Annotated in this window: 72 protein-coding genes (1 of these 72 cut by a window edge); 33 read left to right on the forward strand and 39 right to left on the reverse strand. The window is 60.0% G+C overall.

All coding sequences use genetic code 11. From position 1 onward, the window contains the following. Together AC13RE_RS25045 and AC13RE_RS25050 are read right to left on the reverse strand one after the other, a co-directional pair. A protein-coding gene (locus tag AC13RE_RS25045; protein ID WP_488564983.1) for a sulfonate ABC transporter substrate-binding protein crosses the window boundary here: on the reverse strand, positions 1-594 show its 5' portion. It extends 360 nt beyond the left edge of the window; 594 of the gene's 954 nt are visible here — the first part of the coding sequence; its start codon is at positions 592-594; its stop codon lies beyond the left edge, outside the window. Positions 595-825: 231 nt separating this feature from the next. Next, a complete protein-coding gene (locus AC13RE_RS25050) occupies positions 826-993 on the reverse strand; it encodes a hypothetical protein (RefSeq protein WP_488564922.1) in 168 nt (55 codons plus the stop codon). Positions 994-1,189: 196 nt separating this feature from the next. Between AC13RE_RS25050 and AC13RE_RS25055 the strand changes: the two genes are divergently transcribed. The 5 genes from AC13RE_RS25055 to AC13RE_RS25075 all read left to right on the forward strand — a co-directional run bounded on the left by AC13RE_RS25055 (position 1,190) and on the right by AC13RE_RS25075 (position 8,230). Beyond that, the gene (locus tag AC13RE_RS25055) at positions 1,190-2,938 is read left to right on the forward strand and encodes a type I secretion system permease/ATPase (protein ID WP_488564923.1); all 1,749 of its coding nucleotides are present in this window, start codon (positions 1,190-1,192) and stop codon (positions 2,936-2,938) included. After that, complete coding sequence (locus AC13RE_RS25060; RefSeq protein ID WP_488564924.1) at positions 2,935-4,245, forward strand: HlyD family type I secretion periplasmic adaptor subunit; 1,311 nt, start codon at positions 2,935-2,937, stop codon at positions 4,243-4,245. Before AC13RE_RS25055 ends, AC13RE_RS25060 begins: the two co-directional genes overlap by 4 nt. A 154-nt stretch (positions 4,246-4,399) precedes the next feature. Continuing rightward, a complete protein-coding gene (locus tag AC13RE_RS25065; RefSeq protein WP_132718770.1) occupies positions 4,400-5,692 on the forward strand; it encodes a calcium-binding protein in 1,293 nt (430 codons plus the stop codon). A 187-nt stretch (positions 5,693-5,879) separates the two neighbouring features. Then, entirely contained in the window at positions 5,880-7,454 is a 1,575-nt protein-coding gene (locus tag AC13RE_RS25070; RefSeq protein WP_488564925.1) for a carbohydrate-binding domain-containing protein, read from the forward strand. A gap of 227 nt (positions 7,455-7,681) precedes the next feature. Beyond that, positions 7,682-8,230 (forward strand): cytochrome c, encoded by a 549-nt coding sequence (locus tag AC13RE_RS25075; RefSeq protein WP_488564926.1) that lies wholly within the window; start codon positions 7,682-7,684, stop codon positions 8,228-8,230. 181 nt (positions 8,231-8,411) lie between these two features. On the opposite strand, the gene AC13RE_RS25080 is transcribed toward AC13RE_RS25075, so the two are convergent. The 9 genes from AC13RE_RS25080 to AC13RE_RS25120 all read right to left on the reverse strand — a co-directional run bounded on the left by AC13RE_RS25080 (position 8,412) and on the right by AC13RE_RS25120 (position 18,011). Next, positions 8,412-9,251 carry a MurR/RpiR family transcriptional regulator gene (locus AC13RE_RS25080; RefSeq protein WP_488564927.1) on the reverse strand — a complete coding sequence of 280 codons (840 nt, stop codon included), beginning with the start codon at positions 9,249-9,251 and terminating at the stop codon, positions 8,412-8,414. A 92-nt stretch (positions 9,252-9,343) separates the two neighbouring features. Then, positions 9,344-10,024 (reverse strand): aspartate/glutamate racemase family protein, encoded by a 681-nt coding sequence (locus tag AC13RE_RS25085; RefSeq protein WP_488564928.1) that lies wholly within the window; start codon positions 10,022-10,024, stop codon positions 9,344-9,346. A 64-nt stretch (positions 10,025-10,088) separates the two neighbouring features. Continuing rightward, complete coding sequence (locus AC13RE_RS25090; protein ID WP_488564929.1) at positions 10,089-11,054, reverse strand: ABC transporter ATP-binding protein; 966 nt, start codon at positions 11,052-11,054, stop codon at positions 10,089-10,091. A 1-nt stretch (position 11,055) separates the two neighbouring features. Then, on the reverse strand, positions 11,056-12,117 hold the full coding sequence (locus tag AC13RE_RS25095; RefSeq protein ID WP_488564930.1) for an ABC transporter ATP-binding protein: 1,062 nt from the start codon (positions 12,115-12,117) through the stop codon (positions 11,056-11,058). Then, positions 12,114-13,004 (reverse strand): ABC transporter permease, encoded by an 891-nt coding sequence (locus tag AC13RE_RS25100; protein ID WP_488564931.1) that lies wholly within the window; start codon positions 13,002-13,004, stop codon positions 12,114-12,116. The genes AC13RE_RS25095 and AC13RE_RS25100 overlap by 4 nt, the downstream gene beginning before the upstream one ends. A 2-nt stretch (positions 13,005-13,006) precedes the next feature. Beyond that, positions 13,007-13,960 carry an ABC transporter permease gene (locus tag AC13RE_RS25105; RefSeq protein ID WP_488564932.1) on the reverse strand — a complete coding sequence of 318 codons (954 nt, stop codon included), beginning with the start codon at positions 13,958-13,960 and terminating at the stop codon, positions 13,007-13,009. Positions 13,961-14,047: 87 nt separating this feature from the next. Next, positions 14,048-15,640, reverse strand: coding sequence for an ABC transporter substrate-binding protein (locus tag AC13RE_RS25110; protein ID WP_488564984.1), 1,593 nt, complete (start codon positions 15,638-15,640; stop codon positions 14,048-14,050). 582 nt (positions 15,641-16,222) lie between these two features. Continuing rightward, on the reverse strand, positions 16,223-17,218 hold the full coding sequence (locus AC13RE_RS25115; protein WP_488564933.1) for an MDR family oxidoreductase: 996 nt from the start codon (positions 17,216-17,218) through the stop codon (positions 16,223-16,225). A gap of 40 nt (positions 17,219-17,258) precedes the next feature. Further along, positions 17,259-18,011, reverse strand: a complete 753-nt coding sequence (locus tag AC13RE_RS25120; RefSeq protein ID WP_488564934.1) for a FadR/GntR family transcriptional regulator — start codon at positions 18,009-18,011, stop codon at positions 17,259-17,261. Positions 18,012-18,145: 134 nt separating this feature from the next. Here AC13RE_RS25120 and AC13RE_RS25125 point away from each other — a divergent pair, with 134 nt between their 5' ends. The 8 genes from AC13RE_RS25125 (at position 18,146) to AC13RE_RS25160 (ending at position 28,901) form a co-directional block, all read left to right on the forward strand. Continuing rightward, positions 18,146-19,603, forward strand: a complete 1,458-nt coding sequence (locus tag AC13RE_RS25125) for an FAD-binding oxidoreductase (RefSeq protein WP_488564935.1) — start codon at positions 18,146-18,148, stop codon at positions 19,601-19,603. Continuing rightward, a complete protein-coding gene (locus AC13RE_RS25130; protein ID WP_488564936.1) occupies positions 19,604-23,116 on the forward strand; it encodes an indolepyruvate ferredoxin oxidoreductase family protein in 3,513 nt (1,170 codons plus the stop codon). It abuts the gene before it with no gap. Then, positions 23,113-23,934 (forward strand): enoyl-CoA hydratase/isomerase family protein, encoded by an 822-nt coding sequence (locus AC13RE_RS25135; protein ID WP_132718804.1) that lies wholly within the window; start codon positions 23,113-23,115, stop codon positions 23,932-23,934. Before AC13RE_RS25130 ends, AC13RE_RS25135 begins: the two co-directional genes overlap by 4 nt. A 75-nt stretch (positions 23,935-24,009) precedes the next feature. After that, positions 24,010-24,975, forward strand: coding sequence for an isopenicillin N synthase family dioxygenase (locus tag AC13RE_RS25140; RefSeq protein ID WP_488564937.1), 966 nt, complete (start codon positions 24,010-24,012; stop codon positions 24,973-24,975). A gap of 69 nt (positions 24,976-25,044) precedes the next feature. Beyond that, complete coding sequence (locus tag AC13RE_RS25145; protein WP_488564938.1) at positions 25,045-26,082, forward strand: ABC transporter substrate-binding protein; 1,038 nt, start codon at positions 25,045-25,047, stop codon at positions 26,080-26,082. A 118-nt stretch (positions 26,083-26,200) separates the two neighbouring features. Further along, complete coding sequence (locus AC13RE_RS25150; RefSeq protein WP_488564939.1) at positions 26,201-27,265, forward strand: ABC transporter ATP-binding protein; 1,065 nt, start codon at positions 26,201-26,203, stop codon at positions 27,263-27,265. Beyond that, positions 27,262-28,119, forward strand: coding sequence for an ABC transporter permease (locus AC13RE_RS25155; protein ID WP_488484790.1), 858 nt, complete (start codon positions 27,262-27,264; stop codon positions 28,117-28,119). The genes AC13RE_RS25150 and AC13RE_RS25155 overlap by 4 nt, the downstream gene beginning before the upstream one ends. After that, entirely contained in the window at positions 28,119-28,901 is a 783-nt protein-coding gene (locus AC13RE_RS25160) for an ABC transporter permease (RefSeq protein ID WP_285204752.1), read from the forward strand. The genes AC13RE_RS25155 and AC13RE_RS25160 overlap by 1 nt, the downstream gene beginning before the upstream one ends. A gap of 105 nt (positions 28,902-29,006) precedes the next feature. On the opposite strand, the gene AC13RE_RS25165 is transcribed toward AC13RE_RS25160, so the two are convergent. The 12 genes from AC13RE_RS25165 to AC13RE_RS25220 form a co-directional block, all read right to left on the reverse strand. Next, the gene (locus tag AC13RE_RS25165; RefSeq protein WP_488564940.1) at positions 29,007-31,352 is read right to left on the reverse strand and encodes a beta-glucosidase family protein; all 2,346 of its coding nucleotides are present in this window, start codon (positions 31,350-31,352) and stop codon (positions 29,007-29,009) included. 51 nt (positions 31,353-31,403) lie between these two features. Beyond that, entirely contained in the window at positions 31,404-31,883 is a 480-nt protein-coding gene (locus AC13RE_RS25170) for a MarR family winged helix-turn-helix transcriptional regulator (protein WP_488564941.1), read from the reverse strand. 52 nt (positions 31,884-31,935) lie between these two features. After that, complete coding sequence (locus AC13RE_RS25175) at positions 31,936-32,532, reverse strand: cysteine hydrolase family protein (protein WP_488564942.1); 597 nt, start codon at positions 32,530-32,532, stop codon at positions 31,936-31,938. Positions 32,533-32,534: 2 nt separating this feature from the next. After that, the gene (locus AC13RE_RS25180) at positions 32,535-33,584 is read right to left on the reverse strand and encodes an ABC transporter ATP-binding protein (RefSeq protein WP_488564943.1); all 1,050 of its coding nucleotides are present in this window, start codon (positions 33,582-33,584) and stop codon (positions 32,535-32,537) included. Then, positions 33,571-34,350, reverse strand: a complete 780-nt coding sequence (locus tag AC13RE_RS25185) for an ABC transporter permease (RefSeq protein WP_488564944.1) — start codon at positions 34,348-34,350, stop codon at positions 33,571-33,573. The genes AC13RE_RS25180 and AC13RE_RS25185 overlap by 14 nt, the downstream gene beginning before the upstream one ends. A gap of 14 nt (positions 34,351-34,364) precedes the next feature. Beyond that, positions 34,365-35,279 carry an ABC transporter permease gene (locus AC13RE_RS25190; protein ID WP_112336077.1) on the reverse strand — a complete coding sequence of 305 codons (915 nt, stop codon included), beginning with the start codon at positions 35,277-35,279 and terminating at the stop codon, positions 34,365-34,367. Next, entirely contained in the window at positions 35,269-36,345 is a 1,077-nt protein-coding gene (locus AC13RE_RS25195; protein ID WP_488564945.1) for an ABC transporter substrate-binding protein, read from the reverse strand. The genes AC13RE_RS25190 and AC13RE_RS25195 overlap by 11 nt, the downstream gene beginning before the upstream one ends. Before the next feature lie 373 nt (positions 36,346-36,718). Next, entirely contained in the window at positions 36,719-38,947 is a 2,229-nt protein-coding gene (locus AC13RE_RS25200; RefSeq protein WP_488564946.1) for an MGH1-like glycoside hydrolase domain-containing protein, read from the reverse strand. A 5-nt stretch (positions 38,948-38,952) separates the two neighbouring features. Further along, positions 38,953-41,640: a carbohydrate-binding protein gene (locus tag AC13RE_RS25205; protein WP_488564947.1), complete on the reverse strand. Its 2,688-nt coding sequence runs from the start codon at positions 41,638-41,640 to the stop codon at positions 38,953-38,955. A 10-nt stretch (positions 41,641-41,650) separates the two neighbouring features. Further along, a complete protein-coding gene (locus tag AC13RE_RS25210; protein ID WP_488564948.1) occupies positions 41,651-45,199 on the reverse strand; it encodes a molybdopterin cofactor-binding domain-containing protein in 3,549 nt (1,182 codons plus the stop codon). Then, entirely contained in the window at positions 45,196-45,720 is a 525-nt protein-coding gene (locus AC13RE_RS25215; RefSeq protein ID WP_488564949.1) for a (2Fe-2S)-binding protein, read from the reverse strand. The genes AC13RE_RS25210 and AC13RE_RS25215 overlap by 4 nt, the downstream gene beginning before the upstream one ends. Continuing rightward, a complete protein-coding gene (locus AC13RE_RS25220; protein WP_488564950.1) occupies positions 45,717-45,848 on the reverse strand; it encodes a hypothetical protein in 132 nt (43 codons plus the stop codon). The genes AC13RE_RS25215 and AC13RE_RS25220 overlap by 4 nt, the downstream gene beginning before the upstream one ends. Positions 45,849-46,076: 228 nt before the next feature. On the opposite strand from AC13RE_RS25220, the gene AC13RE_RS25225 reads away from it, so the two are divergent. The 7 genes from AC13RE_RS25225 to AC13RE_RS25255 all read left to right on the forward strand — a co-directional run bounded on the left by AC13RE_RS25225 (position 46,077) and on the right by AC13RE_RS25255 (position 52,661). Beyond that, entirely contained in the window at positions 46,077-47,213 is a 1,137-nt protein-coding gene (locus tag AC13RE_RS25225) for an FAD-dependent monooxygenase (protein ID WP_488564951.1), read from the forward strand. Next, the gene (locus AC13RE_RS25230) at positions 47,210-48,010 is read left to right on the forward strand and encodes an alpha/beta fold hydrolase (RefSeq protein ID WP_488564952.1); all 801 of its coding nucleotides are present in this window, start codon (positions 47,210-47,212) and stop codon (positions 48,008-48,010) included. Before AC13RE_RS25225 ends, AC13RE_RS25230 begins: the two co-directional genes overlap by 4 nt. 71 nt (positions 48,011-48,081) lie before the next feature. Beyond that, positions 48,082-48,834 (forward strand): maleate cis-trans isomerase family protein, encoded by a 753-nt coding sequence (locus AC13RE_RS25235; protein ID WP_041678490.1) that lies wholly within the window; start codon positions 48,082-48,084, stop codon positions 48,832-48,834. Between the two features lie 11 nt (positions 48,835-48,845). After that, positions 48,846-49,487, forward strand: a complete 642-nt coding sequence (locus AC13RE_RS25240) for an N-carbamoylsarcosine amidohydrolase (RefSeq protein WP_112508811.1) — start codon at positions 48,846-48,848, stop codon at positions 49,485-49,487. A gap of 42 nt (positions 49,488-49,529) precedes the next feature. Further along, a complete protein-coding gene (locus tag AC13RE_RS25245) occupies positions 49,530-50,561 on the forward strand; it encodes a 2,5-dihydroxypyridine 5,6-dioxygenase NicX family protein (protein ID WP_112336068.1) in 1,032 nt (343 codons plus the stop codon). Between the two features lie 152 nt (positions 50,562-50,713). Then, the gene (locus AC13RE_RS25250) at positions 50,714-52,027 is read left to right on the forward strand and encodes an MFS transporter (protein ID WP_488564953.1); all 1,314 of its coding nucleotides are present in this window, start codon (positions 50,714-50,716) and stop codon (positions 52,025-52,027) included. Positions 52,028-52,187: 160 nt separating this feature from the next. Continuing rightward, a complete protein-coding gene (locus AC13RE_RS25255) occupies positions 52,188-52,661 on the forward strand; it encodes a MarR family winged helix-turn-helix transcriptional regulator (RefSeq protein ID WP_041678274.1) in 474 nt (157 codons plus the stop codon). A gap of 138 nt (positions 52,662-52,799) precedes the next feature. Here the strand turns inward: AC13RE_RS25255 and AC13RE_RS25260 are convergent, their stop codons facing one another. The 13 genes from AC13RE_RS25260 to AC13RE_RS25320 form a co-directional block, all read right to left on the reverse strand. Next, positions 52,800-53,261: a MarR family winged helix-turn-helix transcriptional regulator gene (locus AC13RE_RS25260; protein ID WP_488564985.1), complete on the reverse strand. Its 462-nt coding sequence runs from the start codon at positions 53,259-53,261 to the stop codon at positions 52,800-52,802. Between the two features lie 109 nt (positions 53,262-53,370). Then, positions 53,371-54,087: an SDR family oxidoreductase gene (locus AC13RE_RS25265; RefSeq protein WP_488564954.1), complete on the reverse strand. Its 717-nt coding sequence runs from the start codon at positions 54,085-54,087 to the stop codon at positions 53,371-53,373. 67 nt (positions 54,088-54,154) lie between these two features. After that, positions 54,155-54,529, reverse strand: coding sequence for a hypothetical protein (locus AC13RE_RS25270; protein ID WP_488564955.1), 375 nt, complete (start codon positions 54,527-54,529; stop codon positions 54,155-54,157). A gap of 27 nt (positions 54,530-54,556) precedes the next feature. After that, a complete protein-coding gene (locus AC13RE_RS25275; RefSeq protein ID WP_488564956.1) occupies positions 54,557-55,438 on the reverse strand; it encodes an NmrA family NAD(P)-binding protein in 882 nt (293 codons plus the stop codon). A gap of 253 nt (positions 55,439-55,691) precedes the next feature. Beyond that, positions 55,692-57,494 carry an allophanate hydrolase gene (gene atzF / locus AC13RE_RS25280; RefSeq protein ID WP_488564957.1) on the reverse strand — a complete coding sequence of 601 codons (1,803 nt, stop codon included), beginning with the start codon at positions 57,492-57,494 and terminating at the stop codon, positions 55,692-55,694. Continuing rightward, positions 57,491-57,844 (reverse strand): cupin domain-containing protein, encoded by a 354-nt coding sequence (locus AC13RE_RS25285; protein ID WP_112410222.1) that lies wholly within the window; start codon positions 57,842-57,844, stop codon positions 57,491-57,493. Before AC13RE_RS25285 ends, atzF begins: the two co-directional genes overlap by 4 nt. Next, positions 57,837-58,505 carry a cysteine hydrolase family protein gene (locus AC13RE_RS25290; protein ID WP_488564958.1) on the reverse strand — a complete coding sequence of 223 codons (669 nt, stop codon included), beginning with the start codon at positions 58,503-58,505 and terminating at the stop codon, positions 57,837-57,839. The genes AC13RE_RS25285 and AC13RE_RS25290 overlap by 8 nt, the downstream gene beginning before the upstream one ends. Continuing rightward, on the reverse strand, positions 58,505-60,055 hold the full coding sequence (locus tag AC13RE_RS25295; protein WP_488564959.1) for an ABC transporter ATP-binding protein: 1,551 nt from the start codon (positions 60,053-60,055) through the stop codon (positions 58,505-58,507). The genes AC13RE_RS25290 and AC13RE_RS25295 overlap by 1 nt, the downstream gene beginning before the upstream one ends. Position 60,056: 1 nt before the next feature. After that, entirely contained in the window at positions 60,057-61,112 is a 1,056-nt protein-coding gene (gene atzD, locus AC13RE_RS25300; RefSeq protein ID WP_488564960.1) for a cyanuric acid amidohydrolase, read from the reverse strand. Further along, positions 61,112-61,825 (reverse strand): biuret amidohydrolase, encoded by a 714-nt coding sequence (gene biuH, locus AC13RE_RS25305; RefSeq protein ID WP_488564961.1) that lies wholly within the window; start codon positions 61,823-61,825, stop codon positions 61,112-61,114. Before biuH ends, atzD begins: the two co-directional genes overlap by 1 nt. A gap of 11 nt (positions 61,826-61,836) precedes the next feature. Continuing rightward, positions 61,837-62,763, reverse strand: coding sequence for an ABC transporter permease (locus tag AC13RE_RS25310; RefSeq protein ID WP_488564986.1), 927 nt, complete (start codon positions 62,761-62,763; stop codon positions 61,837-61,839). Beyond that, positions 62,763-63,893, reverse strand: coding sequence for an ABC transporter permease (locus tag AC13RE_RS25315; protein ID WP_488564962.1), 1,131 nt, complete (start codon positions 63,891-63,893; stop codon positions 62,763-62,765). Before AC13RE_RS25315 ends, AC13RE_RS25310 begins: the two co-directional genes overlap by 1 nt. 19 nt (positions 63,894-63,912) lie before the next feature. Beyond that, entirely contained in the window at positions 63,913-65,040 is a 1,128-nt protein-coding gene (locus AC13RE_RS25320; RefSeq protein WP_488564963.1) for a BMP family ABC transporter substrate-binding protein, read from the reverse strand. Between the two features lie 338 nt (positions 65,041-65,378). Here AC13RE_RS25320 and AC13RE_RS25325 point away from each other — a divergent pair, with 338 nt between their 5' ends. From AC13RE_RS25325 to AC13RE_RS25355, 7 genes are all read left to right on the forward strand, one after another. Further along, complete coding sequence (locus AC13RE_RS25325) at positions 65,379-66,050, forward strand: GntR family transcriptional regulator (protein ID WP_488564964.1); 672 nt, start codon at positions 65,379-65,381, stop codon at positions 66,048-66,050. 343 nt (positions 66,051-66,393) lie between these two features. Further along, the gene (locus tag AC13RE_RS25330) at positions 66,394-67,197 is read left to right on the forward strand and encodes a MetQ/NlpA family ABC transporter substrate-binding protein (protein ID WP_488564965.1); all 804 of its coding nucleotides are present in this window, start codon (positions 66,394-66,396) and stop codon (positions 67,195-67,197) included. After that, entirely contained in the window at positions 67,185-68,342 is a 1,158-nt protein-coding gene (locus tag AC13RE_RS25335) for a methionine ABC transporter ATP-binding protein (RefSeq protein WP_488564966.1), read from the forward strand. Before AC13RE_RS25330 ends, AC13RE_RS25335 begins: the two co-directional genes overlap by 13 nt. Next, a complete protein-coding gene (locus AC13RE_RS25340) occupies positions 68,323-68,976 on the forward strand; it encodes a methionine ABC transporter permease (protein WP_015343691.1) in 654 nt (217 codons plus the stop codon). The genes AC13RE_RS25335 and AC13RE_RS25340 overlap by 20 nt, the downstream gene beginning before the upstream one ends. Before the next feature lie 28 nt (positions 68,977-69,004). Then, positions 69,005-70,264 carry an SfnB family sulfur acquisition oxidoreductase gene (locus AC13RE_RS25345; protein ID WP_488564967.1) on the forward strand — a complete coding sequence of 420 codons (1,260 nt, stop codon included), beginning with the start codon at positions 69,005-69,007 and terminating at the stop codon, positions 70,262-70,264. Continuing rightward, positions 70,255-71,514: an SfnB family sulfur acquisition oxidoreductase gene (locus AC13RE_RS25350; protein ID WP_488564968.1), complete on the forward strand. Its 1,260-nt coding sequence runs from the start codon at positions 70,255-70,257 to the stop codon at positions 71,512-71,514. Before AC13RE_RS25345 ends, AC13RE_RS25350 begins: the two co-directional genes overlap by 10 nt. A gap of 17 nt (positions 71,515-71,531) precedes the next feature. Beyond that, on the forward strand, positions 71,532-72,893 hold the full coding sequence (locus AC13RE_RS25355; RefSeq protein ID WP_488564969.1) for an LLM class flavin-dependent oxidoreductase: 1,362 nt from the start codon (positions 71,532-71,534) through the stop codon (positions 72,891-72,893). Positions 72,894-73,116: 223 nt separating this feature from the next. Here AC13RE_RS25355 and AC13RE_RS25360 read toward each other — a convergent pair whose 3' ends face one another. After that, on the reverse strand, positions 73,117-74,565 hold the full coding sequence (locus tag AC13RE_RS25360) for an aromatic amino acid lyase (protein ID WP_488564970.1): 1,449 nt from the start codon (positions 74,563-74,565) through the stop codon (positions 73,117-73,119). Positions 74,566-74,667: 102 nt separating this feature from the next. On the opposite strand from AC13RE_RS25360, the gene AC13RE_RS25365 reads away from it, so the two are divergent. The 3 genes from AC13RE_RS25365 to AC13RE_RS25375 are packed head-to-tail and all read left to right on the forward strand — an operon-like array spanning position 74,668 to position 77,036. Further along, positions 74,668-75,051 carry a M20/M25/M40 family metallo-hydrolase gene (locus AC13RE_RS25365; protein WP_488564971.1) on the forward strand — a complete coding sequence of 128 codons (384 nt, stop codon included), beginning with the start codon at positions 74,668-74,670 and terminating at the stop codon, positions 75,049-75,051. Positions 75,052-75,062: 11 nt separating this feature from the next. Then, positions 75,063-76,424: a UbiD family decarboxylase gene (locus AC13RE_RS25370; protein ID WP_488564972.1), complete on the forward strand. Its 1,362-nt coding sequence runs from the start codon at positions 75,063-75,065 to the stop codon at positions 76,422-76,424. A gap of 27 nt (positions 76,425-76,451) precedes the next feature. Beyond that, positions 76,452-77,036, forward strand: coding sequence for a UbiX family flavin prenyltransferase (locus AC13RE_RS25375; RefSeq protein ID WP_488564973.1), 585 nt, complete (start codon positions 76,452-76,454; stop codon positions 77,034-77,036). A gap of 16 nt (positions 77,037-77,052) precedes the next feature. Here the strand turns inward: AC13RE_RS25375 and AC13RE_RS25380 are convergent, their stop codons facing one another. Further along, the gene (locus tag AC13RE_RS25380; RefSeq protein ID WP_488564974.1) at positions 77,053-78,966 is read right to left on the reverse strand and encodes a LysR family transcriptional regulator; all 1,914 of its coding nucleotides are present in this window, start codon (positions 78,964-78,966) and stop codon (positions 77,053-77,055) included. 170 nt (positions 78,967-79,136) lie between these two features. Continuing rightward, positions 79,137-80,252, reverse strand: a complete 1,116-nt coding sequence (locus tag AC13RE_RS25385; protein ID WP_488564975.1) for an NAD(P)/FAD-dependent oxidoreductase — start codon at positions 80,250-80,252, stop codon at positions 79,137-79,139. Between the two features lie 212 nt (positions 80,253-80,464). Between AC13RE_RS25385 and AC13RE_RS25390 the strand changes: the two genes are divergently transcribed. Genes AC13RE_RS25390 through AC13RE_RS25400 form a run of 3 tightly spaced genes read left to right on the forward strand, consistent with a single transcriptional unit; the run spans position 80,465 to position 84,867 of the window. Next, entirely contained in the window at positions 80,465-82,546 is a 2,082-nt protein-coding gene (locus AC13RE_RS25390) for a hydantoinase/oxoprolinase family protein (protein ID WP_488564976.1), read from the forward strand. Between the two features lie 6 nt (positions 82,547-82,552). Beyond that, complete coding sequence (locus AC13RE_RS25395) at positions 82,553-84,547, forward strand: hydantoinase B/oxoprolinase family protein (RefSeq protein ID WP_488564977.1); 1,995 nt, start codon at positions 82,553-82,555, stop codon at positions 84,545-84,547. Then, positions 84,544-84,867, forward strand: a complete 324-nt coding sequence (locus AC13RE_RS25400) for a (2Fe-2S)-binding protein (protein WP_488564978.1) — start codon at positions 84,544-84,546, stop codon at positions 84,865-84,867. Before AC13RE_RS25395 ends, AC13RE_RS25400 begins: the two co-directional genes overlap by 4 nt. Positions 84,868-84,925: the final 58 nt, after the last annotated feature.

Genomic DNA, 84,925 nt, shown 5'->3' on the forward strand with positions numbered 1-84,925 from the left:
CGCCACTTCTGCCGCCGCTTGAAAGGGATCCCAGATGACCCATGCATCGACTGCGCCCCTTTCGAAGGCTGCACGGCCGTCGGCTGGCGCGAGAAAGGATGGCTCGACGTCCGCATAGGTCAAGCCAGCTTCCTCAAGGGCCTTCACGAGCAGATAATGAACGTTCGAGCCCTTGTTGAAGGCGATTTTTTTCCCCTTCAAATCTGCAACGGTTTTTATAGAGCTATCTTTCGGGACAAGAATGGCTTCGCCGCGCGGGGCTGGCGGCTCATGTGCAATGTAGACAAGGGGAGCGTTCGCGGCCTGAGCGAAAATTGGCGGAGTTTCTCCGGTCGATCCGAAATCGACAGCACCAGCGTTCAGCGCCTCCAGAAGCTGGGGACCGCCAGGAAACTCGGCCCATTCAACCCGATAGTTGATTGCTTCGAGTTTCTTTTCCAGGGTTCCCTTGCCCTTGAGGAGCACCAGCGTTCCATATTTCTGGTACCCGATGCGCACGACCTTGTCGGCCGCCCTTGCAATTCGAATATTCGTTAGCGGCGCTGCGATAGCACCAGCTACGACCGCGGTGAAAGCCCGCCTTGTGATCTTCATCATGCCCTCCGAAACAAGCTCTAGCCAGACTAAAGTATCCTTATATTTTTTCTAGAATGTACATCCTGCGAAGCGGGCTTCTCCGGGAATCACTTTTTTATTCTGTCGGATTTCAGGCAAAGAACTGTGTCTCATGACGTGTTCGACGATCACCGCAGAGGCCCTTTTGGATCGCTGCCGGTAGTGTGGCGTCGGTCTCGAAATCAGTCATTCCATCGAGGTCAAGCCGATTTATGCAATGGAAAATCCGAGGTGGAATACTTTTGTAATATCAGGGTCGCGGGTTCTGATCGCTTCAAAAGCGTAGATCATTTCCGAACGCGCTTGCCTGCAGCGGAGCATCACCATGTCAGCCACTGCTTGATAGACTTGTGCACCAGAGTGGCCGCCGCTTTTCATCTCAAAAGTGTCTCCTCCCGTAGAAGTGGGGAGATGTACGGAGTTGTGTTACACTTCGGATCGACTTAAAAGTTGTGTATACAAATAAGAATTGGATATTTTGCTGTATTTGTGAATAGATATACATGTAGTTTCGTAATAATAATCAATTTCGATATTTATCCTCGGGCGGCGATAAATGAAGGACTGAAGCTACATGGCTCTTCCGTCGAAAAAATTGCCTCGAACATTTCTGATGGCGGTGCTGACGTCCCTTCGAAAGGCGTTCTTCAGCATCGCGATTACGAGTGCTGTGATCAGCGTACTGGCCCTGACAGGTTCCTTTTTTATGCTTCAGGTCTACGACCGGGTCATTCCCGGTCACAGCCTTTCGACACTGGTCGGTATTGCGATCATGGCTGCAACCCTTTTCGTGTTTCACGGCGCTCTTGAGCTGTTGCGTTCGATGCTCCTGGCGCACGTTGGCGTAGCGCTGGACGAGCGGATGAACGACAAGGTCTTTGCATCGCTGGTGCTTCAGCCACAAGTAATGCCACCGACAGGCGATGGAATGCAGTCGGTTCGCGATCTGGACAGAGTTCGGTCTTTTCTCTCCAGTACTGGTCCGATCGCCCTGTTCGACCTGCCATGGATACCGCTTTATCTCGGATTGTGCTTTCTTTTCCACTTCTGGATCGGGCTGACCGCGACCTGCGGTGCCATCGTCCTCATCGTTCTGACCGTTCTTGCCGAGATATTGTCGCAACGTCCGGCAGCCGAGGCGGCCAAACAGTCGGCAGCGCGCCTTGCCTTTGCTGAAGGTGCACGACGAAACTGGGAAGCAGTTGTCGCAATGGGTTTTGTCGGTCGGATGGCGGAGCGATGGGCCGATCTGAACGGCGCCTATCTCGAAAATCAACTTGCCGCCGCCAACGTAACTGGAATCCTGACGACCACCTCCCGCATCCTTCGCATGATGCTTCAGTCTGCCGTGCTTGCCGTCGGCGCAGTTCTCGTCATCCGGCAAGAAGCGACGGGTGGCATCATGATCGCAAGCTCGATCCTGGTCAGCCGGGCGCTCGCACCGGTGGAGCTTGCTATCGGCCAATGGAAGGCCTTCGTTGCCGCCCGGCAAAGCTGGTTGCGCCTTGTCAAACTGCTTGAAATCCTGCCTGCCGGAGAGCGGAGCATCAGCTTGCCGGCACCCAGATCAAAATTGACGGTGGACGGTTTGAGCCTCGCCTCTCCGGGAAGCCGTGAACTCATCCTTCGTAACATCTCGTTTGATATATCGGCCGGGACCATATTGGGTGTCATTGGCCCCAGTGCCTCGGGAAAGTCGTCGCTTGCGCGCGCGGTCACCGGCCTCTGGCCGACGACGATCGGCTCGGTACGCCTTGACCATGCCGCTCTCGCCCAATGGGATCCCTCGGAACTTGGGCGCCACATCGGCTATCTTCCACAGGATGTCAGCCTCTTCGATGGTTCGATTGCCGAGAACATCGCCCGCTTTGAAAAGCAGCCTTCATCGAAATTGGTTGTCGCTGCTGCAAAGTCTGCCGGCGTCTATGACATGATCGTGGAGTTGCCGCAGGGCTTCGATACGATGATCGGGGAGGGCGGCTCCCGGCTTTCCGCTGGGCAGCGGCAGCGCATTGCGCTTGCGCGAGCGCTCTATGGCGATCCGTTTTTGGTGGTGCTGGATGAACCCAATTCCAATCTCGATGCAGAAGGCGATGCGGCTCTGACCCAAGCTCTCCTCGGCGTTGGTGCGCGGGGCGGCATCGCAATGGTCATCGCCCACCGGCCGAGCGCTTTGGTGGCGGCCGACATGTTGATGGTCATTGCCGCGGGACGGCTGCAGGCGTTTGGACCTAAGGACATGGTCCTCGGAAAGCCGGTGAAGCAACCGATCAAACAGAGTGCGGTCCGCCTGATGGTCGCCGGCGAGGACGCCGGATCATGAGCACAGAAAAGCCGTCACCCAGCGAGCGTTCGATACGCCGGCTTTCCGTTGCGGCGTTAGGGACGATCGTCCTGCTCGTCGGCGTGATCGGTGGCCTTGCTGCGACCACGGAGATATCGGGTGCGGTCATTGCCCCCGGAACGCTTGCGGTCGACAGCTATGTAAAATCAGTTCAGCATCTCAAAGGGGGAGTTGTCGGCGACATTCAAGTCAAGAACGGTGATCGTGTCGATGCTGGCCAGCTTTTGATCCATCTCGACGATACGCAAACGAACGCCAATCTCGCGATCATACGAAAACGATTGGATGAACTGTCCGCGAGGACCGCGCGGCTGGTAGCCGAACGTGACGGCGCGCCAGCGATCGCCTTTTCGGCGGAACTGCTTTCGCGGGCCGACGAAGACGAGGTCTCGCGCACGATCGCCGGCGAGACGCGCCTGTTCGAAGACCGATTGGCATCCAGGCAAAGCCGCAAATCACAGCTGAGCGAGCGTATCCAGCAGCTGAGCCAGGAGGTGGACGGTTTGGTCGCGCAAGAGAATGGCAAGCGCAGGGAGATCGATCTGATCGCCAAGGAGCTTTCCAGCCTTCAGCGGCTGTTCGATAAGGGCATCATCCCTGCGGCGAAGGTCTATGCGCTGCAACGCGAGAGTGCCAGCCTGACCGGAGAACTCGGTAATCTCGTTTCGAGCGTCGCACAGGCGAAAGGCAAGATGACCGAGACCGAGCTGCAAATCACGCAAGTTGACGACGATCACAGCGCCGAGGTGTCGGAGCAACTGCGTCAGGCACAGAGCGACACCGGGCAATTCATGGAGCGACTGGTGGCCGCAAAGGATGATTTGAAGCGGATCGACATAAGAGCGCCGCAAGCCGGCATCATCGACCATCTGAGCGTGCATGCGGCGGGTGCCGTCATATCGCCCGGAGAAACCATTATGCAGATCGTGCCGGATCGGGACGCACTTGTCGCCGAGCTTAAACTTTCGCCGCAGGATATCGACCAGGTCACCATCGGGCAGCCGGTCATGCTCAGGTTTTCAGCGTTCAGTCAGCGGGATACGCCTCAACTGAACGCGCAAATCACTAAGATTTCCGCCGAGCCGACCACTGACCAGCATTCCAATGCAAGTTATTACGTCCTTCGCGCTCGCATATCGAAGGAGGAGTGGGGTCGGCTCGGAAAGCTCACTCCCGTCTCCGGCATGCCGGTCGAGGCCTTCTTGCAGACCGGTGATAGAACGGTACTGACCTATTTGACAAAGCCGATGGCCGATCAGATGGCTCGCGCTTTTCGCGAGGAATAGCGCCCCGCCGCTACATCGCTGCCGTCAATTCGCTGCAGCTGGAAAAAAGCTAGTCTGCAGGATCAATGGGATAGGAAGCAGGCTTGATTTGACCCTTGATTTTAGGGGGGTTCGGTCGCAAGCTTAAATTTCATTTAAGCTTGGAGGGGCCGAGATGATTAAGGTAGTTCCTATAACAACAGCGAATTTAACCGACCATCAAATCGGCTCGGACGATATATTGATAGCGCCGGATTCGACGAACATCCTTTATGGGGATGCCGGAGGCAGTCTGTTGGATCACTCCACGGGCGGCAACGATAATCTGACCATACATGGCTCGGGCAGCTTTTATGGCGATGCCGTCAGAAATATCGCTGATCACGCGATCGGTGGCGATGATTTTCTGTTCGTCCAAATAACCGGATCAAGCAGTACGACTACCAATTTGTATGGGGACGCGGGAGGAAGCCTCTCTGACAGCGCGAAAGGCGGCAACGACGTTTTCAGCGTAGCTCCAGGCCCAACCAACATCACGGTTGCCATGTATGGTGACGCCGGAAAGGATATGTCAGGGCACGCAGCGGGAGGCAACGATACGTTTCAGCTTTCTGCGTTTCAGAGCACTTTCACAATCTATGGCGACGCTGGCGGCAATATGAAGGATCATGCCGTCGGTGGCAACGACACAGTCACAGACAGTAGCTCCGAGGGCTTCGTTACATTCTACGGCGATGCGGGCAAGAACATGTCCGGCCATGCGCATGGTGGTAATGATGTTCTTAATACAGGCCTTGAAGACAGCGTAACGTTTTACGGCGATGCAGGTGGTGATCTCCGCGATCACGCCATTGGCGGCAACGATACCATGAACGTTGCGTCCGTCGGGGCAGTCCTGGCTTATGGCGACGCCAATAGCATGTCGGGCAATGCCCATGGTGGTAATGACAGCCTGATCGTCAGGGCGCAACAAAACGCAAATGACATGATCGTAGGTGATGCGCAAACAATGTCAGGCAATGCGTATGGAGGCGACGACGTACTGAACGTCTCTGCGGTTCGTCACACGGATGGGCCTATTACCCTGATTGGCGACGCCCAAAAGATGTCCGGTAATTCCCACGGCGGCAACGATACCCTGATCAGCGGCAACGGCAACGAGGACATGTGGGGTGATGCACAGGTAATGATCGGCCACGCCGAAGGTGGAAATGACACGTTTGTATTCAAGCCCAGTAACGGCAGTGACAAAATCGAGGATTTTGGTCAGGGCGCTTGCGGCCCAGGATCGAATTGGGGAGTCGATCACATTGACGTTTCGGCATTGGGAATCAAAGACTTCAGCCAGCTCAATATTATCTCAGCGTTCGATCCAGTTACGCACGACACCACGATTGCATTCGGTACGGGTGGTGTGGTCGTGCACAGTCAGCATGCGCTGCTGGCGCATGACTTTCTGTTCGCATAAGCAGCGGAGTTAAGGCCCTTTGGGGATGAGCCGAGAGGCAGCAGCGTCAATTTGACGAGGGTGCCATCGGACAGCGGGATATAGTACCCCCTGTATTGTCGCGTATTTTGCATTTTGTTGGCATTGCATGTTGGCGGTCCACGCAATGGCGAAAACCGGAGCGGACCAATTTGTCGTGGAGGTAGAGATGTCTACGATCGATCTTACCCAATACCAACTGACGTTTGACGACGAGTTCAACACGCGCAGCATTTCTCAGACAGGTAACGGCACGACTTGGGCCGATATCCGTCCGCAATGGCGCTACGACGCCAATTCCGATATCGGCTTTGGTCGTTCTTCATTCGTTGACCCTTCGTCGGGTTACGATCCCTTCAAAGTGAGCGACGGTGTGTTGACGATTACGGCCGTGCCCGACCACACCGCGTCCGGCTTCCCCGGCAGCTGGGAATCCGGTCTGATCACGACGCAGGGGCATTTTTCGCAAACATATGGCTACTTCGAGATGCGGGCTGATTTCTCGAACCTTCCGGGAGCATGGGCCGCGTTCTGGCTTCTGCCGGACAATATGATAGCCGATCCAAATAACGCCGGGCACTGGCAGGAACTTGACGTCGTCGAAAACTATGGAAGTTTCGAGAAGGGCATATATAGCGGCATTCATACGACCGATGCCGCGGCGAATCTTAACTGGCAACAAAATTTGCAGGTCTATAGCGAGCTCGCTCAGCCAACCGGTTTTCATACATATGGATTGGATTGGAATGCCGATACCCTAGGCTTCTACGTCGATGGCCAGCTTATGGGAACGAAGGCGACGCCGAGTGATATGCATGGGCCAATGTATCTCTTGGCCGATCTGGCCACGCAGGACGATCCCAATAACAATGCAGATATTACCAAAGCGCCGATTTCAGAACAGATCGATTATATCCGCGTGTATTCTCACCTTCCCGCTACCACTCCGACGCCTCCGGTAACCGTTCCTCCGCCAGTGGGCGACGGAACTACTATCGGTACCGGAGCCGACAAACTCGTTTTGTTGATCAGTGAGGATGCCTATCTTGGCGACGCCCAGTACAGGGTTACCGTCGACGGAATACAAATCGGTGATATACAAACGGCGCACTCTCCTCATGGCTCTGGCCAGTCAGATCACTTGGTGGTGCAGGGTGATTGGGGCCAAGGTGTCCATGATGCGAGCGTGACGTTCCTGAACGACGCGTGGGGCGGGACACCCACCACCGACCGAAATCTGTATTTGGATGGTGCTACCTACAACGGCGCGGATGTCTCCGGCGCGCAACATGCTTTGATGGGTGTCAGTGCATTCCACTTCAATATATATTCTGACCCTCCTGCTACCACCCCGACGCCTCCCGTAACCGTTCCTCCGCCAGCGAGCGGCGGAACCACGATCGGTACCGGAGCGGACAAACTCGTTTTGTCGATCAGCGAGGATGCCTATCTTGGCGACGCCCAGTACAGGGTTACCGTCGACGGAATACAAATCGGTGATATACAAACGGCGCACTCTCCTCACGGCTCTGGCCAGTCAGATCACTTGGTGGTGCAGGGTGATTGGGACAAAGGTGTCCATGATGCGAGCGTGACGTTCCTGAACGACGCGTGGGGCGGGACACCCACCACCGACCGAAATCTGTATTTGGATGGTGCTACCTACAACGGCGCGGATGTCTCCGGCGCGCAACATGCTTTGATGGGTGTCAGCGCGTTCCACTTCAACTTCTTCGATGTCTGAAGCCCGTGGTGATCACTGTTGGTGCATTCAGATCATTGGTGCCATGCAGGACTGCGTGGCGGCTGCCGCCGCTGCGCAGAAAGTTCCCGTCAAATGACAGCCTAGGATGAAGGGTGCTCGGCGCCCTCTTTTTGCCCGCTTCGCAACCGAGAGGATGGACGTCAGACAGACGGCGGTGATGGCTTCGCTAAAGCCTCTATTGAATCCATCGAACGTGCGGGGTTTCCATGGTCGTTTCCAAAATGGTGCCGCTCTTCAGTCTGGTGGCTCTCGCCGCCGTGCTCGCCTCCCTCGCTTTTGCAGCGCAAGACCTCGTCGCGCTCCGACAGGCCGACATGAAGGCCATGGCAACCGCTGCGAAAACCATGGCGGAGATGTTCCGCGACCCCGGCAGCTATTCGTCGATGGAATTCGAGAAGGCTGCCGCTGCGATCAGCGCCAAATCCGGTACGGTGCTGGCTGGTCATTTCGCTCAAGGATTGGATGATCCGGGCTCGAAGGCGAGCTCCGAGATCGGCGCCGAACGCGAACGCTTCGGCGCTTTGGCGAACGATCTGCGCGATTATGCGCGGGCGCTAGAGGCGGCTGCTGTCGAGAACCCCGGAGCGATGACAGAGAGCATGCGGATGAAGCCCGGCGAGGCGATGGGCGGAGGCCCGTTCGGGACTCACGTCCAGAGCAAGGCACAACTGGCATCCATTCCTGCCGAGCACATCTTCCACTTGATGATGCAGACCTGCACGACTTGCCACGCAAGGTTCAGGACGAGCCGGTAAGACATCGGACTTCCGCAACCTGCGGCAGCTTTCGTATCTTGCGTTCGCGAGGCGGTCAGACCGCGCACGGCCTCAAATCGGTACTTCCTGCGGACAAAGTCAATGTTCGTTACTGAGGAATTTCAGACAAATAACTTTTGTGACAACCGGGCCGCGGGTTCGAATCCGCTCAAGAGCTTCATCAGAGTTCTTCTAGGCTTTCATTGAGCGCCTCGATGTTGCGTAGCCGCTTGCGCCCTTCCACGCCGGCTTTTTCGAGGCAGCGGGTGATCAGCAGGTGGCATAGCGCCATGACCGCGGTGTGATTGAAGAGCGGGCCGGGGGCGAGCGTCTGGCACTGGAAATGCCAGGTCGCGCCGGTTTCGAACGCGGCGCCCTCGTCGGTGATGTAAAGAAGCTTCGCCTTCGACATGCGGATCTGTGCGAGAATGGTGTCGATCTGGGCGATCCGACGGCGCATGGCGAAGAAGACCACCACATCTTCCTCCCGCAGGCTGACGAGATGTTCGCCCAAAGTCTGCCCCGTGCCGGGGATCGCGACAATTTCCTCGATCACCTGCGTCAACTGCCATTGCAGGTAGGAGGCGAAAGGATGGCTGCTTCGGAAGCCGAGCACCCAGACCTTGCGGGCCGCCATCATGGCGTCGGTCACGGCTCTGATCCGGCCATCGGAAATGGAGAGAAACGTCGCTTCCAGATTGGCGATGCCTTGCGCGACATGCGCCTGCATCGACTGTGCCGCCGACGCATCGGCCGCCGCCGTCAGGAACAGCCGCGATCCCGTCTGCTTTTCCGCGCGCGCGTGGCGGCGCGCTTCTTCATAGGTTTGGTAGCCGAGGTGCTGGATGAAGCGGGTGACGGTCGCCTTGGAGACATGTGCAAGGGCCGCAAGTTCCTGCGCCGAATAGCTGGCGAGTTCGCCCGGAAAGTCGCAAACGAATTCGCCGAGCCGCTTTTCAGCAGGATGCAGATCGGGCAAGGCCTGCCTCACGCGATACAGGAACGATCTATCCTTCGGCACCGGAAACTCCTCCAAGACATCAGGGGACGGAATTTTGCGTGGAGTTCTCTGGCTTGCAACAGAAAAAGCATCCCGGTGACGGCGCGATGCGCTCATCGCCGTGGCCCCGCATTTGCCGTCCGTAGCCCGGCGATACGGGACAGGAGAAGTTCGACGGCGGAGCGGATCGGCGCGATCACCGGCGCAGGCATCTGCCGCTGCAGGTCGTCGGCCGCCTGTCCGAGCGGCCCGCCGCCGATGATGACGGCTTCCGCCCCATCCTTTTCGAAACATTCGCGCACGGCGACCGCGAGTGCCGCATGCAGGCGTTCGAGATCGGAGGCGAGGGCGACCGGGTCGCCGCTCGTCAGCCGCGTGCCCGTGAAGAGCGGGGAGATACCCAGCGCATCGGCCTTTGATGCGAAGCTCCCGACAAGGTTGGGCGTTACTGTCGCGATGCCGAAACGCCGTCCGCCGGCGGAAGCTTCCAGCATGCTCGCCTCGCAGATGCCGACGGCCGCAATGCCGGAGACCTCCCTTAGCCGCTCGAGCCCCGGGTCTCCGAAGGCGCTGACGATCAGCCCGTCCGAGCGACTGGCCGCGGCGACCCCCATGTCTACAACGCCCTCCGCTGCTGCCGAAAGCGCAGCAGCGTCGAGGATCATCGGCACGCCCCGGGCGGCGGTGACGCCCTCAATGGTGAATTCCTCGGGGAGATATTTTCGGGCGATCTCCGTCATCATCGCAGTGGTCTTCCGCGACGTGTTGGGGTTAATCAGGGTGATGTGCTTCATGTCGAGACCGGTATGTTATCGCCGGCCGCCTCCCTCTGTCTGTTTTTCATCATCCTAGTCCTCTTCAGGCATATTGCACACAGGCGACCTTCGAGGTTTCATCGGCTGCCACAAGCGCAGGTATTTCGGTTCGGCAGAGATCGGAGACTTGGGGGCAGCGCGGCGCGAATGCGCAGCCGGCCGGCATGTTGGCGAGATCCGGGGGCGCGCCGGGAATGGTGATCAGCCGGTCACGGCCATTGGCGAGCTCGACGCGGGCGCCGAGTAGTCCTCGCGTGTAGGGGTGCCGCGGGTCGCGGATGATGTCCCCCACCTTGCCTTCTTCAACGATCCGCCCGGCATACATGACGGCGATCCGGTCCGCGACTTCGGCGGCGACGCCGATATCGTGGGTCACGAAGATGACCGCGAGGCCGTATTCCTTCTGAAGCTCGCGGATCAAGAGCAGGATCTGGATCTGCACGGTGGCGTCGAGTGCCGTCGTCGGCTCATCGGCGAGCAGGACCTTCGGATTGCAGGCAAGCGCCATGGCGATCATCGATCGCTGCAGCATGCCGCCCGACATTTCATGCGGATAGTTCTGCAGCCGGCGCTCGGGGGAGGGAATCCTCACCTTCTGGAAAAGCGCAAGCGCCCGCGCCGCCGCTTCCGACCGCGAAATGCGTTCGTGCCGCATGATCGTCTCTTCGATCTGCCGGCCGAGCGTATAGACCGGGTCGAGCGCCAGCCGCGGCTCCTGGAAGACCATCGAGACGACCGCGCCGCGCAGCCCCGAAAGGTCGCGCGAGGAAAGCCCCATCACATCCTGCCCCGCGACGGACATCGAGCCTTCGATTTTGGTGCCTTTCGGATGCAGGCGCAGCAGCGAGCGCATGGTGACGCTCTTGCCGGAGCCCGATTCGCCAAGCAGCGCCACCACCTCGCCGGGCCGGACCGACAGGCTGACGCCGGTGACGGCCTTCACGGGCTTACGGCCGCGGTTGAAGGTGACGGAAAGGTTGTTGATGTTGATCATCGCATCGTTATGCATCTCAGGCCTCCATCGGGGCCGGCGCGTGGCTGTGGCCGGATCCCGGTATCGACATCAGGCAGGCGGCCGCCTGGCTTGCGGACACGTCGGTGAGCGGCGGTAGTTTTTCGCTGCACACGTTTTCGGCAAACGAACAGCGTGTGTGGAAACGGCAGCCGGACGGCGGATCGATCGGGTTGGGCGGGTCGCCGGAAAGCGGCGGCTCCATGGTCCGCGCGGACGGGTCCATCTTCGGCATCGAAGCAAGCAGCGCCGACGAATAGGGATGCCGGGTATTGTCGAAGATCGCCTCGCGGCTGCCAACTTCGGCCACCTTGCCGAGATACATGACCATCACCCGGTCGCACATGAAGCGCACGACGTTCAAGTCGTGGGAGATGAACAGGTAGGTCAGGCCGAAATCTCGCTTCAGGTCGAGCAGCAGGTTCAGCACCTGCGCCTCGACGGATTTGTCGAGCGCCGAGACTGCCTCGTCGAGGATGACGAGGCGTGGCTCGAGCGCCAAGGCGCGAGCGATGTTGACACGCTGCCGCTGGCCGCCGGACAGTTCGTGCGGATAGCGGCCGGCAAATCGGGATGGTTCCAGCCCGACTCGGAAGAGCAGGTCATGGACCCTCGCGATCGCCTTCGCCGTAGGTACGCCGTGGACGCGCGGGGCAAAGGCTATGGATTCCTCGATCGTCAGACGCGGATTGAGCGAAGCGTAACTGTCCTGGAAAACCATCTGCACCTGGCGGCGGTAATCTGCGAGCGACAGCGCCTCGCCGACCTTTTCGCCGTCGAACAGGACTTCGCCCTGGTCCGGCACGATGAGCTGCATGAGCAGGCGCGCCGTAGTCGACTTGCCGCAGCCGCTTTCGCCGACGATGCCGAGTGTTTCGCCCTTGAGGATGTCGAAATCGACACCGTCGACGGCGCGGACGGCCTTTTTGGGCCTCAGGAAGCCGCTTCCCTTCACCGGAAAATGCTTGAGCAGGCCGCGGGCGGAAATCAGCGGCTGGGCTGGGCCGCCGCGTTCGCCGACGGGCAGGTCGTAGGCCGGTTTTTCTACGATGCTGATCATGATTTCACGTCCATGGCTGAGCGCAGCCCGTCTGAGAAAAGATTGAAGCAGATCGAGGTGATGAAGATCATCACGCCGGGAAGGGCGGCCACGAACGGGTTGTTGTAGATCGCCGTTCTCAGCGTATTGAGCATCAGCCCCCATTCGGCATCCGGTGGGCGCACGCCGAGCCCGAGGAAGGAGAGGCCGGAGGCGAGGATCATCGACACCGAGATCAGGCTGGTCGCAAAAACGAAGATCGGCCCGAGCACGTTGCCGAGGATATGCACCCGGATGATTGTGGCCGGCGGGGCGCCGGAGGCACGGGCTGCATCGACGTAATCGAGCTTGCGCACTTGTGTCGTGACGCTTTCAGCGACGCGGGCGATCTGTGGGATGAACACAACGGTCAACGAGACGAGCGCGTTGGTGAGCCCTGATCCGAGCGCACCGGAGAGCGCGACCGCCAGAAGTACGGAAGGGAAGGCATAGAACACGTCGATGGTGCGCATGATCAGCGTGTTGACGAGACCGCCGGCGTAACCGGCGATGATACCGATCGCCGAGCCGATCACGAAGGCGATTGGCACCGGCACGACACCCATGATCAGCGACAGCCGGGCGCCGTAGATCAGCCGGGACAGCATGTCGCGGCCGAGTTCGTCCGTGCCGAGGATATAACCTTCTGTGCCAATTGGCTTCAGGCGGCGAATGACGCTGCCCTTCGACGGGTCGTAGGGCACGATATAGGGTGCCAGGATCGCGATCAGCACGAGGATGATGAGGATCGCCAGCGCCGTGATCGCGACGGGATCATGACAGAGGCGGCGCACTACGCCGCTCCAGAAGCCCGGGGACCTGGCGATGTCAGGTGTGGGACCCGAAATGTCTGCGGTGACGACGGCCATGGTCAGTTCCTCTGGATGCGCGGATCGATCACGCTCTGCAGCACGTCGACCACCAGATTGAGGAAAACGAAGAACATTGCCAGCACCAGGATCGTGCCCTGCAGGATTGGCAGATCGCGGGTGAAGATCGCTCCGTTCAGCAGGAAACCGGTGCCCGGCCAAGAGAAGACGGTCTCGATCAGGATCGAGCCGCCCAGGAGATAGCCGAGCTGCAGGCCCATGACCGAAAGCGCGGTAGGCGCCGCGTTGCGCACCACGTGCCGCAGGATTTGCCGCGTCATCAGTCCCTTGGCCGCGAGTGCCTGAGTGAAATCCTGGGAAAGGATGTCGGCCACCAGCGAGCGGATGGTACGGGCGATGATTCCCATCGGGATGACCGACATGGTCACTGCCGGCAGGATGAGGAACTGCAGATAGGCCCAGCTCAGGCTGCGGCCCGATGACCCTTCCGGCCCGCCTCCCATTGCCGGTAGCCAGCCGAGCGTGACGGAGAAGGCGATCACCAGCACCATGCCCAGCCAGTAATGCGGCACGCTGACGCCGAGCATTGACACCGCCGAGGCCAGCCGGTCGATCCAGCCGCCGCGAAAAACGCCGGCGAGGAAGCCGAGCGTCAAGCCGGTCACAAAACCGATGAAGGCCGCGGCGACCGCCAGGATGATCGAGTTGACCGAGGCATCGAGGATCTCGCCGAGCACCGGACGGCCCGTGGCGATCGAAGTGCCAAGATCGCCCTGCAGTGCATGCCAGGCCCACAGCGCGTATTGCACGGGTAGGGGCTGATCGAGGCCGTAGAAGGCACGCATCCGCGCCTGCATGTCGGCGGAAGCGTCCGAGGGCAGGATGGCGGCGAGCGGATCGCCCGGCGCGATATGGATGAGCATGAAACAGACCATGCTGACGCCGATCGTGACAGGGATGACGTGGAGCAATCGTTTCAGGGCATAGAGCAGCATGGTGTCCTCGCCGGAAAGAGTTGATCGGGCATCATGAAAGGTGGTGCGCCGCCGTGGTGCAAATGGCAGCGCACCGCATGCTCGAAATCATTCTATCGAGATCGGTGAGAAATCCTGGAACCAATTCTGCGCCTGCACGAAGCCCTTGACCTTGGCCGTCATGGCACGCGGGTTGACATCATGCGTCACCATCAAGAACAGCGCATCGTTCACATATTTCTCGTGAATCTGCTGCATCACCTTGTCCTGTTCCTTGGCGTCGAAAGTGTTGCGCACCTTATCGAACAACGCGTCCATCTCCTTGTCGCAATAATAACCCCAGTTGGTGCCGGTCGGCGGAGCGAGGTTGCACTGCGACTGACGGATCATCGCCGTGAACGGATCCTGGATAAAGTAACTGTAGTTGATTGCCGTGGCGCCCTTGGCGCTCGCGTCCTTGGCACCGGCGCGCCAGACGTTGATTACCGTGTTCCAGTCCATCACCTCGTATTCGACCTTGATGCCGACTTCGGCGAGCGTCTGCTGGATGTATTCGTTCATCTGCAGCGGCAACATTTGGCCGGAACCAGACGATGAGATGATGACCTTAGTCGTCAGCGGCTTTTCCGGCGTGTAGCCAGCTTCTTTCATCAGCTTCTTGGCTTCCTCGACATTGTAATCAAGCTTGAAGGTCGGCTTGCCGAACCACTGGTGGCCGGGCGGCATGTAGCCTTGGGCCGGCACCGATAGGCCGCCGAGCAGTTCGTTGAGGCCGGTGCGGTCGACCGCGAGATTGGCGGCCTTGCGAATGCGGATGTCGTTCCACGGCGAACCTTCGATGCGCGATAGATGCCAGGTCCAGTTATGTGGGTAGGAATTGGTGATGACCTTGAAGCCGGCGTCCTTCAGCGATTTCACCGAATCCGGCGCCGGGGCCTCGATCCAGTCTACTTGGCCCGAGCGCAGGGCGGCGACGCGGGTGTTCGGCTCTGGCAGCGGGATCAGCACCAGTTTATCGAGCTTCGGGATGCGCGCCTTGTCCCAATACTCCTTGTTCGGGGTCAGTTCGGCGCGCTCGCGTGGGGTAAAGCCGCTTTCGAGTTTCCACGGACCGGTACCGGAGGGCTTCTGGGCAACGGTATCCCAGTTCTTGCCCTGCTTCTCCCAGTTTGCCGGCGAGGACATGAGGATCCAGCTCAGCTGGTAGGGAAGTGTTGCATCGGGTCCATTGGTGGTGATCTCCACTGTCAGAGGATCGATCGCCTTGTAGGACGCAACGCCAGGAATACGCGACTTGCCCTGCGCCGACTGGCGCTTGTCGAACTGCGGCGCGTCGGGCTTCAAAAGCTTGTCGAGGTTCCAAACGACGGCATCGGCATTGAACACGCTGCCGTCATGGAACTTGACGCCATCCCGCAGCTTAAAGGTCCACTTAGTTTTGTCGGTCGCATCCACCTGCCAGGACGTGGCGAGGCTCGGGATGAGAGCCGAGGGCTTGTCGGCGCTCGACAGGTCCCATTCGATTAGCGAATTGTAGACCGTGTAGCCCATGAAGCGCTGACCTTCGCCGCCCTGGTCGGTCTGGCCGGTGGTGAGCGGAATGTCGGAAGCCGTCATGCCGATGCGCAGCGTCCCCGCCGCAAGCGCCGGATTGGCGGCCGCCGCCGTCAGGACGATGGCCGCGAAGCCGGCCGCCGCCATCGTCTGAAGGGTCGCAGTCAGGCCGGTGTCATGTTGGGTATTCAATGATGTTCTGGTCATGCTGTTTCCCTCCTTTATGAATTGCTGCCGAGCTTTTGCCCAGTCAGGAAAAGAGAAGCAGATTTCATGCCATTTAATGTGAAATTATAGTTTCATTTAAATATCATAAGGATAGAAGAAAATCGCCAAAGTGCGCCGGAAGATTGCCGGCGGACTTGCGGATTTCCGAGGCGTGGCAACGCGATCTGATGAAAATTGTAACGCCGATCATCCTGCATGGTGTCGGCCGCAATAGCCTTGCAGTGGACACCAGGCGACTTTGCGGAGTACGAGCTTGCTGAAATCACTAGGGGCAGGACCTTTTCTCATCCCTATCCTCCAGTTGCTCTTGTGCCTTGGGGTGAGGATGGTCGGGTGTGATGCCCCTGCCATGAGCTGTCCATAGCACGTGCTTCGAGGCACCAGCTACCCGATATGCGGCGATTGCTCCGAGGATGAGAGCCGATCGCAACGGTGCTCATTCTCGGCATGACATCTGGCAATGGCGATTTACGGTAGGGCAGATCGCGGGCCGGAGCAGCCTTACGGTGCGATCTCCACCACGACACGCCCCCTGATTTTGCCCTCGACGATATCCTGAGCGAGGCTCGGAAGCTGGGAGAAGGGCTCGATCTTCGCCAATGTCCCGATCCTTTCTGTTTTCAGGTGTTCGGCCAGGGTCTGCCATGCGCGGATCCGTTTGGGCATCGGTGCCATAACGGAATCAATACCAAGCAGTGCCACGCCGCGCAGGATATGCGGGAGAACCGTTGCCGGCAGGTCCGCGCCTGCCGCAAGGCCGCAGGCGGCAACCGCCCCGCCATAGACGGTCTGCGAAAGTGCGTTTGCGAGCGTCGTCGAGCCGACGGAATCAACCACGCCGGCCCAGCGCTCCTTTTGTAGAGGGCCGCCCTTTTCTGAAAGCGATGCCCGGTCAACGAAAGCGCTCGCGCCGAGCGATCCGAGATAGTCCCGCGTTTCCGGCCGGCCGGTCGATGCGGTTACTTTGTAACCCTTGTCTGCAAGCAGGCTGATCGCCACCGAGCCGACACCGCCCGCCGCACCGGTCACGAGAATTTCGCGATCATCGTTGGCGATCGTGCCCCAATCCTCAAGTGCATTGACACAAAGCGCCGCCGTGTAGCCGGCCGTTCCGATTGCCATTGCCTGCGAAAGGCTGAAGGTTTCGGGCAGTGCGATCAGCCATTCCGCTTTCAGGCGCTGAAATCGCGAATATCCGCCCCATTCTGTTTCGGACAGGCCCCAGCCGTTGACGATGACCTTGTCGCCGGGCGCCCATTTGTCCGATCGGGATTCAACCACGATTCCGGCAAGGTCGATACCTCCGACCATGGGAGTACGCCGGGCTATCCGTCCCTTGCCGGTTAGGGCAAGGCCATCCTTGTAATTGACGGTCGAATAATGAACCTCGACGAGAACATCATGATCCGGCAGATCGGAGAGTGAAAGCTGGCGGAAGCCTGCCTGCGGCTTGCCATCGGCCATGTCGATGACCATTGCCTGGAATGTATCGGACATGCGTCCCCCTTTTTACACTTGAAATCGGCCGTTCGCCTTGTCAGGCCTGATGCTGCGCCTTCATCCTGTCGCGTGCGTCCATCGCGGTTGCGTAGCTGTTGCGAATGTAGGCTAGCAGGTCCGCCAATGCCCTTATCGCGGTCTCGGTATCGCGCTTGGCGACGGCCTCCATGATCTGCCGGTGAAAGCCAGCGACCTTGCGGCGCTCGCGAACCCGGAACACGATCATGTTGGTGATGGGGATGAAGGACTCGATCACCGTGTACATCATCAGCTTCAGCGGGCCATTGCAGGTGGAATCCACCAGAGCGCGATGAAAGCGCACGTCGGATGCACAGAAGTCTTCGTCACTGATCGTCTCGTCGCGCTGGATCTCGATCTCCGCCGCCATTCGCTCCAGATCGGCAGCACCGTGATTTTCGCAGGCGAGCCTGCAACAGATCGTCTCCGTCTCAAGGCGGGCCGTAATGATCTCGTCGATATCGAAGGCGCCGATGCCGACAAGCAGGGTTGCTGCTGCGGTGATCGCGTTGGAAAGCCCTTCCGGATCCGGCCTCTTGACGAAGTTTCCGCCGAGCGGGCCACGCCTCGAATGGATGAGGTTTTGCGCTGCCAGGCGTTTCAGCGCCTCGCGCACGGTCGGCCGCGATATGCCGAAGCTTCTCGCGAGATCCTCTTCCGTGGGGAGCCGTTCGTCGATCTTCAGGCGGCCATCCATGATCGCGGACTTTATGTTCTCCGCAACCTGCTTGGCGATGCCAGCCCTCACGACCTCATCAAATTTCAACGTCATCGATTGTTGCCCTCACCTCGATTTCATAGATGCCATGGCCGCTTCGAAAACGCTACTGAAAATTGAATATAGGTTTGACAAATATCGGATAGACGATAACCTGCCCTCGATCCAGATAACCAAGGGGAACGAAATTGGGCGGATCGACTGGTCGGGCGGAGATCGCCCAAGGTGCCTATGCGCCTGTCGGCCGGCATGCAGAGTTGCTGCGCCGTCTGAACGGAAGGATCGGTAGTAAGGCCGTTCTCGCTGGCGACGACGTCGGCGACGGCTATCGCGGTGACGCAACCGACGAGCGCGGTGAGCGCCCGATAATCGTTTTCCGGCCCGCAGATACGGCGGAAGTGTCCGCTATCCTTGAAGAATGCAATCGCCTGGGTCAGCCCGTCGTCGTCCAAGGCGGCAGGACGGGTCTTGCGGGCGGGGCGAGGCCTCGTGTCGGCGAGGTATCGCTTTCGCTTGAGCGAATGATGAACCTGTCGCGGGTGGATGAGAATGCCGCCACCATCATCGTCGAGGCCGGTGTGACGCTTCAATCGGTACAGGAGGCTGTGGCAGGCTACGGGCTATTTTTCGGTGTCGATATCGGCGCGCGCGGCACGTCCACGGTTGGCGGCAATGTTGCCACCAATGCGGGCGGTATCCGTGTCCTGCGCTATGGCATGTATCGGTCCCAGGTTCTGGGGCTTGAGGTTGTGCTTGCGGATGGCTCCGTCCTGACCAGCTTGAAGGGATTGCCCAAGGACAATTCGGGCTTCGATCTCAATCAGCTCTTCGTCGGAAGCGAAGGTGTGCTTGGCGTGGTCACGCGGGCCTGTCTGCGGCTGCATCCAGAGCCGCGGTCGCAGGCGAATGCCTTTTGCGGATTGCCGTCGTTAAGTGCCGCTATTGCCCTTCTGAAGCATTTGCGTTCTGCGCTCGGCCCGTCGCTGTCGGCCTTCGAAGTGATTTTTCCGAACGTTTATGACGGGGTTCTGTCGCTGACCGGTGCTCAGCCACCTGTTGCGGCAGGTGCCGGGATGTACACCCTTGTGGAGATGCAGGGACAGGACGAGGCCGGCGATCAGGAGCGTTTTTCCGAAGCGCTCATGGCTTGCTACGAAAGCGGAATCGTGACGGACGTGGCTGTTTCGGGGTCGTTGCGCGAGTATCACGCAATCTGGAAACTTCGCGAGGCTGCCAGTGAATTCATCTTCTCGATGGACCACGTCTCCGGCTTCGATGTCAGCCTGCCCTTGTCCAACATACAGGCCTTCCTTGATGCTGCCAGCCACGAGATCGCGGCCGCCGATCCGAATGCCGAGATCTATATTTTCGGCCACCTCGGCGATGGCAATCTGCATTTTCTTGTCCGCACTCATCATCATGAGCGGATCGCCGATATAACTCTTTCTGCCGTGATCCGTGCCGACGGCGCGATTTCCGCCGAGCACGGAATTGGCCTTGAGAAGAAGAAATGGCTGCCTCTCGGGCGAAGTGCCGCCGAGATGGATGCCATGCGCCGGCTGAAGGCCGCCTTCGATCCCAACAATATTCTCAATCCTGGTCGGGTTTTCGACATGCCGTCGCCGGGCGTGCCGGAGCGTGCGTAGATGCAGAACCTTTCCGATATGGCCCGCGCATTGCCCAGTGAAAAAGGCCCGAGTCTTGATGACCGGTATACGGTCGATCATGGAAAAATCCTCGTGTCAGGCACACAGGCGCTGGTGCGTCTTCCGATGATCCAGCGACAGCGCGATCTGGCAAGGGGCCTCAACACTGCCGGTTACGTCTCCGGTTATCGCGGTTCGCCGCTCGCAAGCTTCGACCGCGAGATGGCGCGTGCCAGGACCTATCTCGACCAGAACCATATCCGCTTTCAGCCCGGCCTCAATGAGGACATGGCCGCGACGGCTGTATGGGGAACGCAGCAAACGGCGATGTTCTCCGGCGTCCGCTATGACGGTGTCTTCTCGATGTGGTACGGCAAGGGGCCGGGCGTCGATCGCACCATGGATGTGATTCGGCATGCCAATGCCGTCGGCACCAACCCGAATGGTGGCGTGCTGCTGCTCGTCGGCGACGATCATGGCGCCGTCTCATCGACCTTGCCGCATCAGAGCGAGCACAACCTGATATCGGCCATGGTGCCTTTGCTGTCGCCTGCGGGCGTAGCCGAATATATCGACTACGGTTTGCTGGGATTTGCGCTAAGCCGCTATTCGGGTGCGTGGATCGGCTTCAAGTGCCAGACCGAGATTGTCGAATGCACGGCAACAGTCGATCTCGATCCGGCCCATCCCGCGATCGTCTATCCGGATGCGCAAGGCAATCTGTCGCTTCGCTGGCCTGACGGGCCGCATGCGATGGAGCGCCGGCTGGAAGACAAGCTTTCTGCCGTTCATAGATTTGCCCGTCACAACGGGCTCGACCGCACCATCTGGCAGGGGCAGCCCACCAAGGCGCGTCTCGGCATCGTCTCGACCGGCAAGTCCTGGCTCGATCTGATGGACGCGCTTTCGCGCCTCGGCATAGACGAGCGGCGTGCAGGCGAGCTCGGCATCCGGCTGTACAAGGTGGGCCTTGTCTGGCCAATCGAGCCGGAGGGGATCGCGCGGTTTACCGCCGACGTCGAGACGCTACTGGTCGTCGAAGAAAAGCGCCCGATCATGGAAGACCAGATCAAGGCCCTGCTCTTCAACATGCCGTCCGATGACAGGCCGAGAGTGTTCGGCAAACTCGGGCCGGCGGGCACGCCGCTTCTGTCCGCCGTCGGCGAGATCGATGCGGTGGCCGTCGCGAGGGCCATCCTTGCTGTGCTCGGTCCGCAGGCCGATGATCTCGATAGCCGGTCGCGGGAGATGGAGGCAATTGTTGCAGCCGGCGTGACGGAAAGTCCGGCACTCAAGCGCGATCCGTATTTCTGCTCCGGCTGTCCGCACAGCGTCTCGACCCGGCTGCCCGAAGGAAGCCGTGCGTCGACCGGTATCGGATGCCACATGATGGTCATCGGGCTTGAGGACCGGAACACCTCGACCTTTACCCAGATGGGGGGTGAGGGCGGTGCATGGATCGGGCTTTCTCAGTTCACCGATGAAAAGCATATCTTCGTCAACATGGGCGACGGCACCTATTTTCATTCTGGCCTGCTTGCGATCCGGGCCGCGATCGCCGCGAAGGTCAACGCCACTTACAAGATCCTCTACAACGATGCCGTCGCCATGACCGGTGGTCAAAAGCACGACGGTGAGGTCTCTGTTCCCGGTATCGTCGGCCAGATGCTGGCCGAAGGGGCTGCAAGAGTGGCCGTCGTCGCCGAGCGGCCGGAGGTCTGGCGGGGTCGCTTGCCACGCAATGTCACGGTCAACCATCGCGACGAACTCGATCAGGTGCAGCGTGAGCTGCGCGAGATCAACGGGGTGACGGTGCTGGTCTACGATCAGGTCTGTGCGGCAGAGAAACGCCGGCGTCGCAAGCGCGGGGCGCTGGCGATCTCGGACAAGCGAGCCTTCATCAACGAACTGGTCTGCGAAGGATGCGGCGATTGCTCGGCCGTTTCCAACTGCATCTCGATCGAGCCGCAGGAAACGGAGTTTGGCCGTAAGCGCAAGATCAACCAGTCGAGTTGCAATACCGACCTTTCCTGCATCAAGGGCTTCTGTCCGAGCTTCGTCACGGTGGAGGGCGGAAAGATCAGAAAGCCGGCTGCGAAAGCCCAGCAAGCGACATTCGATGACATGCCGCTACCTGTTCTAACGGAGATCGGAGCGCAGCCCTATAACATGCTGTTAGCCGGTATCGGCGGTACGGGGGTGATTACCGTCAGCGCTGTCCTCTCCATGGCGGCGCATCTCGATGGCCTTTTTGTGCAGACGCTGGATCAAACGGGGCTTGCGCAGAAGAACGGGGCTGTCATTTCGCATCTTCGCGTGGCGCGGATGGCTGGTGACTTGTCGTCGGTCCGGATCGGCGTTGGCGAAAGCGATCTGGTGCTCGGCTTCGATATCGTGGTGTCGGCCGGTCGCAATGCGCTCTCGACCTTTGGCGCTGGCCGCACGCGCGCCGTTCTCGACAATCACTTTGCGCCGACGGCGTCTTTCGTCCAGAACACGGCGATCGATTTCCAGCAGGAAGCGACGCTGAAAACGCTGCGCCGCGCAGCCGGCGAGGACGCTGTTCACCTCGTCTCGGCGACCAAGCTTGGCGCGGCGCTGATGGGCGATGCGATTGCAGCCAACATGTTCCTGCTCGGTCATGCATGGCAGCGCGGCCTGGTGCCGATCAGCCTTGCCTCCATCGATCAGGCGATTGCACTCAACGGAACCGGCGTTGCGATGAACCGTGCCGCTTTCGGCTGGGGCCGCCGCTCGGCGGTCTCCCCCGATATCGTCGCCAGCGCCGCGGGAGCTGATCTAGCCGAGGTCAAGCCCGTCGAGACACTCGACACGATCGTCGAGCGCCGTGAGGCCTTTCTCGTCGCGTATCAGAGCGCTGCCTATGCACGCCGGTACCGGGCACTGGTCGATGCTGCGCGGCAGGTCGAAAACCGGCTCATGGCCGGCGAGGAGTTTGCAATGGCCGTCGCCAAAAATGCCTTCAGGCTGATGGCCTACAAGGACGAATACGAGGTGGCGCGTCTGCACCGCGACCGGAGCTTCAAGGCCGCGATCGAAGCGCAGTTTGAAGGCGACTTCAGCATCAAGCATCACCTGGCGCCATCCATCCTGTCACGGCGGATCGACAAACGCACCGGAAATCCGGCGAAGATCGCCATCCCCGAGAAAATGATCGGCCCGGCCTTTGCGCTTCTGGAAAAGCTGCGCTTCCTGCGCGGCACGGCGCTGGATCCCTTCGGCTATACCGAAGAGCGCCGGATGGAGCGGCGCTTGATCGCTGACTATCAGGCGATGATCGAGGATCTCACGAGACAGCTTTCCGTCGAAACGCACGGCCATGCCGTCGCGCTTGCCCGGCTGCCGGAAGAGATCAAGGGGTTCGGCCCCGTCAAGATGGCGTCGATCGGGCGCTTTGAAAAGAAGATGGCGGCCTTGCTTGCAGCGCCGGCCAATGACGAGAAACGAACAGCGATGCCGGATCAGGACGCGGCCAAGAGGAAAAGCATATGAGCACTTCCGAGACCTTCGAGACGATCCTTTACGAGAAAGACGGCCGGGATAAATTCGCGACGATCACCATCAATCGTCCTGAAAAGCTCAATGCGATGAACAAGACGACGGTGCGCGAAATCGACCGCGCCGTCGCCATGGCTGTCGCCGACAAGGAGGTCAACGCGCTCATCATCACGGGGGCGGGCCGTGCATTCTCGTCCGGCTATGATCTTCAGGGCGCCGATTACGATGTCGATATCGAGGACTGGCATGCGGACATGTCGGAGAACGCCCAGGCGCTCCTCAATATCTGGAAAGCACCGATCCCGGTCATCGCTTCCGTGAACGGTTATGCGCTTGCGGGTGCGCTTGAGCTGATGATGGCCTGCGATCTAACCATTGCCAGCGACAATGCGAAGTTCGGCGAGCCGGAGGTGCGGCACAATTCCGGCCCGCCGGCACTGTTCATGCCCTGGCTGCTGGCCACCCGTGACGTGCGCTGGCTGATGTACACAGGCGATTTGGTGGATGCCGAGGAAGCCTTGCGCATGCACCTTATCAACAAGATCGTGCCCGCCGATCAATTGAGGGAAAAGACCGAGAACCTGGCACGCAAGCTGGCCCGCATGCCCGTGCCGGCAATCAAGTTCGCCAAGTCCTCCATCAACAACCAGCAGATGGCCGCTGGCCTGATGACATCCTTCGATTTCAATGTCCACGCCATCGCCGCCCTTCATGTCAGTCGCGATGGGCAGGAGTGGATGCGCAATCTGCAGAAAATGTCGCTGAAGGAATATCTCGAATTCCGCGATGCCCCGTTCAAGGGGCTCGACTGACCATGTTTTAAGATATCGCCCGGCGGCACCCATTCAGTGCTATCGCCACCGCCGATGAAGGAAAGAGGCTCCAGGATGCAGACGATCACAACGCCGGATGAGGTGCAGGACAGCATACCCGTTATCGATATTGCACCATTCATCGCAGGCGCGGAAGCAAGCCGAAAGGTCGTCACCGCCATTGAGGATGCCTGCCGCCGAACCGGCTTCTTCCTCGTTACGGGGCACGGCGTCAGCGCTGACGTGACGACCCGTCTCTATAACCTCGCTCGCGATTTCTTCGATGAGCCGCAGGAGTGGAAGATCGGGCAGGGAAGGGGCATCTCGATAGAGGGTGGTGTTGCCTTTTCGCCGATCGCCGACGAGGCGCTTGCAGCGACGCTCGGCATCAAGACGCCGGGCGATTACAAGGAAAGCCTGAACTTTGGCCCGCGCCTGCCCGGCGATCTGTGGCCAACCAAGCCGGAAGGGCTGGAACAGGCCTTTGCCGACTACTTCGCAGAGATGGAAAGGCTTGCAGGCCATTTACGCCGCGCATTCTGCGAGGCGATAGGCCTCGCCCCGGACCATTTCGAGCCGGCCTTTGAAAACCACCTCTCGGCGCTACGGGTGATCAATTATCCGGAGCAGAAGGAGAGCCCGCTGCCGGGCCAACTCCGCGCCGGCGTCCACACCGATTACGGCTTCATGACTATCCTGCGTTCGGAAGCCTCGCCGGGTGGATTGCAGGTGAAAAACCGGGCAGGTGACTGGCTGGATGCGCCGAATGTCGAAGGCGCCTATGTCATCAATATCGGCGATGCCTTCATGCGCTGGTCCAACGATGAATGGCTGTCGACGCCGCACAGGGTCGCCAATCCGCCCGGTGCTTTCAAGGGGGCGACGCGTCGCCAGTCCATCCCGTTCTTCCTCAATCCGTCCAAGGACACCGTGATTGAATGCCTCGCGCCTTTTGCAGCAAAAGGCGCCGCCAAATACGAGCCGATCACCTACGGCGACTACATTTCACTGAAGACCAGCCAGGCCTTCGGCAAAAGCTGACGGCAAGAAGCGGAATACCGCCTGCCCCGCAATGCATGACCAAGTCAGAACCATTTTGAGGGAACGTCAATGATGAACATGAACAGGCGGCAGGTTCTTGCCGGAATGGGTGGAGTAACAGCTGCGGCCATGGTTGGCCTGCCGGCATGGGCGCAATCCAAGACGCTTGTCGTGCCGACGCTCGGCGGCGCATGGGAGCAGTTCTGGCGCCAGACGCTGGCACCGGCCTTTAGTCAGAAAAGCGGCGCCCAGGTGACTCTGGACGCGGGCAATGGGCGTGTCTGGAGCGCCAATCTGCGGGCGGCAGGGGCGCAGAAGCCGCCATATTCCATCCTGATGACCAATGAGGCATTCGCATCGAGCCTGCGCAAGGAAGGCTTCTTCGAAAAGCTCGATCTGGCAAAATTGCCGAACTATGCCGACCTCTATCCGCTTGCCAAGAAGACCGACGGCTGGGGTGCCGTGGCCATGGTGTCACCGATCGGCCTCGCCTATCGCACGGACATGGTCCAGACGCCGCCGAAAGCCTGGAAGGATCTCTGGGACAACCCCGAATTCAAGGGCCGCATCGGCCTCTACAATTTTGCCAATACTGCCGGCAAGATGGAACTGATGCTGGCATCCAAGATCTTCGGCAAAGATCAATATGATGTCGATGCCGGTTTCAAGGCGCTGGAAAAGCTTGGCCCAGTCATCCAGGCCGATTTCAACCTTTCCACCGGCATCGCATCCGGCGAATTCGTCGTCGCTCCCTTCGATTTCGGCGAAGTGGCGCGTCTGCGCGGCCAGGGCCTTCCGATTGATGTCATCGTGCCGGAAGAGGGGCTTTTGATGTTCGATCAGACCCTCAACATTCTCGCAAACGGCCCTGAGAAGGATCTGGCCTACCAGTATGCCGACTTCCTTCTGTCACCTGAAGGCCAGTTGCCACTGATGAAGCAGTTCTTCGTTTCGCCAACCAATGCCAAGGTTGTCGTCCCTGACGATCTGAAGAAGGACGTGCCGATTTCCGGGGAAGTGATGGACAAGATCCTCACCTGGGACTGGGACTTCATGAACGAGAAGCAGGCAGGCTTTGCCGAGACCTGGGTCAAGATCATGAAATGATTTCTGTCTTCTCCATGAGGCAGCAACAACCGGATCGCCTTGCTGGGGCGGTCCCTGCATTCTCCCCTGACGCAATGAGATTTGCGGTACGCCGCACAGACAATCTGGAAGATCGATCATGACCGAGGTGAGCATCGAAGGGCTGACCAAGCATTATGGCGTCTCGCGCGCCGTCAACGGCATTTCCGTCAAGATAGGGCAGGGCGAGTTCATCTCGCTGCTCGGGCCATCAGGATGCGGCAAGACGACGACGTTGAAGATGATTGCCGGTTTTGAGGACGTCACATCCGGCGCCATCCGCTTCGACGGGCAGGATGTCTCGCATGTGCCGGCGGAAAAGCGCGATATCGGCATGGTGTTCCAGAACTATGCGCTCTTCCCGCACATGACCGTGGCGCAGAACCTCGCTTTCGGGCTGGAAATGCGCAGGATTTCGCGGTCTGAAATCACAATCCGCACCGCCAAGGTTCTGGATATGGTGCAGCTATCCGGATATGCCGACCGCTATCCGCGCCAATTGTCCGGCGGCCAGCAGCAGCGCGTGGCGCTTGCCCGCGCGTTGGTTATCGAACCCCGTATCCTGTTGCTTGATGAGCCACTTGCCAATCTCGATGCCAAGCTTCGTGACGAAATGCGGGTCTTCATACGCGACCTGCAAAAGCGGGTGGGCATTACCACGGTCTATGTGACCCACGATCAGGCCGAAGCGATGACGATGTCGGACAGGATCGTCGTGATGTTCGGCGGGCAAATTGCGCAGTATGGCGCTCCGTCTGATGTTTATGACCGACCGGCAAGCCTGGAAGTCGCGCAGTTCGTTGGGCAGGTGAATACGTTGCCCGGCCGCCTGAAGGGCAGGAACGATGACGGTATGTCGGTCGTCGAAACCGTGCTTGGCACGGCGAATGTCAAAGGTACCGTACCGTCAAGCGACGGCTCCATCCCCGTATTGCTGCGGCCGGAGGCCATCGAACTTGCGGCCGCGGGGGAAGAGGACGCCGGTATTATCGCAACGGTTTCGCAGAGCTATTATTCCGGCAGTCTGATCGACTATCGGCTGGTGCTCGAAAGCGGCGAAGCGCTGAGCGTCCAGACCTTCCCGCGAAGCCGCTTCCAGCCGGGTGATCGCGTGACGGTGAAGGTCGATAGCGAGCGTTTCTGGGTGCCGGGAACGATCGCATGATACGCCGCGCCAGATCCGCCTATCCGCTTCTCCTGATTGCGCCCTCGGCATTGCTCCTCGGGCTGTTTCTTGTCCTGCCTTATCTCAATATTGTGGTGATGAGCCTGCGCAACCCGGCCAACGGCTCGCCCTATGCGCCCGGATTTACGGTCGGCAATTACCTGAGGCTGGCGACCGATACGTTCTACATGCAGCAGGTAGCGAATACGCTCTTGATCGGTCTGGTCACGACGCTTGTTTGCCTCATTCTCGGTTTTCCGGTTGCCTGGCAGCTGTCGCGCGAGAAGATGCGGTTTCGCGGCCTTGCCTATGGGCTCGTGCTGTCGCCGCTTCTTGTCGGCATTGTCATCCGTAGCTATGGGTGGACGATCCTTCTTGGGAATAACGGCATCATCAACAAGACGCTGATGAATTTGGGCCTGATCGATCGCCCGATCGGACTGATGTACAACGTCCTCGGCATCGTCATTGCGCTTGTCCACGTCTTCCTGCCCTTTATGATCCTGCCATTGATGAGCGCGCTGCAGGGGATCGACCCGTCGTTGAAGTCGGCCGCACGCTCGCTTGGTGCGGGAAAGCTGACGGTCTTCAGGCGCGTAATCCTGCCGCTGGCCATGCCGGGCATCCAGGCGGGCTGCATTCTGGTGTTCGTGCTTTCATTGAGCGCCTACGTGACCCCTGCCCTGATCGGTGGCCTGAGGGTGAAGACGATGGCAGTCAGCGTCGTTGACGCGCTGATCGACACATTCCAGTGGCCGTTCGGCTCCGCCATGGCGCTGACGCTTTCCCTCACCGGAGCGGTGATCGTCGTGATCTTCGCGCGGCTTACCCGCATGAAATGGAAGATGAGCTGATGTCCAAGCATATGTTGAATGGCTATTGTCTCATCATCTACGGCTTTCTGCTGCTGCCCATTCTAGTGGTTGTCGGTGCCTCCTTCAACGCGGGGGCATTTCTGACCTTCCCGCCCCAAGGCCTCTCATTTCGGTGGTATGTTGTCTTCTTCCATAACGATGTCTTCTGGCGTGCCATCCGAACCTCGCTTTGGGTCGCGGCCGTCTCGACCCTGATTTCCGGTGTCATCGGCACGATGGCCGCAATGTTCTACGTTCAGCATGCGGGGCGATGGAAGGAGAGTGTCCGGCTTGCGATGCTGTTGCCGCTGCTTTTGCCGGAAGTTCTGACAGCGATCTCGCTTCTGTTCTTTGTCTACGCGATCGGTATCGGCACGACGACAATGGCTGGCATGCTGATTGGGCATGTGCTCATGACGCTGCCCTTCGTCTTCATCAACGTGTCTGCGGCGATGGAAGCCTATGAACCGTCATGGAGCCTTGCCGCCCGCAGTCTTGGTGCCGGACCATTCACGCGCTTCAGACGCATTATGCTGCCATTGATCAAGCCCGGCGTCATCGGCGGCTGCCTGTTTGCGTTCATCATCTCGTTCGACCTCTTCACTATATCGTTCATGTTGAAGAATGTCGGAACGGCCACACTTCCGATCCAGATCTACGATTATCTCAGAACGAACTTTACCCCGGAGGCGGCGGCAGTATCGACATTGTCTATCGTGATGACGGTCGTCGTGGTCGTGGTCTCGGAAAAGCTGTTCGGCTTGCGGATACACCGTTTTTGAACGGGCTCTGTTGCAAATATTCCAGATGACTGAAGAAAACTAGCTTAATCCGCCGTCACGCAGACTGCCCCTCAAGGTTCTAGGTGACGGAAGCTACAGCTTCCCTCAAGGCGCTCGATTCAGGGTGTCAAAGAGCGCTGTGATGTCAGCTTCGTTGATCGCGTCACCGACATACCAGCTCAAGGTATCGTAGAAGCCCAGGAAAGAGCCATTGAGCTTTTCGAGGATGGCCATCGCTTCATCGCCGGAGATGCGGAGCTTCCTCGCCAGCAATTCTGTCAACGCAGGTATCGCCCGTTCATTCGCGAAAACCAGCGCTGGCGGCGAAAGCGCGGAAAGGGCTGCCGGAGGGAAGCGCTCGGAACGGCAAGCGAGTCGGCTTTCGAGGCGGATATCGCGCGAGGAAGCCGCCGCCTCGATGATGAAAGCTTCTGCATCGAGCACCCACGCACCGTGCGCGGTATCGAAATATTGGAAATCCCGCGCGGAGAGCGTCAGGGTCACAACCTTGGCTTCGCCCGGTTGAAGCTCGACCTTGGTAAACGCCTTGAGTTCCCGGATCGGCCGCCGGTGGTTGGGCTTTATCGGACGGACGTAGAGTTGGACGATTTCCTTGCCAGCCACTTGGCCGGTGTTGCGGATGGTGACGCCCACCCTGCAGCCCATCGACGGGCCGATTTCCTGCCTGTCGAGTGCCATGCTCTCGTAAGAAAAACGCGTGTAGCTTAGGCCATGACCGAAGGGGAACAGGGGCGTCACTGCCTTGAGGTCATAGAAGCGATAGCCGACGAAAATTCCTTCGCTGTAGACATGCCGGCCGTTCTCACCGGGATAGGTGTGCCAACCGGGAATGTCCTTGATGCGGATGGGCATTGTCGTGGTCAGTTTTCCGCAGGGGTTCTGTTCGCCGAACAGAACGCGGGCAATGGCTTCGCCGCCGCCCTGGCCGGGATAAAAGCAGGCCAGCACGGCCTGCGTGGCACCCAGCCACGGCATTTCGACTGCATCCGGTGTCGTTAGAACGACGATTACTTTCCGGCCGGCCTCAGTGAGCGAGCGGATCAGGCTGTCGTGGCCGGCCGCCAGTTTCAAGGTGTCGCGATCATTGCCTTCGCCGTTGCGCGACTTCTCGTTCTCGGTGAAGATGATGACTGCGTCCGCTGTCGTTGCAGCATCGAGAACGGCTTGTGTTTCACTCTCCATCGGAATGCTTTGCGCTGTCGGGAAAGGCACGTGACGTACCTTCAGATGTTCTCCCGCACGCGCTGCGATCCGCTCCAAGGGGCTGTCGACACGATAAGGATTGGTCGTCGCTGACCCCGATCCCTGGATCGTCGGGACCAGGGCGCCATCGCCAACAACGAGTATCTCGCCGGTAGCAGCCGCATCGAGCGGCAGTGTCTGCTGTTCGTTGCGCAGCAGCACGATGGACTCAGCCGCGATCTGTTGGGCGAGGGCGTGATGGCGGTCCAGATCGACAGGGGCTGCGGGCAGCCTCTCGGCATGACAGCGGCGGACGAGGCCGATAACCCGCTCACAAGCCCGATCGAGTATGTCGTCGGCCACCTTGCCTGCTTCGATAGCCAACAGAAGCCGTGCCTTGCGGGGTTTGCTTTCCGGCATGTCGAGATCGGTACCGGCTTTAAGCGATGCGGGCCGATCCTTGATGGCGTGCCAGTCAGACAGGACAAGCCCGTCATATCCCCATTCATCCCTCAGGATGTGTTTGAGCAACCAGTGGCTTTCCGCCGCTTGAACGCCGTTCACCGGATTATAGGCGCTCATCACGGTCCAGGGCGGGCTCTTGCGGATCGCCCGCTCGAAGCCGGCGAGATAGATCTCCCGCAGAGCCCGTTCATCCACATCGGAACTGGTCGTTGTCCGATCGATTTCCGAGTTGTTGCAGGCAAAATGCTTCAGCGAGGCACCGATACCGTTGTCCTGCAGGCCGGAAATCAGAGCGGCGGCAAGATCGCCGTTGATGACCGGATCCTCCGAGTAATATTCATAGGCGCGGCCGGTGAGCGGCGTCCTTCGTGTGTTGATACCCGGTCCGAGCAGGAGATGGATTCCCAGACTGCGGCATTCGAGAGCGAGCGCTTCGCCCATGCGATACAGCAGGTCCACATCCCAGGAACAGCCGACGAGATTGCCGTTCGGAAAGCAGGTGGCTGGTCGCGTCGTGCCGAACATGCCGCCTTTATCGTCGGCCTGTTGGTTAATCAGGTCGAGGAATGCGGCGAGGCTTTCTTCATCGCCGGTGCCGGCATCTATCTGGGTTGTCGAGTAGCGCACGCCGTAGGTGCCATCCGTCATCAGAATCGAGTCGATCCCCAGCCTTTCGATTGCGGCTGTTCTCCAGAGGCCTTGGCCACTGACGAGAGCGACTTTCTCATTCGTGGTCATGGAGGTGACCAGCGCTCGGATTTCCGCATCGTCCGCTTCGGGCATGGTGTGTCTTCCCCTATCTGAGTGAATGGGCGCGGACCACATGTGGTGCCGTCAACAGATCTTCTGGAGCAGTTCCATCAGCATCATGCGCTCGGCAGCTGTCAGCGGCCCCAAGGTCTCTTGCGAAATCTCCAGCGCAATGGAGAGATTACGGTCTACAGTGGCCTCGCCTTCGTCGGTCAGTGTCAACACCAGGCGTCGTGCATCTGCGGGGTCGGGCGCGGTGTGCACCAGGCCACGCTTGACGAGGCGGTCGACGACCCCCTTGATCGTCGCCATGTCCATTGCGGTTTCGCGGCCGAGATTACCTTGCGAGCAGGGCTGCAGATCCTTGAGCTTGACGAGCGCCGCCCATTGGGTGGTCGTCAGCTTCTCGGAGATCAGGCTGGCGAAGATCGAGACGTGGCGTTGGTTCGCCTGGCGCAGGAAGAAGCCGATCTGTTCGCCCAGTGCATATTGGGTGTGGTTCGGTTTCGCTGCCATATCTGCACCCTTCGTTCCCCGAGCCTTGTCCTTGAGTGGAATATCCATCTTGTCTCTCAGCCGGGCTTACCGCCGCCGAAGCGGGCAATCCAAATCAACGTCATACAGTCCACAAACCCAGAATGGCTTCAGTTGTCAAAATTTCAATCTGCTCCGAAAACCTCGGCGCCAGACGCGTCAGTACCATCTCATGTGCCATCATGTCGCCGCTCGCCAGAGCGTCGCTGGCGAGGACCACCCTGTAGCCGAGATCGACCGCGTCCAATGCGCTCGCATACACGCAGACATCAGTCTCGACACCGGTGAACACAAGCGTATCGACGCCTTCGCTATCAAGACGATCGATAAAGCCGGGAGTTCCGAAGATCGAAAAGGTTTCCTTGTCGATGATTGACCCCGGCTGCGCGAACGCAGCCAGCGGTGCAACGAGATCCAGCATCCTCGGATCGAGTTCGTCCAGAGTTACCGTTTTCCAGCGCTTATAATAGGCTTGCCATCGGCCTTTCGCCTCCTCGGGACGTTGCGCGACGATGAAGCGGGCAAAGACCGTCCTTTCAGGCCTGGCCTCGGCAAGCCGCTGCACATTCGGCACGATGCCTGCGAGGGCTGGTGTAAACCAGGGCGTTTCCTCGGCGAAGAGCCGTTGCATGTCGATGGCGACATGCAACGTGTTATGGGACAACGGTGCCCTCGTCATTGTCAATCCACAACGCAAACGGTGTGTTCCGGCGACCAGTTCAGCGTCACGCTGTCACCTTCCTTGAGGACGGTGCCGTCTCGGTTCTGAACGAAGAGCTTCAGCGGCAGACCGTCTTTGGTCTCCAGGAGATAGGAGAGCACCGGCCCGGCGTAGATGACCGTGGTGATCCGCGCCGTGAGGCTGTTGCCTTCGGCATTCCCCGCAGAGATCGACATCTTCTCCGGCCGCACTGCGAGCGTCACTTTCGTGCCGTTGGCAGGCAGGGGGCTTGCGCTGCGCGCTGTCGTACCGTCGGAAAGCCGCACCGCACCGTTCTCGACGGTGCCGACAAGGAAGTTGGAATCACCCAGAAACTCCGCGGCGAAACGCGTCAGAGGCTTCTCGTAGACAGTCTCGGGGGCGCCGATCTGAACGATGCGACCCTTGTCGAGAATGGCCACCTTGTCGGACAGCGTCAGAGCTTCTTCCTGGTCGTGGGTGACGAAGATCGTCGTCAGGCCGCTCTCGCGCTGGATCCGCAGCAGTTCGACCTGCATCTCCTGCCGCAGCCTACGGTCGAGCGCGGACAGTGGCTCGTCAAGCAGCAGCACGCTCGGCTTGATGACAATGGCGCGTGCCAGCGCTACACGCTGTTGCTGGCCGCCCGAAAGCTGCTTTGGCATCCGGTTGCCAAAACCCGGCAGACGAACCATTTCGAGAGCACGATCGACTTCTTTGCGGGCTGCGGCACCCTTGATGCCGCGTCGCTCGAGACCGAAGGCCACGTTCTGAGCGATCGTCATGTGCGGGAACAGCGCGTAGGACTGGAACATCATGCCGATGTTGCGGCCCCATACGGGTATGTTCGTGACATCCCTGCTGCCGATGGTCACCACACCCTGGTTGGGCTTGATGAAGCCGGCGATGATGCGCAGGAGCGTCGTCTTGCCGGAGCCTGAAGGCCCAAGAAGACTGGTGAACGAGCCCTCTGGGAATTCGGTGGTGATATCGGCCAGAACCGGCGTGGTACCGTAGGTCTTGGCAACGGAATTGACGTTAACGTTTGTCACGGGTGTCTCCGGGCTTGGCGAAGCGCGCGAAAATCAGGATCACGGTCATCGAGCCGAGCAGAAGCACAGTCGAGATCGCATTGATTTCGGGGGTGAAGCCCTTGCGGATCGAGGAGTAGATCTGAACCGGCAGCGTGGTGAAGCCGGGCGTTGCGAGGAAATAGGAAATCACGAACTGGTCGAGTGAGACCGCGAAGGCAAACAGGGCGGCGCCCAAGATGCTGGGGTAAAGCAGCGGCAGGGTGACGGAGAAGAACGCATGAACGGGGGTGGATCCCAGGCTCATGGCCGCCTCTTCGAGGTCGGCCCGGATTGTCCGGAAGCCGGTTCCCACCACCAGGACTACATAAGGGATGGCAAGGGCAACATGACCGATGATAATCGCGTGCATGCCGCGGCCGATGCCGGTCCAGTAGAAGAAGATCAACATCGCCGTGCCGGTGATCAGCCATGGAATGGCGATCGGCGGCAGCAGCATGATCTGCAGGAAGCTCTTGCCACGGAAGGTGCTGCGCGACAGGGCAACAGATGCCAAAGTGCCAAGCGTGGTTGCGACAACCGCCGTAATGACGGCGATGATGATGCTGTTCATACCAGCAGTGAGCAGAATGCTGTTGTTCCAGAGCGCCTCGTACCAGCGGGTCGAGAAGCTGAACGGCAGTTCGTAGAGCGGCGAGGCGTTGAAGCCCATCGCCATCATCACGAGGATCGGCGTGTAGAGGAAGACTAGTACGGCGATCAGATAGAAACGACCAAGCGATCTCATTCGGCGTTCCCCTTTTAAGCTGCCGTGCCGCGGCGCAGGACGCCGGAGAACGTGCCGAAGATTGCAAGTACGACGGCGAGCAGCGTGAAAGACAGCGAGGCGCCGAGCGGCCAGTTGAAGGCCTGCGTGAACTGGTCCTCGATGACGGTGCCCATGGTGACGCCGACGCGGCCGCCCAGAATTCGGGGTTCCATGAAGGACCCGATGACCGGGATGAAGGTCAGCACGGCACCCGAGATCAAGCCTGGAGCAGCCATAGGCACGAGAATCTTGAAGAGAATTGTCCACCACCGCGCACCAAGGCTGGCGGCCGCTTCGATGATCGCATCATCGATCGTCACCAGCGCGATATAACAGGTGAGGATCATGTAAGGCAGATAACCATGTACCAGGCCAACAACGACTGCATAGCGCGTATAGAGGAAGCCGATCGATCCAGCATCCGGTAAGACCATGTGGAAGATGGTGTCGAGGAAGCCGTTTTCGCGCAGCACCATTGTCCATGAGAAGATACGGACAAGGCCGTTCGTCCAGAATGGTAGCAGGATGAGGATGAGCAGCATCTCGCGCGTCTTGCCGAAGGTAGAACGAGCAAGCGCAACGGCTGCCAGGAAGCCGAGCACGGCGCAGGCAAACGTCGTCCAGAAGCCGATAAGCAGCGACGTGAAAGCAATACCGATCAGATAGGGCTGGTCGATGAAGGCACGATACTGCTTCAGGGTAAAGACGATCGGCGCCTTGCCCATTGGAGTTGCCGCCATGAAGCTGAAGACCAACATGGTCAGCAGCGGGAGAAAGACGGCAAGCGTCAGCCAGCCATAGGTTGGCATCAGCAGCGCCGTCGTCGACACCCAGGACGGCAGGGGACGCCGCACGCGCGGACCCGAAGGTCCGCGCTCTGACGCCGATGTCAGATTGTCATTCTGCATAGAAGGCTTTCACTTCCTGCCACAGGTTGTTGAAGGCTTCACGACGGTCATCCGGCAGAGCCGACATGATGCCCATGGTCTTCAGGTATTCCGGCTTGTGAACCTGGCGGCTCAGGTCGTCGGCCGGCAGGCTTGCAAGTGCTGCGGAGTTGGACGATGCCGGTGCGCCGACTTTGGTGGCCCATTCGAGGTAGAAGGTTGGGTCGATCAGCCAGTTTGCGAAGACCAGTGCGCCTTCGGCGTTGGGAGCCGACGCCGGAATACCGAGACCATCGACCCAGCCGATGCCGCCTTCCTTGGGAACGACGAAATCGACAGGCAGCTTCGAATTGCGCTTCGAACGGACCGAGCCGCCCGACCAGAAGAGCGAAAGGTCGAACTCCTTGGCTGCAAAGGACTTGTTCCATTGGTCTTCCGTCGACCACAGCAGCTTGACGTTCGGCTTGATGGACTTCAACGCGTCGCGGATGGCACCGAGATCCTTCGGGTTATTCATGTCCTGACCGGTCATCAGGGCGCCGGCGGCAACGCAGATAATCGCATCGTCGTCCATGGCAACGCGGCCCTTGTAGGCGGGATCCGCCAGAACCTTGTAGCTGTCTGGAACAGGCATGCCGTCGCGGATGGCGAGCGAAGTCATGCCCCAGACCCATGGCACCGCGTAGCCCTTGCCATCCTTCAGGAAGTTGGCGTTGGAGCGCAGATTTGCGTCGATCGTCGCAGCGTTAGGAACCTTGCTGAAATCGATCGGCTGCAGGAGGTCTTCCGCGGTTGCCTGCGCGCAGCGCGCAGCGTTGAGAACGACGAGATCATAGGCGCCCGGGTTGGTGCGCAGCTTGGTCAGCATTTCCGACTCGGAGCTGTAGTAGTCGTGGACGACCTCGATGCCGGTCTTCTCGCTAAAGGCCTTGATCGACCAGGCTTCGTCAGTGCCGTAACCCTGCCAGTTTAGAACCGTGATCTTACCGGCGGAAAAGGCCATGCGCGGCATGGCCGAGAAGGCAGCGCCGGCAATGACCGCTCCGGACATCAGCTTCAGCGTGTTGCGTCTTGTGATTTCAGTCATTTGGAACCCCTCTTGAAAATCTATTCTTGTCAACGGCCGCGGCGGCGGCGGCCGACCTCAGGCTTCACGCAAGTCATCGGCAGTCCGCCTACTAAAAGCGCGCCATATGATTTGTATGCAAACTAAATTGACGTGAGGCTGACGACCGGTCACGCCCAATTGGAACGTACGGGTTCTCCCAGCGCCTTTCGGCGCAGCGTTAAATCCTAACCATTCTATCAGGCATTGCTGTTATGAATTTGCTATCGCGAGCGTGTCGCTCCCGATAGGCAATTCCGTTCAACCCTCATGCTCTTCCGGCATTCTTTTTATTTGTATGCAAAGTAATATGGCTGATCTGCGCCTGTCAAGTTCCATCAGGCGCCAATACCACTCACACTGTCAAAAAATAGACATCCAGTTTCCGGCCGTGCGTGGCCTTTGCGATTTCGAGACGCGCGCCATCGGTACTCGCCTCGAACCGAACTTCCTGGCCATCGAGATGTGCTGCCACGATGCGGTCTGGCTCGACCTTCGGAAGCGCGACAAACCCGTCGTTGCCCGTCGGAGTGATGGTGCAGGAGAAACGTGCATCACTGACAGCGATCTGCGTGAACGATGTTTGCAGGTTAGTCTTCAGCGATGCGCGGCCGTCCAGGCTCATTTCCAGCAGGCCATCGGCGATCGAGACTGAAAGCATTCCTGAAGGCGACAGCATCGGACCGACGGAAAGGTCAGTCCCCGCATTGTGAAGGGTCCAGCCGCTCCAAGGATCGAAGTCGATGATCTCGCCGACAGCCATCAGCGGCAGCATGGCGGCCCAGATGTAGAAGGGATCCGTATCGCCTTGGTCCATCGCTTCGCCCGTCGTGGCGTTATAGTTCTCCGCCGCGATCCGGTCCGTACTCCAGGACTTCATGAAGAGCTCGTAGCTCTGCCGCGCAAGCCTACTCGCCTCCGCTGCAAAGCCGTAGCGGCGCAACCCGAGCCAGACCATGTAGTTGACGTTCGGCCAGATGCGGCCACGCCAGTAGACATTGTCGGCAAAGGCGGGATCGTCACGCGTCGCGTTCGGCAGGACGTAGTCCCCGCCGAAGGTGGTTTCGTCGCTGAGGTGTTGGAGCAACTTCTCGGCCTGCTCGGACGTGGCTGCGCCACATAGCAGGGGATAGAAGCTGGTCGGCGAAAGCGACCGCACAAAGCCGCCCTGGCGCTGCCGGTTGGCGAAGATGTTGCGGTTTTCATCCCACAGATTTTCCGAGATCAGCTTGCGGCAGCGTTCGGCGATGGCCGCGAATTCGCTGGCATCATCCTCCTTGCCGAGAACCTCGGCCATCTTCGACAGCATTTCGGCATCAAGCGCGGCCGCGCAATTCAGCCCGAGATCGAATGTCGAAAGGGTACGCGTGATGGGATCGTAGACGGCCTCGTCATGAGTGGCCGAATTATCCATGCCTGTTTCGTTGCGGGCGGCAAAGTGCGTGCCCTTGTAGAGACCTTCGCCGACGTCCGATGTGCCGCAGGACAGCAGGCCGAAGGCGTCGGGATCGCGGTGTTCGCGCCACCAACGCTGATTGCGGGCCAGCGCATCATAGCTTGCCGCCAAAAGCGAACGCTCGCCGGTGCGCTGGTAAAGCTGCCAGGCAACGAGCGCGCCGTTTGGATGCTGGCTGCGGTCCACCCAGGCATCATTCGAGGTAACGATGCAGGCGATATTGCCCTGAGGGGTGGCGCTTGCCATCGCCGTTGCCATATTCTCGCGGGCGAGATCGGCGTCGAAGACACCGGCCAGCAGAGCGGCAAACAGCTGATCATTGTACCAGACGGCGAATTTGCCGAGATTCCAGATACGCGTCACAGCCGTATAGGGCCGGGAGTTGGTTTCATCCCAGATCGTGTTCCAGGCGACGACGTCGCGGATCGCGTCCAGAGATCCTTCGTACGTGCCATTATGGGCGGTGGGAGCAGCGCTCGGGTTGTCGGCCGCAAGGCAGGTCTGTGCTTTGAGAACCGCAAGTTCGGCGCTGTCGGCCACGGCGGCGGCATAGGCTCCCTGGCGCATCATTTCCAGATTGAAGCGCAGGGCGATCACTGGCGCCTCGTTTTTCCGGCTCGCAGTGTAGAAATATCCATTCGCCTCGAAATCGGCGCGCAGGTCGTCGATCGTGTCATGGCCAGTCACATGCACCGGAGCCTCGGCCGTCGCCACCGCGACGAAGCGCGTGCCGATCTTGACGAGTGTGACGTTGCGGCCGGCTTCATGCGTGACTACTTCTCCGTCGTCTGCCGAAATCGCCAGGGTCAGCCAGAAGCGCAGCCCCCATTCACCACCCGCTTTGCCCTCCCAATTTCCGCGAACCGCGAAGGGATCGGACTTCTCGGTTCTGAAGGCGACGGTGGTTCCGCTATGTTCCGTTTCCAGTTCGATCAACGATCCGTCGATGGCATGGCGGCCGAGCCGCACCGTGTTGCGACGCGGCTCGATGGCTGACGTCGTCCGGCTGCGCGTGGAATAGAGAACGGGCGTGATGCGCACACCGAGCGGCAGAAACACCATTTCCGCCGGTCTGTCGGACCAGCTGTTCCAGGCGCGCATCAGGGGAACGGTAGAATGTTTCAGCATGGTTCTTATTCCGGTCTGTTTTGCAGCGGTATGAGCAGGGGTGTGGCTGTCAGCCCACTCTGGTCCGGGCCGCTGCCGAGATAGGGTGTGTTGTCGTAATAACGGTTTGCCGCCGTGTTGGCGACGTGAAGCTCGAGTTCATGGGTGCCGGCGGAAAGGCGGCCGAGCCCTAAGCGATAAGGCCGCCAGCCGCGGCGTCCCGCTTCGGTTCCATCGATATAAGCAGTGACCGCTGTATGAACGGTCGGCAGTTCCAGCATCCTGTCGGCCTCGGTTTCCGTTGTGAAGGAAAGCCGGTAGACGCCCGTGCCGCTGAAGGCCGGAAAGCCTTGCTCTTCCCAGCCGCTGTCAACGGAGATAGGCGCGAAGGCCTGATCTTGGCCGGGCGCGAATGTCCAGCCGTCTGCCAGAGCAATGAGCCGGTTTCGCTCAAGCGCCGGTCGGCTCGATAGATGGCCGATGGCGACAGCCGCCTGGTCGTTTTGACGGAGACGGATGCAGCGAACTTCGTGCGGTTCCAACTCTACGGTCAGCTTGTGAACGGCGGCGAAGGCTTCGACAGACCCTTGTTCCACCTGCCATATCGCATAATCGAAGCCATCTCCGAACAAGATGTCAAAGCTGATATCTTCTGCGCCATCGTTGAAAACGACCATCCTCCACCAGCCGTCAACGTCATGACCGATCCATTGCCACGGCCTTTGGCCCGAAATCTGCGGACCGTCGAGCGTCAGGGTCGATAGGAGGGCGGACACCGTTTCGGCATTGGGCATCGCTGTGGTGTGCGACGTGACGCCAACCGAGCCGGAGACTCTCTCGCCCGTGCAAACCGTGGAGACGGTTTCGCCCGAAGACCAGATCCGACCGCCGGCCTTCGTGAAGGCATCGAGCTTTTGAAGCGTAACAGCCGTTTCCAGCACCGTCACCGAAGGCAGCACCACCGCGTCGAACGCGAGACCGGATGCAAGCAGACGTCTATCTTCTATAGCCGCGTTTGCGATATCCGCCTCGCTCACGAACATGAAATCGCAGCCCTGCGCCAACAGTTGCTCGCACCAAGCGCCGATATGGGTGGCATGGCCGTGGCGAGGCCCTTCGGCGAAGGCAGTGTATAGAGGATAGAGAATAGCAATCGGCGCCTGCGGCCTTGCAGGTTCGATAAAGGCGGAAACGCGTGCGATCTCTTCGGCGAAGAGGTCGTGATAGGGCCACCACGGCTCGAAGTTGATGCCGGGCGCGAAGTCGAAGCGCGGATTGGTGAAGGGCGTCGGGTCGTTGTCGAGTCCATCGGTCTGGTAGACGCCGTGCCAGAGGAACTGCCGTGTGCCAAGGCAGGCAAGGCGGATTGCCTGGGCGCGCGATGCCTCCAGCGTCACCTCCCATTGGCCGGCAGCGCGCATTTCAGTGCGTTCGGCGCTGAAATAGGTCTCGACGACGCAGCGGCTGCGTCCATTCGAGCGGGCGACGGAATCACCCATCTTGGGAGCCAACTGTGGCGTGAGATTGTTTGCGTCCACGACCGTTTCGTGCCTGATGGCGTCGATGCCGAAGAAGTCCACCGCCGGCGCGACGCGCGGATCGATACTTGTGAAGCCGCCATTGGGTGCCCATGAGCTGACATGAGCGAGGATCTCATGCCCCGTGAGGACGATCCCTTTTCCTTCCGCCCAGCCCCTGAGCGTGCCGAAGAATGCATTGTTCATCAAGGTGGAATAGGCTGCGTGAAACAACGCACGCAGTCGCAAGGTTTCCGGCCCAACGTTACGCACCACCGCGAGAAGGGCGACGGCGAACGACACGCCCGTCTTGGACAGGGCACAGTCTTTCAGCGCAGGCGCAAACAGCAGGCTGTTGCCGAGATTTCCCGCCATCTGGTCCCAGCGATAGAAGCCGGGGGCCGGCTGATCGTAGAATACAGATCCAACGGGATCGGGCACGCGCTTGCCAAGGGCTGTGACGATGGGTTCGAGGCCAACGTCGATGAAACGCTGGGCTGCCTCCGGCAGCAGATAGTTGATGATCCGTGATGTCGCGGATCGCGCGCTTATGAAGACCGTCAGCGTCCAGCCGAATGCGACCGCGCCATCATAGGAATAGGTGCAGGAAGCACGATCGGAACCTGTGATGCTGACCTGCGATGTTACGTCGATGATCTGATCATATGCCTCGATTGGGCCGGAGGGATGCAGCACTGCTGCCTCGACTGTCCATTCGCACCATTCGATGTGGCCGCCTTCATATTGCCAGGCAATGATGTCGGCGCCCATCTTCAGCGTGAATGCCGGATGGATCCTGCTTATCGTGCCCTGCGTATCTGCCGAAGACGACCAGAACAGGTGACGCTCGCGCAGTTCGTCACGCCCTTCTACGGTCCTGCCACCGGCATGGCCGCTGATCCAGTTATAGTCGTCATAAATGCCAAGCTTGAGCCCGAGTTGAGCCGCGATGTCGGCGGCCAGCCTGTAGGCTGACAGATAGTGCGGTGACAGGTACTGTTCACGCGGCAGGGCGAGTCGCGCCTGGATCAGGATGGTGCCGATGCCCTTCGCCTGGAAATCGGCAAGCTGTGTCCGGCAGGTCGCCTCATCGGGAATGCTATGCCAGAACCAGTAGGCTGAAGGACGAAATGCGGCAGTCGGGCGCTCAAAGAGGGCCCGACTTTCGTTATCCGCAATGGCCGCTGTTTCAGGCAATGTGTGTTCCTCAGTGTGCGGTGGCGGCAATGCGTTGCAATGCCGCCGATGTATCGCTCCAGGCCGGCTTGTCCGGCGCGAAACGGGCGCGCAGGTAGTCGGTGAGATCCTTCAGCTGCGTCTCGTTCAGCGTATCGCGGAATGCCGGCATGGACATGACTTCCGGCGCTTCGCGGCCGGTGGTTTCCGCAAGGATCGCCGGGGCTTCGACACCGCCGAGGATCGCCTGGATGAGATTGTCGGGCGTATCGGCATGCAGATTGCTGTTCAGCGCCAGCGATGAGAGGACCGTGTTGCCGGTATGGCATGTGGCGCAGGCGCCATTGAAGATGCGCTCGCCCTTGGGCGAAACCAGTCCCGCACTGACCTTTGCCGCCTCGCTGGCTGCAATCGCTGCCTGGCTCTGGGCCACGGCCTTCGAAGGGTCGCTGTCCTTATTCAGGCTGGCCAGATAATTTGCCATGGCGCGGATGTCCGAGTCCGGCAATGGCTGCATGACCTCCACCACATGCGCCATCGGACCGGCGGCGCTGCCGTGGTCGCGCGAATGACCCGTGCGCAGGTAGTCGTAGAAGGCATCTTCTGTCCAGCCAACCGGACCCTTGGCCATGGCGTTGAGCGTAGGCGCCTCCCAGCCATCGGCAAAGCCGCCCGAGAGATGGGCACTTCCGGTCTTTTCAGCACCCAGCGCATTGCGTTCGGTGTGGCAGGCGGAACAGTGGCCGAGCGTCTCGACGAGATAGGCGCCCCTGTTCCAGGTGGCATTGCGCGTCTGGTCGTAGGTGATGGGCGTCGACTTCAGGAACAGCGCATTCCACCCTGCCATCATCATGCGGATGCTATAGGGAAACTTCAGCTTTGTTTCCGGCGCCTTTCCCGCCACTGCCGTCTGCGTCATCATATAGGCATAGAGCGCCTGCAGGTCCGCATCCTCAGCGCCAGCGAAGGATGTGTAGGGATGGGCCGGATAGAGGTGGTGGCCATCGCGGCTGATGCCTTCACGCATGGCCCGCTCGAAGGCGGTGTAAGACCAGGCGCCGATGCCGTTTTTCACATCCGGCGTGATGTTGGTGGCATAGACCGTGCCGAATGCCGTTTCGAAGCGTCGGCCGCCGGCGAAGGGTGTGCCGTCGTTGCCGACATGGCAGACATTGCAGGCGCCCGCCGCAGCGGCCAGGCGGCCGCGCTCGATCGTGGCTGCGCTATAGACATTCACGTCCGGCCGCTCGATCGTGGCGATCGCCGGCCGCCATGGGGATGCCATCGCCACAAGCCCTGAAATTGCCGCCGCGGCTCCGGCAGCCGAGATGCCGATATTCCACCACCGCTTCCTTTTCGCGGGGGGTGCCGGAGGCGGCGTGGCCGTATCGCCCTTCAGCGCCGCCAGCACCATTTCCGGTGTCAACGGCAGTTCGCGGAAACGTATGCCGGTGGCATCATAGACCGCGTTGGCGATGGCCGATGCGCTCGGAACGGAAGCGGATTCACCGACGCCGAGCGGCGGCTCGTCCTGTCTTGGAACCATCAGCACGTCGATATCGGGCAATTCGGGGAAGGTGATCAGCGGATAGCCGCCCCATTCCTTCGAGGTGACGGCGGTGGAGGAAAACTCGACGCGTTCCTTCAGCACCCGGCTGGTGGACTGGATGACGTTGCCGTGGATCTGATGCCGCACGCCGTCGGGATTGATCATCATCCCGGAATCCTGCGCGCAGGTCACCTTCGTCACGGCGATCTCGCCGGTCTTGGTGTTGACGGCGACATCGGCCACCCAGGCCGCCCAGGCGGCAGCCTTGCCCGGAAACGGCCCGTGAATATAGACGGCATAGGCGAAGCCGCGGCCGTAAAGCAGGTCGCCTTCGCCGCCGAGCGTGCCCCATTTTGTGTGGGGCACCCAGTTCGCCCGCTCTGCCAGGGCGTGCACGAGGTCCACGGCACGGGGATCATGAAGGTATCGCAGCCGGTATTCGATCGGATCGACGCCGGCCGCGGCCGCAAGTTCATCAATATAGCATTCATGCGCGAAGGTGTTCGGCATCGCGGAAACGCCGCGGAACCACGAGGCCCGGGCAATCGGCGGCATATCGTGGACGGTGACCCGAAGATTGCCATAGGCATACGGTGGGATCGCCGTGCGGTCGCCCATCTGCACCACGTCGGATACCGGCGGGACCTTGCCGGTCAGGATCAGCGGTAATGTCGGTGCGAGATTGGACGGATAGCGCGTCTCGAAATCATAGGCCGAAGGACCGCCTTCAAGATCGAGGCCGCCGCGCACGTCGATGATCTGGGCAGCGCCCTTTGGCTCCCAGGCATGCTCCTGCTCGCGCGTGAGCTGCACGCGCACTGGCGCGCGCACGGCGCGGGACAGAAGCGCTGCATCGGCAGTCACATCGTCCGCGCAGTTGCGGCCATAGCAGCCGGCGGCTTCCAGGCGCTCCACGAGGATCATGTCCTCGGGCATGTCGAGAAGGAGTGCCAGATCGCGACGCATGGGGAAGGGGTTCTGCGTGCCCGACCAGACGGTCAGCCCGGTCTCGCTGTAATCGGCCACGGCGCAGGACGGCCCGATCGAGCCATGCATCTGATAGGGCCAGATATAGGTGCGGTTCATGGGTTCGGCGCTGCCGGCGAGCGCCATCTCGACATTGCCGCGATCGATCAGCTTGCGGGGCGTGGCGGGATTAGCACGCAGCGCCATCTCCGGCGCGTTCAGATCTGGCCGCTGCGGCGGCTCCCGCCACAAGACCTTCAGCGTCTTCGCAGCCTCGATGGCGATCTCCTCGCGCGTTGCGACGACGCCGACGAAATCACCGATGGCGACAACGTCGACAACACCATCGATATGGGCGATCGAGCCTTCGTCGATGGATATGAGGCTATTGCCGACATGCTCGCCGTGATCAAAGCCGGCATAGAGCGGCCGGATGACCCGGCCATGCAGCATGCCGGGCACGCGCACGTCATGCACATACGTCCATTGACCGGTTGCCTTGGCCGGGATGTCCACGCGCGGTCGCGAGGAGCCGACGATGCGGTAGGCAGACGCGGGCTTCAGCTCAGCACTGGCGTCGATCGACAGGCGCACATGCTCCCCCGCGACGAGTTCGCCGAAGGTGAAGCTCCAGTTCGCTCCGTTGCCGGCGCGGATGACGCCGTCTTCAAGGACTAGGTGCTCGACCGTGGTGCCCTTCAGGGCAGCAGCCTTCGCCATGAGGTGATGACGCGCCGTTGCCGCGGCCTGCCGAAGCGGCACGGCGGTGATCTGGATCGTCTCGCTGGCGATGGTGGCGCCCTGGTTGGGGACGGCGGAAGTCGCGCCCAGCACCATTTCCACATGCTCGAAAGGAACATGCAGTTCCTCGGCGATGATCTGTGCCAGTGACGTGCGGATGCCGGTTCCAAGATCGACATGCCCGTTGAATGCCTTGACGCGACCGACACTATCGATGGCGATGTAGAGCTCGGCTGCATCGCCCAGGGAGGCATCGGAGACGATCAGTAGGATGTCTGATGTGGCGAGATAGGCAGCTCTCGGCGTTTCGCGGTGGATGCTCATGGCGAAACCTCGATTCTGTCTTCCGTTCCCGAGCCCGCGGATTTTTCAGCCTTCGCATAGGCGACGGCGCGGCGTGCTGCGGCAAGTATTTCCATATGCGTGCCACAGCGGCAGAGATGATGCCGGAGCGCCGCGCGAATATCGCTTTCGTCGGGCTCCGCCTTCGCTTCCAGCAGGCCGGCGATGGCAATGATCATGCCATTCAGGCAGTAGCCACATTGCGCCGCGGCCTCTTCGATGAAGGCGCGCTGGACGAGATGCAGATGGCCGGGTTTTCCCAGGCCTTCAAGCGTCGTGACCTTGCGATCGCCGATCGCCTTCAGTGGCACGGTGCACGAGCGCACAGGCCGGCCGTCGATGAGGACCGCGCAGGCTCCGCATTCGCCGAGGCCACACCCGTATTTGGGTCCGTTGAGGCAGAGATCGTTTCTGAGGATGTAAAGGAGTGGCGTTGCGCCGCCGGCTTCGATGTCGCTGACAGTGCCGTTGACGTTCAGGCTGAATGAGGCGGCCTCTTTCAAAAGCCCGGCTCCACTGCGCGGCCACCGGCCAAAGTGAGGCCGCCGATACTCAAATACGCCATTATGCTGAAGGCCTCTTCCTGATGCCTGCAATTCATAATGACGCGATTGCAGATCACGTCACGCATTTGCTGTTCCTTGCTCATTTATAAAGCGTATGCACTTTATATGACCGTTTCTCCATGCGCATGCATGTGCCGGTAACAGCGACGATAATCATATTTTGCGGAAAAGCCAGAAGGAATTTTTGCAAAAGTGCAGATGCTGTACTTGCTATTTGCAGCGTATGCGCTACAAAATTTGTCATACTTCCAATTCCAGTTTACGCGTCCAGGTGACGGCGAGAAGGGTCGGCCATGTCCAGCAGCAAGGAAAGAATCGCGATTATTGGCGCCGGCCTCGGCGGCGCCGTGGCGGGAGCGCTGCTCCAGCATGCGGGCTTCGACGTGAACGTCTATGAACAGGCGCCGAGCTTCTCGCGGCTGGGCGCCGGCATCCACATGGGCCCGAATGTTCTCAAGATCTTCGAGCGCATCGGCGTTGCCGAAAAGGTTGTCAGCATCAGCAGCACGCCTAGTCATTGGTTCAGCCGTGATGGCATCAGCGGCGATTATCTGTCGCGTATTCCGCTTGAAGGTTACGGCGCGACCTACTGCACCGTGCATCGTGGTGATCTTCAGGCCATCCAGTGCGACGCCCTGCAGCCGGGAACGCTGCATTTCGGCAAGAAGCTGACCCGTATCGACGATAATGGCACGGATGTTCTCATCGAGTTCGAAGACGGCACGTCTGTAAGGGCGGACATCGTGATCGGCGCCGACGGCATCAATTCACGCGTCCGCGAAACGCTGCTGGGTGCGGAGAAGCCAAACTATAGCGGTTGGGTCGGCCATCGTGCGCTAATTTCCTCCGACAAGCTGCGGAAATACAACCTGACCTTCGAAGATTGCGTCAAGTGGTGGGGTCCGGACCGCCACATGATGGTTTACTACACGACGGCTCGTCGCGATGAATATTACTACGTCACCGGCGTGCCTCATCCGGCCTGGGAATTCGATACTGCATTCGTACCCAGCAGTCGCGAGGAAATGGCGTCCGAGTTCGAGGGTTATCACCCCATCATCCAGGCGTTGATCGAAAGCACGGACGAGGTTACCAAGTGGCCGCTGTTCAACCGTAACCCGTTGCCTCTTTGGAGCAGCGGCCGACTTGTCCTGCTGGGCGATGCCTGCCATCCGATGAAGCCGCACATGGCGCAGGGTGCGGCCATGGCCATCGAAGATGCCGCCATGTTGACGCGCTGCCTCCAGGAGACCGGCGTCAACGATTTCGCCACCGCGTTCGGCCTTTACGAAGCCAATCGCCGTGATCGCGCAACCCGCGTGCAGAGCGTCTCCAATGCCAATACCTTCCTGCTGACGCAGGAGGATCCGTCCTGGGTCTACGGCTATGACGTCTATGCCGAACCGCTGCGCACGGAGAATGCAGCATGAGCAGCCGGTTCCTCCATGGTGCGAATGTCTTCGCCAACGGCATCCGTCAGCACTATCTGCGCTATGGCGGCAAGGGGCCGGTGGTCATTCTGGTTCCCGGCATAACATCGCCGGCAATCACCTGGGGTTTCGTTGCCGAAAGCCTGTCGCTGCGCCATGACGTCTATGTTCTTGACGTCCGCGGCCGTGGTCTTTCATCGACGGGCCCGGACCTCGACTACGGCCTCGATGCGATGGCCGATGATGTGATCGCCTTCGCCGGCGAGCTTGAACTGAGACAGCCCGCCATTCTCGGCCATTCCATGGGCGCGCGCATCGCGATGCGGGCGTCCAACCGCGCGCCCGGTTCCTTCAGCCGTCTGGCGCTGATCGATCCGCCGGTTTCCGGTCCCGGCCGTCGCCCGTATCCGAGCAAGCTGCCGTGGTACACGGATTCGATCGCACTCGCCGAGAAGGGAATGGATGCCGAGGCGATGAAGGCGTTCTGCCCGACTTGGACCGGAGAACAGTTGCAGCTGCGCGCCGAATGGCTCCATACCTGCTATGCGCCTGGGATCGTCAAGGCGTTCAACGATTTCCACGATATCGACATCTTGCCCGATTTCGCCGCCCTGACCGTTCCCGCGATGCTGATGGTCGCGGGCCGCGGCGGCGTGATCCAGGCGGCCGACGAAGAAGAGATCAAGGGTCTCAATCCCTCGCTGCAGATCGCCCACGTGCCAGACGCCGGTCACATGATCCCCTGGGATGACTTCGACGGCTTCTTCCTGGCGCTCGGCGACTTCCTGTCCCGCTGATTGTGGTGGCGGGGCGTTTTGCTTCGCCGCTTGCCTGTTTTTCGCCTTCCATGCAGCAGAGGATTTCATCCGTGCAGAAATATTACCGTATCGGCCAGATTGTTCCGAGTTCCAACACCACGATGGAAACCGAAATTCCGGCCATGCTGACCGCCCGCCAGTCCATCCGGCCCGAGCGCTTCACGTTCCATTCAAGCCGCATGCGGATGAAGAAGGTCGTCAAGGAAGAGCTGGCGGCGATGGATGCGGAATCGGACCGCTGCGCAGTCGAGCTTTCGGATGCCCGCGTCGATGTGCTGGGTTATGCCTGCCTTGTTGCCATCATGGCCATGGGTCTCGGCTATCACCGCCAGTCGGAAAAGCGCCTGACGGGGCGCACGCAGGAAAACGGCGCGAACATTCCAGTCGTTACCAGCGCCGGTGCCCTGATCGAGGGCCTAAAGGTGATGAATGCAAGGAAGATTGCCGTCGTTGCGCCCTATATGAAGCCGCTCACCGAGCTCGTGGTCGATTATATCCGCGAAGAGGGCTTCGAGGTCATGGACTGGCGCGCGCTGGAAATCCCGGACAATCTCGATGTTGCCCGGCACGACCCGGAAAATCTTCCCGCCATCGTCCAGACGCTAGACCTGACGGATGTCGATGTGATCGTCCTTTCGGCCTGCGTCCAGATGCCTTCGCTGCCTGTTATCGCGAAGGTCGAAGCCATGACCGGCAAGCCGGTGCTGACCGCCGCTGTCGCCACGACCTATTGCATGCTGAAATCGCTCGGGCTGGAAGCCGTTGTGCCGGGTGCCGGCGCGCTTCTGTCCGGCGCCTACTAAGGGAGACGACAATGCAAACCGCCGAAGCCAATTATCAGGGTGTCTGGGGCAACCGCATCGGCTTCGGCCAGCGGCCAGCGCTCGTCGTTATCGATTTTCTCAAGGCATACACGATCGAAGGAGCGCCGCTCTATGCACCCGGCGTCGTCGAAGCGGTGGCACAAACACCGGCGCTGATTGCCTCCGCCCGGGCTTCAGGCATCCCCGTGATCCACACACGCATTCTCTATCTTGCGGAAAACTGCGCCGATGGCGGCATGTGGGTCAAGAAGTCGCCAGTCATGAAGGCCATGGTCGAAGGCAATGTGCTAGCTGAATTCTGCGAGGGCGTGGAGCCGGCGGCCGGCGAGCTTGTCATCGTCAAACAATATGCCAGCGCCTTTTTCGGCACCAGCCTTGCTTCCCACCTGCATGCGCAGGGCATTGATACCGTCATCATGGCAGGATGCTCGACGAGCGGCTGCATCCGCGCCAGCGCGGTCGATGCCGTGCAGCACGGGTTTCGGGCCATTGTCGTGCGTGATTGCGTCGGCGACCGCCATCCGGACCCGCACAATGCCAACCTCTTCGACATCGATAGCAAGTATGGCGACGTCGTTTCGAGGGAGGAGGCGATTGCCGAAATCGCCAAGGTCAAGCCCAATAATCCGTAACCGCAAGCGCACCTGAGCCTTCAACCAACAAGGGGAACGAGCATGGATCAATTCAGCTTCACGGAAATCTGCCTGCATCAGCTGAAGATGTCGGGCGTCCACGAGGGCGAAAAACTTATCGTCCTGACACAGGGTAACGAGCGTCTGGACTATGCGGACGCCTTCATGGCCGCGGGCATGCGTCTCGGCGCCAAGATGTATCACATGCGTTTGCCGCCAGTGCCGCCGGCAGGTGCATGGGCGGTCGGCCAAACGGGCCTTGCCTCCATGCCGGAAGCGGTTGAGGCCCTCAAGGCCGCCGATATGCTGATCGATTGCATCTTCTTGCTCTTCAGCCCGGAGCAGATGGCGATCCAGGCTGCCGGGACGCGCATCCTGACCGCTGTCGAACCGCCGGAAGTTCTCGCCCGCATGCTACCGACGAAGGAACTGCGCGAGCGCGTCGAGTTCGCTGGCGACCTGCTCTCCAAGGCGAAGGTCATGCGGATCACCTCGCCACACGGCACCGACGTCACCTATAAGCTCAACACCTATCCTGCCATCACCGAATATGCATGCACCGACGAGCCCGGTCGCTGGGACCACTGGCCGTCCGGCTTCGTCTTCACCGGCGGTGACGACGATGGCGTCGATGGCACAATCGTCGTTGCACCGGGCGATATCCTGCTGCCGCAGAACATCTACGTCCGCGACCCGATCACCTACACGATCGAAAAGGGCTGGATCACCGACATCAGAGGCGGGCTCGATGCCGATCTGGTCAAATCGTATATGGAAGGCTTCAACGATCCGCGCGGCATGGGCATGAGCCATGTCGGCTGGGGTCTGAACCAGAACGCCAAGTGGCATCGCATGGTGCCGGGAGAATTCCCGGGCGGCATGGGCATGGAAGCTCGCTCCTTCTACGGCAACGTCATGTTCTCCACCGGTCCGAACAACGAGCTCGGCGGCCCGAACGACACTGCCTGCCATCTGGATATTCCGATGCGCGGTTGTTCACTGTTCCTGGATGACGAGCCGATGGTGCTCAATGGCAAAATCGCCGTGAAGGAAATGCAGGCAAAGTTCGACTGATAGAAGCGCCGGGCTTCCGGCATATTCGGTCAATCCCAACGTTCCGTTCGCGCGACCGGAACGGATGAGTTCGTGCGTCAATTCACTGGCGCCAAGGTGGCGAAGATCACCGCTTCGACTGTAATCCCAAATAAAAAGGAACGAGGGGTAACATGCAAACTCCAATCACCGTGGAACAAGGTCTCAGGGCGGCCGGCGTCGGCAGCTTTCAGAAGCGTTTGTTCATCATTTTCGGGCTTGTCTGGGCCGCTGATGCCATGCAGGTGCTGGCCATCGGCTTCACCGCACCTTCAATCGCCGCAAGCTTCGGCATCACCGTCCCACAGGCGCTCCAGACCGGTACGTTTTTCTTTCTCGGCATGCTCGTCGGCGCGTTCACTTTTGGTCGCCTTGCCGACCGGATCGGCCGTCGGCCGGTGTTGTTCATCGCAATCATTCTCGATGCGATCTGCGGGGTGGCATCGGCCTTTGCTCCTGATCTGCACTGGTTGCTCGTCGCGCGCTTCCTGACAGGTCTCGGTGTGGGTGGAACGCTTCCGGTTGACTATGCCATGATGGCCGAGTTTCTTCCGTCAGACCGACGCGGTCGCTGGCTCGTGCTGCTCGAAGGCTTCTGGGCTGTGGGAACTGTGGCACTGGCGCTTCTCGCACTGGTCGCCGGTTCGCAGGGCGGAGAGCCCTGGCGCACGATTTTCTTCGCGACTGGTCTGCCGGCGCTTGTCGGTGTTGTCCTGCGCTTTTACGTGCCGGAGTCACCACTCTATCTCAACCAACAGGGAAAATCGGAAGAGGCACGCAAGGTTCTTCAGCGTGTCGCCGCCACCAACGGCAACGTCGTCGAAATCGCACCGCTGACGCCGCAGGCACCACAACGCAAGTCGATTGCCGCGCTGCTGTCGCCGGAGCTTCGGCGTCGGACCATCTTTCTGATGCTGGCGTGGATGCTGATCTCGGTTTCCTACTATGGCGTGTTTGTCTACCTGCCGGTGCGGCTGGCAGGAGAAGGCTTCGGCTTCATGCGCGGTCAGTTGTTCCTCCTCGTGCTGGCGATCGCCCAGCTTCCAGGTTATGCGCTGGCGGCCTATGGCGTCGAGAAATGGGGCCGTAAGCCAACGCTGATCGGTTTCCTGATCCTGAGCGCCATCGGCACATTGGGTTATGGGCTGGGTCAGTCGGTCGAGATCGTCATCTCCGCAACGCTGCTGCTCAGCTTTGCGCTGCTCGGCACCTGGGGCGCGATCTACGCCTTCACGCCGGAGATCTATCCGACCACGCTTCGCGCCAGCGGGATGGGCTTGTCCGGGTCCGTCGCGCGTTTCGGGGGGCTTCTGGCGCCGTCGATTGTCGCGCCGGTCATGACCTCGAATTTTGGTCTGGCGCTCGGTGTTATCTCCGGTCTTCTGTTGCTTGCGGCAGTCAGCGTAGCCTTCATCAATGCTGAATCCAGAAACATGGCTCTCGAATAGAGTAGCAGCCCCCGTGGTCGGCCCTATGCCGTTCACGGGGATTCTCTCAGGAAGCGATTGCTCGTCCGCCTCTCCTCCATGTCACGCTGCGGTTCGGCCCGCTTGCGATTTGTTGGATTTTGGAGGATTAGAAGCGTCAATAGGAGCGGACGACGCGAGCATGGCAGAAAATAGCGACATCGGAGAAGCGGACCCGCGGGCGGGCTATCAGGTGACCGAGCAGGTTGGACATCTGTTGCGCAAGGCCTATCAGCGGCATCTTGCGATTTTCCAGGAAAATGCCAGCGATCCCGACCTGACCTCCGTGCAGTTTGTCACCCTTTGTACGCTTCACGACCGTGGCCCGAGTTCGCAGGCTGAACTGGTGAAGGCAACCTCAGTCGATCAGGCAACTATTCGCGGCATCGTGGAGCGCCTCAAGGCGCGTGGTCTCATCAATCTCTCCAAGGATGCTGCCGATGGCCGCAAGGTTATCATCTCGCTGCTGGCGAAGGGTGAAGCGGTCCTGCGCTCTATGTATCCGAATGCGCATATCATCAGCGAAAAGACGATGGGACGGCTTAACCCTGCCGAACGGGTCGCGCTACTGTTCCTGTTGAAAAAGATCACGGAAGATGAACCGGGCGAGGACTGAGATGCCGCAATGTCGTATCACCAACGCTCTCGACAAATATGCAAAGCTCGACCTCGCAGCCTAACCCCCAGCCTTTTTCCGCTCCGGTCGGGGTCGTCCATTTAATTGGTCCTTCATCGGCGGGTCTCTTGCGAAGGCTCAGTCTCCGGACGAGACGGCCGGCAAGTCGCCGACGACGATCTCTTTCAAGCTGTGTCGGAGCGTTGCAACCTTGGTGGTACCATTTAGTCGCTCGAATTCTCGCTGCGCATCCTGCCAAAGAGGAGCCGCTCTCTCATGCAAGCGTCGGCCTTCGTCCGTGAGTTCAATGATACGAACTCGACCGTCCGCGGGTGATGGCTTGATCATGACGAAACCGTCGCGTTCCAGAAAGCCAACCATCTTTCCCATCGCCGTCCGCTCGATATCGAGCCGTTCCGCGAGCGCGTTGACGGTGGCACCGTCAGCTTCGTCGAGAGCCGCCAGGGTCAGGAACTGGGTGATACGCAGCCCGACGGGCTCAAGATGGGCATCGTAGAAGCGCGTGATCTGTCGGCTCGCCTTTCTCATTGCGGAGCAATTGCATTGATCAATTCCAAGCGGTTGGTTCGCCGACAACATGTCGCTTTCCTTTCGAATCCTAACTACCGTCCGCAGGCCATATGGCGTAAAGTTCAAGGTCTTCGCATCACATAGCCTGTGGGTTGGCGTTTCTCCACCATCTTAGCGCTTAGAACAATCCTGCCGGCGGCATGATATAACCGGGTACCTCGGCAGCGAGCGTGCTCTTCAGCAGTGCCGTTCCCTGGTCAGCCATGACCTCGCTCTTGCCGGCGGCGAGCGCTTCATAGGTTTGGCGCACTACATCTCTCGGGCTGGCTTTTGGCACATCGATGCCATTGGTCAGGTCGGTATCCACGAAACCCACATGCAGACCGAGAACCTGGATGCTACGATCCTGAAGGTGAAAGCGAAGCTGGTTCGTGAAGCTCCATGCCGCTGCCTTTGATGCAGCGTAGGGTGTCAAAATGGGCCGCGGAAGCCACACGATGTCGGATAGCACGTTGATGATGGCAGCACGCGGCTTGGCCGACAGGATCGGCTCGAAGGCCTGCGTGACACGGACGACGCCATAATAGTTGGTATCGAATAGACGCTGCGACTGCTCTTCGATATCGTTTGCCAGAGGCCCGTCGATAAGAGCAGCGATGCCCGCGTTATTGATCAGCAGATCGGTATCCGTCACCAGTTCCGCTGCTGCGGCGATCGATGTTTTATCCGTGACATCGATCCGGACGGGAATGATGTCCGGTTCGTCGAAGCCGTTCGTATTGCGCATGCCGGCATAGACCTTTTTTGCTCCGCGACGACGGGCTTCGCGTGCGAAGGCGAGGCCCAGGCCGCGATTAGCTCCGGTAATGAAGACGGTGGCGTTGGTGACATCCATGACAAATTACCTCTCTAAAGCCACAGATCAGGGCATCAATATCGATACCTGCCTGCGGGCGTTCGGTTTAAAGAAAAAGGTCTTCCGGCAACCGGCCGAACAGTGCCTCGCGAAGATTGGCGGCAAGAGATAACACAGCACCAAGCGGGCTCATCCGCACGCTAACGCGTGGCACCGAACCATCCGAGTTGCGATCGACGACGACGGTGGCGTTCAGCCTCTCTCCGCTTGTCAGAACTGCCTCGTATTCAAGAAAGAGGCGCGCGCCGACAGTCTCGAGAAACGTGGGATCCTGCGAAGCGTAGAAGGTCCCGACTGTGTTGACGGCCAGCTTAATCTCGTCGCGTCCGATGACGGGACCTCGCAGCACGGAGCTGGTCAGCTCCGCGTCCGCAGTCAGGTCGTCCAGAAACGGGTGACGGTCGCCTTGAATATTTGACATCGTTCAAGCTCCTTACCTCGACGGTGCTCACGCAAAGGCGGCACGATTGTTGGCGATGAATTGCTGGACCGAGAGTGCTGGCGTTCCGGTGATTTTCTCAACAGCATCGTTCGTGCCCGCAAAGATGCCATCACGATAGTTTTGGGCGACTTCGACCAGGTGCTGCACGAGGAAAGGCGGAAACTTGTAGAGATTTTCCATCTTGTCCTTGAATACGTCGATCGAGACCGGCGCATAGTCGATCTTTGCGCCAAGCACTTCGCTCATGGCGGCGGCGATCTCGGTATGGTTCATCTCGATCGGTCCATGGAGGGGATAAATCTTGCCCTCATGCCCCCGCGGATTTGCCAAAAGATGTGCAATCACCCGCCCCTGATCATCGGTCGCGATCGGTGCGTGACGCCCATCGGCAAACGGAAACTCGATCTTTTTCGTGGCCCATATCTCCCTGGCAAAATGCGGATAGACGAGCCAGTCGGCAAAGAAGGTCGGGCGGAGATGCGTTGTCGGAACATCGGACCAGTCGAAGACCCGCTCGGAAATCCAATGGTCCTGCGCCGCATGGCTCGTCGATTCACGACGCGCCGAAATCTGCGACATGTTGACGATTGCGGTCACGCTGGCCTCCTTTGCTGCTTGCGCAAAGTAGGCGGCAGCACCAAGGATGCCCGGTGAGATGGGATGAAGGAAATAGGCCGATCGGACGCCTTCCATGGCGGCACGGATGCTGTCTATATGAGTGAAGTCGCCGATGGCGATATCAACTCCCCGCTGCCTAAGGGCCGTCGCTCGCTCATCGTCCGAACGCACATAGGCGCGCACCGACTTGCCCATCTTAAGTAATTCATCGATTGCGGCACCGCCGGTCCGTCCGGTTGCTCCGCTTACAAGTACCTCAGCCTCACTCATAATCGCGGTCCTTTCGCATATGAGAGCATATGCTCCTATATGGACAAAATAAGAGCATATACTCCTATCGTCAATGGGGAGCATTTGCATTTTCGAGAAAGACCGCTTTTGGAGCGACCATGAACCGTCATTGAAAGCGTTGAACGACCGAGGTCGCGGGTTCCAATCCGTTTCTTAGTCTTCATCTGAAAAATGGATTTGCAGGAACTTCTTTAGATGCGCGGTGGCGCATTATCGGTGCTTCTTTGAAGCCTTACACCGTCGCAGCGATATAAGCGCGCCATCCGCCATAATGCGTGATATCGGTCGCGTCGGCGATGGCGGTGGCTTCGACCAGAAATCCCTTGGTCGACGTGCCGTCCGATAAAAAAAGGGTACCGATGCTGAGGGGTGAGGGGACGGCCGCAACGAATTGGCCGAACGCGGCCGGCGTCATTTGCCAGATTTCGACATCGACTTGACCGCCTGTCGCCTGTGGAACACGGATAAGTCCCGGCTTTGCCGGCTTCTGATCCGGCAGGACATAAAGCCGATAGCAATCCGATGTTCGTGCTTTCCGCAGAAAGCGGCTGTCGAGGGCAAGGAGTTGTGCGTTTAGCGGCATGCCGGAGAGATGGGCGCCGACCACCGCGATGTCGATCAGCCCGGCTTCGTCAATGCTGATAGTATCGTTCGGCTTCGGCTGCAGCCATCCGGTTGCGCCGAGTGTCAGGCCGCTGCTTGCGTGAATGTCACGGGCAAGCGAAGCAGTGAGACCGTCGCGTCCCGAAGATGTCAGCAGGGTCACGCTGGCTGGACGGCCGTCGCTGCGTATGCCCACTGGCACGGCGATGCCGCACATGTCGAGCAGATTGACGAAGTTGGTGTAAGTGCCGAGACGCGAATTTTCGCGGATCGGTTCGGCCTCGAGGTCGGCACGTGTGTAAAGTGTCGGCGCCGTCGGTACACAAAAGAGATCAACCGATGCGATCAGCTGAGCAACCTTCTGTTTCAAGGCCTGCAGCGCGTAGAGACCCTTGAAGGCATCCGCGGCCGAAAGCTGCCTGGCGCCGCCATAGATCCCGCGCGTGACGGGATGGAAGCTCGCCTCCCTGGCGTCGAAGAAATCCTTGACCGCCGCATAGCGCTCCGCCACCCAGGCGCCTTCATAAAGCAGGTTTGCCACCTTGTAAAAATCGCCAAACGGCACTTCCACCAGGCGATGGCCCAGATTCGTCAACATGCGCAAGGCATCGTCATAGGCCGCCTCCATGACGGCGTCGCCGAAGAACAGCCGGTCGGCCTTCGCCGGCACGCCAATGGTCAGGACCGGCGGTGCTTGCCCAAACCCATTGGCCGGAATGGTTTTCGAATAGGCGTCCTTGGCATCGTGAAATGCGGTAACCCCGAATACCCGCCAGGTGTCGTCGACTGTCAGCGCGAAGATTGAAACACAATCCAGCGTGCGGCAGGCGGGAATAACGCCGTTTGTCGACAATGCGCCGAGGCTGGGTTTCATGCCGACGATATTGTTGAGGCCGGCTGGAATGCGACCCGATCCGGCAGTATCGGTGCCGAGCGCGAAGCTGACGATACCCTGCGCCGTCGCCACGGCTGAACCGGAGCTCGATCCGCCTGGCACCAAATCGGCATCCATGGCGTTGCGCGGAACGGGATACGGAGTGCGGACACCGACGAGGCCAGTTGCGAATTGATCGAGATTCGTCTTACCGATTACCAGAGCACCGGCTTCTTTCAGCAGACGAACAACGGTGGCATCCGTGTCGGGCATATAGGCGTAGTCGGGGCACGAAGCGGTCGTCGGCATGCCGGCGACGTCGATATTGTCCTTTACGGCAAAGGGAATGCCCCAAAGCGGTTTTGTCGCCGGGTCGAAGGCGCCTAGCGCTTCGGCCTCAACCAGCAGATCCTCGATGTCGACAAGATGGATGAAGATGCCGGGATCGTTCACCTCAGCAATGCGCGCAAACACGGTGCCGAGCATGTCGGCGGCCGTCAGACCGTTCTGGTAGGCTGCGTGTAGGGAGGCGATGTCAAAAGCTGGTCCCGCTCTCATGTTGTTTTCTCTTCGAGTATTTTGACGGGCCGGTCCCATTGGATGAGCACGACGCAACCGGTGTCACTCCAGACTGAATGTTCGGTGCCGGCAGCATTCACCACATAGCTGCCCCTGCCGTAGTCGCCGGCCTCGTCGGATTGGGTGCCCTCAAGCACCAGGATGGTTTCGAGCCCTTCGTGGCGATGGCGCGGCACCGAGGCTCCGGCCTCGTATTTCAGCAGTGCCACGCCGGGCTGGTCGCCTTCGAAGGGACGGATCCAGTGGATCGTCACGTCAGGTCGGAAGGGACCGAATTCCAGTTCTTTCCAGCCACCCGCCGTCAACAGTTCGCGAGTCGTTTCAGGCATGGTTGATGGCCTCCAGTATGTCATCGATATGCGCCGTCCAGCCGACGATAGCGCCCTGCGCTTGGATCATTGCGATCGCGGCAGACTTGAATTCGGGGAAATAGCTTTCGGTTGCTTCTTCGACGAGCAGGCATTCATAGCCGCGGTCGTTGGCCTCGCGCATGGTGGTCTGAACGCAGACTTCAGTGGTGACACCGGCAAAGACGAGCTGCTTGATACCCTTACGCTTCAGGATGTCGCCGAGTGCGGTGGCGTAGAAGGCGCCCTTGCCGGGTTTTTCGATGACGATCTCGCCATCGATGGGTGCGAGCTCGGGAAGAATTGCCGTGCCAGGCTCGCCGGCAATCAGGATGCGGCCCATCGGTCCCTTGTCACCGATCCTGAGCGAAGGATTGCCGCGGTCGCGTTTGGCGGGCGGCAGGTCGGAAAGGTCAGGTCTGTGGCATTCCATCGTATGGATCACGGACAGGCCGGCTGAACGGAAACCCGCGATCAGCCGCTTCACATCGGGGATGATCCTCGTGATGCGGCTGACATCATTGCCGAGGCTGGCGCCGAAGCCGCCGGGCTCGGCAAAATCGCGCTGCATGTCGATGACGATCAATGACACGGCCTCGCGCTGCAGCGGGAAGGGGAACGGTTGAGCCTTGATGTCGGTCATCAGTGATGTCCCGCCATGTGAGCGCCAATCACCGAGACATCGGCGGTCTGCGCCGATGTCTCGTAGACGAGCCTGCCTTCGGAGATCACCATGATGCGATCCGACATTTCCAGAAGTTCGTCGAGATCCTCCGACAAAAGCAGCACAGCGGCCCCGGCGTTGCGGGCACGCATGATACGGGCGCGGATTTCGGCGACGGCAGAAAAATCGAGGCCGAAGCAGGGATTGGAGACGATCAACAGATCAACGTCGCCCGTCAGCTCCCGCGCCAACACGGCACGCTGAACATTGCCGCCAGAAAGGGCCGCGATCGGCGAAGAGGACGATGCTGTCTTCACCTTGAAGTCGGAAATCAGCGATGTCGCCCGTTTCTTCATCCGGCCTCGGTTTAGCCAGATCGCCTCAATGCCGGTCTCCGTCAGGTCGAAGGTGCGGAAGGCGAGATTTTCGCTGACGGTCATGCGCGGCGCACAGGCATTCTGCAGGGGCTCTTCCGGAATGAAGCGGACGTTGTTCTTTCGTGTTTCGGGCCGCGTTGCACCGTAGATCTCGCCGTTGACGCTGATCGCTCCAATCTCGATCGGCCGCTGCCCGGCGAGAATTTCCGTGAGTTCTTTCTGGCCGTTGCCGGAAATACCAGCGATGCCGACAATCTCGCCGGAACGCACTGTCAGCTTGTCGATCTCGATCGTCTTCAGGCCGGAACGGTCCGGAGCCTTGACCCGTTCGACTTGCAACACCGGTTTTGCTGTGTCTGCGACGGGAATGCGAGTATCGAGTTCAGCGAGTTTGATGTCACCGATCATCATTGCCGCCATATCCGCCGTTGAGAGTTCGCCGACCTTGCCGCCGCCGACAAGCTTGCCGCGTCGCAGGATCGAGACCGCGTCGGCGAATTTCGTCACCTCATGGAATTTGTGGCTGATCATCAAAACGGTCAGCTCGCCGCGTTCGGTCATGCCCCTCACCAGGCCGAGCATCTCATCTGCCTCCGCCGGCGTCAGCACCGAGGTTGGTTCGTCAAGTACGAGGAAGTTGCGGCCAAGATAAAGCTGCTTGACGATTTCGAGCTTCTGCTTTTCGCCGGCGGCAAGCTCGCTGACCCGCCGGTCGAGCGGGATCTTGAAGGGCATCCGCTCCATGAAGGCCGCAAGCGACTTACGCTCTTTGGCCCAGTTGACGACAGCGGGTACTTCGGTGCGGCTGATGACGAGATTCTCCGCACCTGTCAGCGACGGCACCAGCGTAAAATGCTGGTAAACCATGCCGAGACCGTAAGTAGCTGCGTCCTTCGGGGAGGCGACCGCCACCTCGCGACCGTCCACAGACAGGGAACCTGAAGTCTGGTGATAGAAGCCCATGATGCACTTGACGAGCGTCGATTTCCCCGCGCCGTTTTCGCCGAGCAGCGCGTGGAAGCTACCTGCAGGAATACTTACGGATACGTGGTCGAGTGCTGTGAAGCTGCCAAAACGCATGGTCATGTCGAGCGTTTCGATGCCGACCGCCTTGCCGGCCTGTGGAAGAGGGGTATCGCGAATTATGCTCACCTCAATGCTCCTTTTCGACAATGATGGCGACGGGACCACCGCCGGGAGGCCCTTGATGTTCGGCGCCGCCGGAAACGTAGAGATCCGTGATACCGAAGAGGCCGGCGAGCACGCCGCCAACGAAGGCCCGCGCATGGCGCGTGCCTGAGATATCGGAATCGTCCAGCATCGTATGCCGCTTGCCACGAATCCTTCCGGTGGGATCCGGTTCGGCCTTGGCGAGAACGGCAGCGAGGCGGCTGTTGGCCGGCAGGCGTTCGTATGCCTCGCGCACCGCGGCTACATCGACGGCATCACGCATTACCGCATGGTCGATCGCCAGCGGCCCCGACCATCGATCGCTCATGCCGAGCACGATGATTTCGTGATCCGTCAATTCAACGCCGGCCGAGGCGGAGGCGCGGCGCGAGAAGAGTTCATGGCTGTAACAGATGTCGGTGTCGCGGAGCGCTCCTCCGTCAACCTCGCCGAGCGCGACCGCCACGCCGAGCGCGGATGCGCCGCGCGACAGGCCCATCGATTTCAACGTGTCGCGTGTGGCGAGTGTCTTTCCCTCGGCTTCAGCCGCGCTGATGCGGCTGAGCGTGAGGAGCGGGCATTTGATCTGGACGAAATGGACATCGCTTGGGTCGTCGATGCCGGCGTCACGCATTGCCACACGCACAGCTTCCGCCACAAGCAGAACCTGTTCGCGCCGTCCGAGATGTTGGGCTGGCAGTGAAGGCGTGCGCGCAACCCCGATCGCCAGCGCGCATTCGGCCGGTGCATCGACCACTTCTCGCGCAAACACCGTCCAGTGCGGCGAGAGGGCCCCCTCCGTCCCTCCGGACATGACGAGCGAGATGCCATCGGCGCCGTGCTGTCGAAAGAGCGTTTCGAAGCTGCGGGTAGCATAGCCGCGGCTGAAATCGTTAACGCAGCCATTGCCCTCGGTCTTGCCGAGTATGGCCACGACATTCTTGGCCGCCAGGCCGGCAGCAAAAAGCGCTTCGACCCCGGAGGTATCGTCCGGTCCTTGCGCGGCGACGCGATAGACATGGGCGCGTAGTGAAGGCATCAGGGCAATGCCTCGATCAAGGCCTGGGAATTGGAAACCGAGCCGAAGACGCCGCCCTGCATCTTCACCATCTTGATGGCGGCGAGGTGATTTCCATAATCGGTCGCGCCACAGCAATCCTCGAGCAACAGGCACTCAAAGCCGCGATCATTCGCCTCGCGCATGGTGGTGTGAACGCAGACGTCGGTCGTGATGCCGGTGAGAATGATGTTCTCGATGCGCTTCTGGTTCAGGATCAGCTCCAGATCTGTAGCACAGAAGGAACCCTTGCCCGGTTTGTCGATGATCGTCTCGCCGTCGATCGGTTTCAGTTCCTCGATGATGTCCCAGCCGGGCTCGCCGCGCACGAGGATGCGGCCACAGGGGCCGGGGTCGCCGATGCCGGCATTGATGCGCTGCGAGCGCCAGCGCTTATTGGCAGGCAGGTCGGCAAGATCGGAGCGATGACCCTCGCGGGTATGAATGATATGATAGCCCTTGGCGCGCATGGCGGCCAAAACCCGTTTGATCGGCTCGATCGGTGCGCGTACCAGCGATAGATCATAGCCCATGTGATCGACATAGCCGCCAGGCCCGCAGAAATCCGTCTGCATGTCGATAATGATGAGCGCTGTGTTGTCCGGTCTGAGGGCTCCATTATAGGGCCAGTTATAGGGATCGGCATCGATATAGCTCAGTTTCTGCCCTATGGCTGCGGCTGCGAGACTGTTCATGGCTGATCTTCCTATTTGGTGAGCGAAAGCGCGCCGGGAGCGCCGCTCAGCGCACGGGTGGGCGAGGAGGTGATGATCATGATGACGAGCGTCAGCACGTACGGAGCGGCGTAAAAGAGATAATATCCCTGCGTCACGCCGACGGATTGCAAAGCTGGGCCAAGCGCGCCGGCACCGCCGAAGAGAAGTGCGGCAACGAAGCAGCCGATCGGATTCCAGCGCGCAAAGATCACCAGCGCCACGGCCATCAGGCCCTGTCCAGAGGAGATGCGCTCGTTCCAGGAGCCTGGATAGTAGAGCGATAGATAGGCGCCGCCGATCGCAGCCAGCGAACCGCCGACGGCCGTTGCCAGTAGCCGGAAACGATCGGGGTCGATGCCCATGGCGCGCGCCGCGTCCGTACTGTCGCCCACGACGCGCAGCATGAGGCCGATCCTGGTGTTCCTGAATGCCCACCAGAGGACGAGGGCGAGAGCTGCACCGAGAATAAAAAGGATGTTGATGTTTAACGCCGCCTGTACCGGCTGCAGGTTTGACCAGAAACCGAAGGGGATCGCCGGCAGATGCGGCGCGACAGGCTGGATGAAGGACTTGCCGAGAAAGAAAGCGAGGCCGAGGCCGAATTGCATCATGGCGATGCCGATGGCGATGTCGTTGACCTTCGGCCATTTGCAGATCCAGCCATGCACCGCGCCGAAGAGAGCCCCGCTCGCCATCGCAGCGACGACGCCGAGCCAGGCCGAACCGCTCATCACCGCGACCGCATAGGCCGTCATGGCGCCGAATACGAGCGTGCCTTCAAGGCCGAGATTGATGCGTCCTGAGCGTTCGGTGATCGTCTCGCCGAGGCTGACGAAGATGAAGGGCGTCGAGACACGGATCGCGCCGGCCAGAATGGCAAGGGGCACGCCCCAGAGACCGATTGCGGTATCGTCCATCATACGCTCCTTTTCCAGAGGTCGGGATTGAAGATCTTGAAGCGGCCATAGAAGGTTTCGCCAAAAAGGATGACGATGAAGAGCGTACCCTGCAGCACGAGGACGGTCGCGTCGGGCAGGCCCATGCGACGCTGGATCAGGCCGCCGGATGCGTCGATGCCGCCGAGAAGGATGGCGACCGGGATGATCGCAAGCGGATTGTGACGCGCCAGGAAAGCGACAAGGATGCCGGTATAACCATAGCCGGCGGCAAGCGAAGCATTGGCACTGCCCTGGACCGCGGCGACCTCGATCATGCCGGCAAGGCCGGCGAAGCTGCCGGCAATTGCCGTGAAACCGGCAATCAGCCGCCCCACGGGCAAGCCCTGGATCTGCGCGGCGCGAACATTGCCGCCAGCGATGCGAGCAGCGAAACCGTAACTGGTCATCTCGAGCAATATCCACGAGACAACACAGGCGATAATGCCGATGACGAGGCCCCAATGCACGTCCATGCCTGGAATATTGCCGAGCATATAGTCGTGTGGCAGTGGCTTGGTGGAGGGCTTGTTGAGGCTTGCCGGATCGCGCAGCGGTCCTTCGACGAACTGGTTCATCAAGGCGATGGCTATATAGGCGAGCAGCAATGAGGAGATAGTCTCGTTGACGCCGCGATAATGGCGAAGGAAGCCGGCAAGACCGATCCAAATGCCGCCGATTGTCATGGCGGCAAGCGCCATGAGGACAAGGACGATGATCGGTGACAACAGGCCGATGATCGGCAATGCGATCGCCGCGGCCGCCACACCGCCGAGGACGACCGCGCCTTCGCCACCGATGATGACGAGACCGAGTCTTGCCGGCAGCGCAACGCAAAGCGCAGTGAGTAGCAGGGGGGAGGCGCGGCTGAAGCTGTTCTGGATGGAAAACCAGCTGCCGAAGCCGCCGGTATACATGAAGCGAAAGAGGTCGGCCGGCGATTTGCCGACCGCCAGGATGAAGAGGGAGAACAGTGCGAGGCCGACCAGGATTGCGCCAAGCGTGATCACCACAGGCTCGGCCCGTCGCGCGAGCCATTCGAGGGCCGGGCGCAGCTGCGCCCGCCTCTGCTGAACGATCGACAATGCGGGCTCGTTGACTTCAACCGTCATGACGGTTCTCCCTCGATAATCAGGCCGTGGAGCCGACAACGCCTTCGACGAGATAGTTCATGCTTTCGAGTTCGATTGCGTCCTCGGCGAAGCTCTTGTCCGCGGTGATGACGATATTGCCCTTGTTGTCCTTGATCGGACCTTTGAAGACCGAGAATTTTCCCGCCATCATCTCGGCAAGCATCGCCTCGAATTTCTTGCGGGATTCATCCGAAACGCCGGAGCCGAGCGGGCTCATCTTGACGAAGCCATCCTTCAGGCCACCGCGAACGAAATTGCCGAGCTTTCCGCCGGCCTGTGCCTTCTTGACGAAATCGGAGTACACATTCCCCCAGGCCCACTCCGCGCCAGTCAGATACTTCGCCGGTGCAAGGGGGCTCTGGTTGGCGTGATAGCCACAGACGAAGGCACCGCGGCCGGCGGCGGTTTCGACGACGACCTTCGGGCTGTCGACATGGCAGGTGATGACGTCCGCCCCCTGATCGATCAGCGCGTTGGTCGCTTCGGCCTCCTTGACGGCCAGTGACCATTCGCCAGTGAAGATCACCTGGCAGGTGATGGCGGGATCGACGGAGCGCGCACCGAGCAGAAAGGCGTTGATGTTTTGCAAAACCTGCGGGATCGGCTTGGCTGCGACAAAGCCGATCTTCTTGCTCTTCGTGGCATAACCGGCAGTCACGCCGTTCAGATATTGACCCTGGAAAATGTAACCGAAATAGGAGCCGGTATTGACCGGGTTCTTGTCGGCCTGCCAGAGGCCGCCGCAGTGGCGGAACTGGATGTTGGGATATTTGGCGGCCATGGCCAGCATATGCGGATCGAAATAGCCGAATGATGTCGGGAAGATCAGCGTGGCACCGTCAAGGTTGATCATCGATTCCATCGTCTTTTGAACATCGACGGTTTCAGGGACGTTTTCCTCTTCGACTACGGTGACGCCAGGAAGCGCCTTCACGACGGCAGCGCCTTCGGCATGGGCCTGGTTGTAGCCATAATCATCTTTTGGGCCGACATAGATGAAGCCGACGGTGAGGGCGGTTTGGGCGTAGGCGCGAGATGACAGAAGGCCCGGAGCCACACTGGTGACTGCACCTGCAGCCGAAGCCTGGAGAAAGTTGCGGCGAGTCATGTGAAGGAGTCTGGTCATGGGAATGCTCCTTGGGGCTGGAGCCCGGTTCGTAAAAAGGATCACATGAAAGTGTATGCAATCGTCATGCCAGATATTAAGCATTTGATATCATTTTGATAAATTCTCAGAGAAGTCTCGAGCGCAAAAAGTGTATGCAGATTCTCTTGAAATAATGCCCTGAAATAAGCAATGCACTTTTTTTAGTCTTACTTTTACGAGGAACATCGCAACGACCAATCCGACAGAGATTTTCTGTTGAAAAATATCATTGAAAAACAACTAATTAAATTGCCAATTGACTTTGTGTCGTTCGTACATACATCTGTATGCAAGATGTCGAGGATTCGCCTATTTCTGTGAAGCAGATCAAGCGTAGGGAAGTTGTGAGGCCGGGAACGACCGTCGAACAGATGGTGCGGGCTGTGGCCGATATGATTGTAACGGGAGCGCTCCTGCCGGGCGAGAGGCTTGACGAAATCACCCTCGCGGCCCGCTTCGAGGTATCGCGGACCCCCGTTCGCGAAGCGCTGCGTGAACTTGGCGCGATGGGCCTTGTCGGCCGCGAACCGAACCGCAGTGCTGTTGTGACGAATGTTAGTGGTGCCTATCTGCAGTCGATGTTTGAGGCAATGGCGGAGCTTGAAGCCATTTGCGCGCGCTTATCGGCGGAACGAATGACCGTCGATGAACGTCGCACCCTCGAGCGCCAACATCACGCTTCCGCCCGGTTGGTGCGTGCCGGCGCCGAGGAAGATTATGCCACATACAATGTCGAGTTTCACAACCAGCTCTATCGCGGCGCGCATAATGACCATATCCTCGAGCTTGTGACGCAAACGCGCGCCCGGCTTGCCCCCTTCCGTCGCGCACAATTCCGCCTTCCCGGACGCCTTGCCAAGTCCTTCGATGAGCACGACATCATCGTCACCGCAATCATGCGCGCAGACGCCCAGGCGGCCAGACAGGCGGCCTATTCGCATGTCGCCATCGTCAGCGATGCCAGCGTTGCTTTTGTCGAACATCGTTAGGTGACCGCCAACCCGTAGGGGTCACAGGACATAACGGCGAGCGCGTCATCGTCGATGCGGAAACGTCTCATCCATCATGGCCCAGAAGCGATCGCGAAGCCGGGAAGCGATGTCGCCCGCCTTGCCGAAGCCGACAGGCTAGCCCACCTTCTTCCCGCTTCCGATGCAATAGGGCGCAGAAGAGGGATTGCGGCTTTTGCCTAAGCAGTTTTGAGAGACATCATGGCAAATCGGGCGGACTGGAGAAAAAATATTCCATATAGGCTCGATGGCGGGTATTTCCGTCTTTGCCTATAAAATTTGTGGTCTTTATCTTCCGTGTCATTGAACCCGAGAGGATGACATGAGAATTCATATTGCAGGTCTTTTTTCCGCAATTCTACTTGCAGCGACTGGGGTCGCACAGGCTGAGACAATCAAGGTTGGCGTTGTGCCGGGGGTTTATGCCGACTCCATCGAGGCGTTGATCCCCGAGGCAAAGGCCAAGGGCTTGGATATCCAGGTTGTCGAATTCAGCGACTGGACCACGCCAAACATCGCGCTTCAATCCGGCGATATCGATGTCAACTATTTCCAGCATCAGCCGTTCCTGAACAATGCGATCAAAGAACGGGGCTATGATTTTGGCAGTGCGGGTATCGGCGTTCTCGCCAATATCGGCATCTATTCCTTGAAGTACAAGAATTTTGCCGATGTGCCGCAAAACGGAAAGGTTGCGATCGCCAATGATCCCGTCAATCAGGGTCGCGGACTGCTCCTGCTGCAAAAGGCCGGGCTCATTAAGCTCAAGGACGGTGTGGGCTTCAAGGGCACGCTTGACGATATCGTCGACAATCCCAAGAAGCTGACCTTCAACGAGGTCGAGGGTCCGCAGCTTGCGCGCGTGACCGGCGATGTCGACTTGGCCCAGGGCTATCCGCACTTCATCGTCGCATCCAAGGCCTTCGATCCGAGCTCGGGCCTTATCTATTCCGGTGTGGACGATAAGCAATTTGCCATCATTTTTGCAGTACAAAAGCAAAAGGTAAATGATGCCGGGATTAAGGAGCTCGTGGCGCTTTATCAGAATTCGCCGGCCGTACGGGCGGCAATCAGCAAAGCATTCGCCAATGATCAGAAGCTTTATACGCTCCCATGGCTGAATTGATCGAGCGGACACGGCAGGATCCGGAACACAAGACGGCGGCGAGCGTCGGCACCTTGCAGCACGCCGCCGCTGTCGGTCAGCCGCTGTCAGGCTCTCCGGTAGGGTCGGTAGCTTTTGACGGTGTCGAGAAGATCTATTCGTCGGCGGCTGGTCCGGTCCATGCCCTCAAGAACATCAGCCTCGATGTGCCGGCGGGTGCGATCTATGGTATCATCGGGCGAAGCGGGGCCGGAAAATCCAGCTTGCTGCGGACTATAAACCGCCTGGAAAAGCCAACCGGCGGAAAGGTCCTGGTCGACCGGCAAGACATTTCGGTGCTCGATGAGGATGCGCTGGTCGCATTGCGACGACGCATCGGCATGATTTTCCAGCACTTCAATCTTCTCTCAGCCAAGACTGTCTGGGGCAACGTTGCTTTGCCATTGATCGTTGCCGGCGTGCCGCGCCGGCAGATCGAAGAAAGAGTGGCCGAAGTCCTGTCGCTGGTGGGTTTGGAGGGCAAGGAGAGCGCCTATCCATCGCGCCTTTCCGGTGGTCAGAAGCAACGTGTGAGCATTGCGCGCGCACTTGTTCATAGGCCGGAAATCCTCCTTTGCGATGAGGCGACATCGGCGCTCGACCCGGAGACGACGCTTTCCATCCTGGGCCTACTCAAGGACATCAATCGCCGTCTCAAGCTGACCATCATTCTCATCACCCATGAAATGAGCGTCATCCGTGAGATCTGCGACCACGTGCTTGTTCTGGATCAGGGCGAGATTGCCGAAGCCGGGCCGGTCTGGCGCATTTTCGGCAATCCGCAGCATTCTGCCACGCAGGCGCTCTTGCGGCCACTCAACCGTGAAATTCCGGAGGATATAGCCAGGCATCTGCGATCTTCGCCGCGCAACGAGCACTCGCAGGCTATCTGGGAACTGATCTATACGGGTGAGGGTGGCTTGGAACCCGACCTTTCCCGGATAGCCAGCGCAACCGGTGCTTCCGTGCGGTTGCTGCAGAGCTCGCTCGATCGCATTGAGGGTCGCGTTCACGGCCGACTGTTGATTGCAGTACGCCAGGCGGCGAGCAATCCGACGGTCTCTTCGCAATTTGCCGATCTTGCTCATCAAGTCAGGGTATTGGGTTATGTCGACCATGATGTATGAACGCCTGTGGCAGGCGTTTCTCGATACGATTGCGATGGTCGGTGCTTCCGCTCTCATCGCATTTATCGCCGGCATTCCTCTTGCCGTCTTCCTGGTGCTTTCAGCGTCTGGCGGTCTCATTCATGCGCCGCGGTTGCATGGCATTCTCGCCGCAATCATCAATGGCTTTCGGGCCACGCCGTTCATCGTTCTTCTGGTGGCGTTGTTGCCATTGACCCGATGGCTCACCGGAACGACGATCGGTGTGTGGGCCGCCGTCGTGCCGCTTTCCATCAGCGCGACGCCGTTTTTTGCGCGCATTGCCGAAGTCAGCCTCCGCGAGGTTGACGGCGGGTTGATCGAAGCTGCCCAGGCGATCGGCTGCCGCCGCTGGCACATCGTGCGTCATGTGCTTCTGCCTGAAGCGCTTCCAGGCATCGTCGGCGGCTTCACCATCACCATCGTCAGCATGATCGGCGCCTCGGCCATGGCAGGCGCGGTTGGTGCCGGCGGTCTCGGAGATATGGCGATCCGCTATGGCTATCAGCGCTTCGATACTACCGTCATGGCGGTGGTCATCGCCGTGCTCATCGCCATGGTCTGTTTGGTGCAGTTCGCGGGCGATCATGCCGTGCGGCGCCTGCGAGCGCGCTAATATCAGCGACAATATCCGGAGTAGCTCCATGACTGAACCTGATGCCGTGCCGGCTGCCTCCGGCTCGAAAGAAGAAAGCGCAATCAGACGCCCGTTGCCACCGCGTACTCCACATCTGATCCGCTCGGATGCCGAAGCGCTGGAGATTGCCGATAGCCTTGCAGCTCGTTTTGCAGCAGGTGCTGCAGAGAGGGACCGTGTTCGTCGTCTTCCTTGGGATGAGGTCGAGGAATATACCGCAAGCGGCCTCGGCGGTATCACTGTGCCGAAGGAATACGGAGGCGCCGATGTCTCCTGCGTAACGCTTGCCAAGGTCTTCGAAATCCTTTGCGCAGCCGACCCTGCACTCGGTCAGATTCCGCAGAACCAATTCGGCGTGCTGGCGCTCCTGCGCGATGTGGGATCGCCGCAGCAGAAAGCCCGTATCTACGGCGATATCCTTGCCGGTTATCGCATCGGCAACGCCGGACCGGAGCGTGGCCGGAAGGCGGTCAACCACAGCTCAACTCGCCTGACGCGCGGGGCAGATGGACTAAGATTGACCGGGCGGCGCTTCTATTCCACTGGTGCCATCTTCGCTCATTGGATTCCGACGCGCGCCGTCGACGATGACGGGCGTGCGGTCCAGGTCTGGGCTGCCTATGATGCGCCGGGCGTGCGCGTCATCGACGATTGGTCTTCCTTCGGCCAGCGCACGACGGCCAGCGGTTCGGTAGAGTTTACTTACGTGCCGGTGGAGGAAGCTTTGGTTTTCCCGGTCTGGTCCTATGCGAACAGGCCCGGTGTCTCCGGTCCCGTCTCGCAGCTCATTCAGGCGGCGATCGATTCCGGCATAGCGGCGGCTGCGATTGCCGATGCCGTGACCTTCGTCCGCGATCACGCAAGACCTTGGATGGATTCGGGCCTGCAGTCGGCCAGCGAGGATCCGACGATCCTGCATGAAATTGGCGATCTCCATGCGGACTTGCACGCGGCGCAAGCACTTCTTTACGAAGCGGGTGCCGTTATAGACGAAGTGGCAAAGGCGCCTGTCAGCGAGGCGGAGAGCGCCAGAGCTTCCGTTGCGGTTGCCGAAGCCAAGATATTGACGACGGAAGTCGCGTTGAAGGCGGCTGAAACGCTTTTCGATGTCGCGGGGTCCGCGGCGACGCGGGCTGCCCACAATCTGGATCGACATTGGCGAAATGCGCGGGTGCATACGCTTCACGACCCCGTCCGCTGGAAATATCATCTGCTCGGCAATTATCAGCTCAACGGCATATTCCCGGCCCGCCATCAATGGAACTAGCGAGAAAAACCGTGACTGATACCGACTTTCGCGTCCCCGTCGAACCCGCACTGCCGCCGCTGCGGCGCCCCGATCTCATCTCCGACGACGAGCAGGCGATCGCGGTGGCAACCGTCCTGGCGGCGGAATTTGCCGCCGGTAGCGCCGAACGGGACAGGGATCGCATCCTGCCATGGCGTGAACTGGAGCGTTTCAGCGAAACTGGTTTGTGGGGCATTACCGTGCCGCGCGAATTCGGCGGTGCAGGCGTGTCGACGCATACGTTGGCTCAGGTGATCGCCATTATCGGTGCCGCGGACGGATCGCTGTCGCAGATTCCTCAAAATCATTTTTACGCGCTTGAAGTCTTGCGCGTCGGAGCCTCAGCCAAACAGCAACGTTTCTTTTTTGAGCGCGTGTTGGCGGGCGAACGTTTCGGCAATGCGCTGGCGGAAATCGGCCAGCGCGATTTCAAGCGGCGTACCCGGCTTTTGCGCGAGCGGGGAAAGTGGGTCGTTCACGGACGAAAATTTTACTGCACGGGCGCCATTTATGCGCACTGGATTCCGACCCTTGTTGTTACCGAGGAGGAGGCAAGGGACGTCACTTATCTCGCCTTCGTTCCGCGACATGCGCCCGGCGTAACGGTCATTGACGATTGGGACGGCTTCGGGCAGCGGGTTACCGGAAGTGGCTCGGTCGAATTCGATCACGTGGAGATCGAGCCGGAATGGATCGTCCCCTTTCAGTCTTCCTTCGAACGCCCGACGACGATCGGTCCCGTCGCTCAAATCATGCATGCGGCCATCGATCTTGGTATAGGGCAGGGTGCCTATCGGGAAATGTTGCGGTTTATCCGCGAACGGGCTCGGCCCTGGCTGGACTCCAAGGTCGAACGTGCCTCGGAAGATCCCCTGACGCTGCAAAACGTCGGGAATGTCTGGCTTCGGCTGCGGGCCGCGGAAGGCTTGCTGAAGCGAGCTGCAGAGGCAACGGATGCGGCTCGTGCCGATATGACCGAGGATAGCGTTGCCCGCGCCTCGATCGCCGTTGCGGAAGCGAAGATATTGACGACCAAGGCAAGCCTGCTTGCCGCCAACAAGCTGTTCGAGCTGTCGGGCACCTCATCGACGCTTTCGGATGACAACTTCGATCGCTATTGGCGCAATGCCCGCACCCATACGCTGCATGACCCGGTGCGCTGGAAATATCAGGCCATCGGCAACTATTATCTCAATGGCAAACGGCCACCGCGCCACGGCGCGATCTGAAATCGGAATAGCTGAAGATGGCGACCAGGAAAAAACAGATATTGCTCAACGCGTTCAACATGAACAGCGTCGGGCACATCAATCACGGGCTATGGGCGCATCCCAGGGATCAGTCGCATCGCTACAAGACACTCGACTATTGGACCTCGCTTGCCGCCACACTGGAACGCGGGCTGTTCGACGGTATCTTTCTTGCCGACATTTTGGGCGTCTACGACGTCTATCAGGGCTCCGCCGATTTGACGCTTCGTGAATCCATTCAGTTGCCGGTCAACGATCCTCTGCTGCTCGTCTCCGCGATGGCGGCCGTAACCCGGCACCTTGGATTTGGTATCACCGTCAATGCCAGTGCTGACGCGCCGTATATTTTTGCCAGACGCATCTCGACCCTGGATCATCTGACCGATGGCCGCGTCGGCTGGAACATCGTGACGGGCTATCTCGACAGCGCGGCGCGGGGGCTGGGTCTTGACAACCAGATCGAGCATGACAGCCGCTATGATCGCGCGGATGACTATCTCGACCTGCTCTATAAGCTGTGGGAGGGAAGCTGGGAGGACGACGCGGTCCTGATCGATAAGGAAAGGCGTATCTATGCCGATCCGGCAAAGGTGCACGTGATCGACCATCAAGGGCCGTTCTACCGCTCGCAGGCCTATCACCTGGCCGAACCGTCGCCCCAGCGCACGCCGGTTCTTTATCAGGCCGGAACGTCTGGCCGTGGGAAGCAGTTTGCAGCGCGCCATGCAGAATGCGTCTTCATCGCAGCCCCCGACAAGAACTCAGCCCGCGCGGCCTCCCGTTCGTTGCGCGAGGCAGTGGTCGCGGCGGGCCGAAGGCCGGAAGACATAAAGATCTTTCTTGGCATGACAGTCATAACCGACCGCTCCGTCTCGGCGGCACGGGACAAGCACGCAGAGTATCTTCGGTACGCCAATCCGGAGGCAGGGCTTGCTCATTTTTCGGCCAGCACGGGCATCGATTTTTCCAGGTACGATCTCGATGAAGCCATCATCTATGGCAAATCCAATGCCAGCCAATCGGCAACGCAGATCGCTCAACAACGCGGCTGGACAAAGCGACAGTTGCTGCAGGAGCTTGCCATGGGTGGGCGTTACCCGGTCGTTGTCGGCGATGCCACGGAGGTTGCCGAAGAGCTTTCGTCATGGATGGATGAAGGCGAAATCGATGGGTTCAATCTTACCCGCACGGTCGTGCCGGAGAGCTTCGAGGACTTTATCGACATTGTGGTGCCGGCGCTTCAGGAGCGCGGTCTCTACAAAACCGCTTATGAACAGGGCTCGCTTCGGAGAAAGCTTTTTGGTGAAGGTGACAGATTGCCGGATCGTCACATAGGGGCATCCTTTCGCCGTCCATGATCAGCCAGATCGGGCACGAGCAAACGCTGAACGTATGTTGAGGCCAGCACCGTCCACGGATGCGAGAAAGGACATGATTGCTCTTTTAGCCAGCGGCTTACGTCGCCGGTATGGCCGCATCAAGATGCTCGACATCAATGTGCTTGGTCTGCTTCTGGTTATCCAGGCGGCTGCGCCGCATCTGGGTGAAGGCGGCAGCGACACTGTGCGAAGACGCAGGGCGTCAGGGTGTGAAAGCCTTCGAGGTGAACAGTGTTGCCAGGCGCGACAACTCCGGCCCGAGAACGCGATCGTCATTGACCGGAGGCACGACGCCGCGCACCTCCGAAACGAAATCACGCAATGCAGCCGGCGCCTGACGGCCGGTAACGTGGAGTGCCTGCGAAGCGATCACGGCAAGGCTCGCCAGGCAGGCGTCCAGGCAGCGGCCCGCTCGTTCTTCCTTGGCCCAGGCCAGGAAGGCAGTGGCGGCAACATCGTCCTGACCTGATCCTGCCGATTCCGTGCCGGGTATGAAGGTCCGCTGTGCAGCGAGTTTCGCTTGTTCGAGATATCCGGTTGTCGCCATCGGCACGTAGCCGAGGCTGCCGTGGCCATCGCTGTCGCTCGGATGACGGCCGACCATCAGCATGTCGGGCAGATGCGACACCGCGCCGTTCAGGAGCTTGGAACCATGGCGGTCACACAGGAGACAGATGTCGGCCCAGATGGCGGCAAGATCATCCAGCGCCGGCGCGGCCATCGCGTTATGATAGCCGCCCGTGCTGATGCACCGGCCGAGCGGATGCTCCTCGTCCGGCGGAATGTAGACCGGGTTGTCCGAGGCCGAGGCAAGCGACAGATTTGCCGCGCGCTCGGCGGCGGAGACGGCGCGATGGGCATGGCCCAGCACGCGAGGCACGATGCGATAGCTCACCGGAGCCTGATAGTTGCGGCGATCGGTGCCGGCGTCCGCGAGAAGCGTGCGCAATGCGCGAAGGGCTGCTGCTTCATGTTCGTCGCCCCAGAGCTGCTCTAGCGCTGCGTCATAATGCTCCATAGGCGCGCGGAACGCCTCGATCGACAGGGCGAAGACCTGTTCCACCAGATGAAGACGCCGCCGCGCTGCCAGGGCGGCATCCGCCAGAAGGGCAGCCGCGCAGGGCGAGCCGTTGATGAGGGATCCTCTTTCCTTGACTTCGAGGTCGAAGCGGGCTGTTAGCTCGGCAAACAGTGGATAGAGCGCAAGAATTTCTCCGGCGCCGCCTTGGCCTGACGATGCGACCGTCGGCAACGGAGCGCCATCGAGCATGTCGGCGACCGCCAGCGCGATGCGTGGGGTGGTCGCAGCGTTGCCCTCGATGAAATTCGCAAGACGGGCAAACACCATCGCCCTGACGACACGTTCGGGATAGGGATCGCCGAAGGATGTCGCGGCGGCAAACGCCTTGATCCGCGCGTGGCGCTCGCGCTCCTCCCGGGAAAGACGCGTGCCTGCCAGCTCTCCCATCGCCGTCGTGACACCGTAGATCATGACCGTCGGATCATTGTCGATCAGCAGCAGGAATGCTTCACGGCAACGGGCAATCTCGGCGATGGCCGCGTCGGAGATCTTCACATTCTCCCCCTGCCAGGCGACGCGAAGAACGGACTGGAGATTGATATCTGCCCTTTTCGTCAAAGTGACTGTCATGTTCGTTCCTTGGGGTAGGCGGGAATTGCGTGGTGCTTGCGCGCGAATTGTTCATCGCTCACCGGGGGCGTCAAGCGGCGACAGGCGCCTTCGCCGCTTGCTATGGCGCTATTCGCCGCGCACGATCCCTCTCGCCCTGGCATCCGCTATTCCTGGCGATGGTCTTCGCACGGCGCTTCGCTGTTCGATATGACTGACTTCGCCGAAAGTCGTTTTACGTTTTGCTCGGAAGGCCCGATAGTTGGTGGAAAACTTGCCTATTCGACCCTCGAGATGGCATCCGGCGCCGGTCACCATGCGGCCTTCATCGCGACCTTTGCTCCGAGCGCGATGATCTTCGTACTGTGCCGCGACGGGCGTAGCCATACACCGGACGAATGGGCGGAACCCGACGCAGTTGTAGCGGGAGCCTCGGCAATGCTGGAAGCAATCACGCGGCTCGACGAGACACTCGACATTCATTCGCCAACCGGGCTTTCGATTTAGGGAATACAGCAGTGACCGACCAAAGCATGCGCGGCTTGCTGGCCGCATTGGAAAACAGCGGTGACCTGCACCGCGTCGACCGGCATGTCGATACTCGCTTCGAGATCGCCTCCATCCTTTCCCTGCGGGAGCGTGGTCCGGCGCAATTGTTTACGCAAGTGAACGACGGCGCCATGCCTGTTGTCGGTAATCTCTATAATGACAGGGGGCGGTTCGCTACGGCCCTTGGCATTCCGAGGGAACAGCTGGATTCTCTGTGTCTGTCCGCGCTGGAGCGGCCCATTGCGCCCAGAATGGTCGATGATGGACCGGTTCAGCAGATCGTACATTGCCAGCCGCTGGACATCGGTCGCCTTCTGCCGGTGCCGCATTGGTTCGAGCGGGAGGCTGCGCCCTATATCACGGCAGGGGTCATCGTCGCCAAGGATCCGGAAACGGGCCGGCGCAATGTCTCGATCGCGCGGCTGAGACTGGAAGGCGGTTGCCGGCTGATGGCCGGGATCGCAAAGAACCACCATTTGGCGCGGATCGCGGAGAAGGCCCATCAGAGAGGGCATGATCTCGAAATCGCAGTCGCGATCGGCAACCATGCAGCCGTGCTACTGGGCTCACAGATGTATGTCGGCCTCGGCGATGACGAATTCGATATTGTCGGGGGATTGCTCGGCGAGCCCGTTGAACTCGTGAAATGCAAAACCGTCGACTTGGAAGTTCCTGCGCATGCGGAAATCGTTCTCGAAGGGCGTTTGCGGCCGGCCGATCTTATCGAAGAGGGAGCCGTGTCCGAATTTCCCGGCTTCTATGTCTATTATGGTCCCGGAATTGCCGTCGAGATCGACTGTGTCACGCATCGATCGGACGCTATCTATCAGGCCATCCTGCCCGGCTACGCGCCGGAGCACTGCCTGTTGGGCGCCGTGGCCATCGGTGCGACACTGACGCGCGATCTGCAGCGATCGATTCCGGCCGTCCGTCGTGTGCTTGTGACGGATGGGGGGATGGGGCGGCTGCATGCAATCATCACGATGCACCAGCCGCGGCTCGGCGAGGGTAAGCGCGCAGTCATGCTGGCAATGGGGCTCGTCAATCTTCTCAAACTTGTGATCGTGGTGGAGGATGACGTCGATCCGGAGGACTCCCGGCAAGTCGAATGGTCGCTTGCAGCGCGCTTCCGCGGTCACGAGGATCTGCTTGTTCTGCCCGGCGTTCGGGCGGACCGCTGCGATCCCCTGCATGAGAACCTCGTCGTCACCAAGATCGGCATGGTCGCCACGACCCGGCCCGGCGACGGTGATGCCGGCGGTCGTTCCGAATTCGTAAGGCCGCCCCAGGATGTCTTCGAGCGCATTCGAAAAGAGCTGCACCTTTACTGATCCGTCGAACTGATCCGGGAGTTTTCCTTGTCCAAAGAACGCTTCATTGTTGCCATTACCGGAGCATCCGGCCACATCTATGGCATACGATTGCTCGAAACGCTGCGTGAACTAGGCCTGGAAACCCATCTCGTCATGTCCAGGTCGGCCATTGTCGCTCTAGCCCACGAAACCGATCTGAAGCTGAAGGACGTTCATGCCTTAGCCGATTACGTTCACGGCAATGATGATGTGGCGGCGCCGATTTCCAGCGGATCCTTTCGGACGCGTGGAATGATCATCGCCCCGTGCACCACCAAGACGCTGGGTGAAATCGCCTCGGGTGCGTGTGGAACGCTTGTCTCGCGCGCCGCCGATGTCGTCCTCAAGGAACGGCGGCGGTTGGTCATGATGCTGCGCGAGACGCCGCTGCATCTCGGCCACTTAAGAAATATGGTGACGGTGACGGAGATCGGAGCCATCATCATGCCTCCTGTGCCGGCTTTCTATCCAAAGCCTGCGACCATCGACGAAATTGTCGATCATTCCGTTGGCCGCGCGCTTGACCTTTTCGATCTCGACAGCGGCCGGCTCAAGCGCTGGAAGGAGCCATCTGCGGATGTTCGCAAATAGCGCAAGGCTTGTCGCATCATTCTGACGGATGGATCGTTCGCGGCAGGGACGTTTGCCTGCCCAGACCCATCAAGGGCAGTTGATGCTTCAAGGCATTGATCAGAGATCGCTCCATGTCGGTCAATACCCGCTCGGGCGAGAAGAGAATAGACAGGCGGCGCCGAATGGCCGGTTCAGAGATGGGGTTGAACTGAAGCGCGCCTGTCTCCACGAAATTCTGGACCGAGGATTGCGGCAAGATCGTCACAAGGCGCATGCGCCGGACCATCGCCAGCAACGCCGTCAGGGAGTTGACCTCCATCTGCGGTGCAAGGTGCCCGCCCAGTTCGGCTGCTGCCTTGTCCAGGACTTGCCTAAGTCCAAAATCATCGCCTGGAAGCGCCAACGGCAGCTTCAGTGCATTGCGCAGCGGGACCTCGCCTGGTGGAAGGATGGGTCTCGCCGGATTTGACACGACCCCGAGTTGATCCTCGGTTGCCAGTTCATCCTGCCACGAGCGGGAAACTTGCGCCTCGACCAGCGCGAAGCCGATCTCGCCAGCGTCCACGCGCTGTCGCAACATCTCGGCGGAGCCTTCAATGATCTTCAGCTTAACCTTCGGATAATGGCCCGACCACTCCTCCACCGCGGCAGCGAGAGCGCGAGCCAGGGCGCCTTCGGGATGGACGAGGGGTATCACGCCGATGGCCAACCGCTCTCGTCGCGCCGTTGCATAATGCGCGGCATTGGCGGCGATGCCATCACAGGCCTCTGCCGCCGGCGCCAAAAGAGAGATTAGCGTGTTGGTGTGTTCGTTCGGCTGAAGACCGGTCCTCTGGCGAGTAAACAGGTCTCGCCCGACAGCGGCTTCCAGTTTGCGGAGCTGGTTGGAAAGGGCGGGTTGGGCGACGCTGAGGCGTTTGGCCGCCCTGGTGACACTTAATTGTTCGGAAATCGCCAGAAAATAGCGGATCTGTTTCAGGGTGATGCGAGGCTTGTAGTGAACGACCGTGTTGGCGAGTTGCAGCGCCTTCCGAAGCTCTTCGACATAGGCGAGTGCAGCAGGTTCATCGGCAGAAAAACGCGCGACAACCGGACTTACCAGGTCGATCGGCAACCTGGCATAGGCGAGGTTGAGACGGGAAGCGCTCGCCATGACGAGACTTTGCGGAGCGAGGAGATGAAAGGGTGCGAGCTCCCGGGAAAGCCGGGCAAAGGTTCCGACATCCTCCTCGATGACGATGGGGTCCGGAAGTTCGTGTTTCGCACAGTAGGCGCGCACGTGACGAAGCTGCGTGTCGCCCAGCGGCGGCAGGAATAGTGACATCTCCCGCAATGCCGCAAAACTCACCACGCCGTTCATGTCAGCTTGACGGTTGCCGCCGCCGCCAATTGAGATCCACTCGTCCCGAAACAGCACGATGCTGTCCCGCGCTTCTTTATCCTGCGCATAGTCCACGGTGATGCTGGTGCATTCGTTCAGCGCGCCAGAGGGACCGTGCTGTACATGCTCTCTGGCGTTCCATTCCAGCGCATGGACGTAAGGTGCCCTCCCGAGCATGAAGCGCGTGGTGGCGATAAGATCGGGATTGTTTTCCCGAATGGAACGGATTGCGAGGCTTGCCGCGCGCGACAGCCGACCCGCCATAAACTGCAGCGGTGAAGTGATCTCAAGCCGCTTTATGAAGTCGAAGGGCCTAGCCCGCAGGATCTGTTCAGCGGCCTCCACTGCTTGAAGCAGAGGCTCGACCGATTGATAAAGCCAGCGGGCCGCCTCCGTCGGAAAATGTCCGTTGGGGCCTCGCTCGAACAGGGTGATTCCCAACTCGCGCTCCAGTGAATCGATGTTCTCACTGATGGCCGATGCTGAAATTTTTGAACTTGCCGCAGCCTCAGCATGGTTCTTGAATTGGCATGCGAGGATGAAGTAGGAGAGTTGCGTCGTTTCCATTGATGTTAAAATACAACAATTTGGCGCATCAAGATATGATGACGGCAGACGCTATGCACACTCAAATCGCGCGAAAAATTCGCCAATGTTTGGTGTTTTTACGATATCTGAAAACCCAAGCGGTAGATCGCACGACGATTGCTGGCCGGCGAGGCAAATCGGCCTGAAAGTCAATTCGGCTTTGCGAAGCGCTCTATGCGGAAGTCCTGCAGCGGAATATCCGTTTTCCCTATCGTCATGATCTCAGCCATGACGTCGCCGACGCCGGGTCCGAGTTGGAAACCATGACCGGAAAAGCCAAACGCGTGGAAGAGTCCCGGTGTCGTCGATGACCGTCCCATCACCGGAAGGCCGTCCTCGACATAGCCCTCGCAACCCGACCAGGTGCGTATCACCGCAACGTTTTTCAGCGCCGGCAAGATCGGCAGCAGCGAACGAAGCTGGCCCGGCAAGCGAGTAGGGTCCGCCTTGGCGTATCCGGTATCGAGCGACACGTCGGTGCGCTCGGCGCCGCCGCCGAAGACGATGTTGCCTCGTTCCACCTGCCGCAGGTATCCGCCGCCGTGATCATGTGCCCAGACGCCGACGACCGGCAGAATGCGATGGGGGAGAGGTTCGGTCACGCCCATTTGCGGACCCCTGGCAGTAATCGGAACCGCCTCTCCGAACAGGCTTGCAATGCGCGCACCCCAGGCACCCGTCGCGTTGAGCAGCATCGAGGCTTCGTACAAGCCTTTCGACGTTTCGACCTGAAATCCGTACTCACTTGTCCTGACGGTCTCGATCTCGACATTTTCGACGATGTCGGCACCCAATTTTCGGGCGGCGTCTGTGAAGGCCGGTGCAATGAGACGCGGGTTGCCGCTTCCATCGTTCGGGGAAAAGGAGGCGCCAATCGCGTCGGGGCCGAGACCGGAAAAACGAGACCGCACGTCTTTCGCGGTCAGTTCCTCCAGTTCCAGTCCCCACGGCCGGGCCTCCTTGACGAAGGACCGCATCGCCGCAAGCCCTTCCTGGCTGAACACCAGCCGTAGATGGCCGGTTGCGCGGAATTCCACGTCTCGTCCTAGCATGGCCTCGGCCTCTCGCCACAGGGCAAGCGAGCGGTGAGCAAGCGGCAATTGTGGAATATACCGGCCGCTTCGTCTGACGTTGCCGAATGACGCTATCGTCGCGCCGCTGCCGACCCGATTGCGTTCGATAAGCGTCACGCGGATGCCGCGCCGGGCGAGAAAAAAGGCCGAGGCAGCTCCCATGAGCCCGCCGCCCAGCACGATAGCATCCATTGAGGATCTCCAGAGGCTGAAAACAGTCCCCATCCTGTCCGACCCGGCTCGGCGCTGTCAAAGTCGGGATTACGCAATGCCCATAAGTCCGGCCTATGGGTTTTGCCGGTCGTCAGAGCATAAGTCCGGCTTATGACGTTTGGCGTTTTCGCTCTTGGACCTTGCCGACCCGTCCATGCCAGTTTCGGGACAGGCAAAGGAAAGGAACCGATATGGTGGATGCGGCAAGACAAGCAGTAGAGGCTTCGCAGCAGGACTGGAAGATCGGCGTCGATATCGGCGGCACCTTCATCGATTTCTGCGCGCTGGAAAGCCGCTCCGGTCGCATTGCTTCATTGAAAGTGCTGACGACGCCCGATAATCCGGGTGCGGAGTTGATGACCGGCCTTTCCCTGCTTGCCGAGCGTGAGGGGTTGCAGCCGGACGAAATCAGTCGCTTCGTTCACGGTACCACGGTCGGTATCAACACCGTCATTCAGAGGCGCGGCGTGTCGCTCGCGCTCCTGACGAATGCCGGGTTCGAAGATGTCATCGAGCTCGCCCGGCTGAAAATGCCTGACGTCTATTCTCTTTTCTGCTCGCGGCCGGAACAGCTCATCGCACGCGACATGATCTTCGGCATCCCCGCGCGCTTGCGGGCCGATGGCAGCGAAGCGCGGGCGCCGGACATGAAAGCGGTTGCCGCGGCGGTGGCGGCCGCAAAGGCCAAGGGCGCGGCGGGCATTATCATATCCTTTCTGCATTCCTGGCGGGACGATGCCCAGGAAACCGCGGTCAAGAACGAAATTGAAAAACTCGCACCCGATCTCTTCGTTTTCACCTCCTCGGAAGTGTGGCCGGTCATCCGCGAATATGAGCGGACGACGACGGCGATCCTCAACGGCTATGTCCATCCGCGGGTTTCGGGTTACCTGACGGCTCTTGAGGACAAGCTCGTATCGCGCGGAGTGAAGGCGCCGGCCCTGCTGACGAAATCGAACGGCGGCGTGATGAACGCGGCGGAAGGAAAGCGTTCCTGCGTCCAGATGCTGCTTTCCGGCACGGCTTCGGGCGTGATCGGTGCAGCCTGGCTCGCGCGTCTCGCCGGTGAGAAACATGTCCTCACCCTTGACATCGGCGGCACCTCGGCAGACTTCGCGTTGATCATCGACGGCGAGCCGCAATTCGGGACAGGCGAACTGATCGGCGAGTTTCCACTTCACATTCCCTCGGTCTCCGTCAGCTCCATAGGCGTCGGCGGCGGTTCCATTGCCAGCATCGACGCCCATGGCGTCTTGCGGGTGGGGCCTGAATCGGCCGGCTCCACACCCGGTCCCGCCTGCTATGGCCGCGGCGGCACGCAAGCGACCGTGACCGATGCCATGGCCGTCTGTGGCTGGCTGGGGCATAGCGAAATGGCCTACGGTCAGTTGCAGGTCGATGTCGGGCTGGCGCGCGCAGCCGTCACGACGCTTGCCGAGCGTATCGGCCGCTCGGTTGAAGAGGTGTCCCAGGCTATTCTCGATATCGCTATCTCGGAGATGTTCGTCGAGGTGGAGAAGCTGGCCTCGCGGGCCGGGGTCGACCTGCGGGAGTTTACCCTCATGCCGTTCGGCGGTGGCGGCCCGATGCTGGGCGCGTTCCTTGCTCGCGAATTCCGCATGGCCAAGATCATCGGACCGCCGCGTCCGGGCGTAGTGTCGGCTCTCGGCGGTCTGGTCGCGGATCTGCGCGGCGACTTCATCAAGACGGTCTTCACGCATCTATCGCCGGCAGCCGTGCCGTTGCTGCGCGGTTCCTTGGAGGCGCTGTCGGATGAAGGGCGAGGCTGGCTCATCAAGCAAGGCCATGAAGGGCCTGCCGAATTGCGGATTTCCGCCGACATGCGCTACGTCGGCCAAAGCTTTGAAATCGAGGTTCCGCTGCAGGCGGCCTGGGTAGCGGAAGGCAATCTCGCCGCGATGGAAGAGGCGTTCCATGCCATGCACGCCCGCCTCTATGATTTTGCCGACCCGGACGGCGGGATCGAGATCGTCAATCTCCGTCTGTCCGCCATCGGCGCCGGACCGATGCTGCAAACGACAATCGATCTCGAAGAGATTCCCGGCATGGCCGAGCCGGAACGCGAAATACCGGTCTATACCGGCAAGGCATTCGAATGGATCGGGCTATACCGGCGGGACCAATTGCATCCGGGCGGGTGCTTCAGCGGCCCCGCCGTCGTGGCCCAGGACGATACGACCTTCGCCATTCCGGCCGGCACGCAGGTGACGATCGACTGCCACCTGAATCTTCATCTCACCTTTTCGGAGTAACGGCCCATGTTCGACCGTTCGAACCTTCAAGTGTTTGCCAACCATACCAAGGCCGCCGCCGAGAACATGGCCTATACGCTGCAGCGGACGGCCCACTCAGCCTTCGTCAAGGAGACGGAGGATTTCACCGTTATGCTGATCAATCGCAAAGGGGAAACCTTTGGCGTCCCGATGAGCCTTGGCGCGACATGGTATCCGGGGCTTACCTATACCCGGGCCATCGAAATGGTCGGGGACTACAAGCCGGGCGACGTTGCCTTTACCAATGATCCCTATTCCTGTTTCGTGGCGACGCACGCACCGGACACACATCTCTGGAAGCCGGTTTTTTATGACGGCGAGATCATCGCCTGGACCGGCGGGCATATCCACAATACCGACATGGGCGGCGCTGTGCCTGCTTCCCTGTCGCGTGCGCTGACGGAGATCCATCAGGAAGGCATTCGTTTTCCGCCGATGAAGCTGGTCAATGAAGGTGTCTTCGACGAAGACATCCTGAAAATCATGACCACGAATGTGCGCAAACCCGACCTCAACATCGGCGACATCAAGGCGCTGGTCGGTGCGCTCAACACCGGCGAGCGCAAGATTTTGGCCATGGTCGAAAAATTCGGCAAGCAGGCATTTCTCGAAGGCGCTGACGTGCTTCTCGATCACGCCGAAGCACAGGCGCGGGATCTCCTGCGGACGATGCCGGATGGCACGTGGGAATTCGTCGACTATGCCGACGAGGATTCCGTCGAAGCCAATCCGTGTCGGCTGAAGCTGACGCTGACGATCAGGGGCGATGAGGCGATCCTCGATTTTACCGGCTCCGATCCGCAGCTCGGCTCGTCTCTCAACGTTCCCTCGGGCGGAGATCCGCGCCACACCATGCTGCTGGTCGGCGTCTATTACATTCTCTATACGCTGAACCCCAAGATCCTGCTCAACACCGGGTTGACCCGCCCCTTTACCTGCATTGCGCCGCAGGGGAGCGTTCTCAATCCGGTATCGCCGGCAGCCGTCGGCATGCGTTCGCTTACCTGTGCGCGCCTCCGGTCCGTGATCTTCGGCGCCTTCAGCCAGGCAGTTCCCGATCTGTTGCCTGCTGCACCTGCCGGCAACAATTGCATCGTCAACGTCATGACCACGGATGAACGGACCGGCCGCAGCGTGATCGCCGCCGTCAACCCGGTGGTCGGCGGCGGGGGCGGGATGCCACATCGTGACGGGACCAACGGTTCGGGTGCCGATGCAGGTTATCTGAAGAATACGCCGATCGAAATCACCGAAACCGAAGTGCCGATCGAGTTTGTCAAATATGGGCTTGCCAGAGACAGCGGTGGTGCCGGCCGTTGGCGTGGGGGCCTTGCGACCGAGATGGCGTTCCGCGTGTTCTCGCCCGGAAGTCGTATCACGGTCCGCAACCGCGACCGCAGCTTCTTCCGCCCCTGGGGTGTGCTCGGCGGCAAGGCGGCGGGGCTCTCAGACATGGCATTGAACCCCGGGCGTGAGGATTATCGCCGGCTCGGTAATATCGATACCGCCGTGTTGCAGCCGGGAGACGTGCTTGAGATCCGCTCGGCCGGTGGCGGCGGTCGCGGAAATCCGCTTGAGCGCGAGGCCTGGCGCGTGCTGCAGGATGTGGAGCGCGGCTATGTTTCCTTGGAAGTGGCCGAGCGCGACTACGGCGTCATCATCCGCGACGGCAAGGTGGACGAAGCCGAAACATCCCGTCTCAGGGCATCGCGCACGGTTCCAACGGCCCATTTCCATTACGGCGCGGAGCGTGAAGGCTACGAGGCGCAATGGACATCAGCTGCTTACGACCTGCTTACGGATATTCTGGCCTGTCTTCCGATCCATTGGCGCTTCTTCACCAAGACGGAGATTTTCCGCCGAATGAAGGGACGTGCGGGACAAGAGGGCGTTGTCGCGGCTTTTGCCGATGTCCGCGCACGGTTCCCGGAAATGCCGGAGGTTCGTCTTCAAATCAAAGAAGTGGGGGCGGCCGAATGAGCAAGGGGCCGCGTCCGACTGGAGAAACGGGGCGCATCGTCCGTCTCGCCGAACAGGACCGGCCATCCGTCCGCTTCCTGCTCGACGGCATGGAACGGGAAGCCCTGGCCGGTGACACGGTGCTGACGGCGATGCTGACAGTCTCACAGGTTCTTCGGCCATCCGAATTCGGGCCGGAAGGGCGGGCCGGCTTCTGCCTGATGGGCGCCTGCCAGGACTGCTGGGTCTGGCAGCATGATGGAGCCCGCCTGCGCGCCTGTTCGACCCTCGTCGGTAACGGCATGTCCCTGACGACCCAGGCACCGGGAGATTGGCCATGACGGTGGCGAATGACCGGAAGGCAACGGTGATTGTCGGGGCCGGTCCGGCGGGCATACG

Source organism: Martinezella sp. CNPSo 3959 (assembly GCF_057784355.1).

Excerpts from the sequence above, each read along its gene's own strand:
- AC13RE_RS25050 (WP_488564922.1), bottom strand. The coding sequence starts at position 993 with ATGAAAAGCGGCGGCCACTCTGGTGCACAAGTCTATCAAGCAGTGGCT.
- AC13RE_RS25055 (WP_488564923.1), top strand. The coding sequence starts at position 1,190 with ATGGCTCTTCCGTCGAAAAAATTGCCTCGAACATTTCTGATGGCGGTG.
- AC13RE_RS25060 (WP_488564924.1), top strand. The coding sequence starts at position 2,935 with ATGAGCACAGAAAAGCCGTCACCCAGCGAGCGTTCGATACGCCGGCTT.
- AC13RE_RS25065 (WP_132718770.1), top strand. The coding sequence starts at position 4,400 with ATGATTAAGGTAGTTCCTATAACAACAGCGAATTTAACCGACCATCAA.
- AC13RE_RS25070 (WP_488564925.1), top strand. The coding sequence starts at position 5,880 with ATGTCTACGATCGATCTTACCCAATACCAACTGACGTTTGACGACGAG.
- AC13RE_RS25075 (WP_488564926.1), top strand. The coding sequence starts at position 7,682 with ATGGTCGTTTCCAAAATGGTGCCGCTCTTCAGTCTGGTGGCTCTCGCC.
- AC13RE_RS25085 (WP_488564928.1), bottom strand. The coding sequence starts at position 10,024 with ATGAAGCACATCACCCTGATTAACCCCAACACGTCGCGGAAGACCACT.
- AC13RE_RS25090 (WP_488564929.1), bottom strand. The coding sequence starts at position 11,054 with ATGCATAACGATGCGATGATCAACATCAACAACCTTTCCGTCACCTTC.
- AC13RE_RS25095 (WP_488564930.1), bottom strand. The coding sequence starts at position 12,117 with ATGATCAGCATCGTAGAAAAACCGGCCTACGACCTGCCCGTCGGCGAA.
- AC13RE_RS25100 (WP_488564931.1), bottom strand. The coding sequence starts at position 13,004 with ATGGCCGTCGTCACCGCAGACATTTCGGGTCCCACACCTGACATCGCC.
- AC13RE_RS25105 (WP_488564932.1), bottom strand. The coding sequence starts at position 13,960 with ATGCTGCTCTATGCCCTGAAACGATTGCTCCACGTCATCCCTGTCACG.
- AC13RE_RS25110 (WP_488564984.1), bottom strand. The coding sequence starts at position 15,640 with ATGGCGGCGGCCGGCTTCGCGGCCATCGTCCTGACGGCGGCGGCCGCC.
- AC13RE_RS25115 (WP_488564933.1), bottom strand. The coding sequence starts at position 17,218 with ATGTCCGATACATTCCAGGCAATGGTCATCGACATGGCCGATGGCAAG.
- AC13RE_RS25120 (WP_488564934.1), bottom strand. The coding sequence starts at position 18,011 with ATGACGTTGAAATTTGATGAGGTCGTGAGGGCTGGCATCGCCAAGCAG.
- AC13RE_RS25130 (WP_488564936.1), top strand. The coding sequence starts at position 19,604 with ATGCAGAACCTTTCCGATATGGCCCGCGCATTGCCCAGTGAAAAAGGC.
- AC13RE_RS25135 (WP_132718804.1), top strand. The coding sequence starts at position 23,113 with ATGAGCACTTCCGAGACCTTCGAGACGATCCTTTACGAGAAAGACGGC.
- AC13RE_RS25140 (WP_488564937.1), top strand. The coding sequence starts at position 24,010 with ATGCAGACGATCACAACGCCGGATGAGGTGCAGGACAGCATACCCGTT.
- AC13RE_RS25145 (WP_488564938.1), top strand. The coding sequence starts at position 25,045 with ATGATGAACATGAACAGGCGGCAGGTTCTTGCCGGAATGGGTGGAGTA.
- AC13RE_RS25150 (WP_488564939.1), top strand. The coding sequence starts at position 26,201 with ATGACCGAGGTGAGCATCGAAGGGCTGACCAAGCATTATGGCGTCTCG.
- AC13RE_RS25155 (WP_488484790.1), top strand. The coding sequence starts at position 27,262 with ATGATACGCCGCGCCAGATCCGCCTATCCGCTTCTCCTGATTGCGCCC.
- AC13RE_RS25160 (WP_285204752.1), top strand. The coding sequence starts at position 28,119 with ATGTCCAAGCATATGTTGAATGGCTATTGTCTCATCATCTACGGCTTT.
- AC13RE_RS25165 (WP_488564940.1), bottom strand. The coding sequence starts at position 31,352 with ATGCCCGAAGCGGACGATGCGGAAATCCGAGCGCTGGTCACCTCCATG.
- AC13RE_RS25170 (WP_488564941.1), bottom strand. The coding sequence starts at position 31,883 with ATGGATATTCCACTCAAGGACAAGGCTCGGGGAACGAAGGGTGCAGAT.
- AC13RE_RS25175 (WP_488564942.1), bottom strand. The coding sequence starts at position 32,532 with ATGACGAGGGCACCGTTGTCCCATAACACGTTGCATGTCGCCATCGAC.
- AC13RE_RS25185 (WP_488564944.1), bottom strand. The coding sequence starts at position 34,350 with ATGAGATCGCTTGGTCGTTTCTATCTGATCGCCGTACTAGTCTTCCTC.
- AC13RE_RS25190 (WP_112336077.1), bottom strand. The coding sequence starts at position 35,279 with ATGCAGAATGACAATCTGACATCGGCGTCAGAGCGCGGACCTTCGGGT.
- AC13RE_RS25195 (WP_488564945.1), bottom strand. The coding sequence starts at position 36,345 with ATGACTGAAATCACAAGACGCAACACGCTGAAGCTGATGTCCGGAGCG.
- AC13RE_RS25200 (WP_488564946.1), bottom strand. The coding sequence starts at position 38,947 with ATGCTGAAACATTCTACCGTTCCCCTGATGCGCGCCTGGAACAGCTGG.
- AC13RE_RS25210 (WP_488564948.1), bottom strand. The coding sequence starts at position 45,199 with ATGAGCATCCACCGCGAAACGCCGAGAGCTGCCTATCTCGCCACATCA.
- AC13RE_RS25220 (WP_488564950.1), bottom strand. The coding sequence starts at position 45,848 with ATGCGTGACGTGATCTGCAATCGCGTCATTATGAATTGCAGGCATCAG.
- AC13RE_RS25225 (WP_488564951.1), top strand. The coding sequence starts at position 46,077 with ATGTCCAGCAGCAAGGAAAGAATCGCGATTATTGGCGCCGGCCTCGGC.
- AC13RE_RS25230 (WP_488564952.1), top strand. The coding sequence starts at position 47,210 with ATGAGCAGCCGGTTCCTCCATGGTGCGAATGTCTTCGCCAACGGCATC.
- AC13RE_RS25240 (WP_112508811.1), top strand. The coding sequence starts at position 48,846 with ATGCAAACCGCCGAAGCCAATTATCAGGGTGTCTGGGGCAACCGCATC.
- AC13RE_RS25245 (WP_112336068.1), top strand. The coding sequence starts at position 49,530 with ATGGATCAATTCAGCTTCACGGAAATCTGCCTGCATCAGCTGAAGATG.
- AC13RE_RS25250 (WP_488564953.1), top strand. The coding sequence starts at position 50,714 with ATGCAAACTCCAATCACCGTGGAACAAGGTCTCAGGGCGGCCGGCGTC.
- AC13RE_RS25255 (WP_041678274.1), top strand. The coding sequence starts at position 52,188 with ATGGCAGAAAATAGCGACATCGGAGAAGCGGACCCGCGGGCGGGCTAT.
- AC13RE_RS25260 (WP_488564985.1), bottom strand. The coding sequence starts at position 53,261 with ATGTTGTCGGCGAACCAACCGCTTGGAATTGATCAATGCAATTGCTCC.
- AC13RE_RS25265 (WP_488564954.1), bottom strand. The coding sequence starts at position 54,087 with ATGGATGTCACCAACGCCACCGTCTTCATTACCGGAGCTAATCGCGGC.
- AC13RE_RS25270 (WP_488564955.1), bottom strand. The coding sequence starts at position 54,529 with ATGTCAAATATTCAAGGCGACCGTCACCCGTTTCTGGACGACCTGACT.
- AC13RE_RS25275 (WP_488564956.1), bottom strand. The coding sequence starts at position 55,438 with ATGAGTGAGGCTGAGGTACTTGTAAGCGGAGCAACCGGACGGACCGGC.
- atzF (WP_488564957.1), bottom strand. The coding sequence starts at position 57,494 with ATGAGAGCGGGACCAGCTTTTGACATCGCCTCCCTACACGCAGCCTAC.
- AC13RE_RS25285 (WP_112410222.1), bottom strand. The coding sequence starts at position 57,844 with ATGCCTGAAACGACTCGCGAACTGTTGACGGCGGGTGGCTGGAAAGAA.
- AC13RE_RS25290 (WP_488564958.1), bottom strand. The coding sequence starts at position 58,505 with ATGACCGACATCAAGGCTCAACCGTTCCCCTTCCCGCTGCAGCGCGAG.
- atzD (WP_488564960.1), bottom strand. The coding sequence starts at position 61,112 with ATGCCTTCACTACGCGCCCATGTCTATCGCGTCGCCGCGCAAGGACCG.
- biuH (WP_488564961.1), bottom strand. The coding sequence starts at position 61,825 with ATGAACAGTCTCGCAGCCGCAGCCATAGGGCAGAAACTGAGCTATATC.
- AC13RE_RS25310 (WP_488564986.1), bottom strand. The coding sequence starts at position 62,763 with ATGGACGATACCGCAATCGGTCTCTGGGGCGTGCCCCTTGCCATTCTG.
- AC13RE_RS25315 (WP_488564962.1), bottom strand. The coding sequence starts at position 63,893 with ATGACGGTTGAAGTCAACGAGCCCGCATTGTCGATCGTTCAGCAGAGG.
- AC13RE_RS25320 (WP_488564963.1), bottom strand. The coding sequence starts at position 65,040 with ATGACCAGACTCCTTCACATGACTCGCCGCAACTTTCTCCAGGCTTCG.
- AC13RE_RS25330 (WP_488564965.1), top strand. The coding sequence starts at position 66,394 with ATGAGAATTCATATTGCAGGTCTTTTTTCCGCAATTCTACTTGCAGCG.
- AC13RE_RS25335 (WP_488564966.1), top strand. The coding sequence starts at position 67,185 with ATGGCTGAATTGATCGAGCGGACACGGCAGGATCCGGAACACAAGACG.
- AC13RE_RS25340 (WP_015343691.1), top strand. The coding sequence starts at position 68,323 with ATGTCGACCATGATGTATGAACGCCTGTGGCAGGCGTTTCTCGATACG.
- AC13RE_RS25345 (WP_488564967.1), top strand. The coding sequence starts at position 69,005 with ATGACTGAACCTGATGCCGTGCCGGCTGCCTCCGGCTCGAAAGAAGAA.
- AC13RE_RS25350 (WP_488564968.1), top strand. The coding sequence starts at position 70,255 with ATGGAACTAGCGAGAAAAACCGTGACTGATACCGACTTTCGCGTCCCC.
- AC13RE_RS25355 (WP_488564969.1), top strand. The coding sequence starts at position 71,532 with ATGGCGACCAGGAAAAAACAGATATTGCTCAACGCGTTCAACATGAAC.
- AC13RE_RS25360 (WP_488564970.1), bottom strand. The coding sequence starts at position 74,565 with ATGACAGTCACTTTGACGAAAAGGGCAGATATCAATCTCCAGTCCGTT.
- AC13RE_RS25365 (WP_488564971.1), top strand. The coding sequence starts at position 74,668 with ATGGCGCTATTCGCCGCGCACGATCCCTCTCGCCCTGGCATCCGCTAT.
- AC13RE_RS25380 (WP_488564974.1), bottom strand. The coding sequence starts at position 78,966 with ATGGAAACGACGCAACTCTCCTACTTCATCCTCGCATGCCAATTCAAG.
- AC13RE_RS25385 (WP_488564975.1), bottom strand. The coding sequence starts at position 80,252 with ATGGATGCTATCGTGCTGGGCGGCGGGCTCATGGGAGCTGCCTCGGCC.
- AC13RE_RS25390 (WP_488564976.1), top strand. The coding sequence starts at position 80,465 with ATGGTGGATGCGGCAAGACAAGCAGTAGAGGCTTCGCAGCAGGACTGG.
- AC13RE_RS25395 (WP_488564977.1), top strand. The coding sequence starts at position 82,553 with ATGTTCGACCGTTCGAACCTTCAAGTGTTTGCCAACCATACCAAGGCC.
- AC13RE_RS25400 (WP_488564978.1), top strand. The coding sequence starts at position 84,544 with ATGAGCAAGGGGCCGCGTCCGACTGGAGAAACGGGGCGCATCGTCCGT.